The organism is Thermoflexibacter ruber (assembly GCF_900113045.1).
GTDB lineage: Bacteria > Bacteroidota > Bacteroidia > Cytophagales > Thermoflexibacteraceae > Thermoflexibacter > Thermoflexibacter ruber.
Genome location: NZ_FONY01000008.1, coordinates 1 through 115,343 on the forward strand (window position 1 = coordinate 1; position 115,343 = coordinate 115,343).

The 115,343-nt window shown below is 38.1% G+C and carries 81 protein-coding genes (1 of these 81 running past the window's edge); 35 read left to right on the forward strand and 46 right to left on the reverse strand.

Going from position 1 to position 115,343, the window contains the following annotated elements; genetic code table 11:
* Positions 1 to 268 (reverse strand): hypothetical protein (locus BM141_RS05885; protein ID WP_091549511.1); only part of this gene is annotated, 268 nt, incomplete at its 3' end.
* A gap of 375 nt (positions 269 to 643) precedes the next feature.
* Between BM141_RS05885 and BM141_RS05890 the strand changes: the two genes are divergently transcribed.
* The 3 genes from BM141_RS05890 (at position 644) to BM141_RS05900 (ending at position 5,113) form a co-directional block, all read left to right on the forward strand.
* Complete coding sequence (locus BM141_RS05890; RefSeq protein WP_091541692.1) at positions 644 to 3,397, forward strand: TonB-dependent receptor; 2,754 nt, start codon at positions 644 to 646, stop codon at positions 3,395 to 3,397.
* Positions 3,398 to 3,485: 88 nt separating this feature from the next.
* On the forward strand, positions 3,486 to 4,286 hold the full coding sequence (locus BM141_RS05895; RefSeq protein ID WP_091542009.1) for a dienelactone hydrolase family protein: 801 nt from the start codon (positions 3,486 to 3,488) through the stop codon (positions 4,284 to 4,286).
* Positions 4,287 to 4,417: 131 nt separating this feature from the next.
* Positions 4,418 to 5,113: a M15 family metallopeptidase gene (locus BM141_RS05900; RefSeq protein WP_221407636.1), complete on the forward strand. Its 696-nt coding sequence runs from the start codon at positions 4,418 to 4,420 to the stop codon at positions 5,111 to 5,113.
* Between the two features lie 8 nt (positions 5,114 to 5,121).
* On the opposite strand, the gene mscL is transcribed toward BM141_RS05900, so the two are convergent.
* The gene (gene mscL, locus BM141_RS05905; protein ID WP_091541697.1) at positions 5,122 to 5,520 is read right to left on the reverse strand and encodes a large-conductance mechanosensitive channel protein MscL; all 399 of its coding nucleotides are present in this window, start codon (positions 5,518 to 5,520) and stop codon (positions 5,122 to 5,124) included.
* 732 nt (positions 5,521 to 6,252) lie between these two features.
* Here mscL and BM141_RS05910 point away from each other — a divergent pair.
* Positions 6,253 to 6,957, forward strand: a complete 705-nt coding sequence (locus BM141_RS05910; RefSeq protein WP_091541700.1) for an MIP/aquaporin family protein — start codon at positions 6,253 to 6,255, stop codon at positions 6,955 to 6,957.
* Between the two features lie 12 nt (positions 6,958 to 6,969).
* Positions 6,970 to 7,545 (forward strand): LEA/WHy family protein, encoded by a 576-nt coding sequence (locus tag BM141_RS05915; protein WP_091541702.1) that lies wholly within the window; start codon positions 6,970 to 6,972, stop codon positions 7,543 to 7,545.
* Between the two features lie 282 nt (positions 7,546 to 7,827).
* Here the strand turns inward: BM141_RS05915 and BM141_RS05920 are convergent, their stop codons facing one another.
* The 3 genes from BM141_RS05920 to BM141_RS05930 are packed head-to-tail and all read right to left on the reverse strand — an operon-like array spanning position 7,828 to position 10,812.
* Positions 7,828 to 8,877: a WD40/YVTN/BNR-like repeat-containing protein gene (locus BM141_RS05920; RefSeq protein ID WP_091541705.1), complete on the reverse strand. Its 1,050-nt coding sequence runs from the start codon at positions 8,875 to 8,877 to the stop codon at positions 7,828 to 7,830.
* Positions 8,843 to 9,577, reverse strand: a complete 735-nt coding sequence (locus BM141_RS05925; RefSeq protein ID WP_091541708.1) for an SDR family NAD(P)-dependent oxidoreductase — start codon at positions 9,575 to 9,577, stop codon at positions 8,843 to 8,845. Before BM141_RS05925 ends, BM141_RS05920 begins: the two co-directional genes overlap by 35 nt.
* Positions 9,574 to 10,812 (reverse strand): polysaccharide pyruvyl transferase family protein, encoded by a 1,239-nt coding sequence (locus tag BM141_RS05930; RefSeq protein ID WP_091541711.1) that lies wholly within the window; start codon positions 10,810 to 10,812, stop codon positions 9,574 to 9,576. The genes BM141_RS05925 and BM141_RS05930 overlap by 4 nt, the downstream gene beginning before the upstream one ends.
* A gap of 167 nt (positions 10,813 to 10,979) precedes the next feature.
* Here BM141_RS05930 and BM141_RS05935 point away from each other — a divergent pair, with 167 nt between their 5' ends.
* The 3 genes from BM141_RS05935 (at position 10,980) to BM141_RS05945 (ending at position 12,567) form a co-directional block, all read left to right on the forward strand.
* The gene (locus BM141_RS05935) at positions 10,980 to 11,393 is read left to right on the forward strand and encodes an STAS/SEC14 domain-containing protein (RefSeq protein ID WP_221407637.1); all 414 of its coding nucleotides are present in this window, start codon (positions 10,980 to 10,982) and stop codon (positions 11,391 to 11,393) included.
* A gap of 42 nt (positions 11,394 to 11,435) precedes the next feature.
* On the forward strand, positions 11,436 to 12,071 hold the full coding sequence (locus BM141_RS05940) for a P-loop NTPase family protein (RefSeq protein WP_091541717.1): 636 nt from the start codon (positions 11,436 to 11,438) through the stop codon (positions 12,069 to 12,071).
* An 85-nt stretch (positions 12,072 to 12,156) separates the two neighbouring features.
* Positions 12,157 to 12,567 (forward strand): hypothetical protein, encoded by a 411-nt coding sequence (locus tag BM141_RS05945; protein WP_091541721.1) that lies wholly within the window; start codon positions 12,157 to 12,159, stop codon positions 12,565 to 12,567.
* 139 nt (positions 12,568 to 12,706) lie between these two features.
* Here BM141_RS05945 and BM141_RS05950 read toward each other — a convergent pair whose 3' ends face one another.
* Positions 12,707 to 13,162 carry a YbjN domain-containing protein gene (locus BM141_RS05950; protein WP_091541723.1) on the reverse strand — a complete coding sequence of 152 codons (456 nt, stop codon included), beginning with the start codon at positions 13,160 to 13,162 and terminating at the stop codon, positions 12,707 to 12,709.
* 115 nt (positions 13,163 to 13,277) lie between these two features.
* On the opposite strand from BM141_RS05950, the gene BM141_RS05955 reads away from it, so the two are divergent.
* The 3 genes from BM141_RS05955 (at position 13,278) to BM141_RS05965 (ending at position 16,987) form a co-directional block, all read left to right on the forward strand.
* Complete coding sequence (locus tag BM141_RS05955) at positions 13,278 to 14,294, forward strand: hypothetical protein (RefSeq protein ID WP_143090820.1); 1,017 nt, start codon at positions 13,278 to 13,280, stop codon at positions 14,292 to 14,294.
* 75 nt (positions 14,295 to 14,369) lie between these two features.
* Complete coding sequence (locus BM141_RS05960) at positions 14,370 to 15,725, forward strand: Gfo/Idh/MocA family protein (protein WP_091542011.1); 1,356 nt, start codon at positions 14,370 to 14,372, stop codon at positions 15,723 to 15,725.
* A gap of 437 nt (positions 15,726 to 16,162) precedes the next feature.
* On the forward strand, positions 16,163 to 16,987 hold the full coding sequence (locus BM141_RS05965) for a hypothetical protein (protein ID WP_091541730.1): 825 nt from the start codon (positions 16,163 to 16,165) through the stop codon (positions 16,985 to 16,987).
* A 58-nt stretch (positions 16,988 to 17,045) separates the two neighbouring features.
* On the opposite strand, the gene BM141_RS05970 is transcribed toward BM141_RS05965, so the two are convergent.
* The 4 genes from BM141_RS05970 to BM141_RS23535 form a co-directional block, all read right to left on the reverse strand.
* Positions 17,046 to 18,107 (reverse strand): alpha/beta hydrolase, encoded by a 1,062-nt coding sequence (locus BM141_RS05970; RefSeq protein WP_245763996.1) that lies wholly within the window; start codon positions 18,105 to 18,107, stop codon positions 17,046 to 17,048.
* 352 nt (positions 18,108 to 18,459) lie between these two features.
* Positions 18,460 to 19,938, reverse strand: a complete 1,479-nt coding sequence (locus BM141_RS05975) for a SusD/RagB family nutrient-binding outer membrane lipoprotein (RefSeq protein ID WP_091541733.1) — start codon at positions 19,936 to 19,938, stop codon at positions 18,460 to 18,462.
* A 34-nt stretch (positions 19,939 to 19,972) separates the two neighbouring features.
* Positions 19,973 to 20,989: a TonB-dependent receptor domain-containing protein gene (locus tag BM141_RS23530; protein WP_245764001.1), complete on the reverse strand. Its 1,017-nt coding sequence runs from the start codon at positions 20,987 to 20,989 to the stop codon at positions 19,973 to 19,975.
* Between the two features lie 23 nt (positions 20,990 to 21,012).
* Positions 21,013 to 22,014 (reverse strand): TonB-dependent receptor plug domain-containing protein, encoded by a 1,002-nt coding sequence (locus BM141_RS23535; RefSeq protein ID WP_245763997.1) that lies wholly within the window; start codon positions 22,012 to 22,014, stop codon positions 21,013 to 21,015.
* A 270-nt stretch (positions 22,015 to 22,284) separates the two neighbouring features.
* Here BM141_RS23535 and BM141_RS05985 point away from each other — a divergent pair, with 270 nt between their 5' ends.
* The 3 genes from BM141_RS05985 to BM141_RS05995 all read left to right on the forward strand — a co-directional run bounded on the left by BM141_RS05985 (position 22,285) and on the right by BM141_RS05995 (position 29,228).
* Entirely contained in the window at positions 22,285 to 24,345 is a 2,061-nt protein-coding gene (locus BM141_RS05985; protein WP_091541737.1) for a tetratricopeptide repeat protein, read from the forward strand.
* 161 nt (positions 24,346 to 24,506) lie between these two features.
* The gene (locus tag BM141_RS05990; protein ID WP_091541741.1) at positions 24,507 to 25,724 is read left to right on the forward strand and encodes an MDR family MFS transporter; all 1,218 of its coding nucleotides are present in this window, start codon (positions 24,507 to 24,509) and stop codon (positions 25,722 to 25,724) included.
* A gap of 111 nt (positions 25,725 to 25,835) precedes the next feature.
* Positions 25,836 to 29,228, forward strand: a complete 3,393-nt coding sequence (locus tag BM141_RS05995; RefSeq protein WP_245763998.1) for a VCBS repeat-containing protein — start codon at positions 25,836 to 25,838, stop codon at positions 29,226 to 29,228.
* A 339-nt stretch (positions 29,229 to 29,567) separates the two neighbouring features.
* Here BM141_RS05995 and BM141_RS06000 read toward each other — a convergent pair whose 3' ends face one another.
* Positions 29,568 to 30,311, reverse strand: coding sequence for a LytR/AlgR family response regulator transcription factor (locus BM141_RS06000; RefSeq protein ID WP_091541746.1), 744 nt, complete (start codon positions 30,309 to 30,311; stop codon positions 29,568 to 29,570).
* A 10-nt stretch (positions 30,312 to 30,321) separates the two neighbouring features.
* Positions 30,322 to 31,380 carry a sensor histidine kinase gene (locus BM141_RS06005; RefSeq protein WP_091541749.1) on the reverse strand — a complete coding sequence of 353 codons (1,059 nt, stop codon included), beginning with the start codon at positions 31,378 to 31,380 and terminating at the stop codon, positions 30,322 to 30,324.
* A gap of 222 nt (positions 31,381 to 31,602) precedes the next feature.
* Here BM141_RS06005 and BM141_RS06010 point away from each other — a divergent pair, with 222 nt between their 5' ends.
* The 3 genes from BM141_RS06010 to BM141_RS06020 all read left to right on the forward strand — a co-directional run bounded on the left by BM141_RS06010 (position 31,603) and on the right by BM141_RS06020 (position 34,661).
* Positions 31,603 to 32,586 (forward strand): hypothetical protein, encoded by a 984-nt coding sequence (locus tag BM141_RS06010; RefSeq protein WP_091541753.1) that lies wholly within the window; start codon positions 31,603 to 31,605, stop codon positions 32,584 to 32,586.
* A gap of 163 nt (positions 32,587 to 32,749) precedes the next feature.
* The gene (locus tag BM141_RS06015) at positions 32,750 to 33,691 is read left to right on the forward strand and encodes a glycosyltransferase family 2 protein (RefSeq protein ID WP_091541756.1); all 942 of its coding nucleotides are present in this window, start codon (positions 32,750 to 32,752) and stop codon (positions 33,689 to 33,691) included.
* A gap of 10 nt (positions 33,692 to 33,701) precedes the next feature.
* Positions 33,702 to 34,661 (forward strand): glycosyltransferase family 2 protein, encoded by a 960-nt coding sequence (locus BM141_RS06020; RefSeq protein ID WP_091541759.1) that lies wholly within the window; start codon positions 33,702 to 33,704, stop codon positions 34,659 to 34,661.
* A gap of 55 nt (positions 34,662 to 34,716) precedes the next feature.
* On the opposite strand, the gene BM141_RS06025 is transcribed toward BM141_RS06020, so the two are convergent.
* Positions 34,717 to 36,882: a prolyl oligopeptidase family serine peptidase gene (locus BM141_RS06025; protein ID WP_091541760.1), complete on the reverse strand. Its 2,166-nt coding sequence runs from the start codon at positions 36,880 to 36,882 to the stop codon at positions 34,717 to 34,719.
* A 224-nt stretch (positions 36,883 to 37,106) separates the two neighbouring features.
* On the opposite strand from BM141_RS06025, the gene BM141_RS06030 reads away from it, so the two are divergent.
* Together BM141_RS06030 and BM141_RS06035 are read left to right on the forward strand one after the other, a co-directional pair.
* A complete protein-coding gene (locus tag BM141_RS06030) occupies positions 37,107 to 39,959 on the forward strand; it encodes a CHAT domain-containing protein (protein WP_177217279.1) in 2,853 nt (950 codons plus the stop codon).
* Positions 39,960 to 40,075: 116 nt separating this feature from the next.
* Positions 40,076 to 40,621 carry a DUF4178 domain-containing protein gene (locus BM141_RS06035; protein WP_091541767.1) on the forward strand — a complete coding sequence of 182 codons (546 nt, stop codon included), beginning with the start codon at positions 40,076 to 40,078 and terminating at the stop codon, positions 40,619 to 40,621.
* A 45-nt stretch (positions 40,622 to 40,666) separates the two neighbouring features.
* Here the strand turns inward: BM141_RS06035 and BM141_RS06040 are convergent, their stop codons facing one another.
* Together BM141_RS06040 and BM141_RS06045 are read right to left on the reverse strand one after the other, a co-directional pair.
* Positions 40,667 to 41,101 carry a hypothetical protein gene (locus BM141_RS06040; protein WP_091541770.1) on the reverse strand — a complete coding sequence of 145 codons (435 nt, stop codon included), beginning with the start codon at positions 41,099 to 41,101 and terminating at the stop codon, positions 40,667 to 40,669.
* Positions 41,102 to 41,171: 70 nt separating this feature from the next.
* On the reverse strand, positions 41,172 to 43,913 hold the full coding sequence (locus tag BM141_RS06045) for a vWA domain-containing protein (RefSeq protein WP_143090821.1): 2,742 nt from the start codon (positions 43,911 to 43,913) through the stop codon (positions 41,172 to 41,174).
* Between the two features lie 147 nt (positions 43,914 to 44,060).
* Between BM141_RS06045 and BM141_RS06050 the strand changes: the two genes are divergently transcribed.
* The 3 genes from BM141_RS06050 (at position 44,061) to BM141_RS06060 (ending at position 49,811) form a co-directional block, all read left to right on the forward strand.
* Positions 44,061 to 45,662, forward strand: a complete 1,602-nt coding sequence (locus BM141_RS06050) for a M1 family metallopeptidase (protein ID WP_091541777.1) — start codon at positions 44,061 to 44,063, stop codon at positions 45,660 to 45,662.
* A 22-nt stretch (positions 45,663 to 45,684) separates the two neighbouring features.
* Positions 45,685 to 46,425 carry a hypothetical protein gene (locus BM141_RS06055; RefSeq protein WP_143090822.1) on the forward strand — a complete coding sequence of 247 codons (741 nt, stop codon included), beginning with the start codon at positions 45,685 to 45,687 and terminating at the stop codon, positions 46,423 to 46,425.
* Between the two features lie 95 nt (positions 46,426 to 46,520).
* Positions 46,521 to 49,811 (forward strand): DUF1553 domain-containing protein, encoded by a 3,291-nt coding sequence (locus BM141_RS06060; RefSeq protein WP_143090823.1) that lies wholly within the window; start codon positions 46,521 to 46,523, stop codon positions 49,809 to 49,811.
* Positions 49,812 to 49,830: 19 nt separating this feature from the next.
* On the opposite strand, the gene BM141_RS06065 is transcribed toward BM141_RS06060, so the two are convergent.
* A complete protein-coding gene (locus tag BM141_RS06065; RefSeq protein WP_091541787.1) occupies positions 49,831 to 51,882 on the reverse strand; it encodes a tetratricopeptide repeat-containing sensor histidine kinase in 2,052 nt (683 codons plus the stop codon).
* Positions 51,883 to 51,962: 80 nt separating this feature from the next.
* Positions 51,963 to 54,245, reverse strand: coding sequence for a 7TM diverse intracellular signaling domain-containing protein (locus tag BM141_RS06070; RefSeq protein WP_091541790.1), 2,283 nt, complete (start codon positions 54,243 to 54,245; stop codon positions 51,963 to 51,965).
* A gap of 217 nt (positions 54,246 to 54,462) precedes the next feature.
* Between BM141_RS06070 and BM141_RS22810 the strand changes: the two genes are divergently transcribed.
* On the forward strand, positions 54,463 to 54,603 hold the full coding sequence (locus tag BM141_RS22810; protein ID WP_177217280.1) for a hypothetical protein: 141 nt from the start codon (positions 54,463 to 54,465) through the stop codon (positions 54,601 to 54,603).
* A gap of 93 nt (positions 54,604 to 54,696) precedes the next feature.
* Here the strand turns inward: BM141_RS22810 and BM141_RS06075 are convergent, their stop codons facing one another.
* A complete protein-coding gene (locus tag BM141_RS06075) occupies positions 54,697 to 56,247 on the reverse strand; it encodes a hypothetical protein (protein WP_245763999.1) in 1,551 nt (516 codons plus the stop codon).
* Positions 56,248 to 56,426: 179 nt separating this feature from the next.
* Here BM141_RS06075 and BM141_RS06080 point away from each other — a divergent pair, with 179 nt between their 5' ends.
* On the forward strand, positions 56,427 to 57,266 hold the full coding sequence (locus BM141_RS06080) for a class I SAM-dependent methyltransferase (protein ID WP_143090824.1): 840 nt from the start codon (positions 56,427 to 56,429) through the stop codon (positions 57,264 to 57,266).
* Between the two features lie 17 nt (positions 57,267 to 57,283).
* On the opposite strand, the gene BM141_RS06085 is transcribed toward BM141_RS06080, so the two are convergent.
* The 7 genes from BM141_RS06085 to BM141_RS06120 form a co-directional block, all read right to left on the reverse strand.
* Complete coding sequence (locus BM141_RS06085) at positions 57,284 to 58,249, reverse strand: endonuclease/exonuclease/phosphatase family protein (RefSeq protein WP_091541797.1); 966 nt, start codon at positions 58,247 to 58,249, stop codon at positions 57,284 to 57,286.
* A 1,069-nt stretch (positions 58,250 to 59,318) separates the two neighbouring features.
* Positions 59,319 to 61,637: a 7TM diverse intracellular signaling domain-containing protein gene (locus BM141_RS06090; RefSeq protein ID WP_091541801.1), complete on the reverse strand. Its 2,319-nt coding sequence runs from the start codon at positions 61,635 to 61,637 to the stop codon at positions 59,319 to 59,321.
* A 56-nt stretch (positions 61,638 to 61,693) separates the two neighbouring features.
* Positions 61,694 to 63,445 (reverse strand): hypothetical protein, encoded by a 1,752-nt coding sequence (locus BM141_RS06095; protein ID WP_091541805.1) that lies wholly within the window; start codon positions 63,443 to 63,445, stop codon positions 61,694 to 61,696.
* A gap of 1 nt (position 63,446) precedes the next feature.
* Positions 63,447 to 63,920, reverse strand: coding sequence for a tellurite resistance TerB family protein (locus tag BM141_RS06100; protein ID WP_091541811.1), 474 nt, complete (start codon positions 63,918 to 63,920; stop codon positions 63,447 to 63,449).
* Between the two features lie 13 nt (positions 63,921 to 63,933).
* Positions 63,934 to 64,197 carry a hypothetical protein gene (locus tag BM141_RS06105; RefSeq protein ID WP_091541813.1) on the reverse strand — a complete coding sequence of 88 codons (264 nt, stop codon included), beginning with the start codon at positions 64,195 to 64,197 and terminating at the stop codon, positions 63,934 to 63,936.
* A 117-nt stretch (positions 64,198 to 64,314) separates the two neighbouring features.
* On the reverse strand, positions 64,315 to 64,860 hold the full coding sequence (locus tag BM141_RS06110; protein WP_091541816.1) for a YceI family protein: 546 nt from the start codon (positions 64,858 to 64,860) through the stop codon (positions 64,315 to 64,317).
* A 189-nt stretch (positions 64,861 to 65,049) separates the two neighbouring features.
* Positions 65,050 to 66,039 (reverse strand): hypothetical protein, encoded by a 990-nt coding sequence (locus tag BM141_RS06120; protein ID WP_143090825.1) that lies wholly within the window; start codon positions 66,037 to 66,039, stop codon positions 65,050 to 65,052.
* Positions 66,040 to 66,216: 177 nt separating this feature from the next.
* On the opposite strand from BM141_RS06120, the gene BM141_RS06125 reads away from it, so the two are divergent.
* Positions 66,217 to 66,507, forward strand: a complete 291-nt coding sequence (locus BM141_RS06125) for a YciI family protein (RefSeq protein ID WP_091541827.1) — start codon at positions 66,217 to 66,219, stop codon at positions 66,505 to 66,507.
* A 103-nt stretch (positions 66,508 to 66,610) separates the two neighbouring features.
* Here the strand turns inward: BM141_RS06125 and BM141_RS06130 are convergent, their stop codons facing one another.
* The 3 genes from BM141_RS06130 to BM141_RS06140 form a co-directional block, all read right to left on the reverse strand.
* Positions 66,611 to 66,985 carry a hypothetical protein gene (locus tag BM141_RS06130; RefSeq protein WP_091541830.1) on the reverse strand — a complete coding sequence of 125 codons (375 nt, stop codon included), beginning with the start codon at positions 66,983 to 66,985 and terminating at the stop codon, positions 66,611 to 66,613.
* A 289-nt stretch (positions 66,986 to 67,274) separates the two neighbouring features.
* Positions 67,275 to 67,616: a hypothetical protein gene (locus tag BM141_RS06135; protein ID WP_091541833.1), complete on the reverse strand. Its 342-nt coding sequence runs from the start codon at positions 67,614 to 67,616 to the stop codon at positions 67,275 to 67,277.
* 46 nt (positions 67,617 to 67,662) lie between these two features.
* Complete coding sequence (locus tag BM141_RS06140; RefSeq protein WP_091541837.1) at positions 67,663 to 79,152, reverse strand: BspA family leucine-rich repeat surface protein; 11,490 nt, start codon at positions 79,150 to 79,152, stop codon at positions 67,663 to 67,665.
* Between the two features lie 289 nt (positions 79,153 to 79,441).
* On the opposite strand from BM141_RS06140, the gene BM141_RS06145 reads away from it, so the two are divergent.
* From BM141_RS06145 to BM141_RS06165, 5 genes are all read left to right on the forward strand, one after another.
* Positions 79,442 to 80,413: an OmpA family protein gene (locus BM141_RS06145; protein WP_091541842.1), complete on the forward strand. Its 972-nt coding sequence runs from the start codon at positions 79,442 to 79,444 to the stop codon at positions 80,411 to 80,413.
* A gap of 58 nt (positions 80,414 to 80,471) precedes the next feature.
* On the forward strand, positions 80,472 to 81,749 hold the full coding sequence (locus tag BM141_RS06150) for a serine hydrolase domain-containing protein (RefSeq protein ID WP_091541846.1): 1,278 nt from the start codon (positions 80,472 to 80,474) through the stop codon (positions 81,747 to 81,749).
* Positions 81,750 to 81,859: 110 nt separating this feature from the next.
* Entirely contained in the window at positions 81,860 to 82,534 is a 675-nt protein-coding gene (locus BM141_RS06155; protein ID WP_091541850.1) for an acylneuraminate cytidylyltransferase family protein, read from the forward strand.
* 5 nt (positions 82,535 to 82,539) lie between these two features.
* The gene (locus BM141_RS06160; RefSeq protein ID WP_091541853.1) at positions 82,540 to 83,109 is read left to right on the forward strand and encodes a MarC family protein; all 570 of its coding nucleotides are present in this window, start codon (positions 82,540 to 82,542) and stop codon (positions 83,107 to 83,109) included.
* Positions 83,110 to 83,126: 17 nt separating this feature from the next.
* Positions 83,127 to 83,606 (forward strand): DUF2062 domain-containing protein, encoded by a 480-nt coding sequence (locus tag BM141_RS06165; RefSeq protein ID WP_143090826.1) that lies wholly within the window; start codon positions 83,127 to 83,129, stop codon positions 83,604 to 83,606.
* Between the two features lie 29 nt (positions 83,607 to 83,635).
* Here the strand turns inward: BM141_RS06165 and BM141_RS06170 are convergent, their stop codons facing one another.
* Genes BM141_RS06170 through BM141_RS06185 form a run of 4 tightly spaced genes read right to left on the reverse strand, consistent with a single transcriptional unit; the run spans position 83,636 to position 87,674 of the window.
* Positions 83,636 to 84,787 (reverse strand): hypothetical protein, encoded by a 1,152-nt coding sequence (locus BM141_RS06170; RefSeq protein WP_091541858.1) that lies wholly within the window; start codon positions 84,785 to 84,787, stop codon positions 83,636 to 83,638.
* A 33-nt stretch (positions 84,788 to 84,820) separates the two neighbouring features.
* Positions 84,821 to 85,795, reverse strand: coding sequence for a zinc-dependent alcohol dehydrogenase family protein (locus BM141_RS06175; protein ID WP_091541861.1), 975 nt, complete (start codon positions 85,793 to 85,795; stop codon positions 84,821 to 84,823).
* 52 nt (positions 85,796 to 85,847) lie between these two features.
* Positions 85,848 to 87,134 (reverse strand): metal-dependent hydrolase family protein, encoded by a 1,287-nt coding sequence (locus BM141_RS06180; RefSeq protein ID WP_091541865.1) that lies wholly within the window; start codon positions 87,132 to 87,134, stop codon positions 85,848 to 85,850.
* A gap of 27 nt (positions 87,135 to 87,161) precedes the next feature.
* Complete coding sequence (locus tag BM141_RS06185) at positions 87,162 to 87,674, reverse strand: C2 domain-containing protein (protein ID WP_177217282.1); 513 nt, start codon at positions 87,672 to 87,674, stop codon at positions 87,162 to 87,164.
* A 467-nt stretch (positions 87,675 to 88,141) separates the two neighbouring features.
* Between BM141_RS06185 and BM141_RS06190 the strand changes: the two genes are divergently transcribed.
* Both BM141_RS06190 and BM141_RS06195 read left to right on the forward strand, forming a co-directional pair.
* Positions 88,142 to 90,874 (forward strand): T9SS type A sorting domain-containing protein, encoded by a 2,733-nt coding sequence (locus tag BM141_RS06190; protein WP_177217283.1) that lies wholly within the window; start codon positions 88,142 to 88,144, stop codon positions 90,872 to 90,874.
* Between the two features lie 157 nt (positions 90,875 to 91,031).
* Positions 91,032 to 91,697, forward strand: coding sequence for an SH3 domain-containing protein (locus BM141_RS06195; protein WP_091541875.1), 666 nt, complete (start codon positions 91,032 to 91,034; stop codon positions 91,695 to 91,697).
* Positions 91,698 to 91,816: 119 nt separating this feature from the next.
* Here the strand turns inward: BM141_RS06195 and BM141_RS06200 are convergent, their stop codons facing one another.
* Together BM141_RS06200 and BM141_RS06205 are read right to left on the reverse strand one after the other, a co-directional pair.
* On the reverse strand, positions 91,817 to 92,356 hold the full coding sequence (locus BM141_RS06200) for a hypothetical protein (protein WP_091541879.1): 540 nt from the start codon (positions 92,354 to 92,356) through the stop codon (positions 91,817 to 91,819).
* A 12-nt stretch (positions 92,357 to 92,368) separates the two neighbouring features.
* A complete protein-coding gene (locus tag BM141_RS06205; RefSeq protein WP_091541882.1) occupies positions 92,369 to 93,025 on the reverse strand; it encodes an SGNH/GDSL hydrolase family protein in 657 nt (218 codons plus the stop codon).
* A 107-nt stretch (positions 93,026 to 93,132) separates the two neighbouring features.
* Here BM141_RS06205 and gloA2 point away from each other — a divergent pair, with 107 nt between their 5' ends.
* On the forward strand, positions 93,133 to 93,516 hold the full coding sequence (gloA2, locus tag BM141_RS06210; protein WP_091541886.1) for an SMU1112c/YaeR family gloxylase I-like metalloprotein: 384 nt from the start codon (positions 93,133 to 93,135) through the stop codon (positions 93,514 to 93,516).
* Between the two features lie 3 nt (positions 93,517 to 93,519).
* Here gloA2 and BM141_RS06215 read toward each other — a convergent pair whose 3' ends face one another.
* The 5 genes from BM141_RS06215 to BM141_RS06235 form a co-directional block, all read right to left on the reverse strand.
* Positions 93,520 to 93,960 (reverse strand): hypothetical protein, encoded by a 441-nt coding sequence (locus tag BM141_RS06215; RefSeq protein WP_091541888.1) that lies wholly within the window; start codon positions 93,958 to 93,960, stop codon positions 93,520 to 93,522.
* An 87-nt stretch (positions 93,961 to 94,047) separates the two neighbouring features.
* Complete coding sequence (locus BM141_RS06220; protein ID WP_091542021.1) at positions 94,048 to 96,753, reverse strand: cation-transporting P-type ATPase; 2,706 nt, start codon at positions 96,751 to 96,753, stop codon at positions 94,048 to 94,050.
* 219 nt (positions 96,754 to 96,972) lie between these two features.
* Positions 96,973 to 97,578, reverse strand: a complete 606-nt coding sequence (locus BM141_RS06225) for a DUF2911 domain-containing protein (protein WP_245764000.1) — start codon at positions 97,576 to 97,578, stop codon at positions 96,973 to 96,975.
* Positions 97,579 to 97,663: 85 nt separating this feature from the next.
* Entirely contained in the window at positions 97,664 to 98,740 is a 1,077-nt protein-coding gene (locus BM141_RS06230) for a Gfo/Idh/MocA family protein (protein WP_091541892.1), read from the reverse strand.
* A 327-nt stretch (positions 98,741 to 99,067) separates the two neighbouring features.
* The gene (locus BM141_RS06235; protein ID WP_091541895.1) at positions 99,068 to 99,502 is read right to left on the reverse strand and encodes a (4Fe-4S)-binding protein; all 435 of its coding nucleotides are present in this window, start codon (positions 99,500 to 99,502) and stop codon (positions 99,068 to 99,070) included.
* A 252-nt stretch (positions 99,503 to 99,754) separates the two neighbouring features.
* Between BM141_RS06235 and BM141_RS06240 the strand changes: the two genes are divergently transcribed.
* Both BM141_RS06240 and BM141_RS06245 read left to right on the forward strand, forming a co-directional pair.
* Positions 99,755 to 102,130, forward strand: a complete 2,376-nt coding sequence (locus tag BM141_RS06240; RefSeq protein WP_091541899.1) for a TonB-dependent receptor — start codon at positions 99,755 to 99,757, stop codon at positions 102,128 to 102,130.
* Positions 102,131 to 102,237: 107 nt separating this feature from the next.
* Positions 102,238 to 103,146, forward strand: coding sequence for a DUF4249 family protein (locus BM141_RS06245; RefSeq protein WP_091541903.1), 909 nt, complete (start codon positions 102,238 to 102,240; stop codon positions 103,144 to 103,146).
* A gap of 50 nt (positions 103,147 to 103,196) precedes the next feature.
* Here the strand turns inward: BM141_RS06245 and BM141_RS22815 are convergent, their stop codons facing one another.
* From BM141_RS22815 to BM141_RS06280, 7 genes are all read right to left on the reverse strand, one after another.
* Positions 103,197 to 105,449 carry an OmpA family protein gene (locus tag BM141_RS22815; RefSeq protein ID WP_177217284.1) on the reverse strand — a complete coding sequence of 751 codons (2,253 nt, stop codon included), beginning with the start codon at positions 105,447 to 105,449 and terminating at the stop codon, positions 103,197 to 103,199.
* A 199-nt stretch (positions 105,450 to 105,648) separates the two neighbouring features.
* Positions 105,649 to 107,640 (reverse strand): OmpA family protein, encoded by a 1,992-nt coding sequence (locus BM141_RS06255; RefSeq protein WP_091541910.1) that lies wholly within the window; start codon positions 107,638 to 107,640, stop codon positions 105,649 to 105,651.
* Between the two features lie 61 nt (positions 107,641 to 107,701).
* Positions 107,702 to 107,980 carry an SHOCT domain-containing protein gene (locus BM141_RS06260; RefSeq protein WP_091541913.1) on the reverse strand — a complete coding sequence of 93 codons (279 nt, stop codon included), beginning with the start codon at positions 107,978 to 107,980 and terminating at the stop codon, positions 107,702 to 107,704.
* A gap of 8 nt (positions 107,981 to 107,988) precedes the next feature.
* Positions 107,989 to 108,378: a hypothetical protein gene (locus tag BM141_RS06265; protein WP_143090828.1), complete on the reverse strand. Its 390-nt coding sequence runs from the start codon at positions 108,376 to 108,378 to the stop codon at positions 107,989 to 107,991.
* Between the two features lie 126 nt (positions 108,379 to 108,504).
* Positions 108,505 to 109,143, reverse strand: a complete 639-nt coding sequence (locus BM141_RS06270) for a Uma2 family endonuclease (RefSeq protein WP_091541921.1) — start codon at positions 109,141 to 109,143, stop codon at positions 108,505 to 108,507.
* A 171-nt stretch (positions 109,144 to 109,314) separates the two neighbouring features.
* Positions 109,315 to 110,247 carry a PorP/SprF family type IX secretion system membrane protein gene (locus tag BM141_RS06275; RefSeq protein WP_091541925.1) on the reverse strand — a complete coding sequence of 311 codons (933 nt, stop codon included), beginning with the start codon at positions 110,245 to 110,247 and terminating at the stop codon, positions 109,315 to 109,317.
* Between the two features lie 376 nt (positions 110,248 to 110,623).
* Positions 110,624 to 115,343 carry the 3' end of a PKD domain-containing protein gene (locus tag BM141_RS06280; RefSeq protein WP_091541928.1) on the reverse strand. The gene runs 12,287 nt beyond the window's last position, so the window shows 4,720 of its 17,007 coding nt (coding positions 12,288-17,007); its start codon lies beyond the right edge, outside the window; the stop codon is at positions 110,624 to 110,626.

The window sequence follows — 115,343 nt, forward strand, 5'->3', positions numbered from 1 at the left end:
GTTCCAAAAGTTTAGGAAATAATGCTAAGTAGTTCTTCTTGACTATTTTATACCAAGCCTTCTCAGAATCGCAAACCATTTGACCGACAAGATTTAGACAAATCACTTCACTATCCGAAAAAGTTGGTTTAGGTCCCGAACGTTCAACTAACTGACCGACTTCTTTGTAAATTTCATCTATAATGAAAAAAGTAAGGGTCAGAAAATCTGATAAATTTAACTCTTTTATATTATCTTTGAATACTGAATCAATTGCGATTTGGTGCATAGGTTATCTCTTTTTATGGTTGCACCTTAGAGATAACCTTTTTTACTGAAAATTCCAAACTAGCACAATCGGTATTATTTTCTCTGTTTATTCATTTCTTTTTAGCAATCTCATCTTCATACCCAAAACATTAGGATTTAATATTTTCTTGTCTTAATATATCTATTTTTTTACCGACTTGCCGATTAAATAAGCCTATTTGTCTATTCCGAAAAATTAATTCAAACTAATGCTGTTACTTTGTGTTTGTAATAACGAAGCAACAATTAAGCAACCGCGCCTTTTCACAATATCAGATGTCTAATTTTTACATATTCATTTAAAAACCATTTAAAATTCACTATCGCATTTTCATTATCAAAAAAAATCAATACTATGCGTATTTTTATCCATTACAGATTATTGTTGCTTGTATTTTTCACATTTCTTGGCTTAAACTTTTCTTTTGCTCAAACACTTACAGGAAAGGGCAAAATTTCTGGGGTTGTCATCGATTCTACCGACAGACAACCTGTATCATTCGCAACCGTTACGCTTACTTTAGTCAATTCTCAAAAACCTATTAGCGGTGCTGTAGCTGATGAAAAAGGACAGTTTACTATTAACAAAGTCCCTACAGGCGAGTACAATGTGGCTATTAGTTTCATTGGGTTTAAGACGATTACTAAAACAGTAACCATAGAGGACAAAAAAGACAATGTCAATTTAGGTACAATTTATTTATATCCTGCTGTTACCGAACTAAAAGAAGTAACAGTAGAGGGACAAAAAGAACTTATTGAAGAGAAAGTAGATAGGACAGTATATAATGCAGAGCAGGATGCTACTTCAAAAGGTGGTGATGCAACGGACGTTCTTCGCAGAGTGCCTATGCTCACCGTTGATTTGGACGGGAATGTGTCTTTAAGGGGTAATCAAAACATCAGAGTATTAATTAACAACAAACCCTCAAGTATCATGGCAACCAGTTTAGCCGATGCCCTTAGACAAATTCCCGCCGACCAAATCAAATCTGTAGAGGTAATAACCTCTCCATCTGCAAGATATGATGCTGAAGGCTCAGCGGGTATCGTCAATATCATTACTAAGAAAACTACTATGCAGGGCTTGACTTTGGGAATCAACAACAGTGTGGGCTATCGTGGTTCTATGCTTGGCTTAAATGGCTCGCTCCGCACAGGAAAAGTAGGTTTTACTTTGGGTGGTTTTGGCAGGTCTGAATACAATGTAATCGGTAATTTTGAAAATAGACAAAATACAGTTAATAGTATTGGTAATGAGCTGCTTACCATACAAAGTGCTGACACTCGTAGGCGAGGTTTGTGGGGACGCTATACGCTTGGCTTTGACTATGATATAGATAAGTACAATTCGCTAACAGCCTCTGTGCAGTTTGGGGTGAGAAACAATAGAAACTTCCAAGATGGCTTGCTGGCAAGAACTTTCCAAAACACCATTCTCCAAAATATCAATTTGAGAGATGTTGATATAAAAGATTTGTCCAATAACATTGATGCCAGCCTTTCTTATATTCGTACTTATGAAAAGCCTCAGAAAGAGTTCAGCGTTTTAGCTTTATTCAGCAGAAATAATAGGACTAATGACTTCATCAACAATATTTTAAACCCAGATTCAAGGGAAGTCATCAGTCGTTTGAAAAACTTGAACGACAGCTATAACCAAGAAGTTACCTTAGAAGTAAACTATCAGACACCTATCGGGAAAACACAAATTTTAGAGATGGGGGCAAAGCAAATTATGCGTCAAGTTACCAGCGATTTTCAATATCTTTTTGCTACAGGAGCAACAGGAGAGTTTATTAGAAATACGAATGCACAACTTTCTAATGTGCTTGATTATCTGCAAAATGTAACGGCTTCTTATCTTGCTTATACTTATGCTTCTAAGAGTGGGTACAGCCTTAAAACAGGTCTGCGCTATGAATATACACTCATAGATGCAAGTTTGAAAAACGAGCAAAAAGTAGAAATTCCTGACTATGGCGTATTAGTGCCAAGCATCAATCTTTCTAAGAAAATGAAGGGTGGCAATATTGTTAAACTTTCTTATAACCGCCGTATTCAAAGACCTTCTTTGCAGTTCTTAAACCCCAATATCCAAGCAGCTAATCCTTTGAATATTACCATAGGAAATCCTGCTCTCGACCCAGAGTTTACCAATAATTTTGAGTTAGGATATAGTACCTTTGTCAAAGGAGTTTCTTTGAACGTAGCTACTTTTGTTCGTAATACTAACAATGCCATTCAAAGTGTAAGAGATATTATTGGAGCGGATACTATTCGTACTACTTTTCAGAATATAGGAAAAGAAAATGCTTACGGTTTCAACTTAAATATTAATATTAATGTAGGTAAGTTTAGTATAGGTACAGGTGGAGATATTTACTATGCTACTTTAAATAATAACGTACCTAATCCTATTTATAGGGCAAGCAATCAAGGTTGGGTTTACGGAGCGCGTTTGTTTGGAAATTATAAGATCAATGATAATTGGGCGTTGCAAGCGTTCTCTTTCTATCGTGGGAGAGAGGTACAGTTGCAAGGTATCAGAGGGGGATTTGGTATGTATAGCGTAGCTATTAATAGAGATTTCAAAAATAAGAAAGGAAGCATAGGCTTAGGTATAGAAAACTTCTTTAACTTCAATGGGATTACTATTCGTAGCGAGTTAAACTCTCCTGTGCTTAACCAACAGAGCGTTAATGTCAATCAGAACCTAAGTTTTCGGGTGAACTTTAATTACCGTATTGGCAAGATGAGCTTTGATGCTCCTAAACGAAGAAGGTCTATTAACAACGATGACATGAAAAGTGAAGGAGGTGGCGATGGCGTCGGCGATGGCATGCAACAAGGTGGTGGAAACAATGGTGGAGGTCGTCCACAAGGCGTAAATGGTCAAGGGACAGGTCGTCCACAAGGAGGGCAAAACATGATGCAACAAGGCGGAGGTCGCCCACAAGGACAGGGAGGCAACCCTCAGTGGCAAGGGCAGGGTGGAAATACAGGAAAACCACAAGAAGTGCCAAATCAAGACCAGAAAAAGAAGAAAAATGAGAAAGAAACTCCAAAGAAAGAAAAGCAAGAGGAAAAACCTAAGAATGAGGAGTAAACAAAGCTGATAAAGTTTCAAGCTCTGGTGGAGTTTGAAACTTTATCATAAATAAGTTTAATAAACACAAAAATAATCCTTTATGAAAATGAAAAAGTTATTTTTTCTTTTCTCACTTGTTTCTATATTAGGTATGCAGGCATTTGCTCAAGATTTTGCCTTAGCCCAATTAGAGAAATCGCCTCGCCATCATGAGTGGGTAGAGGTAAAGTACGGAAATAGAACGGTTCATTGCTTTGTAGTATATCCTGAAAAGCCCAAGAATACGCCTGCCGTCATCGTCATTCACGAAAATCGCGGTTTGACAGATTGGGTAAGAAGTCTTGCTGACCAAGTAGCGGCAGAGGGATACATTGCTATAGCACCTGATTTACTTTCTGAGTTTAGCGAAAGTAAAAAACGTACCAGTGACTTTATCAATTCCGACTCAGCAAGGAATGCACTTTCTCAGCTAAAACCAGAACAAGTTATTAATGACATTAATGCAGCGCAAGCATATATAGCTAAGTTGCCTTCATGCAACGGAAAAACGGCTATCATGGGCTTCTGCTGGGGTGGTGGGCAGTGCTTCCGCAGTGCTACCAATAACCCTAATATCAGTGCTGCTTTGGTTTTTTATGGAGGTTCACCAGACAAAGCTGAGGACATAGCCCGCATCAAAGCACCCGTGTACGGGTTCTATGCAGAGAACGACCAACGCATCAATGCTATGATTCCCAAAACAGAAGAACTCATGAAGGCAGCAAACAAAAAATATGAATACGAAATTTACAAGGGAGCAGGACATGCCTTTATGCGACTGGGAGATGACCCTGCGGGAAGTGCGGAAAATAAGCAAGCAAGAATAGATGCTTGGCAGAGAATCAGAAAAATTTTAGAAAAGATGTAGTACAATTTTATGTAATGGCTATACATACACTTAAAAATAGACTTTTCTCATTTTCGTTTTTCGTTGCGTTTGTTAGTTTAACTTTTCACTTGGAAACGAGTGAAAAGTTTTTTTTTAATCATGAAACGCTTATGCAAAAAATCTGTGCTGCTTATCCAGACCATTTTGAAGGTTATGAAGGCAATTTTTTGATTTGGAAAGACGGTACAAAAATGCTTTTTGATGATGGAAAAGAAAAAGACAAGCAGGCTTTACTCGACTCGGCAGACTTAGAAGACCAATTCAAGATACCTTATCCCAAAGGAAAAGATTTTTCTATTCCTCAAAAAGGACAAGACCCCGGAAGAGTACGCTATGAGCCTTTCTTTAGAAAAATGTATGGGAACTCCCCCCAAGAAGTCCAGAGGAAACTTACTACTATCACTTGGCTTCCTAAAACACTGAATATCAAATTACAAGTAAGTACCGTAAATCAGATTCACCAAAAAATGAAAGCCATTTCTTCCGAATTAGAGGAACTTTTAGTAAAAACACCTCACCTTACAAAATACCTTCAAAAGCCCGCAGGCACGTTTAATTGGCGATTTATCAGCGGGACCAATCGTCTAAGTACGCATAGCTTCGGCATGACCATAGACCTCAATGTTACCTATTCTAACTATTGGCAGTGGGATAATAAAACTACCGATGAGAATGCCTTGCTTACTTACCGCAACCAAATTCCTATGGAGATAGTGAGTATTTTTGAAAAATACGGCTTTATTTGGGGCGGAAAGTGGTATCACTATGATACTATGCACTTCGAGTATAGACCCGAATTACTTTAAGTAAAAATCTATTTTTTCAGCAAATCTCTGATTTCTGCCAAGAGCTTTTCAGAAGGAGTAGGTTCTGGTGGAGGTGCAGGCACCGCTTCCTCTTTCTTTTTCAAAGCATTCATGGCTTTTACTACCAAAAACATTACAAAGGCTACTAAGAGAAAATTAATAACAGTTTGGATAAATTTCCCGTAACTAATCACAACAGCAGGTTTACTTTCCGTTGCTTCTCTAAGCGTAATTCCCAAGCTGGCAAAATCCATGTCCCCAATTAGTAAACCAAGTGGAGGAGTGAAAATATCGGCTACAAAAGAACCAGTAACAGAAGCGACAGCCCCTCCCATGACTACGCCTACGGCAAAATCTACGAGGTTGCCTTTGATAGCAAACTCTCTAAATTCACTGATAAATCCCATATTTTTCTAAGGTTTAATATGATTAATACAAAATTGAATAACTTTTCTAGGTAATAATTTTAAAAGGCTGATTTTACAGATTAGACGGATTTTCGCCAATGAGTCACTTGAAAATTGCGTTTTTTCGGTAAAATCAGCATTATTTACATTCTGTAAATACTCAATAATAATTTATACTCAATCAAAAGTGTTTTTGAAATTTTCTTTACTCCAAAGTCCCTGTTCTCTGACACTTCCTGTGTAAAACTTATGTAAGCATTGGACTTTCACCTGCTCTTGACTAACACCGTAGGTGTGCTATTTTTGTAGAAAATAATGAATATATCCACATAAAACCGCTTAGCGGTGGCATATCTCACGCCTACGGTCTTGCTGTAGGTGGCTTGGGCTTACTCTTTTCTAACAAAATGACAGCCCTATGGGCTTAAAGTTAGATGTAGTATTGTTCATTGGAAAAAGTGTCAGATAACCAAAGTTCCTTTCTCAGCAAGAGAAAGGGATTGAAAAATCATTTTATTTTAAGTATAGATGAATTAATAATCAAGGTTGAGAAAATAATCCATTGAAAATAAAACTGTAAAGGCACTAATATTACTTAAAATATTAAGCAAATATAGAAGGAAAGTCGTAAAATACAATTTTATAGGAAAAAATGTTAAAAACTTTTCCAATTACTTTGGCAAATCATTAATTTTAGCCAAGTTAATTATCACCATTTAAACCGTTTAAAATATGACTTCATTTTTAGGAGAATTAGTTGGCACGATGTTGCTCATCATACTTGGCGATGGAGTAGTGGGGGGCGTTGTCCTCAAAGAAACCAAATCACATAATTCAGGCTGGATAGTAATTACCTTAGGCTGGGGCTTGGCAGTAGCTATTGCCGCTTATACTGCGGGCAAGTTTAGTGGGGCGCATCTGAACCCTGCCGTAACCTTAGGACTTGCGGCTGTGGGGCAGTTTGCTTGGGAGAAAGTGCCTACTTATTGGCTGGCTCAATTCATCGGAGCATTTTTAGGGGCAGTAGTCGTCTATCTGCACTATCTTCCTCACTGGGCAAAAACAGAAGATAAAGATGCAAAATTAGGCGTATTCTGCTCTTCACCTGCTATTAGAAATCCTTTAACAAACTTTATCAGTGAAGTCATAGGAACTTTTGTCTTGGTTTTTGGTCTTTTAGCCATAGGGGCAAATGAGTTTGCTCAAGGGTTAAATGTATTGATTGTGGGCTTTTTAATTGTGAGCATTGGGCTTTCTTTGGGCGGTACAACAGGCTATGCTATCAATCCTGCCCGCGATTTAGCCCCACGATTGGCACATTTTTTACTGCCTATCCCTGATAAGCGAGATTCCGACTGGGGATACGCTTGGATTCCTGTAACTGCCCCTTTGATAGGTGGAGTTTTAGGAGCGATAGTTTATACTTCACTCTTTTAAAATATTACGCTAATGAAAAAATACTTTATTCTTGCTTGTGGCTTACTTGTGATTTTACCTGCCTGTCAGACCTTGCAAATGATGCAAAACTTTGCCAAATGCGAGTTTCGCCTGGCTCAGCTGTCCAATATCAATGCTTTGGGTATTGATATGACAGGCAAGCGTAGTTTTTCTGATTTCAGTTTATTAGATGCAGGGAAGGTGGTGCAAGCCTTAGCTGGCAATCAGTTTCTACTCAATTTTGTAGCAAATGTCGAGGTTAGAAATCCCAACGCCGAACCCGCAGGATTGAATCGCATGGATTGGATTTTGATGGTCGATAACAAAGAAGTGCTAAACGGTACACTAAACCAAGCGGTCAATGTTCCTGCCAATAACGGCACGACCATCATGCCTTTGAATCTTTCTATAGATTTGAAAAAGATTTTTGCTAATCAAAGCAGAGATGAAACTTTGAGTTTGGCTTTTGACTTAGCTCAACAAGGAAATAATACGACAAGGCTCATGCTAAGGGTAAGACCGTATATCAATATCGGTGGGGCAGAACTTGCTTATCCCGGATATTTGAATATTAAAAAAGATTTTTAAGATATTTTTCTGGTTATCTGATATTTTCTGCGTAAAACTATGTAAGTGGCGGATTTTAGTCTACCATTGACTAACACCGAAGATGTGCTATTTTTGTAGATAATAATGAATGTACCCACATAAAACCGCGTAGCGGTGGCATATTTCACGCCTATGGGCTGCTCTTTTCTACCAATATGACAGCCCTACGGGCTTAATTTACACTTAGTATTGCCCATTTGCTAACTCCACAAAAAGTGTCAGACAATCAGAGAAAATAGAACATCGGAATTACTCATCTTATCAAGGCACGAATAAGACCTTCCAAACTCTGCCATCACACTCTCCTATGCAATGAAAATTTTTCCCTCCATTCGTACTTTTGTAAAGTCCTCCCTCCAAACACCCTACAAAAATAATTTCAGGTTTCTCAGGGTAGATAGCAATGCTTTTAATGCTTTTCCCTTTCAATTCATTATCAAGTAGTTCCCATTTCTCCCCGCAATTTTCTGTTTTGTAAAGCCCAGATTGATGCCCCCCACAATATGCAATATTTGGATTTTGAGGGTGCAGAACTACCTCATAAATAGTTTTGCTATTCAAGCCATTATTCCTGCTTTGCCATGTTTTACCAGCATCTTGGGAGATGAATACCCCATTTTCTTCTGTAGCACAAAAAAGAAAATCTACTTTATTAGGAGAAGCGACTAAGGAGTGAATTTCCTGCCCTGCTAAAGCTAAGGTTTGCCAGCTTTCTCCTAAATCTTTGCTAACAACAATGCCATCGGCTGTTCCTGCCAATAAATGTTTGGGATTTTTAATAGAAAAAAGTAGGCTGGTCATAAAAGTCTGGCTGACAGGTTTTAGTCCTTTGTTTTTGCATTGCCAACTTTCTCCTGCATCTGTGCTTTTCCATACTCCCGCAGAGGTCAAGGTGTATAGTATTTGAGGGTAGTAAGGGTGTGCATAGATTCTAAGGGCATCGCTTACTTCCCAATTTGTCAGGATTTTCCAAGTTTTTCCGTCATCTTTGCTTTGCATTACACCGTTTAAGCAGGCTAAAAAAATAGTCTTCCCCTCTAACTTTTCTTGTATCATTATGTCCCAAACGATATTGTTTTTCCAGCCTAAGTGCTGCCAAGTAGTAGCATTAGGCATACCCACATACAAGCCTTTTGTGTCGTTATCTCGTCCAATCAAGTTCCCTGACTTGCGCGCATTCACGATAAAATACAATTTTGGCTCTTGCAAGAAAAAGAAGGTGAAAAAAGCCCAACTATAAATTAGAAACCATAGACTAAAAATCATAAATCGTAAACTATAAATCATGCAGAACAGAACTAATCCCGCCATCTAATTGTAGGTTTGCCCCGTTGATAAACTTAGCTTCTTCTGAGGCTAAAAATAAAGCTAACCGAGCCACTTCCTCTGGATAGCCAATGCGTTGGACGGGGTGTAATCTTTTTAAGGCACTCAAAGCGCTCTCATCGTTATTGAATCCTGCTCTGAGCATATCCGTTTCTATTGCCGCAGGGCTAATGCAATTTACCCTTACTCTACCTTGCAAATCTACTGCCATTGCCTTAGTTAGCCCAACTAAGGCACTTTTACTGGTAGCGTAGCTCACAAAGCGAGGTTTGGTAAGTTGCTGGTGAATACTTGCAATATTGACGATAGACCCTTTTGCCTTTTCTATCATAGGCAAAAAAAGTTGGCTAAGGAGCATAGGAGCGGTCAGATTGACATTCATGGTTTCGTACCAATCTGCCAATTTGATATTTTCTGTATGGTCTAATAACTGCACTGCCGCATTATTGATAAGTACTTCCAGATGAGAGGTTTGCAAGCTAACTTTCTCTAAAATTTCTTGCTTGTAGTTATTTTCTTTGCAGAATCTATCCAAGTCTATGTGCATAGCAAAGTTGCAATGAGGAGCGGTATCTTGTATCCTGATGTCTGTGCCTATAACAAACCAATTTTCTCCTTGAAAAACTTTGCATAATGCCTGCCCTATGCCTCCTAATGCACCTGTAATTAATGCCGTTTTTTTCATGATTGATGTGTCTGTAATATTTTGATGATGTTGTTTTTTTGCTTAAAAAGTGTTTCTAACTGAATTTGCTCGTATTGGCTCGCTAATATATCTAAATTATAAAATAAGCAAAGCATGTCGTTCACGGTTTCATTTCTCCAAAAATCTACACAATAGCTTTCCAAACCAATATTTTTAAAAAAGCCTCGTTTTTTGCCCTGCAAACCAATCCCAATGACGATACTACCTGCAGAAAATGCCAAAATAGTAGCATGCAAGCGAGACGCCACGACCACATCGTGTTTCTCATAAATTTCATTTAACATTCCCAAACTTTTAGGATTAAAAGTTTGTAAACCATATCTTTGTCCTATTTTTTTTACTAATTCGTAATCTCCATCATCTCCCGTAGTAAATAGACTTACAACAAACTTTTTTTCTACTCTTTGGTCGTAAAGCAAATGCTCTATCATTTCGCACAAATGCCTTTCATACATTTCTTGCTTTTCCTTGTACTCACCTATATATCGCATTAAATTGATTGCCACTCGCACCTCATTTTTATGATTGATTTTCAAGTTTTCTTGCTTTCTATAGTAAATATGGTTTAAGTCAAGCGCAAAATCCCCAAAGATAGGAAACTGCCTTCCAAAATTCTCAAACAACATCTGAGCAGTATTTTCATCTCTAACCGCTACCAATTTGGCACTCTCTAAAAATTTTTTGGTAATATACCCACTAAACCAATCATATTTGCTACTACTACTGCACCCTAAGCAATAGAAATCTTTTTTAGTCCATCTTTTCAATGTCAATAAAGAAAGCATAGAAATCGTAAAGTGAAAACTTACATTTTCTAATAAAGCACCTCCACCTACGACGATAAACTTGCAATCTCTCATTTGATTGGCTAACTTTTTCATAGATTTCAAATGCCTAAAAAATCTAATGCAGTTCTTGAAAAAAGTAAAAAAGAAAGCAGGCAGTATTTTTTTTAGAAAAGAAACTTTGTACTGCTTTGAGAGAGATACAGGAGGTGGACTTTCCTCTTTTAAAAAATATTTTTCAATATCATTTTCACTTTTGACATGACCTTGATAAGAAAAACTACCAAAATTAAACAATTTGACTTGGTAGCCTAAATCTAAAAAAAATTGGCTTGCATTTGCCCCAATTGCCTTATCACCCAAGTTTTGTGTATTCCATTCTCCAAAGATAGCTACTGTGTTGAAATGATTGAGATGATTATCAAGCATCTATTCAAACTTACTTAACAATAAAAACGAATCAAAGACGGGTAAATCATAAAGTTTGGAGGTAAAAACGAAGTAGTATTTTTACAAAGATAGGAAATTCATGCAGGATTTTGGGAAATATGCCAATAGATTTTTATCTTGCTGAGAAAATAGTACTTCTACCTTATATGGAACTTCTTTTTGAAAATGTAGCAAAAACAGCGTCTATTTTTTTCTATCCTGAAGCAGATATGGGCAGACTGAAATTAGCTGGAAAAATAGACACTGATGATTTTAAGACTGCTTATGATAAGTTATTGGAATATGCAGTAGAAAAAAAATTACATAAAGGCATCTTAGATTTGACAGATTTGCAATATAGTCCACCCTTAGCAAGGGCGTGGCTGGCGACTAATTTTGCAAAAAGAGCATTGAAATTCTTAGACAAAAGCCCTATCATCGGCATAGTCAAATCCCAAAATGCTTTTCAAAGGCTTGCCGCCTCTGCCGTCATCAGTTCTTTGGGTATGCTTGGAAGTAAAATCAAAATTGAGTTTTTTGAAACTTTGGCAGAAGCGGAAAATTGGCTAAAAAATCAATAAATCAATTACTTAGAATATATCGCTCACTAAATCTATTTTCCTATGTTTTCACTATTAAAAAAACTATTTAGTAGCCCTCCTATCATTCCAGAGAAAGTATGGGCTATGAAAGCCTATAAGTATCAAGGATTGTATCAGGACATTCTCCAAGCCCATAAAAATGGCGAAAAAGTATTGATTTTTACCCAATTTGAGAAAACATTGGAGGAAGTCTGCTTTGTCTTGGAGCAGAAAAAACTAAATTTTTATAGGTTTAGTAAAGGAGAGGAGGTAGCTATCCTCAACTTTAACCAACTTGCCATTTTTCAAGCCAATGCTTTGCAGAAAAATACCGTCAAAGACCTGCAAAAACTACTCCATCAAGCCCCTGTCCAACTTTTTATCATTGAGCATCACCCGCTCAGAACCAATGATGAGGAACTGATAGCTACGCTAAGGGAAATCGCCCCTCAGTCCCAACCTGTTTTTTACACTTCTCTGGAAGATGCCGTCTTAGCCCAATTTGCCACAGACAATTTGAAGCAACTCTTGCATAAACTTGGTATGAAGCCCGAGGAGAGTTTTCAGCACAAACTCATCAGCAATGCCATCATCAAAGCACAAGAAAAATTAGCTTCCGAAGCCAAAGGCAATCGCCTTACCTACTCCGCAGAAGAATGGTTCAACGTTAATTTATGATTTTTTACATTTCTTTTGTCTTTTCTTTGTTTTTTTTAGTAAAATTCTTACTTTTAAGCCAAACACCAAAACCTACAATAAGCCAATGGAACACAATGTCAAACGCAAAGAGTACTTTGTTAAATTAGCAGAAAGATTAGACGGAACTTACATAGAATATACAGATGAAATCTGCATCATCAGCCTACGCCTGCCAGACGGAAGGTCGCAAAGTGTCAGAGGTTTTTTCAAGCAAAGAGGGCAAGACCTTATGCTTATGCTCATGTCCAAAGTTTGTTTCTTAGATGAGTATCCTAATGTGGACTTTAGAGCCTTGATAGAGGAAAATAATCACTTGCACTTTTCCAAGTTCGTCATTCATCATGACTATTTGGAAGTCTTAGCAGACGTACATTTCTCTGACGTTACCATAGAGTTCTTAGAACACGTAGCTTTGGAGGTCGCCCAAACCGCAGACGATTGGGAATACAAAATCACAGGGCAAGATATTCACTAAACCTGTTTTGATTGAAGTAATTATTCAATGAGTTATAAGTTTTTTCCAACTTATAACTCATTTTTTGTAAGTACAGTAAGGAAATCCACATTCACACCCAACAGTCTTGTAAAACCCTCTGGGTATGAATGTAGATTATTTAAAAATCAGTAGGACGCTCTCCTGCGGGTGGGGCGGAAAACTTCTGCTTCAGTTGGTCATCTAAGGTATCTGCCCACCACTCTAAGTCAGCAATGCAGGTAGATAGCTCATCATAGTCCATGCCTACCACATCTCTTTCGTAAGTAGCATATACCCAATTCCCCAACACAGAAAGTTTTACCCCTAATTTGCTATCATTCAGTTCTAAGAGATAACGATAAAAATACGTTTCATTGTAGGTAGGTATTTCCATGAGAGGGGAAAAAATGCGAAGATAATAGCGTATCGCTCCACTGCTCAACGGTACGGATTGTACGAATACTTGGATACTTGCTGAGCCTATGCGCCAGTTCCATGTATTTTTCATGCCATCATAGCACTTGCTCTTGTCTAAACCTACGGAAGTAACGTAGCGTTCTATCATTGCATTGACACTTGCGACAATATCATTCATAATTTGCTTGTTTTAGAATTAAAAAAAATAAATTTGAATTCTATTTTACATTGTAGCCCTGATTTTCCAAATCAGGTAATCAAAATCCAAAGTTGAAAATTAACACTTTAAAAATATGAAAAAATTTTTCTTTTATTTCCTATTCATCTTAATATTTAGTTTGAATTGTTTTGCACAAAAAAAAGGCAATCTAAAATCCATTCAAACAAAGGTCGAGGTCACTAAAAGCATCATCAATACTTTCAGTTTTCGTAACCGCTACTATTTTTATCAGTTAGAGCAAGACAGCAAAGACCCTAACAAATGGCTTATGTACATAGGCATAGTTACAGACGAACACAATGCCAATCTTGCCGCTTCGGTCAAAATCTTTAGTACCGATGTATATATCCTAACAGGGGGCAGCAAGCTCGCTAATGTGCGTATCCAAGCCGCTAAGCCTTTTGACTATTCTTGGGCGGTTTCTCGCGCTAACTTCTTAGAAACAAGTTTCTACTGGACTGACGGCACAGTGAAATATGCTCTTTTTGGTTCGCAAATGCAAAATGAGTATCCCTCTCCTGTTGATGAGAAATTTATCGTTACTAAGTTCAACCCTGCCAAACTCACCTTTGCCGATGGTGTAAAAATAGCTGTCAATCAATTCATCATGCAGTTTGACAAACTCTTTCAGTATCCTGAAAATGAAGATAAGAAACCTCAATTAGAAACTTTTGAGGGAGCGATAACATTTAAAAACGAAAAATATGACTACGAACTTCGCCGCAGTTTCTTTAATGTAGGCGATGACAACTTAGCTATACGCAAGGGCAAAGATGGATTGATTTATAATACTTTGGTACGTATCAAAGATGAAAAAGCAAGCACTGGAAAAATCACGATTGACATTCATCACGTTACACAAAATGGCTTAGCTTGGAGCGTTTACGCTTCTGATTACCTCAGAGCAGTTTTTGACTACCAAACAGGTACGATTACTTACCAACAAGTAGGCTCTGCGCTGCCTTACCCCGATGAGAACGAAGAGGTAGTAAAGGAATTTAAACCTAATGAACTTCCTTTGGAAAAAGCCTTTGCAATCGCTATGCAAAACTTAGTAAAGAGGTACAACGAAGCCCTGCCGAGATACTGAGGAATGTGGAAAAATTTTCCACATTCCTACTTTTTTTTTATCTTTACTCTAAACCTAAATTTTAACTATATGAAAATGAAAAATAATGACCATAACGAAATCAATCGTAGAGAATTTCTACAAAAATCAAGCACAGTAGTCGCAGGGGCTGTACTGCTCAATCCTTTGGACTTGAACGCCAAACCCAAGGCTAAGATGAAGTTAGCAATGGTCGGTACAGGTGTAAGAGGGGCTGGTATGTGGGGGCGCGATGTGCTGAAGTCTTACAGCGACATAGTAGAGTTTGTGGGCTTGTGCGACATCAATCAAGGCAGAGTAAATACAGTAAAGATGGGCTTAGGACTGTCCTGCCCCACTTTTACCGACTTTGAAAAGATGATGAAAGAAACCAAACCTGAATGGCTCATCATTACTACGGTGGACGCTACTCACCATGAGTTCATCATCAAAGGTATGGAAATGGGGGCAAATATCATCACAGAAAAGCCCATGACTACTGATGAGCAAAAATGTCAAGCCATTTTAGAAGCAGAAAAACGTACGGGAAAAAAGGTAGTTGTTACCTTTAACTACCGCTATTCTCCGCATCGCCAAAAGATTTACGAGCTACTACGCAATGATGCCATTGGAAAAATTACTTCGGCTGACTTCCATTGGTACTTAGACGTGAGGCATGGAGCGGACTATTTCAGGCGTTGGCATAGATTGAAAGAAAAGGGAGGAACGCTATTTGTTCATAAAGCCACGCATCATTTTGACTTGCTCAATTGGTGGTTAGAATCCGAGCCAGAGGAAGTTTTTGGCTATGGCGCACTTGATTTTTATGGGAAAAATGGAGCAGTGCGAAGTACGAACTGCCGACCTTGCCCGCACAAAGGAGAGTGCCAATTTTATTGGGACATGACTAAAAGCCGTGAGTTAATGGCTTTGTATGCAGAAAACGAAAAATATGATGGCTATCTCAGAGATGGTTGTGTATTTAAAGAAGATATAAACATTTACGACAAAATGGCGGCACAAATCAAGTATGCCAATGGCGTGCAAGTAAGCTATTCTTTGACGACCTATTCTCCTTACGAAGGCTATAGGATTGCTTTTAATGGCACAAAAGGACGCTTAGAAGCATGGATACAGGAAAGCCAAGCGGTGGACATGAAAGACTACGATGAAATCCACCTATGGACGAGTTTTGGTGGCTTGCAAACTTTCAAAATCCCCCAATCCGCAGGGCATGGCGGAGGCGATGAGAGGCTCAAAGACAAAATTTTCCGCTACCCCAATGCCGCAGACCCCTACAGGCAATCCGCAGGAACAAGAGATGGTGCTATGTCTATCTTAGTAGGTATCGCAGCGCGAAAAAGTGCAGAAACAGGAAAACCTGTAAAAATCGCAGACTTGACAGAGTTAAAGCCTTTGGCAAAAAGACCATAGGGTTTAGGAATAGGTCTGTGCTTATGGATTATATGTTCTTTAACAGTCTATTTTTTTCTTGAATTAGAAATTATACAAAAAGGAGAAGCTCCTTATTTAAAAAATGGCAAATATCGAGCCCCTTATCTAAAAAGTGAAGATTCCTACATGAATATCTCACAAAAAAAACCTATTTTATTTATAGAAACATACATGATGATAAATTTTCTTTCTAAATTGGCTCAATATTAAAAGCCTATTATCTTTTTTTTTCAGATACAAATGATAGTTTTTATCGACAGTTTTGCAATGTGGAAAAATTTTCCACATTGCTTTTTTTTTTTTACATTTTTTTAAACCTTTTAAAACTTACATCATCTAAGTATCAGACTAAAAAAATTAGCCCAGAAGTTATTAATTAAGAAATGAGTACATTAAAACAAATTCACTGAAATTTTATGAAGAAGAACATTTTTAGAATTAGCTTAGTGCTTGCCTTGTTAGGGTTTTTAACTACTTCTTGTAACAAATTGAAAGACAAGTTGAGCTTTGATAGCACTGTAGTAGAAACCGACAATGAATTAGAAAGAGCAAATGATGACATAGACCTAATCGTAGAAGATGCCTCTGACTTTGCGGCAAGTAATGGCAGAGTAGAGGAAAAGGATAAATTCGCACCTTGTGCAGTAATTACACATAACAGGGCAACGAGAACCGTTACCATAGACTTTGGTACAGGTTGCAAAGGCAGAGATGGCAGAGTGCGCAAAGGGAAAATTATTGCAGTACATACAGACGTATTCCGCAAGCCGAATAGCAAATGTACGGTTACTTTTGACGGATACTCGGTAGAAGACATCAAGGTAACAGGCACCATAGTTACCACCTACAATGGCTTAGACTTAGTGAAAAAGAACGTACAGAAAACCTCTCTGGTCAATGTCAATCTTACTTTCCCTGACGGGAAAACAGCTTCAAGGAACGTAACAGTTACACAAAATTTCACCCTTTCTGCAAATCTCTTGGATTCAGAATACCAAGTAACCGTCAATGGAACAGGAGTAGCCCGCAATGGAGTGGCTTTTAATACCACTACTCTCAGTCCCATAGTGAAAAAAGTAGCTTGCTTTGCTGAGAAAGTCCCTTACCCAGTCAGTGGCATTCAGCAAATCACTCCTCAAAACGACAAAGAACCTATCAAAATAGATTTTGGGAATGGAACTTGTGATAAAACCATTACCATTACTCGTGGGGAAGCCGTAAGGACTATTACCTTGAAGTAGTAACTCATCTAATTTAGCATACTAAAAAGCGAAGATTTTTTCAATCTTCGCTTTTTGTCTAATAAAAAATCTTATTCAGAAATGCTAACATCTTATCTAAGGCAGGGGGAGCATCTTTAGCAAAGCTAATTCCTAAAAATTCATTAGAGCCTGAATCTAAAAAAGCATGTGGTCGTCCTTCATGCACCCAATATTCTATATTTGTATGCCCTGCCTCTTTTAATTTACTGATGAAGGTTTCAATAGAAGCAGGTGTAGTCAGTTGGTCTTTTGAACCTACCGTAAATAACATAGGAGGGAGTTTCCTTTCGCTTGCCTTTGGAATCAAATATACGGGAGAAATTTGCTTGTAATGGTCAGGGTGAGTATTGGCATTGACACCTTCGCCAAACATTCCCCTTGCTTTTGCCTTTGCTAAGTTCCAAAAAATATTACTTTCTTTCTCAAAACCTCCTAAGGCGCTTGCATAAAGGTCAAAAGCTCCATAACTAATCATTGCTGCTTGTACCGCTAAACCATTCTTTTTCGCTATCTTTTCTGCGGTTTTCCCCTTAGGCAAGTAGGAAGGGTTAAAGCCTAAGTTAGTCCCTGCAAAGCCTTTAGAGGACAGATTATGCCCTTGCAATACCACCATAATTGCCAAATGTCCTCCTGCACTATCTCCCGTTACTGCTATTTTTGCGGGATTGCCCTTGTACTTACTAATATTTTCTTTTATCCAAAGTACTGCACCAAATACATCTTCTATGATTTCATTGATTTTTACCGTATTGTCTTGGTCGGGTAAAAGGCGATAATTGACATTACAAACTACATATTCGCCTTTGGAAGCTAAATAAGCCGCTGCCTCATTCATAATACTTTTGTTATTAATGAGCCAACCACCACCATGGAAAATAACGATGACAGGATAGCTTGCTTTGCCTGAATTGGGCGTATAAATGTCCATCGTCAAGTCAAAACCTTTGGGAGATGCCCAAAGCACATCTGACACTTTAGTAAAGTTCCCTTCGATAAAAACAGCCTGTGGATTATTAAAAATAGACTGCTCGGCAGTTTTAGCCTCTTGCAAAATAAAAATGAGCATGAAAAGAAAAATGAATAATCCTTTGAATTTCATAATTTTTAATTTTTTAGTTAGTTGTTAAGAAATAAATGTGCTATAAAAATAAAGTAAAGAATGATAAATATAATATTGATAAAACTTTTCCTTTTCAAACAGACCGTTTAAAGCTAAAATCAGTTTATGATATACCACTGCATAGTTTAGCGTGGGTTATCGCCTCAATGAAATGGGAAAAAGAGCAGAAAGTGTGAAAACCGAATATGGGGAAAAGGATTTTTAGAGGGGGAAAATTGCTGATTAATATTTTTTGCCATCAATTCTGGCTAATGTACGAAATAGAGAACTCGATTATCAGTAATAAACCCCTAAATACATTTGAAAATACTTAGGGGTTTTTAGAAAAAATTTACTCCTCACTCGTCGCAAACCAAATAGGCTTTACGTGATAGTCCACGTCCATGCCTCCAACTTTGGCAAACTCTGGTCTGTTCCAATCCTCCTCAGAGAAAGTCGTAGGTAACAGACGTTGCACAGTACGATTGTTGTTCTCTGGAGCTAAGGGATTAGGTAAAACAAATCCTGCAAAGACATCACCACTGTAATTGTAGCGGCGCAGGTCAGTCCAAGTTTCGTGGTAGTTCCACCCCCACATGGCAATATATTTTTGTGTCATAATGTCTTTCAAAGTCAAGGCAGCGGCACTTTGAGGTACTGCTGCACTTGCTAAATAGGTCGTGATGTTGGTTGCACTTACCCCAACTTCTTCCATGTGAGCACGTATGCCCGCTCGGAAAGCATTAAACGCCATGTCGCGATTTCCTTGGCGGAAAGCAGCTTCTGCTTTGATGAACTGCATTTCGGAGTAGGTAATCAATGGAAAAGGAGCGCGGTCTGTAAAGATGTACTTTCCGTAAATGGTTGGCATAGTAGTAGTAGTGAAGCCTGTAGGAGTAATGCCTCTCACAGGCTCTACCCCTACAAAAGCCTGTGTAGTAGTAGTAGGGTTGAGCAGGAGCGGCGCGCGAGGGTCAGTAGCCCCAAGAATAGTCCCATTGACCAAATCAGCAAAATACTTACTTTGGCGGAAAGCCCCAAAGTTGGCTCTGGTAGGTCCCATGAAGCTGGACTGGTCGCTGTTTGCTCCAGAGAAACGCACTAAGGCATTGTCTGCATTGCTTGCCAACGCCTTATCTACAAACTCTATGACTTGGGCAGGATTGTAGCTTCTTTTGTTAGAGATATGATTCGCAATTCTTGCCTTCACTGCAAAAGCAAACTTAATCCACTTTGCATTATCTCCATTGTAAATCGTTTCTACTGTTCTTATCTGAGGGTCAACCAAGCCTGTGTTAGCAGTCAACTCTTGGATAGCCTCATCGCAGAGCTTATTAATGCCTGCATAGATGTCTTTTTGAGGGTCATACACAAAAGCGGTAAGTGTATTGTCCCATGCTTGATAAAAAGGCATTTCGCCAAACTGGTCAGTGGCTAACTGCCAACTCCAAGCACGAATGGCTTTGGCAATACCTACGTACTGGGCAAAATTTCTTGCTTTGGCTTGAATTTCTATTTGGTTCAAGTTAGAGCCAATAGACCAATAGTGATTACGCCATACTTGGCTGGCAGTCAATCCTGTTTGAGCAGCAGTACGGCGGCTACCGTGCCTGTCGTAGAAATCATTGGCTGTGGTCAAGTGCCAATTCTGTGTATAACGACCAATGAAACGTCCGTCAAACATAGGTCCTTCTGCCATCGCATAGATTACTTGTGGCATAAAAGGGGCAGGAGGTCCTTGCTGAGGCACAAAAGGATCATTGATGTAATCGATTTTGCATGAAGAAGCCATGAAAACCAATAAGATGAATAAAAAAGAAATCTTTTTCATATATTTTAAATATATTTAATGTTTTGGAAAAATATTAGAAACCAGCCCTTACCCCCAAAGCAAAAGCAACAGTTTGTGGCAAAGAGAAATAGTCAAAACCCATAGCTCCACTACCTCTTGCAGAGGCGTTCAATCCGTTTACATCAGGGTCTGGACCTGAATAGTTAGTAAACAAAAGTAAGTTATTACCAGTCAAGTTCACTGCTAAGTTTTTGATAATCTTTGTTTTTTCTATCAAACTTTTAGGCAAAGTATAAGAAATAGTCAAGTCGCGCAAGCGAGCCGCATTGATATTTTTTTCTATGAACTGAGATTCTACTAAGCCTCTTAAACCGCTGGTGTACCATGCTTGGTCTAAGGTAATAGGCACAGTATTTCTTTCTCCTGTCTGCGTTACCCCCTCAAAAACTATCTGCGTACCTCTATCTAAAGTACGCTTGCTCAATCCTAAGGCTACTAAATCTCTTTCTGTGGCATTGTAAACGTCGCCTCCGATGCGGAAGTCAAATAAGAAAGAAACGGCTAAAGGTCCCATTTGGAATCTATTAGTCAGACCGAAAGTAAATTTAGGCTGACGGTTGCCTATGAAAGGGAAAGCCGTATTCACTAAAGGGAAACCATTTGCTCCGACTATGACCTCTCCGTTAGCATTTCTTTGATAATCATACCCTGTAATAGACATCATTGATTCGCCCAATACGTAGCCTGCTCTGGCGTTACCCGCTAACCAAGTATCTGATAAATAAAACTCTGGCAAATCCGCAGGCATTTGTGTTACTTTATTGCGATTGAGCGTAAAGTTTCCTATAACGTCCCAAGTCAATTTATCATTCTTTACAGGCGAGCCGGTCAAAAGTATTTCTACCCCTCTATTTCGCACTACACCTGAGTTGATGAGCTGAAGAATATAGCCCGTAGCATAGCTAAGGCGAGGCTGTACGATTTGATTGCGGCTCTCCATAGAATAATAGGTAAAGTCTATGCCTAATCTGTTATTGAGGAACTTCAAATCAAAACCTCCTTCGTATGATACAGTAGTTTCAGGCTTAATTTTAGGATTAGGACCGAAGAAACCTACATTGTAACCACCACCTGATTTTGCATGAAGCCTGTTCTAAAAAAATTTCTCACATTATTAAAGGTAGGCTCCCCAGCAGGACGCTCTGCCCCCCAAGTACTTAACGTATTGCGGTTGGTGGTAGGAACATTATTCACCCAGCTACCATTGGCAAATTTTGTTTGGATTTCAGGGAAACGGGTTGCATTTTCTATGGTAAAATTATTGCTATAGTCTATCCTTACGCTTCCCTTTCTTCCTTTCTTAGTAGTGATGATGATAGCCCCATTTGCTGCATCTATCCCGTACAATGCAGAAGCAGCAGGACCTTTTAATACAGTAATGTTCTCTATATCATTTGGGTCAATATCTGCAATACGATTAGTATAGTCAGAAATACGATTAGGCGTATCCGTTAATAAAAAGCCCTCACTCTTGGTCGTATTGTCCACAGGAACACCATCAATGACGAAAAGCGGTTGGTTATTCGCTCCTAAAGAAGAGCCTCCACGCAGTACTATTTGCGATGAAGCCCCTGCCATACCGCTTGTAGTACCTATACTCACACCTGCTATCCTACCTTGCAAAGCTGTAACAAAGTTAGGGCGGTTGGTTTCTGCAATTTCCTGCCCTTTCACCTCTTGGACAGCATATCCTAACTCTTTCTTTTCCTTTTGGATACCAAAAGAAGTAACCACTACCTCGTTTAATTGGCGTGTATCTACCAAAAGCGTTACATTTACTTCTGTACGATTACCAATAAGTACCTCCGCCTTCCGAAAACCAATAAAAGAGAAAACTAAGGTGGTAGCATCTGCGGGAACACTCAGGCGGTAGCTTCCATCTGCATCAGAAACTGTCCCCGCAGAAGTCCCTTTGACTGTAATATTCACTCCCGGAAGCCCGCTTCCGTCTTCACTGGAAGTAACTTTCCCACTAATAGTTCGTTGTTGGGCATAAGTATTGCCCAACATTCCCGCAAGCAAGAAAGTTAATAAAAACGTAAAAATGTTCTTCATAAAAATTAATTTTTTTAGGATAAAAAACAAAAATAAGAATATTAAAACGTAGGTAAGTTAATAAATGAAAAATAAAAATAAAAACATTTAACAAACTTAATATTGGAGCTAATCCTTCTTTGAGTTTTATGAACTATACGACTACTTCTACAACTATCTCAAGAAAATTATTTGATTCTCACAAATTATTGTATTTTTGCAGGAGTTATTCCTACTTTACAATCCCCTTTTGTTGTGTCAAAACGATGATTAGCTTGGTTAAAAACCGAAATGAAACTTTTTTTCTACCTCGTATTACTTTTATCCTTTAATGCTTTTGCTCAGCAAGCAAAGGTAGAAGCCTCTTTGACTTCACTAAAACAAGACACCTTCAAAGTAAGCCAACTACTTTCCCTCAGCAAGGACTACGCTAACAAGAATTTAATCAAAATGAATAATTATGCAGATACAGCCCTGCGAATATCACAAGACATCAACTATGAACGCGGCGTAGCTATGTCCCTAAATTACATTGGACAAGCCAAAATTAAACTTGCTGAGTACAATGAGGCTTTAACTCTCACTTTCAATGCCTTAGAGATAGCAGAGCGACTAAAATATGAGGAATGTATCGGACTGAGCTATATCCTGATAGGGCATGTCTATATGCACCAAAACAATCTGGGTAAAGCAGAGGAATACTACGAAAAAGCCTTAGAAATAGCCCAAAAAATAGGTAAAGCCTCCGTAGCCTCAGCCGCACAGAACGGCTTAGGGAATGTGTTTTTTGCAAAAAAAGATAATAAACAAGCCTTAGAAAGGTATTCTCTTGCCTTGCAAATAGCGACCAAAGAAGAAAATAAAAAACAAATCGCTGAAATGGAAACTAATCTGGGGCGGGTATATTTGGCACAGGGCATGAACAGTTTGGCTATAGAGTATTTTCAAAAAGCACTCAAAATTGCCAAAGAAATCGCTAATTTAGAAGCTATTGCTGATAACTCCTTACTTTTAGGTGATTATTATTTTAAGAAAAACCTACCTAATGAGGCTTTAAAGTATGCCCAAGCAGGACTTACTGCCTCAGAAACTCTACAATCAAGATTTTTTAAGCAAAAAGCATGGGCATTAATGTCTGAAATCTATGGCATACAGAAGGATTACAAAAGAGCTTATGAATATAGTCAATTAAGTAAAACTTTACAAGACAGCATTTTAGGCAAAGAAAGCGAACAGGATTACACTGCTATCTCCTCACTATACGAAACACAGATAAGAGATAAAGAAATGACTATTAAAAACTTGCAATTAGAACAACAGCAAAGAAATATTCAAAATCAAAAAAGAATTATCTACCTTACTGTCGCTTCTTCCGCCATCTTTATTACACTTACCATTTTAGCATTTATTTTGTACAGAAGGCAGAAAAAGGCAAATTTCCTCATCAAAGAACAAAACAAACAAATTAAGGAACAGAACGAGGAGATTAATGCTAAAAATGAGGAAATCAATAAGCAAAAATCAGCTATAGAGAGTAAAAATAAAGCCTTAGAGGGAGCTTATAAAGAAATAGAGAAGAAAACAGAAAACATTTTGGCAAGTATCAGCTATGCCAAACGCATACAAACGGCTTTGTTACCAGACCAAGAAGACATTACACTGACCTTTCCTGAAAACTTCATCTACTACAAGCCCAAAGATGTCATCAGTGGTGATTTTTATTATTTCATGGAAGTAGAAAATTTACGTATTCTGGCAGTAGCGGACTGTACAGGACACGGCGTACCGGGTGCTTTTATGTCGGTGCTTGGAGTGCAATCTCTGAACAAAATTATCCAATCAGGAGTCACCTCGCCAGACTTGATTCTTTCTGAGTTGCACAATGAAATTCGCCAAGTGCTTAAACAACAGGTCAATGAAGTTCGCGACGGCATGGACATCGTTCTTTGCGTAATAGACACTCAAAGAAAGACGCTTACCTACGCAGGGGCTATCAATCCTCTTTACTATGTCCAAGCTAATGACAATGGTCTGCTTGAGTTTGTTGAGATTAAAGCTACGAAAAAACCCATTGGAGGTTTTCAAAGAGATGAAGAAGATAGATTTTTTGAAAAAACAGTCATAGATATTTCCAAACCCACTACTTTTTATCTTGCCACTGACGGCTACCGCGACCAATTCGGAGGCGAACACAATAAAAAATTCATGGCTCGCCGCTTCAAAGAACTGCTTTACTACATTCACGATAAACCTATGCTCGCCCAACAAAAAATCTTAGATGAAGTCATTACCAAATGGTTAGGAAATAATGAGCAAATAGACGATATGTTAGTCATAGGCATACGCGTTTAGCATTTTTATGTTTTTGTGATTTGCATATATTATCTAAAAAATTACTTCCGCCTATTTACTTTCATCACAAGCTCATCAACGACCACAAGTCTTGCGTTATTTTTATCTTGTGATAATAACTACATTTTTTGCTAATTTTGTTGCCTAAAAACTTAAACGATATGTTTCAAAAAATCCTCTCTCTCTATAAGAACGCTTACGGCGGTCTGCCGCGCTCCTCTTGGCTCTTAGCTACTATCATGCTCATCAATCGCAGTGGTTCTATGGTCATTCCCTTCATAGGGGTTTATCTCACCCAAAAACTTAAATTTTCCTTATCAGAGGCTGGCTCTATCATTACCGTTTTTGGTACAGGCTCAGTGATAGGTGCGTATTTTGGAGGCTGGCTTTCTGATAAAATTGGTAATTACAAAGTGCAATTTTGGAGTTTAGTAGTAGGAGGAGCAGGCTTTTTTGTACTAATGCTCATGCAGAGTTTTTGGCAAATCGCTTGTTGTATTTTTTTCCTTAGTATCATTACTGAATCTCTGAGACCCGCTAACACGGCTTCTGTGGCAGATTATAGTACCCCTGAAAACCTGACTCGCTCTTATGCTCTGAACAGATTAGCTACTAATTTAGGGTATGCCATAGGACCTACCTTAGGCGGACTATTGGCGGTGTATGATTTTCGTTATCTTTTTTTAGCAGACGGCGTTACTTGCATTTCCGCTGGCTTGCTTTTTAGCTATTGGTTCAAACCTTCTCGCAAAAAACATAAAAAGCAAGAAATCTTACAAGAAAGCACCCAAGCAAAATCTCCTTACAAAGATTATGTTTTTCTATCTGCGGTTCTACTCACTACCATTTGCGTTATTACCTTTTTCCAACTTTTTACCGTCATACCTTTGTATTTCAAACAAGTCTGCCTTTACTCTGAGCAGAAAATAGGCATTTTGCTGGCTTTAAACGGGCTTATAGTCGCTTTGTTTGAAATGCTTACTGTTTATATTATTGGAGAGCGTATTCCACAACTTCGAATGATAACTTTTGGGGTAATGATGATGATATTGGCTTTTATTCTAATTATTATCTCTAAAAATTTGTTTATCATTGTTTTAGCTATTGCTTTTTTCACCTTTGGAGAGATTTTTATTCTGCCTTACATGAACGTTTTTACTATCAATCGTTCTACAACCTCCACAAGAGGGAAGTTTGTAGGAATGTACGCCTCTATCTTTTCCATTTCTTGGGTAGTCGCTCCTTCCTTAGGAACAAATATTGCCGAGCAGTACAACTTTCATACGCTTTGGTACACTATGATAGCCTTAAATATTATTGTTTTTATAGGATTTAAAATTTTAGAACAACAGGTAAAAGTAAACAAGAAAGTAGCGTAGGATAAATACTTTTCCCAAAAACATTTGTCCTTATCAATGGTTTTCCATTTTTATCAAAACATCTCTATCTTTGCCCTTTGAAAATCAAAAAAACCATAAAAACACATACCCATGATGAATTGTAGATATACTTTCACGATATTTTATTTTATTATTCTCATTTCTTTATTTGCCTGTAATCAATCAAATACAGATGAAAGAACTTCTGACAATTCCCTTTTTAAACTTCTTGACCCCGCTCAGACAGGTGTGGACTTCGCCAATCTCGTCAAAGAAGATACTACTTTTAATATCTTGAATTACCTATACTTTTACAATGGAGGGGGTGTAAGCATTGGCGACATCAATAACGATAGCTTGCCAGATATTTACCTCACTGCCAATCGTTTACCAAATAAACTTTACCTAAACAAGGGAAACTTAAAATTCGAGGACATTACAGAAAAAGCAGGAGTAGCGGGTAGCATAGGCTGGACTACGGGAACGACTATGGCTGACGTAAATGGAGACGGATGGCTCGACATCTATGTATGTAATGTAAGCAATCTTTTGGGACTGAGCGGACATAACCAACTCTTTATCAACAATCAGAACGGTACCTTTTCAGAAAAAGCCAAAGAATACGGTTTAGATTTCTCTGGTTTTTCTACCCAAGCCGCTTTTTTTGACTATGACAATGATGGTGATTTGGATTGCTACTTGCTCAATCATTCTACTCACTATGAGGGAACTTACCGCCGTGCTGCAGAAATTCGTCCTGAAAAAAACGAAAGGGCTGGCGACAGGTTGATGAAAAATGAAAACGGAAAATTCATTGATGTAAGCGAAAATGCGGGAATTTACAGCAGTGCAGTAGGTTATGGCTTGGGCATAGCGATTGGGGACATCAACCAAGACGGATGGCAAGACATCTACATCGCCAATGACTTCCACGAAAATGACTACCTCTATCTCAACAACGGCAACGGAACTTTTACAGAAAGCATTAGGCAAGTAGTAGGACATACGAGCAAGTTTTCTATGGGGGTGGACATGGCTGACTTCAACAACGATGGACGCTTAGATGTTTTTTCTGCGGACATGATGCCTGAAAATGAGCAAATTCGCAAAGCCTCAGAAGAAAGTGCAGATGCCTATAGCATTTATCAGTTCAAATATTCCTTTGGCTATTACCACCAATTTGCGAAAAATGCTTTACAAGTAAATACGTCTATTAGCCAAGAGAAAAAGCTAACTAACTTTAAACTCCTCGAGATTGCTCAATTGGCAGGCGTAGCAACTACCGATTGGAGTTGGTCGGTGCTTTTTGCAGACTTGGACAACGACGGATGGAAAGACTTGTTTGTAGCTAATGGAATCCCTCGCCGTCCTAATGACATGGACTATCTCAAATTTATTTCTGACCCCAACATCAGGTATCCGCTTTTGCAAGGCATAGATGAGGCAAAACTCAAATACACCGAACAGATGCCTATTATTAAAATCCCTAACTTTGCTTTTAAAAACAATAAAAATCTCACTTTTAACAATTTATCAAAGGAATGGGGACTGGACAAGGCAGGATTTTCCAATGGTACAGCCTATGCAGACTTGGACAATGACGGAGATTTGGACTTGGTAGTCAATAACTTTAATGAAATTGCCTCTATTTATGAAAATCAGAATATTGATAAAAACAACTATTTGAAAATCAAATTAGTAGGAGAAAATCAAAATACGTCTGGCATTGGAGCAAAAATAATTTTAAAACTCAAAGACCAACTCATTTATCAAGAACAATCGCCTACACGAGGCTTCCAATCTTCTGTCGACCACGTTTTAACTATTGGCTTAGGGAAAAATGAAATAATTGATTCTCTGATAGTTGCTTGGAACAACGGCAACTCCCAACTTCTGACCAACGTAAAAGCCAATCAGTTTTTGACCTTAAAACAAAGCGAAGCAAGCGAAAAAAATTTATGTAATCAGTGTAATTCGTGGCTCAGCTCGCAGCAACTATTTGCAGACATAACTAATCAAGTCAATATCCCTTTCACTCACGAAGACAATGCCATCACAGACTTTGAAAGAGAGTTCTTGATTCCTTATGCTCTATCTACGCAAGGCAGTAAGATAGCCAAAGGCGATGTAAATGGTGATGGCTTAGAAGACCTTTTTGTGCCTAATGGCAAGTGGAAAACAAGTGCTTTACTCATTCAACAGAAGAATAGTTCTTTTGCTCTTAGTCAAAAAAACCTTTTTGAGCAGGATAGCATTTGCGAAGATGTAAGTGCCGCTTTTTTTGACGCAGATGGCGACAAAGACTTAGATTTGATAGTAGTAAGTGCTGGAAATGAGTTTTTTGGTAAAGACAAACAAATCCAACCACGACTGTATTTGAATGACGGCAAGGGCAATTTCACAAAAACAGAAAATCAACTCCCTGAAATTTTTATTAATGCCTCTTGTGTAAAACCTGCTGATTTTGACGGAGATGGGGACGTGGATTTGTTCATTGGGGCAAGGGTAGAAGGACGCAAGTTTGGCATAGACCCACCAAGTTTTATATTGAAAAATAATGGAAAAGGCTTTTTTGAAAACGCCTCCGCAGATGTCTTGGGCAATAACCTCTTGGGCATGGTTACAGATGCGGTCTGGGCGGACTTTGACAATGACCAACAACTTGACTTAGTGGTAGTTGGAGAGTGGATGCCCATTACTTTCCTCAAAAACCAAAACAATAAACTCATTAACCTAACAACTAATAACCAACATCTAACATCTAATAGTGGCTTTTGGAACAGCCTCCTTGCTGATGACTTTGATGGCGACGGCGACATAGATTTTGTTGCTGGGAATTGGGGACAGAATTCTTACTTGAAACCCACAGAAAATGAGCCTATCACCTTATATGTCAAAGACTTTGATGCTAACGGAAGCACAGACCCTATTATTTGTATGTATCGCACCGCATCTGATGGAAGTCGCCAACTTTTTCCTTTGGCTTCCAAAGACGAGATGACCTCACAACTTCCGCATTTGCGTAAAAAGTTTTTGAAGTACAAAGATTACTCTACAGCTACTATTCATGACATTTTTACTCCCGAAGAACTCAAAGGAGCAGTAATGAAAAATGCTCATAATTTCTCGACTTCTTACATTGAAAACAAGGGGAAAGATGGTTTTGCTATCAAAAGTCTGCCCATAGAGGCACAGTTTTCTACTGTTTTTGCCTTGCAAGTGGGAGATTTTGACAAGGACGGAAAAAAAGATTTGCTCTTAGGGGGTAACTTCTATGGGGTAACTCCCTTGCTCAGTCGCTACGATGCAAGCGTAGGACTCCTGCTCAAAGGCGATGGCAAAGGAAACTTTGCTCCTATCTCCCCAGCTCAAAGTGGTTTTGTAGTAAATGGAGAATGTCGTGATATTCAGTTGATTACCTTAGCCAATGGGAAAAAAGTAGCCTTAGTGATGCGAAATAATGACAAGTTGCAAGTATTGGAGGTACTGAACAGACCTTTGTAGTTTGATTTCAAAATGGATTATTTTGAATAGTCTTACAAAAATTTGCCGAGTTGAGCATCTTCATCATATTGGACAACAGTACTCTCTATAGAAACAGTTCCTAAGTCGAAACAGAAGTTTTTTTTCATACGCAAAAAAATTAATATGAATAATTTGTTTTTCTGACGAAGGTTATCTATAATTGTGATAGATTTTAAGGTTTTTAAAATTCTTTAAAGATTTTCAGATTTTAACATTCATTTTTGTAATTTTATTACAAAAAAGATAAGTACCAAAAGTTACAAAGCGGCTCTGCGTATTTGCGTAGAGCCGTTTCATTTTAAATCTATTCCCTTTCCTTTAATCCAACTTAATATTTTTCTGCTCTATAAATTCTTTGAAGGTTTTGCGGTAGGTGTCGCTGACCGGGAGAAAAACCTTGCCTATTTGTACTTTTTCCTTTTCTATGGCATCTATTGCCTCTAAGGAAACAATGTAGGAGTTATGGATTCTAATAAATTGATTAGCAGGTAGTTGCTCCTCTAAATTTTTCATTCTTTGCAGGCTTACTACCTTTTGTTGAGGAGTATGGATAATTACATAGTCTTTTAGTCCTTCTATGTATAGAATGTCTTGCAGGCGAATTTTGACGAGTTTAGTGCCGTCTTTTACAAAGACAAAATGAGGCGTTACTTCTGTTTCTGTTGCTCTTTCTTGCTTTTCTTCTCCATTTTCTGTCTTCAGCGGGTGTAGGCGTTGGGCTACCTTCTCCACAGCTTTTAGGAAGCGTTCTAAGGTAATAGGCTTGAGCAGGTAATCTACTATATCGAGTTCGTAGCCTTCTAAGGCATATTCAGAGTAAGCAGTGGTAAAAATAACTAAAGGCTTTTTAGAGATTATTTTGAGTAGGTTTACCCCTGTAATTTCGGGCATTTGAATATCTAAAAACAATAAATCCACTGAGTTTTCTCTTAAAAACTCTATGGAAGCCAGAGGATTAGAAAAAGATTGGACTAAGTGCAAATAAGGTACTTTTTGGATATACTGCTCCAAAAGGTTGCGTGCCAAAGGCTCGTCCTCGACTATGATGCAGGAAATATTCATTCTCAATCGTTTATAGCAAATCTAATTCAAGTTCTACAGCATATACATTTTCATCATTTCTTACTCTTAACTGGTAGTGATTGGGGTAGCTGAGTTCCAATCTTCTTTGCACATTTTGCAAACCAATCCCCGATTTCTCGAGAATATTTGCTGAGGGTAACTTACTGTTTTCCACTCTATAAATACATTTGGAAGGCATACCTTTTCGGTCATGGATTTCTATTTTGATTTTTACCCAAGCCTCAGAAAAATTGTTCCCGACCCCATGCTTGAAGGCATTTTCTAAAAAAGTAATCAATATCAGAGGGACTATCTGTACGCTGTGCATATTGCCAACCACCTCAAACTGCACGGGAATTTGGTCATTCAAACGCAATTTTTCTAAACTAATGTAGTTCTGCATATACTCTATTTCTTTGCTTAGCAGTACCTTAGCATGATTGGACTCGTAAATCATGTAACGCATCATTTGAGAAAGTTTGGCAATGACTTCTGTGGTGTTAGGCGATTGAGTAAAAGCCAAATAATACAAGTTATTGAGGGTGTTGAATAGAAAATGAGGGTTGATTTGGGCTTTGAGGAAGCGAAGTTCTGAGGTCAATTTTTCATTTTCTATTTCTTTTTTCTTTGCTTCCAGTTCAGACCATTGCGCTAAAAACTTCAACATAGCTACAAATACAACGATAAAAAAGCTATTGAATCCATACTGTAAGGCAAAACGCAAAGAATAAAAGTGATGCGCCTCTTGCGAATAAGAATAGCCGTCTGCATGAAATCGCTTGACATGCACATAAAGAATCACCAATATAACAAAGACACTAAAAAACTCTAACAAATACTTACTCACTCTTTTATGCTCTAAAAAGCGAGGCAGCAAGAAAAAGTAGTTCAAGTAGGCAGTGATGAAAACAAAAGTAATGTGTAAAACAGCCACTTGAAAAGCTCTCCACAAATCTACTTCCTCTCCCTTGCGTGGTGAACTGACTTGGTAAAAGAAAAACGAAAAATACATACACCAAAAAGAAACGTGTATGAGCAAGGTTTTATTTCTCTGGAAAAAAGACTGCATGTCAAATTAGTTTTTACTCTCTTGAGCGTTCCAATATTTTGAATTTTAGTATGTAAATTTACATACTTTCTTACTCATTCATCGCATTTAAAAAAGGCTTTTAGACAGATAGGCATTTTTAATCGACTAATTTGATTTTTTTTCTTACCTTGTGCTGCTATCTGTAACTTTCTCTGCTAAAATGCTGTATAAACACAATAGATTTGAGAACTTCCATTTTTTATGAAAACAGTCATTTTTTTAGCTTTAAGAATATCCTTGATAAGTATTTTGTTTTTTATCATTGATAATCAAATACTTGCTCAAGGCTGTAGCGATGCAGGCTTTTGTACTATGGGAGCTATGAAGCCCAATCAAGCTTTTAGTAAAAAAATGGATATTCGCCTGCAATCCATAGAGATTAGCCAAGGCTACGGTTTTGCCAAGTTTGGTACGCACATCTGGGCAACTACCATAGATGCCAATTTTAGTTTCAATACCAGAACCATGTTCCAAGCAAAAATTCCTTACATGGTTACCTCAGGCAGGTTAGGCGATACCAGAGGCATGAGCGATATTTCTCTGAGCCTTACTCGTAATGTTTTTAATAATGAGCGGTATCAGATAGGCGTTACTATCGGAACCAAAATCCCTACCAATCGCAGTGATTTGACCAATAGAGAAACAGGAGTACCTCTACCTATGTACTACCAAACGAGTTTAGGCACGTATGATTTGATTTTTGGAGCATCGCTCATCAGCCGAGATTGGCTTTTTGCCGTAGGTTATCAACAAGCCTTAAACGCAAACAATAATCAATTTATCAGGAACTTACAGGTAACAGCTGACGGAAATGCTGCTATCATTCCTGAGGCTAAGTTGCTCTATCCACCAGCCCCCCGAATCTTGAGAGGCAAAGATGTAATGATGCGTATAGAACGCAATTTTCGTTTTGCAAGGTTTAACTTTTTTGTGGGCATCTTACCTATTTATCGGCTGACCAAGGATACTATCGTGCTTCCTTCCACAGGAAAAAGGGTAGAGGTGCAGGGTAGCGATGGGCTTGCTTTCACCGTGCTAACAGGTTTTGGCTATCAGTTTTCTATCCAGTCAGGCATCAAGTTTTTGTATGGGAAAAAAGAATTGGACGGCATATCAAGAGTTACTAACCCTGATGGGCTTTCGCGAGAGTGGGTTGCTTCTATAGGATATTTTTACAGGTTTTAGTAAGAATTGGTCATTAAAGCTCTGTTTTTTTGATTTCTTCTGATTTATTATCTTAATTTTGCTTTCATCTTTATTTTTATAAAAGGTAGATAAAAAACGTTTGTAATTTTGTGTTATCTAAATTGTCTAACTTTTCTACTACAGTTTCTAACTTGCCAAAATCATGTCTGATTTAGTGTCTATTGTCATGTCCGCTTATAATGCTGAAAAATACTTAGCAGAAGCCATAGAAAGCGTACTGGCACAAACTTACCCTCATTTTGAATTTGTTATCATTAATGATGGCTCTAAAGACCGTACACTTGAAATCATTAAGCAATACCAAGCCAAAGATGAGCGAATTATCATAGATGACCACGAAAATATGGGTATGGCAAATTCGTGTAATCGTATTTTACCTACTCTCAAAGGCAAATTTGTAGCTCGCATTGATGCTGACGATGTAATGATGCCAGAGCGAATCGAGAAACAAGTAAAGTTTTTGCAAGAAAACCCAGAAGTAGATATGACAAGTTGTTACTGCCACCTTATCAATGCCAAGGGCAAAAAAGTGGGAGTACAACACCTTATGGGTTTTAAAAGCATAGAAGAGTCCAAGCAAGCAGTAGAAAAAGGCATCATTGCTATCTGCGCTCATACGGGCTTCATGTGTCGCAAAGAAGCATTGGAAGGAGTAGGCGGCTATCGGAATCGCTGGCCCTCTGACGACACAGACCTATTTAATAGAATGATAGAAAAAGGGTATGTGTTAGTAGGCATACCCGAGTATCTGATGAAATATAGGGTGCATAGCCAGTCTATCATGGCAAGTACTGATATGAAACGAGCTTTAGCAAGTGAATGGGTTAGTTCCTCTATTTATAGAAGACGTAAGGGACTTCCAGAACAAAGTTTTGAGGAGTTCATGCAAACCGTACAACAAGAAGGCTTTTTTAAAAATCTGTATCGCAAACGCAAGCATTATGGGTATGCTTTTTACAGAAATGCAGGTATTAATTATTCCCTAAAAGATTATCCTAAGTTTTTTATACAAAGCCTATTAGCTGTCTTACTTATACCAGGTTTTGTTTTTAAAAAAGTCCTTTTCCAATTAAAAAATAAATAAGATTAACCCAATGCAAAAGCTGGTAACAGTAGTTATTACGGTCTATAATGGTGAAAAATATCTTGCCGAAGCCATAGAAAGTGTGTTAAACCAAACATACCGCTCTATTGAACTTATTTTAGTCAATGATGGCTCTAAAGACCGTAGCTTGGAAATCATACAAGATTACGCATCCAAAGATGATAGAATTGTAATTATAGACCACCCTAACAGAGGTATTTCTGCCTCTAACAATGCCGCTATTGCCATCGCCAAAGGATTCTATTATGCAAAAATTGATGCAGATGACACAATGCACCCTCAACGTATTGAAAAACAAGTAGCTTACCTTGAAAATAACCCAGAGGTTACTATGGTAAGTTGTCAGGCTTATTACATCAACGGCAAGGGAAAAATCATAGGAGAACAGATTACTCCCGGCTATACTAAGATAGAAGACAGCCATATTGCAAGACAAACAGGCGAGTTAGTGATTGCCTTACACTCTGGGTTTATGACTTATATGGAAAAAATGCGAGAAGTAGGAGGGTACAGAGAAGACTTAAAATGTATGGTGGATTTGGATTTGTACACTCGGCTTACACAGAAAGGGGGCGTAATGATTATCATGCCTGATAAATTTATCAATTATCGTATGCACCTTTCTTCTGTAATGGCTGTAACCTCCAAAGATAATCTGATGCAAGTAACTCGCTCATGGCTAAGGGATTCTTATAGAAAACAGGCGCAAGGTATTATTCCTCTTAGCTTTGAGGAGTACAAAGAAGCCCAGAAAAAAGATAGCCTTTGGACAAGACTCATGCGACAATGTGCCAATCTCAGCTATCACTTCCGCCGAAATGCGATTATTTATTATGGGGACAGGGCTTATTTGCCGTTCATCTATTCGCTTACTATGGCTACTCTGCTACAACCCACACATATTTTTAAGCGATTAGTAGTTTGGGGGAGAAGAAAAATAAAGCACTGATAAAAAACAACCCAAGAGAGTTTAATAGACTTCATTGGGTTGCTTTGTAATTAGTTTACATCGTATTCTTTACTTTTTTATCCTTGTACGGTTCTATACCCATGTTATAGAACATGAAAGACCACTTATCTGTCTGCTCCTCAATGATTTTACTTGTAGGCTTGCCCGCTCCGTGTCCTGCTTTTTCCTCTATTCTGATGAGTACGGGGTTCTTCCCTTTGTGCTTTTCTTGCAAAGTTGCTGCAAACTTGAAAGAGTGTGCTGGCACTACTCTATCGTCATGGTCGGCAGTTGTTACCATAGTAGCAGGATACTCGACTCCCTCTTTCAAGTTGTGTAAGGGCGAGTAAGAAAGCAAATTTTTAAAATGCTGCACGCTATCTGCCGAGCCATATTCTACCACCCAACCCCAACCAACAGTAAACTTATGATAACGCAACATATCCATGACCCCCACCGCAGGGAAAGCCACCTTATACAAATCAGGTCGTTGCGTCATCGCTGCACCTACTAACAATCCTCCATTTGAACCTCCTGCTATGGCTAAGCGGTCTTTGGAGGTATAGCCTTCTTTGATAAGATATTCAGAGGCTGCGATAAAATCGTCAAATACATTTTGCTTGTTGAGCAGCATACCTGCTTTATGCCATTTTTCGCCGTACTCACCGCCCCCACGTAAGTTTGCCAAAGCATATACTCCTCCATTTTCCAATAAAATAATGTTAGATATACTAAACGAAGGAGTTAGACTAATGTTAAAACCACCATAGCCATAAAGCAAAGTAGGATTTTTTCCGTCTAATTGGATACCTTTTTTATGTACTATGAACATGGGAATTTTTGTACCATCTTTGCTGGGATAGAAAACCTGCTTAGTTTCATATTCCTCTGGAACAAATTTGACTTCTGACTTTCGGAAAATTTCAGATTGTCCAGTGGCTATATCGTACTTGTAAATCGTTGGTGGATAGGTAAATGAGGTAAAAGTGTAGAATAAAAACGTATCTTCTTTTTCTCCCCCAAAGCCACTTGCATCTCCTAAGGCAGGCAGAGCTACTTCCCTGTCCAATTTTCCAGAAGCCATATCGTATTGATATACTTTGGTATTGACATCTTTTAAATAACTAGCAAAAAGTTTCCCTCCACCTGTGCTAACCCCTTCTAACTTTTCTTCTTTTTCAGGAATAAAATCCGTCATAGCCGACGGGTTTTTAGGGTCGACTAAGGAAACTTTGTAGTTAGGAGCATCTTGGTTGTGATAAACCAGAAGTTTGTCGCCAATATTGTCTATGACGCTGTAATTATAAGCGAAGCCTTTAAAAAGTAACTTAAACTCTTTATCTCCCGTTTGGAGGTTCTTGTAGTGCAGTTCCCCCCCGTCTGTGCCTTCGGAGATATACAAAATTAAAAAGCGTTCATCTTCCGTAATTTGTGTGCCAAAGTAGCGAAGTGGGTGAGCCTTGTCCTCATAAACCAACTGGTCTTTTTCCTGTGGTGTGCCTAATTGGTGATAGTATATTTTCTGATACTCACTTTTTGCAGAAAATTCTTTGCCTTTGGCTGGAGTAGGATAGCGGCTGTAAAAAAAGCCATTTTTGTACCAAGAGGCTCCCGAGAATTTAACCCATTTGAGCGTATCAGGAAGAATTTTTTTAGTAGCTATTTCCATAAGAGCCATTTCTGACCAGTCAGAGCCAGATTTAGAAATACGAATGTTTACATATTTTCTATCATTGGAAAAACCTGATATGCTGGCTGTTACCGTTCCGTCTGAGGACAGCGTATTGGGGTCTAAAAAAACCTCAGGTGTACCGTCAAGTCCTTTTTGAAAATAAGTAACATATTGATTTTGAAGCCCATCATTTTTTGAAAAAAAGTAATACTCTCCTATTCTGTAAGGCTGACCGTACTTAGGATAGTTCCAGATTTCCGTCAATCGCTCCTTGATAGTATTTCTATAAGGAATTTGCTCTAAGAAGCCAAAAGTAACCTTATTTTGCGCTTGTACCCATGCCTTGACGTTAGCGGCTGTATCATCTTCTAACCAGCGATACGGGTCTTCAATCTTTGTACCATGATAATCATCAACTTGGCTAACTTTTTCTGTCTTAGGATACGTAAGCATGGGCATTTCCATTAGCGAGCTATTCTCTTTGTTACCAGAACAGCTTATCAATAACAATACGAAAACACAAAGTAAAATGTGCGAGATTTTTTTCATTTGAATTTCAAAAGTTTAAGTAAAATAAAAAGAAAGTAAAACGATTGATATGACTTTAAAGTACTTCCGCAAGGTAGCGAAAACTCAAATAAGGGCAAGCCTTCCCAAATTAAACACAATTTGCTCAAAAACAAAAATAATTGTATATTTATCAGATAAAAGTAGCATAGACACATTGGAAGTTGAAATAAAGCTACAACTGCAAACCTCAAATGCCACAAATTATGAAAACATTTTTTTTTATACTTCTTTATTTTTTGCTGATAAACAATATTTTACTTGCTCAAAAAGCAGATGAGAAAACAGCAAAGATTTGGCTCTCTGCGGCAGATTCTCTCTTTGCAAAAGGAGAATACGAAAAATCTAATCAAATGTTGGAAAAAGCAAAACAGGTGTATTTGCAACTCGACAATGCCAATATGCTGATGAATATGCAAAACAAAATAGGGCGTAATCTGATTCGTCAAGGCAAGTTTGATGAAGCTCTTGCCTTGCTTACTTCCGCAGAACAAACGTATCAAAGCAAAGTAAATGCCTCAGAACAAAATAATTACATCTACAAAGGAGAGTTTTATAACCTCACGGGAGAAATCTATCTGAACAAGGGACGAAACGATTTGGCTTTGGAGTTTTTTCAAAAAGCAATGCAACATTATGATGCTTTGAAAACAGCTGCCAATACTCCAGAAAAAGCAGAATGTTATGAAAATTTAGGCTTATTTTATTGGAATGCAGGAAACAATGAATTGGCTTTGGAATACCAAAATCGCTCCTTAGATTTGAGAAAGAAAATCTTTGGAGAAAATCACCCCGAAGTCGCTGATTCTTATAACAATATCGGTTTGATTTATGGTACCGAAGACCCTGCCCAAGCCCAAAAGTTTTATAGAAATGCACTCAATATTTATAAGGAAATTTACGGAGAAAATCACCCCAAAATCGCCAATACTTACAATAACTTGGCTATTATCTCCCAAGTTCAAGAAAAATACGATGTCGCTCTGTTCCAATTGGAAAGTGCTTTAGAAATCACCAAAGAGGTCTATGGAGAAAATCACCCTAATAATGCTTTTATTTACAGCACGATAGGTCAGATTTTCTCTATACAAAACAAGGATACTGCTGCCCTTGCCAAGCAAGAAATCGCCCTAAAAATTTATAAACAAACCTACGGAGAAAAGCACCCTGAAATTGCCAACACTTATAATTTGCTTGGAACTCTTTATTTCAAGCAAGGTAAGTTCAAAGAGGCTTTGCAAACCTACCAATCAGCCCTCATTGCCAATGTAGCAGAGTTTCAAAACACCAATATTTACGAAAATCCAAGTGCAGATAAAGCCTACAAGGTGATTTCTTTGCTCAATACTTTACGGCTAAAAGCAGAGGTCTTTGAAAATTGGCACTATGCTAAAACATTGAAATTAAAAGACTTAGAAACTGCCCTAATGACTTTGGAACTTTGCGATAAGATTATCGACAAGATGCGACAAACCGCACTAAACAAAAATGACAAAGTTGCTTTGGGAAAAATTGCGGCAGAGGTTTACGAAGATGCTATCAGAGTGAGTTTGGGAATGAGTTTGATAGTCCTGAAGAAGGATTTGTATAGACAAAAAGCATTTAATTTCGCAGAAAAAAGTAAATCATACATTCTTTTGCAGTCTATCTCCGAAACCAATGCTAAAAACTTTGCAAAAATCCCTAAAAACCTGATAGACAAAGAAAAGCAACTCAAAGAAGACATTGCCTACGCAGAGCAAAAATTAGCCAGCAAACCCAGTGCTTCCGAAGAGGTCATGTTTAGAAATCAACTTTTTGAACTTAACCGACAGTATGACAATTTTTCCAAAGACTTAGAAAAAAACTTTCCTGAATATTACAACTTGAAGTATAGCGTCAAAATCGCAGATGTAAAAAGTTTGCAACAAATCATTGATAATGAAACAGTTTTACTAAGTTATTTCATAGGAGATAAAAGCGGAAGGTTATATATTTTTGCGATTTCCCAAAATAGCTTTGAAGTCTTTGACTTACCCAAACTGAGCGATTGGGATACTAAAATTCGCCTAATGCGTAACACTATTTACTACAAAGTGCCTGATAAATTTATTCCTACAGCTCATGCACTCTATAAGCAACTCTTTCCCAAGTCGTTTGCAGGTAAAAAGCAAATCGTAGTTATCCCTGACGGCAGACTTGGCACTATTCCCTTTGAGGCATTGCTTACCAGCAAGGTAGAAATCAAAGACCCTAAGAATATAGAAGTAAGTAATTTACCGTATCTAATTAAAAAACAAGCTATTAGCTATGCTTACTCTGCTACTTTGTTTCAGCAAAGAATGCAAATAGAAAGCAAAAACTCTGGCAGTGAAAATAATTATAAAAAAATCTTTGTATGCGCTCCTATCAATTTTTATGGTCGCAGCGGGCTAAACGACCTCCCTGCTACGGAAAAGGAAGTCGAGGGCATCAAGGGTTTGTTTGGTGAGGGTTTGTGCAGTATTTTTACTAAGGATAAGGCAAATGAAGGCTTGATAAAGTCGGGGATTTTGAAAGAATTTAGTTACATACATTTTGCGACGCATGGCATCGTCAATGAGAGTAACCCCGAACTTTCTCAAATTTTTCTTGCCAAACCAAGTGAGACTCCCTTAGTGCTTACACAGGAAAGTACAGGAGAAAGGGGAAAAAGCCTCTTAGAAGTAGGTGCAATGGAAGACGGCAACCTGCACTCAGGAGAGATTTATGGCTTAGAACTCAATGCAGATTTGGTCATTCTCTCCGCCTGTCAGACGGGTTTGGGCAAGGTTGCCAAAGGCGAAGGAATTATTGGATTATCAAGGGCTTTGCTGTACGCAGGGGCTAAAAACCTACTTGTTTCTCTTTGGTCGGTAGCAGATGAGTCGACTGCAAGGCTTGCCTTAGATTTTTACAGTTTTTTGCTCAAAGGAGAAAACAAAACAGAAGCCTTACGCCTTGCCAAACTGAAAATGATAGAAGAAGGAGTCAATGCCAACCCTAATAAAAAAGAATTAGAAGTATATTATTGGTCGCCTTTTGTACTGATAGGGAGATAAAATTTTTCTAAATAAATCCCTTGAAATTTCGCTTGTAATTGAGAAAAAACACTTATTTTTACACTTCAAGTCTTCATTTTAGACTTTAATCAAAAAGAACTTAACTCAACAACGATATGGGATTCTTAGACATTTTCAAGAAAAAAAACCAAGAAGAACAGATACATTACGACCCTACTAACATCAAAATTATTGATATACGCAAAGGTTGGTTATTTGATTATGAGGGAAAAACATGGGAAGTAGTAGAGGAATTCGAGTATGACTGGGGCGATAATATTTTTACCTACGAATATAAAATCCAATCAGGTGCCGATACAGCTTATATGTTTATCGAGGAAAGCGAAAAAGTCTATTGCACCTTTACAAATAAAATCAAATTTGCCAAATTAGGGGAGGAGGTAGAACAACACCTGCTTGATTATCAGAAACCTCCCTCTCAAATTACTTATGAAGGCATTACTTTTTACAGAGAAAGAGAAAGCCCCGGTTATTTCAGAAGTTTGGAAGACGAAGATTCTATTGAAGTAATCTTATGGGAATATTTTGACGATAGCGAAACCAAAATCTTGCTCATTCACCAATGGGACGAGGGGGATTTCGAGGCTTCGGTAGGAATTGTAGAGGAAGAAAACGTAATTACCAATATTTTACCAAGATAATGACCTCAGCCTGTAAGATTAGTAAAACCTTACAGGCGGGGAATATTACGCCTTGTTTTTCCACTCTTCCAAGAGCAACTTTGCCATCTCCTTACCCTGTTCTATAGTTGCTACTTTGGGCGTAATAAGTCCTGTTTCTTTATTCACACTTTCATACATAAATTCTACAGAAATCTGCCCTATCAGCTCTCCTGCGTCCAGTACTATCTCTGCCTTTAATCCATTGGCTACTACCGTAGGAAACCAATAGTCCAAAAGCCATTGATTAGTTTCTTCAGGGACAACTTCTAAGTCTTTGTAATCTGTGAGCATAATTTTGATATTTTTTTCTTTGACATAATTCAAAGGAAAATGTAAGGCTTCCATCGCATCTTTGTCGCTCAGCTGCCAGAAGCCTCGCCAATGTCCAAATAATACATGAGGAATCTCATCACTCATATCGTATAACTCAGCATATTGATTTTCAAATACTTTTATCATAGGAGTTTTGTTTTAATTGTACTAATTTAATTACAAGAATCTAACAAATATTATTTTTAATCAAACTTTTCTACTTCTTCTTCTTTGCTTCATTAATCATAAATGCTTCTGCATTTTGCGAAGTGATACTAACCAAATTACCTTTGCCCTTGTCAGAAATTTGTTTAAGGCTCGGCGTTGGTTTTTCTCCAAACTTAAAAATAGTCAAGGAGATACCTGCGTTGGCATTTTGCCCAATTAAGTCCATGACCACGGGTCGCAATCCAAACTCTCCATCGGAGGCTAAGATGATTTTGTTATTGCCTGCGTACTTGAATTTCTGATTTGCTACCTTATAGGCTAAGGTCAAACCTGCGTTGGCATCTGTTTTCCCTCTTGGTTCTAAACTTTCTATGGCTTTAATAATTTTTGCTTTTTCCTTGCCTGAGGTGGAAGGTAAAATAACCTGTGCCGTTCCCGAGTAAACTACAATCGCTATTTCATCTTCCTCTCTAAACAAGCTGACTAATTTTTTAGCAGAAGTTTGCAAAAGTGGAAGCCTGTCGGGGGCATTCATAGAACTCGATACGTCCAAAAGTAAAACCAAGTTATTAGGTGCGTAACCTTCCAAAGTGTAAAAGTCTTTGGTAACGGGAGGCGGTTTTTCCAAGTAAATCGTATCGCGAATATAGACCGTATCCCTAATCACTGTTTCTTTGACGATAACAGTTTCTTTTTTTATCACTTCCACTTTCACTGTATCTATTTTTTCTTTCTTAGCTATTACTTTGGTAGACTCAGCCTCCACGCCTTTAGTTTCTACTTTTTCAGTTTTTGTTTGAGGCTTATCTTCTGTTTTGGTGATAGTTGGCTGCGTATTTTGTACTTGCGTTTGCGTTCTTGTTTCTCTTTTGTAAGGTTCTTTGAGTAAAAACAAATCCATTTCCAAAGGCTCTTTGAGTAAGGGAATTTTAGCCAAATCTACAAAACGATTTTTTTCATAAACAATACTGTTGTACTTATAAGTAAAATCCTCGTATTTGCTATTATTCAGCCTTTTAGGATATTCCATAAACTGCTGAGAGTAAGTCCCTACATCCTCATAAGGATTGTAAGGGCAAAGTCCATGATTACGTCCTATTCGCTCTATGCCTTTCATATTGGTAAACTCATTGGCTATCAGGCTTCTCATGCTTGTATTAAGCTTATCTGTATTGAAAATGGGGTTGCTTTCTTCTCCTTTAAAATACTTTTTAGCAATCAGGAGCAGGTCTTTATCATCTTGCACTACTTCCGAAATCACCAAATAAGACTTTGTCCATGAGTTTTGAGCATCAGCAAATTTGTACGAATCAAAGATTTTTTTCAAATCTAAAAAAAGCCTTTCTTTGTACTTATCAAAAGTTTCGTACAGTATTTTGTACCTATCTCTTATCTCTTCCAAGCGTTTGAAGCCCTGTGCTTGAAAGGTTTTTTTGCTGGCGAAAAGATAAACCTCTTGGTTGAGTTCACTCATTTCTTTCAAGATACTGAACAATACTTCTGCCTGCGAACTAATTGATTTCTTGGTATTTTCAGGAAGATTCCTATTTGCCAATAAAGTTTCTTGGAATAGTGTTTGGGGAAGTTGGAGGTCTTTATTGTAGTAGTAAAAAGTCTTTTTGTCATCAAAATTGGTTAGTGTTACGTCTTGATTAGCTAAACTCCTTAGCAAATTATTGCATAGCCTTATTCCTTCATTGATAAAATCTATATACTTGTTGAGCGAGTTATTGAGAGCAGGCGAGATTGCACTATTCTGTGTTTTTACTTCAAAAGCTTGGTAAGGAATATCTTGGAAAAACTTGGCTTTGCTGTCGACTATTACGGATTGGTTTTTTATCTCAAAAGTAGGGGCGATATTCGTAACTTTCAAAGGAAAAAGATTGCCTGCTTCCGTAAAATCAACAAATAAATTGAAAAAGGAAGCTATACAACCGTCATAATAGTTGATGTAACTCCAATAGGCATCGTTAGCGTGTTTGTCTGATTGCTGTGCTTCAAAATTATATTGGTCAATTGTGTATTTTTTGTTTTTTTGGAAATCTAAGGCACAGCTCACAAAAGATGAATAATAGGAGGAGGCAGGATAGCTAATTTTAGGAGTGTTCTTTTGGATTTCTTCAAGAAGTATATCTATTTCATTGATGTTCTTTTGGATTTCTTCTTTTGCCCAGCCTGTGTGAATATCCTCGTTGAAATTGCAAGTCAGGCTATTGATAAGTTTTTTGTCTTTTTCCAAGATAGTCCGCATATTTTTTTCACATTGGACATAAGCAGGATTAGGCGAGAGTGTCTTAGATTTCTGATATATTTCTTGGATTTTACTTTCGTATTCTTCTTTTACTTTTCTAAAATCTAACACAAGCGGTTGAATATCACTGATTAGCTTGAATCCTCCTTCTAAGTTGTCTTTTTCATAGTCTTTCAGGCGAACATAAACTTCTATTGCCTTGCATTTTTCATCTACAGTTTCTAAGGCTTTGCGAAATTTCTCAGATTGTGTTTTTAACTGAGTGCCGATACTTCCACTTTTGTCTTGTGCCTGCTCATAATAGTAGGCATCAAGTTGGCTTGGGCATTTGTAAGAGAGCCATGTTCTTCTTTTGTCTTTTTTTGCACTATTCAAAGACTGGTAAAAATCTTGAAAGCTTTTAACCATGCTTTGTACTTCTTTGGTGCTTTGATTAATAAAAGCCATCTGATTGTTGAGTGCTTTTTGTGTGCTTGGAGTTACTTGGGCAAACACATTCATGGAAAGAAAAATAAAACATAAAAAGCTAAATTTTTGCATACTATTAAAGTTTTCGGTTCTCCTGCTATATAAAATCTGTAAAGATTTAAAATTAATGATTTTTTTTGCAGTTAGCAAATTCCTAAATTTACAAATAATCGTCAAATCGATTATCTATTTGTTACAACGCAAATCAAATATAAACAGATGAGATATTACATCATATTATTTTTAGGGCTAATAAGTTTTCACATTTTTGCCCAAGACCGTTATCACTTTCAGCCCATAGACGTAAAGCATTATGTCTTTCAGCTTCAGCTTAACGACCAAAATAATCAAATCAAAGGGCAAACTTTGATAAGTATTTTGTTTAAAGAGGGTAACTTACAACAACTTACAATTGACTTAGTAAGCCAACAAAATGGAAAAGGCATGAGAGTAAGCATAGTCAAAGAACAAGGTCGCCTGCTCTCATTCTCCCAAGAAAGAGAAAAACTTATCATACAATTAGACAAGGCAAGCCAAAAAGACGAAGTGAGAACTTTTGAAATTGTTTATGTAGGTGAGCCTGCTGACGGCTTGATTATCAGCAAGAACAAATATGGAGAGCGTACTTTCTTTGGCGATAATTGGGCAAATAGGGCGCATCACTGGCTACCAACCATAGACCACCCCTCTGACAAAGCCACTTGTGAGTTCAAAGTTACCGCTCCCATACACTACGAGGTAATAGCCAATGGAAGGAAAGTAGAAGAAAGCTATTTATCTGATAGTTTGAAGTTTACGCATTGGAAAACCGAAGTCCCTATCCCTACCAAAGTCATGGTCATAGGAGTAGCGCGTTTTGCTATAAACTTTTTAGATACTTACAAGGGGATTTCTATAGAGTCATGGGTATATCCACAAAACAAGGAAGCTGGTTTTGAAGATTATAGCTTAGCAAAAGAAGTGTTGCAGTTCTTTGAAAGTCGGATAGGTGCATACCCTTATGAAAAATTAGCCAACGTGCAGTCTAAAACTAAATATGGGGGAATGGAAAATGCAAGCAATATTTTCTACTATGAAAACTCCATTATAGGCACGAAATCAGAGCAAATAGAACGGCTAATAGCTCATGAGGTTGCTCATCAATGGTTTGGCAATGCTATTTCTGAAAAACGTTGGCAGCACGTGTGGATAAGCGAAGGTTTTGCTACCTACTTCACAGAACTCTACATGGAGCATAAAAAAGGAAAAAAAACCATGCAAGAAAGCATGAAAAGGCTTCAAAATCAAGTCGTTTTATTCTATGAAAGTCACCCAGACCTGCCTATTGTTTTTGAGAGAATCAACGATTTGAATGAAATACTTAATACCAATTCCTACCAAAAAGGGGCTTGCGTGCTTCATACCTTGAGATACGAAATGGGTGACTCTTTATTTTGGCAAAGTATTAGCACCTACTATGAGCAGTTTCAACATCAAAACGTTGTTACGGAGGACTTCCAACGGATAGTAGAGCAGGTTTCAGGGAAAAATTGGGATTGGTTTTTCAAACAATGGCTTTACAAAGCAGGACACCCAAAAATTAAAACTATGTGGGAGTTTGACAAAAAGAGTAAACAAGTAAAGATAAAAATTGCTCAAAAACAAGCAGATATATTTACTCTCTCCCCAGAACTTTGTGTATATAAATATAACGGTGAACTTATCTACAAAGAAAAAGTTTTTTTGAAAGAAAGAGAAACGACTTTGACCATACCGACTAATGAGGAGATTCTAAAAGTAGTCATTGACCCTGAAAATTGGATTTTGATGGAAAAAGAATAAAAAATTGGAAATCAGTAAAAATATGCAAGACTTTCACTTAGAACTCAAAGAAAAATTTAAAACCTTCGTACTGAGGCAAGAGCAAATGATAGTAGAGCGAATTAGATTTCAGTTCACAGGCTGGGAGCAGATTCCGTATTTAGTCAAAGAAAGATATGATTATCAAGACTTTAAAGAGGTAATTCTAAAAAAAGAAACCTTGAACTATCAGCCTAAAAATTCTAAGCATAAGTTTGTTTACTCTTTAACTATTTTGGCAAGGGAAAAAATTACTAAAAAGACCAACAAGTTTGTTTTCAAAAACATGAAAATAGACAATAAACTTCACAACAATACGAACGAGTTTATTACTGAGCAAGAATACTTTGAACCTTTCATCAAGGAACTTTTGGAGCGAATCAAGTCCTATCGGCAAGTCAAAGTTTTTGTCTATGAAACAGTCAAAGTGAAAATACTAAATAAAGTAAACCAAATTTTCCCCACTTTGTACATAGGCAGTGCCGTCATTGGAGGTGTCTTTCTGCTCAAATTGCTGACTACCGCTATGAAAATTAGCCTCAAACTCTCTGTGTTTTACTTTTTAGATAGCATTATCATGCATGTAGGAGGTGTATTTGCCTTGCTGGGTATGGGTGGAGCATATTTTATCAATCAACATATTAAAAAAAATGCACAAATCAGCCTTGATAGCGAGCAACCTTTACTTTTCTTTTTGGAGGCAGAAAAAAGCGAAGATGAACAAAAGTATAACCCTATAAAATGAAAATCATCTTTGCATTTACTTTTTCAAAAATTTTTCTTAAATTCAAGCAATCGTTTGAAAAATAAATAATTATCTGCTTAGTAAATATGAAACCGATGAAGTCTATTCTGCTCGTATTCATGCGTAGCACGTATATCATGCCTGCCTTTGCCCTTGCTTTTCTTTTCCTTTTTACCCATTGTCAGCAAAAAAGCCAAATTCCTGAGATAGTCGACGGCATAGCTCTCCCTGAAAAAGTAGATTTCAATTTTCATATCAAACCCATTCTCTCTGACCGCTGTTTTGCTTGTCACGGTCCTGATAACAATGCAAGAAAAGCAGGTTTGCGGTTAGATACAGAAGAAGGAGCATTTGGCGAACTGCCAGAAAGTAAGGGCAGATATGCCATCGTCAAAGGCAATTTGGGCAAAAGTAGGCTTTTTTATCATATCAACGCCACGAATCCAGAGGAGATGATGCCACCTCCTGAATCTAACTTGAAACTCAATGAATACGAAAAAGCCTTGATTGGCAAGTGGATAGAGCAAGGGGCAGAGTGGAAAAAACACTGGTCTTTTATTCCTCCTCAAAAACCCGAAGTCCCAAAGGTCAGTAATACTTCTTTTATTAAAAATGAAATTGACAATTTTATTCTGCAAAAATTAGAAAAAGAGGGACTTAAACCTTCGCCTTTGGTGAGCAAAGAAAAATTGATTCGCCGAGCAAGCTTTGACCTGATAGGTCTGCCCCCTACTGTAGAAGAAATAGATGATTTTCTGCAAGATAACTCTCCTAATGCTTATGAAAAAGTATTGGACAGATTGCTTGCTTCGCCGCACTTTGGAGAACGCATGGCGGCGGATTGGTTAGATGTGGCTCGATATGCTGATACACATGGCTATCAAGATGATATGCCGAGAGATATGTGGCCTTGGCGGGACTGGGTCATTCAGGCGTTTAATAAAAACTTATCTTATAAAGATTTTGTAACGTGGCAGTTGGCAGGAGATTTATTGCCTAATGCTACTGACGAGCATATTTTAGCCACAGGTTTTCTCCGAAATCATGCCCAAAGCCAAGAGGGTGGAATCATAGACGAGGAGTATAGGGTGGAGTACGTAGCCGATAAGGTCAATACCTTAGGTAGGGCATTTTTAGGGCTAACCGTGGAGTGTTCGCGTTGCCACGACCATAAGTACGACCCCATTGAGCAAAAAGAGTTTTATCAACTTTATGCTTTCTTCAATTCCACACCAGAAACAGGCTGGATTCCTTACAAAGGTACGCCCGGTCCCACCTTAGAAATCATGAGCAACAATGTCAAAGAGCAATTAAAGGCAGCACAGCAAGCAATTCGTGAGCAAGCACAGAAATTGGCAGAGCGAAAAAAACAAGCTGAGAGTGATTTTAAGACTTGGGAAAAAAACTTCATAGCTAACCCTAATCTATTTCTTGCCAAAGACTTACAAAAAGACTTGCTTATTTATTTGCCCTTTGAAGATACACTCCAAGACAAGTTTTTTGATGAGAGAGAAAAGAAATTTAAGTCCATTACCATCACTCCCAACAAAGCAGATAAAACCATTAAAGGCACGGTGTATGGCAAAAAAACGCTTCAATTAGTCGAGGGAAAAATAGGCAAAGCCTTCCAATTTGACGGAGATAATTTGGTGGCTTTGGGCAAACTGTCAGGGGACTTTGAACGCAGTGATGAATTTTCGCTCATGGCTTATGTCAAACTCACTCAAAAGAAAAAAGATGTGCCTATTATTGCCAAAATAGAGGAGTTTAACGACGGGCAGAGAGGCTACGAACTCGCTGTAACCGAGGACACGCTATATGTAAGAATCAATCACTTATATCCTTATAACTGCTTGGTCGTCAAAGCAAAATCTCCAATACTTATGAATGAGTGGGTGCATGTAGGCATGAGTTATGACGGCTCAAGCAGGGCAGAGGGTATAGAACTTTTTATCAATGGAAAAAAAATAGATAAAAATATAGAAATCAATCACTTGTATCGTACAATCAAAACCTATAATCGAGATGAGAATGCAAGAAATTGGGATTTGCAAGTGGGGAAACGCAATTTTGAGGGTCTGAACAATAAAATCATTGCGATTGATGAGGTAAAAATTTATGGAAGGAAACTCTCCGACTTGGAGTATGAGTTTCTGACTCATGCAAATCCAAAAGCTAATGTTGGAAACTTAAACTCCTTTGACTATTACTTAAACAATTATGATAAAATCTATATTGGTCAAAAAGAAACACTTAAAAAAGCAAGGCAGGTTGAGGAACAGATACGCCATCCTCTCATAGAGGTAATGGTGATGAAGGACTTGGAAAAGCCCAGAACTACTTTTATACTTAATCGCGGACAGTATGACGCACCACAAAAAGATAAGCAAGTATCTCCAGCCACTCCTGAAAATGTTTTACCTTTAAGTAATTATCCTAAAAATCGCTTAGGCTTAGCACAGTGGCTTTTTGATGATAAAAACCCCTTAACGGCAAGGGTTTACGCTAACCGCTTGTGGTTAATGATGTTTGGACGCGGTTTAGTCAATACGGTAGAAGACTTTGGCAATCAAGGGGCTTTGCCTTCTCACCCCGAACTTTTGGATTGGCTGGCTATCAAACTGAAAGAAACCAACTGGGACATCAAAAAGATGCTTAAACTTATGGCAATGTCTGCTACTTATCAGCAATCTTCGCAAATAGACCCTAAAATCCAAGAGAAAGACTCTGAAAATATCTTGCTTGCCCACGCACCTAATCAAAGGCTGACGGGGGAAATGATGCGCGATAATGTTTTGGCAATGAGTGGCTTATTAGTCAGAAAAATAGGGGGCAAATCTGTGAAGCCCTACCAACCTGAGGGCATTTTTGAGATTACTACCTCAGGTAGGGGAGTAGTAGCTTACGAACAGGGACATGGAGAGGACTTGTATCGCCGCAGTCTTTATACTTTTTGGAAACGCACTGTGCCGCCTCCCGCTATGATTACTTTTGACGGTTCGGAACGCAACATTTGTGTAGTCAAAAGGCAAAGCACCAATACACCTTTGCAGTCTTTGGTCTTGCTAAATGACCCTCAAATCATAGAAGCGGCACGAGTTTTTGCAGAAAAAATCATACAAAAAGAAAAAGATACCCATAAACGCCTCATCTATGCTTTCCGTAGTGCTACCTCGCGTATGCCCACTGACAAGGAAATAGAAGTGCTAAAAAGCCTCTATGACAAGGAGTTAGCTAATTTCAAACGCTATCCTCAAAACGCTAAGGCACTCATTAGTGTAGGTGAGTATAGGGTAAATACGAACCTCAACTCAGCAGAATTGGCGGCGATGAGCATAGTGGCAAGTACGATTTTTAATATGAGCGAGGCAGTGGTCAAGGGATAAGTTGGATTAAAAACGTGGCTTACCCTATGGAAGTATCAGTTTGATTATTAGGAAAATAAATTTTGAAAGTAGTTCCTACATCTAACTGACTTTCTACCTCTATACTTCCTCCAAGCGATTCTACTTGCGTTTTTACTAAAAAAAGCCCCATGCCTTTGCCATCTACGTGGTCGTGTAGGCGTTGGTACAAGCCAAAAATTTTGTAGGTATCGGTTTTTGATAAATCCATGCCTAAGCCGTTGTCTTGTACAGATAGACAGATAAAATTGCCTACAAGTGCTGTTTTAAGTATAATAAGCGGTTTCCTTTTCTCTGACCTATATTTGATTGCATTAGAAAGTAAGTTATAAATAATGCTCTGCACATAAGATTTGATAGAATAAATGTAATCAAAGATTTGGAAATTGGCTATAATCTCAGCATTTGTTTTTTGAATTTCATCTTTGAGTACCTCTTGGGTAAGATGCAAAACTTCATACAGATTGATTTTTTCTTTGGTTTTGTCCAGACTATTTCTTATCGCAATGATTTGCGTCAAATCCTTGATGACGGTATCTAACTCTGAAGTAGTTTGTTTCAAATGAGCAATGATTTGCTTATTAAATTCATCTTCGTACTTATTTTCGTTAAAGATATTGATTAAGCCCAAAATTCTTGCCACAGGAGAGCGAAGGTTGTGAGATACAATATAAGAAAACTGAGCTAAGTCTTGGTTTTGTTTGGATAAATTATCTACTGTAATTTTAAGTTGGTTAGTGCGGTCTTGTACGAGTTGCTCAAGCTGGTTGTTAAGAGTTTCTATTTCTTCTTTTTGTTGGCTGATTTCCTCATTGAGGGATTGTAAGCTCATATTTTGCTTTTCTATTTGCTGTTTTTGTTTGAACATCTCTTCTTTTTGCTTCAAGAGTAGGCTATTTGCTTTCTTTTGCCTTTGATTACTATAAAAAAGAATCACCGTAATCAATGTAATAAAAACAATGAATATTCCTCCCAAGTAAAGAAGTAGAGTCCTATTTTCTACTTCTACTTGCTTTTTTTCTAATTCTATTTTCTGCTTTTCTATTTCAGCATCTACTTGGAAAAAATTAACCATTCTATTCTTTTCTACATTGTAAAGACTATCTTTTAGGCTTGTAGCGTATTCTAAATAGCATAATGTGCTGTCTATCCTTCCTAATTTTTTATGGCTCTGATATAATCCCCAATAGGTATTTTTCAAATCAGGAGTGGCATCTGCCTGCTTTGCCAAAGGCAGTGCCTTGTAAAAATACTCCAAAGAACCTTTGGTATTATTTTCTTTCAAATAGATTTCTCCTATAAGATTCAATATTCTTGACTGCTGAATCAAGTTTTTATTTTTCTGGCTAATGCTAAGTCCTTCTTCTAAATACTCCAATGCTTCCTTATATTTAGCTTGCTTAAAATACACATTAGCAATTTGAAAAGAATATAAAGAAATCTGATTAGAGGCTTTTATTTCCTTAGCGATGGTTAATCCTTCTTGATAATAAGAAAGGGCTGTCTCAAATTGATTTTGGTCACTGTATAATGTTCCTAATCTGTGTAGGGCATGAAGCAAATATAGTTTTTCAGGAACTTTTCTAAGTATTTCTATGCCTTTTGTGCCTAATTCTAAAGCTTTTTGGTAGTTTCCTTGCTCTCTATTGATGTCTGCAATGCGGGCTAAATTTGCTCCTTTCATTGTAGGATAGTTGATTTTTTCGCTGATTTCCAAAGATTGTAAGAAGGCATGAATAGATTTTTCGCTGCTCCCTTGCATAGATTCGTAAATACCTTCCCAATGCAAGGCAAGGGCTTCCCCTCTTAGATAATTCGTCTTTTTGCTCAATTTTTCGCTTTCTTTAATTAATTCTATTGCTTTGTTTAAGTTATTGGCATAGTATAAAATAGATAAATCAATATACATCTTAGCCTTTGTGGTATCAGCTAACTGCGGGTTAGCTAATAAGGTTTCTAAGCTATCTATAGCTCTTTGATTTTGTGCAAAGGTAGGACAGTAGCTACCGAAGTAGATAAAAAAGAAAAATAGATAGGAAAAAAAGTATTTCATTAGGCTATGTGTGAAAGAATGTAATAATCACGTTTATGTCAAAAATTAGACCGAAGGACTTACTTACCCTCCACGAGTATTTATAGTTTAATCCCTACGATAGAAATATCATCTCTCTGTTCCTCTTGTCCGCAGTGTTGTTTTAAGGTATCAATGAGTATGTTTTGTTGTGCTTGTAAAGGTAAATGATGTATTTGATTCAATAGTTTTTTAAAATTGATGCTACCGTATTTCATTCTCTCTGCGTTGTTTTGGTCTATGTAGCCATCGCTTGCCAAGTAGAGCATTGTTCCCTCTGGTAGGGTAATAGTTTGGTTAGTAAATTTTCTTTCTTTTCTCAAACTCCCGCCGATGGAATATTTCTCACTTACTAATTGTACTATTTCTTGGTCTTTGCCATAAAAAGTAAGCCCTTTTGCCCCTGCAAAAGTAATCTTATATTCTTTTTTTCTCTCATCTTTCTCAAAATAGCAAACGCTCATATCCATACCATCAGTATTTTTGCTTTCAGATTGTTTGAGTAAGTTTTTAATGCCTGTATGTAAGTTTTTCAAAATAAAAGCAGGATTGTTAATTTTTTTGATTTCTACGATTTCATGCAACAAGGTATGTACTATCATGGTCATAAACGCACCAGGTACGCCATGCCCCGTGCAGTCTATCATCGCTAAAACCGCTTTGTGTGTCAAAAATTCAGGATTAATACTTTCTAACAAACTTTGGTTTTCTTTTTTCCATTTTTTATCCCACCCCAGTTCAACAAACCAATAAAAGTCTCCAGAAACTACGTCCTTGGGCAAGTAGATGACAAAGTTTTCTTGGAAAAAGTCTGTTAATTTCTCTCTGCCTGGCAGAATCAAGTCTTGAATATGTTTAGCATAGCGCAAACTTGTATTGAGACGATAAGAGGTATGATGTAATTCTTCGTTCTGTTGCTCTATTAGTTCTTTTTGTTTGATAAGTTCTTGATTAGCTATCATCAGTTCTCGCTCTTGGGCATGAAGTTCCTCGTTCTGCTCTAAAATCTCCCGATTAGCTATTTGTAGTTCTAAGGTTCTTTCCTTTACTTTTTCTTCTAAGATAACATTCTGTTCTTGGACTAAGTACACATTTTTCTCTGCCAGTTCTAAGTTTTTCTGCATCAAATTCAGATTTTCCTCTTTAGCTTTAAGGCGGTCTTCTTTGTAGAGATTGATTTTATCAGCTAGGGCAAAAGAGAGCAGCAACATTTCCAGTGCCGTGCCTATCTGATAAGCATTGTTGGTAAATATGTTAGTCGGGAGAAATTGATTAGTTTTAAGTACGTCTATCACCCCTCCTAAAATCACCCCTATCCATGCCAATAAGAAAAAGCGAGCAGGGAGAAAGCCCTTTTTGTAGATATAATAAGGAACGTAAACGCCTAAAACAGCTATGCAGAGAAAAATAATTTGACTACTGATGAAGGTGAACTGGCGAAAACCAATTAAGTTTAAAAGGATTAAAGCCGCTAAGAAGGAAATCAAAGAGATTCCTATGTAATAGGAAAATTTAAAGTAACGCTTAATTCGCAAAAATTGCATAGCAAAAGCAATATTGGCAATAACGACAAGGCAGATAAGGTTATTGTAATTGATGAAAGAGTTTAGCGAGGGATATTCAGGGAACAGGTATTGATACAGAAAACCTTTCATATAAAAGTTGGACAAGCCTGTAAAAAAACAACTAAAAACATAAAGCAAATACCCTATGTCTTTGACTATGGTGTAAATGAACAGGTTATAAAGAATGACTAATATTACGAATCCAAAGAAAATGCCTTGTAAGAATTTATTTTCTGCACTCTGCTCGCCTAAAACCTCTCTTGAGCCTATGGAAGCAAAGACTTCAATTGGCAATCGACTATTTACTCTGAGATAAATATCATAAATTGAATGCTGGGAAGAGGGAAGGTCAAAAATATAATAGTTAGTTTTTACATCTCTCTCACGAAAAGGAATCAGCAAACCTGCCTGTTTGCGGAGGATTACCTGCTCATTTTCAACCACAAAAACTTGAATAGTATCTAATAAAATATTCTTAATCTGCAAAGCAAGAGGTTCGTTAGTGCTGTTTATCAGGCTTAGTTTAATCCAAAAACAGGAGGAGGAGAAGTTAAAAGCAATAACAGTTTTTTCATTTTTTCTAAATTGTTTTTGTATTTCCTTAGCTAAAATCTTTTGAATGTCTAAACGATTGGCTTTGTCCTCATAAACACTAACGTTCTTAGCTATATCAAAGACCATTTTGCTATCCTTCAAGATAAGCAAGTCCTGTGCCGTGATTGGGCAACTAACGAGCATTAGCAGTAGTATGCGTATAATATGAAAAAATCTTACTCCCATGAAATATTGTTTCTGAAAGCAAGTTAATGAAAACACTTGACAAAATGAGTAGTTTTACCAAGTGTTTTCTTAGGAGTTTCGCGAGTTATACTCCATCAAAAGTGTTTTTGAAATTTTCATTACTCCAAAGTCCCTGTTCTCTGACACTTCCTGTGTAAAACTTATGTAAGCATTGGACTTTCAGACTAATACCGTAGGTGTGCTATTTTTGTAGAAAATGAATGAATATACCCACATAAAACCGCGTAGCGGTGGCATATTTCACGCCTACGGCGTTGCTGTATGCGGGCTTACTCTTTTCTACAAAGATGACAGCTCTACGGGCTTAAAGTTAGATGTAGTATTGTTCATTGGCTGACTCCACCAAAAGTGTCAGAGAACCAAAGTTCCTTTCTCAGCAAAAGAAAGGGATTGAAAAATCATTTTATTTTGAGTATAAAAAAATGTATTTTTAAAAGGTTTCTAATAGCTTTTTGCTCTCTTTGTGAATAATAGGTGCAGTTTCTGCTCCGACAGAGTTAATTTCGCCATAGAGTTGATAGGTAGAACCGTAAATATACGGTGGCTTCGTATCCCACTCACTTTTGGGAATGATGTATCCAATCTCGTCATTTGCTAAGCCTAAGATGAACTTATATTTGCCCTTCATCAATTCTACTAAGGGAGGAACTTCTTGGGGTGATAAAGCAAAATCTTGTCCTTCTGGACTTTCTATGCCACCATACACAATTTCGGGGTAAATCTCGCCGGGTGTGGTCAGAAACATTGCGTTTCCGATAGTGAAAACAGCTACTTCCGTTCTCATCTTTCCCCAAGAGGAGTAGCCTCTATCTAAGACTCCTAAGGCAACTGCCAGTCTATACAAATCGTTGCTTAGAGGAATCTCAAAGGTGCGGGCTTTGAGGCGAATGTTTGTTTTATCTATCGTTTCAGAAGTACTTGTATCTTTTAGTGCATTTAAGGTGATAATAGCCAAAGTATTGCCTTGTGCTTTGGCTTTTTCAAAAGAGGGTTCTTGAAAAATTTTATCAGAAAAAGGGTCTTTGACTGCCAGCTCTGGTGGTGTAGTCATCAAGCCTCCTATGGCTCCATTGATGAATACACACGTTCCACCTATTCCTTTCATTACTAAACTATCTCCATTATACACTCCCTTTTCCACTGCTTCTCTCCAATAGTGTACAAAATCAGAGGTAATGAGCAAGTTCTTGTTCCAAGTGGTTTCTGGGTGATTGCCCCAGACTAAAAGTGTTCCGAGTGTAGTATCTGCCTTGCTGTCAATAGCTTGCATAATTTTTACTGCATTGTCAAAAACCTCTGGCTTGCGAGTGTCAGCTACCATTACTCCTGCATTTTTTTCGTCAATAGCAAATCGAAGTTTAGCAGGTCTGAGGTTTTTTGCTGCCTGTTCTATGGCTTTGGCTGTTTGAGCATAAACGTACTTTTTAAAGTCTGCATTGATAGCGTGCTTGTACTCCTCCCCCCAAAGACCTATGAAGTCAGGGGCTTCGTGAGTGTGCGAGGCACACATAACAGAGTAGGTGATGTTGGCTTCTTTGGAAAGCATGTTTCTTACAGTAATTACGTCATCATGTCCAAAACCAATCAAGTCTATACCTACAAGTGCCAAACGAGTTTTACCATCGTCTATGACCATTGCCCTTGCCCAAATATCATCATTTACCCCATTGGCGGGACGCATGTTTTGAAAGCCAGCTAACCAATAGGCGTCAAACTTTCCATTTTTATTGTTGTCTTGAAAAGTGTCGCCAGCTTTGGGGTCGTAGTAGGCATCTCTGTTGGCATCAGTCCAAGTATCTTCTATCTTGGGTGTAATAGGGAAAGCAGCAAACCCCACTTTAATTTCGCTTGGTTCAGATGCCCCAATGTCTAAGTCAAGAGCATAATTAGGAAATCTGTCTATGCCATTTTTAAAAGCCCACGCCAATAAAATGGCTATTAGGAAAATAAAGACAAACAAGATGCGAAGTATCCATTTCATATTTACTAAGTAATAGGTTTAAAAAATTAGGTATGTGTTTTCTTTTAACAAATATATGTTTTTTCTTTTAAGTGAAAATTAAATGAAGAAGCTTTGTTTAAAACGAATTTGAGTCAAAATTTGCATAAAACCCAAGATTTTGATTAAGATTGTGATTGCAAAATAGTAAGAATAAAGTGATGAAACAAAAAAGAGATACGTTCAGAGATTTTATTAGTCAATTTTTAATAAAACACCAAGAATGGTTTAGGAACAAAGTAGTGCTGGATTGTCCTGCTGGCGAAGGCATTACGGCAGCTTGCTTGCAAGGTTTGGGGGCGAAAGTGATTGCTTATGACCTTTTTCCAGAATATTTTAAAGTAGAAGGTATTACCTGCCAGATGGTAGATGTAATGAAGGGTATTCCATTGGCAGATGAGTCGGTAGATGTGATAGTTTGCCAAGAGGGGATAGAGCATTTTAGCGACCAACTCAAAGTAATGAAAGAGTTTAGCCGAGTTTTAAAAAAAGGAGGTAGGTTGCTTATTACTACGCCTAACTATTCTAATCTGCGTGCTAAACTGAGTTACCTGCTCTCTGAGAGTGAGAGATTCAACGACTTGATGCCTCCAAATGAGTTAGACTCTATCTGGTTGAATAACCAAAGTGTAAACAAAGAAATCTACTACGGTCATATATTTTTGATAGGCGTGCAAAAACTTCATGTATTAGGGCGAATAGCAGGCTTTAAAATTCAACAAGTAGTTTTTGAAAAAGCCAAACCTACCTCTTTATTGCTGTTCCCTTTTCTTTACCCTTTTATTTTTCTATCCAATTGCTTTACTTATGTTAAAAATATGTTAGGCAATAAGCAGTTTGACCTAAAAGTAAAAAAAGAGGTCTATGGCAAAGCATTTCGCTTAAGTATTAATCCTAAAATACTGGTAGATGGCTCATTGTTTATCGTATTTGAAAAAGAAGCAACCATTGAGGAAATGCGATTAAAACTTGAGCGTCAAAAGTTCCCTATCAAACCTTAGAGGGTTTGATAAAAATACTACCTTATGGCAAACTTTGCTACAATAGGCAAGTGGTCGCTAATTTGTTGCAATGTTTTTATGTCTAAACCTTCTGCTACTTTGACTCCGTTAGGGATTAGGTATTTTTGCATATTTTTATTGGCAATGATATGGTCTATTCGCCATCTTGGCTTTTCTGAAGGGTGAGAGAACAGATTTGTACCTGCTAAGGGGTCTATGAAGGTAACCTTTTTATCACCTTTGAGTAAAAACTGAAACTCGCCGCTCTCAGGCGTAGCATTGAAATCACCTGCGATTACTAAATTGGTATTTTTGTCTTCTGCCAAGAATCGTTTACTTTGTGCGTGTAAAAGTTGGATTTGTCCTACACGCATGGCAGAGTCGCGTACTGCTCTTCCTGCTTTGAGGTGAACACCTGTAAGTATGAAAGAAAACTGTTCATTGACGCGTATTTCTGATGAGATAATGCGGGTGTTAATGTTGCTTTGGGTTTCTATCCTGCCCAGCGAGTCTTTTATACCCAATACAGGAGTATAGATGCTGCCATAGGAATACACTACTCCCATAGGCAGTTTGCTCATAATCACTACGTTCATGTACCAGTCTGGACTTTCTGTGCCACCGAAAAAGCGATAACCCAAGTCGTTTAGTTTTTCTTTGGCTATCCTCATTGCCAAAGCCCTACTTTCAAACTCTTCTAATACCACTACATCTGCATTGATTTTTTTAAGTATCTCCGCCAATAAGCCAATGCGTTTTTCTACTTCTCTTGGTTTATCTTCTCTATTATTGTTGATGTAAGGGTTGTCATGCTCATCTACAAAATGTTCCACGTTCCAAGCGAGTATAGAAAACGTATCTTTTTGCGGGAAAGTATAGCCTGCGGGTAGGCTATTTGCTTGAAAAAGAATGGTTTTTGTGCAGGAGGAAATAAGTAAAAGAGAACATATCACTAATATTGCAGTAGAGATGTATAGTTTCATTTTTGATACAGGATTAATTGGACTGCGAAATTAGGTGTTTTTTGATGAAAGTTAAGTAAACAAGCTATGAAGTTTTATTGAACGATGTTATTTTCTGCTTGTAGAGTTGTTTTTACAAAAGTAATTGCTACATTTGCTTTACTATCCGAAGCGTAACAGGCTCTGCTGAGGAGCAACCTGCGAGGAATAAGATAGTTGCCGACGCATAGCATTTGTTTTCCTTTAAAAAATGTTATTTTTAAAGGCTCTTTTTTGTTTTCTTTACCCTACCTGCCATCATTACCTTTGGTGTTTTTTTCTCTTTTTATTTTAATTACTAAATTGTAATTTCCTAAGAAGTGCTTATTATGCAGAGGCATTTATGCCAAGAAAACCTCTATTATATTTAATTATTAGATTACTACATTATGGGTGTAAAAAATAATAATGGATTTAAGCTAAATCTGCTTCTAATTGCGTAAAAAAGCTATTTTTAATAGATAGATGTGTAAAAAACAATAACGGTTTATGAATATAGTGTGAGAGAATATAACAGTAAACAAAAAATGTGTAAAATTTTATAATGCAAAATGTGAGAAAATATAACGCATTGATTAGCAAGCGTGTAAAAAAGTATAATTTATATCTTCCTTCATGTAAATATTTATAATGGTTTGATTTTGAATTGTGTAAAATATTATAACGGAAAATACTTGTTTTGTGTAAAGGAATATAACGGTATTTTTTGCAAAAAAATAGGACTATTACAAGATAGTGAGATGAGGCTTTAGCTATGCTCACAATGTGTAAGAAAACATAACAGATATTGGAATGTGAAAATAAGGCTTGATACGTAAAGATATAATACCATAAGGCTTCCATACCACAGTATTTAATCACAACTTTTTAGAAAGCACAGAAATTTGCATAGGGAATCAATGACTGTATGAAATGTTTGTGTAAAAAAATATAATGGTTAAAGTGATTCTGCAAATAATTAAGGGAAAAAACTATGCTATTGGTGGTATTTTGGAGTTTCAAAGCAAGGTAATATGTGTAAAAAAATATAATGGTTAAAGTAAGACTTTATCTATGCAGTGGTTTTGAATGATGTTTCATTAGGGAAATATACATAAAAAGTAGTCCCTACGTCTAACTGACTCTCTATTTCTACTTTTCCTCCCAGCGATTCTATTTGTGTTTTCACTAAAAAAAGCCCCATCCCTTTGCCTTCTACATGGTCGTGCATTCTTTGATACAAGCCAAATATTTTATAAACATCTACATTAGAAAGGTCTATGCCTAATCCGTTGTCTTTGATAGCAAGGCAAACGAAATTGTCAGAGAGGCAGGATTTGATGCAGATAATAGGCTCTCTCTTCTGAGATTTGTATTTAATAGCGTTGGAGATTAAGTTATGAATGATGCTCTGCACATAGGACTTGATAGAAAATAATTCCTTGATTTCTAATTGTTTTGTATCAATCATTGCTTTTGACTGCTCAATTTCACTTTTTAAGGCAAAAACTTCATGCTCTATGATTTCAGGTAGATAAATTTTCTCTTTGGTTTTGTTTAGGTCATTGCAGATACTAATGATTTGTGTCAAATCTCTGATGACTGTGTCTAAGTCTGCTGTTGTTTTTCTTAATAAGCTAATAATTTGCTTATTTTCCTCATCATCGTATCTCCCTTCGTTAAATATGTTTAACAGACCTAATATTCTTGCCACTGGTGCGCGCAGGTTGTGGGAAATAATGAAAGAAAACTGTGATAAGTCTTGGTTTTGCTTAGTCAAATCATCTAAGGTTTGTTGGAGTTCTTTGGTTCTCTGCGTAATGAGTTCTTCTAAGTTATTTTTCAAGACTTCTATCTCTTGTTTTTGTTTAAAAAGCCTTTCGTTTTGTGCAATCATTTTTACCTGTTTCTGTGCGAGTTCTGCATTTTGCTCTCTAATTAGTGTTTCCTTTTTTATGAGTTCGCTATTTGCTTTCTCCAATTCGTAGTTAATTCTTTCCAATTCTTTTTTTTGCTGACCGAGTTCCTCGTTTTGTGCTTCTATTTCTTGGTTTTTTTCTTCTAAGTTTTCATTAATGATTTTTAATTCTTCTTGCTGTTGGTAAAGTTCCTCATTTTGCGTTTCTATGGCTTTTTTGCTTTCTTCTAATTGTTTGGTTCTCCTTCTTACTTCTTTTTCTAAGAGTTCTTTTTGGGTTCTAATGAGTTCGATGTTTTGATTTTTTAAAACGTTGATTTTGTCGGCAAGGGCTAAGGAGGCAAATATGGTTTCTAATGCTGTACCCAGAGGGCTGAGATACTTAGAAAAACTGTAAAAAGGTAGTACGCCAGTGTATGCCAAAGCCCCCCAGAAAATAAAAAAGGCAAATGTCCCCCAACTTATCAAGTAAAAAAGCGCAGGTTTGTATCCCTTTCTGTAAACTACTATGCCTACAGCAATAAACACTGCCAGATTGCTCATCAAAAAGATAATGCCACTGCTAAAAAGAAATTGCCCATAGCCTATATAAGTCAGAAAGGTGCGTAGGATAGAAATACCTAATAAAAAAAGCAATGCTCTAAACCAAAATATGCTGTATTGCCTTACTTTGAGAAAGTGCATAGTAAAGATGATAGCAAAAAGAATAAAAAGAGAACTAATGAAAAAAGAATATTGGGCGATGAGTTCTCTGTAATTTGGGAATAATAGGGTGAGAAAACCTCTGGTATTAAAAATATTTATACCTACTAAAAAGGTATAGATGACATAGTAGAGAAAAGAGGCATCTTTCACGGAAAAATAGACAAACAGGTTGTAGATAACAGCTAAAACGATGACCCCGAAGTAGGCTAATTCTATGACATATCTTTGAGAGATACTATTGATAATATTTTGTTTATTAATAATTCTTGCTTCTACTTGCATGTACCGTCTTGAAACGAATTTTAAGTAGAAAACTTGCTCTTGGTGAAATAGTAGCTTAGGAATCGCCAAAATACAATGCGTTGAGGCGATGTCTTCTGTTTCAACGGGTAGGCGTTTGCCTGTGATTTTGACTTGATACGCTCCTGACTGATTAGGGAAATAAAAAAATACGCTGTCCAAGTAGGGATTGTCTATTTGGAGGTAGTAATCCTGCTCGGTTTGCAAGTTTATGACTATTTTTATCCAAGTAGGATACTCGGCTGTACCAAGGTTGAGGATTGGAGAGGAGAAAGATTGAAAGTTTTGCTGGAAATTAGCACTACTAACTTGCTCTATCTGAAGCATTTTGCTTTTGTCCTCAAAATAATACATGCTTTTCCCATTCAAGTCAATAACTTTCTCTTGCCCACTGATAAGTATGGGCAGCTGAGCCTTAGTGATGAAGGGAAAAAAGAGTATTAGTATGAAAGATAAAGGTAATCTCATTTTGGAATATGATGAGTACTAAATGGTGGCTTGCGTATTAACACGAATTTGCTAATTTAATCCTGAAATTTAAGGAAAAATTTTCCCTTTTCCCAATCCAATATCATTTTTGAGGTTTTATATTTGATAGTTAGTCTTTTACTACCCACCTTGGATTGTAGGAAAGGATTTTCAAACAGTGGATAAGATGAAGGATTTACTTTTTTACTATTGAGAAGTCCTATGCCCGCATAGGAAAATTGCATTTCTATATTCGTAGGCGTCCTTATTTGTAGGGTATGTTGCTTCTCGTTGTATTGGATTGTAAAATTTTGCGTAACTTTTGTTTTGAACTCCTCAAAAGAGGTGAAGTTTTGCGGATTTTCTGCGTAGAGAACAAAGCCATTTTTTTCTGCGGAACTTCTCAGCCTCTCGCCATACACTTCTTTTGAAAATTGATAAGGCTGCAAAGGGTAAAAGGCAATAAAGACAGACTCGTGAGAGCAGAAAATCCAATGATTTTCACTTATTTCTTTTTTTAAATCTTTGGAAAAGAAGATATTATAATGCTTATACTGAATATTTTTTGCAGAAAAATCATACAATCCAATCAAAATATTTTTGTGCTGAAGTAGCTTTTCGTAAGGGGAAGCACCTACCCATTTTTCCTCTTTGTCATAGGAGGTCTTAGAACTGACTACTTCTGCTACTACATTTTTTCGCAAAGAAGCAAAGAGCGAAGCCATATCGTAGTCCGAGAAATAGGGGTGTAAGCCAAAAAAGGTAGTAATTTCTCCTGTTTGGCTTTCTCGCCAACTTAGTTGCCAAGAGTGTTGTAGGATTTCTTCTGTCTTGCCTGCTTGGATACTCCCCAAACTAAAATTCTTGTCCATGTAGGTATATTTGGCAACCATGGGACTTTTTTCAGTGGCATATCTGATGCGATTTCGGGAGCGTTTACGTTCTTTATTTTCATACGGCACTGAGCGGTCAGTAGCGATAGAGTAGAGTATATTTGGCAGGCGAAAGCGAGAGTAAACAAGCAAAAGTAGCTGAGGGATAGGGGTTTGCAAAGGCTTATCCCCCAATAAGAAGTTGGCTAAGGAAGACATCAAGGTTTTCCTCTTAGTAAAAATATCATACTCATAAATCCTGCTGTTTGCTCCGCAGTAAATCCCATCTAAGTATTCTACAAAAAAATCAGCCAAGAGCCAATACAACATAATTTCTGCCCTTTTTTTCATTAGGCTGTCCTCTGCAAACTCATATAGCATGGTAAGTGGAGCGATAAAAAACATAGCATACAGAGGAGAATCAAACTCGCCTTGCCCAAGTGTAACTGTAGTTTCCATCCATTGATAGAGCCACTCTTTGCTTTCTTGCCGATTTTCTGAGGAGTTTTTGCCATTGAACCAAAGCAAATTTTTTTCCTTCTCACTGAGCAAGTAAAGTGAAGCATAGTACATGCACCAATGATTTTCGGTATCGCCTCTCAAAGGAGTATAATGTTGGAAAGCATGTTTTATTTTTAACTTATAATCCTCTGGCAACTCGGCGTATCCATGTAAGTACAAAGTCGTCATAGGGTATAACCAAAAAACATCGCCTTGCGGTTTAATAGTCAGAGAATCAATGATTTGGTAGGCAGTAAAGAGGTCGGTATGATTTTTAATTTTGGCTAAGGCACGAAAAGCATCTTTGGCAAAGGGCAGACCAGCATAATGACGACTTACTGCTTGACAACGAGCCAAGTACGAGGTGGTTAAGCTATCTTGGGAGAAAGCAGAAAAAGAAAGAAAAATAAACCATAGACTAATTTTACTTCTCATCTCAATAAGCTGTATTCAGCAGAGAAGCATCTATTTCTAACTGATTAGCAAGGGATTGTATGAGGTCATATTCTGCTTCGGAAATGCCATTTGAGGAGTCTGCAAACATAATCATGACCTCTAAGATATTTTCTTTGAGTAGGGGAACTTCGCGTAAGTATTCTCGCAGATTTTGTAAAAAAATGGCTTGCCACTGGCTCTCATGCTCATACAGATACATCAAACTCTTGTAAAACTGTTTTTCTAATGCAATGCGCTGATGGTGTTCGCTCACTCCATGACTATTTGCCATAAACTTGGCAATATGCTTGACATAAATGCCTTCTTCATGGTCTATTTCTCCATCAACGGCAACGACCAAAAGTGCAGGGTAAAAAGTAAGTAAAGTAATAAATTGCTCATAAGAAAGTTCACACTTACTTTCCCTCGTGTACGCCTCGTGGATTGCTTGCATAGTAGTATTTTCAGTGGTCATAATTTCATCTCAATTAAACTTTGGACTTTGTAGATTTTTTGCGTATTTCTTGCATTTTCTTTGCAATAAGGTCAAGTTTCTCTAAGTTGAGTTTTCTTTTTTGATTTTTTTCTGTAATAATTTTTGTTTCGGGTACATTGTTTACCTCATCTGCATCAGTTACTTCGCGCTTTACAGTTCTTTTTCTGTTTGGCTTAGTATTATTTTTCTTCTTAGCAACGACAGCTTTTGTCTTTTTTGCTTGCTTTTGCTTTATGCTTGTGTCTTTTTCGCTCATAATTTTACATCAAGTAGATGTATTCTAATATACGAAATTTGTTGCCAAAAATTTTTTTTAAAGCCCTAAATCTTTGCAAAATGTGTAGAAACTACTACTAATTTTGAGTAAAACTACTTAATGCGAGTAAATAGCCGCTGTTACCTTTTTAAACTGAGCATTAATATTGAGTCGTATCTCATCGCCGACCATGATGCCTCCTGTTTCTGTTACAGCGTCCCACGTTAAGCCAAATTCTTTACGACTGATTTTTCCTGTAATCTCAAAGCCAGCTCTCTTATGTCCCTGCATATCCGTAATGATACCCCCAAAAATTACATCTAAGGAGATGCTTTTAGTGTGGTTCCGAATATTTAAGTTTCCCACCAACTTGTAATGCTTATCATCTATTTTTTGGAAAGAAGTACCTCGGAAATACAGTCTTGGATAGTTGTGAGCGAAAAAGAAATCCTCTGACTTTAAGTGTTTGTCGCGCTCTTCGTTATGGGTGTTGATGCTATTGATTTCTGCAAAAAAGGAAATTTTTGCATTCTCAAAATCGTCATTCTCTGTTTCAACCCTTGCATCAAATTTGGTAAAGTAGCCTGTAACTGTGGAAATTACTAAATACCTCACACTGAATTGGATAGTGGAGTGTGCCACATCAATAGTCCAGATTGCCATATATGTTTACTTTTGGGATAAATCCAAATCTTGCCAAAAAATTTGACTTTCACAAACTATTTGAGAAAATACTTACAGTGATAGTTGATAGTGGCAAGTTCTCCTATCCAATTTGTCCTATTTTTAAAATAAAAAATGCTTCCCCAAAAGGGAAGCATTTTGGTTTGCTGAATTGGAAAGAAGAATCAATCAATCTCTGACTACTACTAAGTCAAGTATCTTCACTGCTTTGGCTGTGGGGAGCGGGGCAAAAGTAGGGCAAACTTGCACGTCTTTGTACCTGTCATCATAAGGCACTTGTAAGAAGGTAATGGTTACTTTCTGATTAGCAGAGAGTTTGACCTCATTGGCTTTTACCTTATCACCCACTATCCAAGGTTGCAAGTGTTCTCCTTCTTGCGTTTTGAACTGAATACCGTCCCATACTCCTGTGGCAGCACAACCAAAATCTACTACTTCTACAGTTTTGGTATAGATTTTTTCATCAATAGGCTCGCCTACTAAGGTAATACAATCTACTCTTACCGCTTTTTTAAGTTTTTCCGTATAAGGTCCCAGTGCCAAGCACACAAATATATCCTTATATTTGTCATCTCTGGGTACCTCGGTAAGTGCTACTTTAACTTTTTGATTGGGTAAAAGTTTCATCTTTGCGATACTCTCGTCTTTGGCAGACCAAGGCTGTACAACTTCTCCATTTTCTAACTCTAAGACCAAATCTCCCCATAAGCCAAATCCACACAAATTGTGTCTTACCGTTGCATTAATAGTGCAGTTTTCTTTGCCAGCGGCTACTATACATTTGATATTCACCACTTTGGATATGCGAGTTTCGTATTCGCCCATTGCTTTACAGCGAATAATATTATCGTAGCGGCTATCTCTTTGTCTTTCCTCAAAAGATACATATACTTTGCTGTCTTTTTCAGGCTTAAAAGTGGCTACTTCCTCATTTGCCGCCGACCAAGGCTGTACGATGGTGCCATCTTCTAATTCAAGCACATAACTTCCCCACAATCCTACACCACAGAGGTTGTATCGTACTGTCGCTTTGACTACTGTACCACATTGTTCAGAGAGTAATTTTTGAAAGTCATCTTCTGGAGTTAGGCTTGACTTTTCACAACTGTAAAAGAAAATTGAATTGATGAAAAATAAGAACAAAAGTTTAGTTTTCATAAAATTAAAAAAGTGTAAAAGGTTAAGATTATTTATAAAAAAATTGACAACACCACTACGTAAACTTTTTACTGATTGGTTGCAAGTATTTGAAATTTTGTTTAATTTTAACATAAGCAATATTGATTAGTTTATATTTGCATTTGTTTTGTCTAACCATTTACTTTAGTAAATTTCATGCAACAGTATCTCATTCATGCTTACGACTACACCGACGCCCAAGCCTTAGAAAGGCGAATGGCTGTGCGTCCTGCCCATTTCGAGACGGTGAAAAAACTCAAAGAATCGGGAAATTTTATTCTTGGAGGTGCTATCCTCGATAGCGAGGGAAAAATGATAGGCTCTAATGCTGTTTTCCAATTTGATAGCCGCGAAGAGTTAGACGCTTATTTGGCGGTAGAACCCTATGTAGTGGGGAAAGTATGGGAGAAAATCACTATCCACCCTTTCAAAGTTGCTAACGTGTAGCCAAACAAAAAACCCAAATTCAAAGAACTTGGGCTTTTTCAATTTACTGATTTTCAAACTATTGGAATGAAACGACTCTTATCTATCTATTGTCAAACATTTTTTAGTCTAAGATGAGGTAATAAGCTGTATTGCCTTTGACCATGAGTTTTTCAGCGTTTGCTGGCAAGGTAAATTCACCTTGCTCATTTTTAGCAACATTGACCTCTTGAATAGTATTGCCATTGGCTCTTACTACGACGATTTGCTCTACCTTGTTTTGCAATACGTTTAGGGGATTGCCATACTTTTTTGCAAAGTACTCTTCCATTTCTGCAATGAACTTGGATTCGGCTTGTGAAAGGGCAGACTTTGTATCTTGGGTAGTGCAACAAGTGTTTTCTGCTTTTTTGTCTTTGGGATTTTCTTCTGCTGAGGCAGTGAATACAGTAAAAGCAAAAAGAAATAAAGAAGCGATAATTATTTTTGAAGTTTTCATTTCTTGTCAAGTTTTAAGTTTTTATATTTTTTAATTTGATAACGCACATACATTTACCAAAGGTATGCCAAAAAATATATCTTATTGCTTAACAATATCTTACAAAATATTAAGTTGTAGCATAAGTAGAGAAAGTGTACGGAAGTAAAAATATAGGTGTACGTTTGCGAACAGGAGAATACAAAACTTTTAATAGAGTTCTTGCGAAAGCACCTATTTTCCCTTTCAGAAGGAGAGGGACAGGAGTGAGGCGATAAAAAAACATTTTCGCAAGAAGTCTAACGAGTTTCTAAATTTCTCGCTTAGGCAAGTTTTGCACTTCCTTCATAATCTTATTGACTTCGGCTTCGTTTAAAATTAAAATATCTCCATAAATTTCATTGACGGGTGTATCGGAAACAATGTTAAAATCATCTTCTCCTGTTTGCATAATAATGACTAACTCAAACATCTCTTCGGAGTCCTGATAAGAATCTTCAAGCACAGAATTAGAACTATCAGTCATTGAAAATATGTTTTTTAAATAATCTCTTGGAATGACGGATACACCATATCCATTGTCAAAGACTGCTTGCAACCTAAAACCACCAAATGGGGTCAAATCCTCAAAAGTTTTTAATCTTTTTTCCATGATTTTTTTGATTTTAATTATATGATATAGATTTCAACTTGCTTTTTTATTCTTTCACTAACTTCTTAATGACTTTTCCGTTCTGATAGGTAACTTCTATAAAGTACATTCCCCAAGCCTGATTTTCCAAATTAATTTCATATCGATTGCCTTGTAAAGGTCTGATTTTTTGATTGAAAAATTGACCTAAGGCATTGAACAGCTGAATCTTTATGGCTTTTTCTTTACCTACTTCTAAATAGAAAATTGCTTCGGAAGGATTGGGATATACCTTGATTTCTCCTTCGTAAATACTTTCTTCTGAGGAAGTTACACTACTCACTACTTCTATAGCTGAGGTACTGCGACAGCCATCTACATCAGTAACTCTGACGGTATAGTTACCTCTTTCTATAGGTAGATAGCGTGCTTGGGAGGCATTAGGGATAAGATTGCCATTTAAAAACCATTCATAGTTGCTGATGACTCGGTTGGCAACCCCAGCAACTAAAACTCCTTGATTTTGAGTAATATTTACTGTGAAAGCAGGTAGCTTAGTGATAGTGGCTTCTGCATCGGAGAACAAACTACAGCCATCATTGGTAAAGATTTGTACTTTGTACTTTCCTGCATCAGAAACTGCAATGCTATTACTGTTGGCATTGGCTATCAAAACTCCGTCTAAGAACCACTGATAGCGGCTAATTTCAGAGCGTACTTCTGTAGTCAAGCGTGTATTGACTGGTTCATTATTACAGAAAACGCTTGAGCCTTCTATGGTAATTTTGGGCTTGATAGTTTGCCTTGCACTGCCACAATCTACTGAAAGAAGCATCTCATAGCTTTGTAAAACCAAATCAGGTACTAAGTTATTGGTAACTCTGAGCGTATATATGCCTACATCTTGAACGGAAACAGACGGAATAGTCAGTGAGGAATTATTTGATACACTTACACTTACTCCATTTTTAAACCATTGGTAACGATTTGCTGTGCCTGTTACGGGAAGGTTAAAAGTAAATGGAGAGCCTACCTCTACTGTAATTTCTTGTGAGCGACCTATGCGGGCTTGGGGGGAATAGGTAATGTCCATTTTACTTTGACCACTCCACCAAACCCTAAGCGGTTCTAAGCTACCAAACTCTAAGAAATTATCATAAGTAGTAAATAAATTGAGCTTTTTCAAGTTCAATAAATCGCTTGGAATGGTCTTAAAAAAGTTGGCGTGCATGAGCAGACCTTCTAATTCCGTTAAGTTGGTAATTCCCGAAGGGACTTGTTCTAATTCATTTTCAGAAATATCTAAGTATTTTAGCTTGCCTAATCTCCCCAAAGTCGAGGGCAAGGTTTTGAATTTATTGCCTTTCAAACTCAATACTTCTAAATTTTGTAACTCGCCAATATTATCGGGCAGTTTATCAAACTCATTGAATTGTAAAAACAAATTCCTCAAATTGGTAAGTCTGCTAAAATCTATATCAATGGAATTGAGGTCGTTATAGCCCAGCCAAAGCGTAACCAACTTGGTCAAATTTCCTATGCTCGGTGGTATGCTACCAGAGAGTTCATTTTTACTCAAATCCAAATATTCTAAATCTGTCAAGTTGCCTAAATTAGGGGGTATTTGTCCTTTAATTCTATTGCCAGATAAGTTTAAGTATCTGAGATTGGTACTAACTAATACACCTTCATTGGTCAAGGCATTGGACAACTCGCCTACGAGGTTGTTGTTCGGTAAGTTGATAGCAAAAACTCGCCCGTCCTCGTCTAACTCGACTCCTTTCCATGTATTGACAGGGTTGTTCAGATTCCAAGATTCTTCCCAATCTGTACCACCTAATTCAGTGAAAAATTTAATCAATGCGGAATAGTCCTGTGGAGAAGGAGTAACAGAGATTATCTTTTGAGTTGTCCCTGCTGAGGCGGGATTGATACCTCGCTTGGCTACTTTTGCAGAAAATTGGATATTATCAAAACTGATAGGAGCAATACCTATTTCGTTTCCTGCTTTGGCATCTTTGGAAATATTGACGGTCAAAAGCAAGAAAGAGGTTTTGTTTTTAGGCAGTTGAGGGGCAGGTTGAGTTCTTGAGAAATCAAAAGTAATATTTCCATTAGCATTGATAGCTGTACTCGTTGCCAAAGTTACATCGCTATTATCCAAGCTCTCATCGGTAGAATATTTCAAAGTAAATGCTACATTTTTCAAATCGGTGATTTGATAAGAGCCATTAGTAGTAAACTTAATTTCTTTTAAGGACACATCTCCGCCTGCTACTTCAAAAGCGATTCTATGCAAAAGATGGTCGTTCTTATCTGGGGGAACGGTGCGCGATACCACAGGCAAACTGCTGATATTGGTAACGGCAATGACTTGGAAAGGAAGTGCGTTGGATTCACCGCCTCCTGTGGGAGGTGTAAAAGCGGCAATATTGAAAACTCCTGCCTCTGATAACAAATCTCTGGGGACTTGGGCAGATAAGCTATTCTTATTGATAAAAGTAGTACTGAGGTCTTTCCCTTGCCATCTGATAATAGTTTTTGAGGTAAAATTACTACCTATTGCTTGTAAAGTAAACGCATTATCTCCTACTTCCTTTTCATTTATGTCCAAAGAAATGAGTACAGGAAGTAAGGCAGAAGTAGTGAACTGAGCCGAGAGGGGATTGTCCTTTTTGTAGGTAATGCTCGCTCCACTGCCGTTATAAGCATAGACCTCTACTATGTAGGTAGTAAAAGGTTCAAGATTACTTAGGTCAAAGCTATTTCCTGTTCCTGAGAATACGACAATTTGTCCATTGAAAAATAGCGAACCTACGGTAAGTGGCTGCCCATCCGCAGGGGCTAATCGGTCAATATCAGGTTTCCTTATGACAGCGACAGAACCTGCGGGAACAGGGGTAGCTATGGTAAACATTGCCTTTGCGGAAGTAGGTGTAATATCAGAAATTACCAAGTTGGTTGGTTGATTTTGCGGGGGAACTGCCAAAGTAGTAATGCTATTGGGATTATTTGCGGCAGGGGAAATATTGTAAGCGGTCAGCGTACCTGTACCATTGTAGTCAAAAACATGGAAGAAGTATTTAGTTTCAGGAATAAGACCATAAGCCGTTGCGATGCTTCCATTGCCGATATAGACGACTCTGCCACTGCCAATAGTCTGTCCTACAGTATAAGCTACCCCGTCAGTTGGTGGAGTAAATACATTACTTGTGCTTGCTACTACTATTCTGTTTGCTCCATTGCCATTTGTCCATTGTAAGCCAACTGTATTTGCTGTTACACTGAGGAAGCGAATATCAAAGGACTGAACGGTAGGCGGAGTAACAGGCGAAGGAGTAAAAATGGTAAAATTCTGAGCCGTTCCTGTAAATGCTACTCCTGCCGTAGTGGTGTAATTGGGCAAGACAACGTTAGTAGCTAAAGCTGTCCAACCTCCGCTGTGAATCTGCGAAGTAGCATCAGCAGTACCCCCTACATTAGAAAACAATAAATTAGTCGTTCCTGCGGGTCTATTGATAATCCACATACCTGCGGCGGGGTTTGTACCTACAATCGGAGGAGCGATAGCGGGAGCGAACCTTACTGTATTGCTTCCTGCGCCGCTAATAGTCATGCTCACTAACCTCACTCCTGTTGCATCGCCTACTGGGAAGTCCATGCCTGTTACTGCACCTTGTCGTATCAAGCTACCCAGTCCGTTGGTTTCTATCCAACTTGTCGCATAAGGAGTACCGAGAAGTTGTAGGGCTACGGTAGGGTTATTTAGTGTTAAATTATTGGGACCTAGTTGCAGACGACCATTGGTTAGGGATAAAGTTCCTGTTATTGTAATAGGGTTATTGACTGTTAGGATATTGGCGGGGACTTGGTTGATAGCCAAGTTATTAAAAGTAGTCGCTCCTGTAATGCTTTGAGCTATATTTCCGTCAAAAGTAACCGTCCCTGTACCGCCAACAAAAGAAGAACCTACTTGGGTAAGCCAATTACCTCTAATATTGATATTAAAATTATTGGCATCAAAAACAGTAACAGGAGCATTGGAGATAGACAAATTGCCATTGATGATAATATTCCCCCCGACAATGGTTTTCGTATTGGTGTAAACCTCTAAGTGATGATAAGTAATTCCTCCTAAAATATCTTGAATAGCATTCCTTGAATAGCTTACTGTATTATTTACTGCATTGGCATTAAAAATACCTCCATTCATGGGCAAATTGACACCTCTCAAAGTTAAAAAGGCATTTGCTCCATTGATAAAGGTACTTGCAGGTGAAGCCGCAACAGGATTTGCATAAAAGAAATCAACATTGGCATTATTAGTTACAGTAACTCCAGCCGCCACATTATTAAAAGCAGCAGAAAAAATAATTGTACCTGCACCTGTTAAACTACAATTGGCGTTAAAATTAGTCGTACCTACAAAACCACCATTAAAATTCATATTGGTGTTGGCAGTAATGGTAGCACCTATGCCATTTAAGGAAATAGTATTATTGCTTTGCAAATCAAAAGTGCCACTATTGGTAATATTCGCTCCAAAGTTAAAAGTAGAGTTGATATTTGTAGCTTCAAAAGTACCACCTGTATTGACCGTTACGTTCCCTGTAAAGGTATTAATTCCACCATTTTGCGTATCTCTCAGATTTCCGTCTATGGTGCTTGTGCCATTCACCGTAAAATCTTGGTTTGCCAATTCTAAAGCACCTGTGGCTTCAATGGTCAAGTTTGCACAGGCAGAAGTAGAAGCAAGAGTAATGTTCGTTCCTGTGCATATTACTACATTGTCTATGGCAGTAGGTACACCTGCGCCTCCTGCTCCCCCGCAAACTGTCGACCAAGAAGCGGCATTATTCCAATTTCCCGTTCCTACGCTGTAGTAAGTAGCGGCGGCAGGAGTAAAAATGGTAAAGTTTTGGTCTGCTCCTGTGAAGGCTATGCCTGCGGCGATATAAGGAGGTCTGCCTCCTGTGGTGGTCAGGGCAGTCCAGCCTGCATTGTCATAATGGATTTCGGAAGTGGCATCTGCTGTACCGCCCACATTGGAGAAGGTAAGGTCGGTAGCCACATTGGTATTGATAGACCACATGCCTGCGGCAGGATTTGTCCCAGTAATTACTGGGGCTATGGTAGGGTTAAATCTAACAGTATTGTTTCCTGCATCAGTATTTGACAAGGTAAGCAGACGCACAGCTGTATTATCTCCCACAGGAAAATCTACATTAGTATCTGCTCCTTGTCTTATCAAACTTCCTGTTCCGTTGGTTTCTATCCAACTTGTGGTGTAAGGTGCGCCAGTGAGTTGGCTACTTACAGCAGGATTAATGAGCGTTAAATCATTTCCTCCTAATTGTAGGCGACCATTTCCTAAGATGAGTGTACCACTTACGGTGGTATTTCCAGAAAGCGTTTTAACGCCTCCACCAGCAATCTCTAAGTTTTGGTAGTTAGGTGAGGCAAAAACTTGCTGGTTTGTGCCGTTGTAAGTAACTTGGCTTGTCCCTGAGAGTGTGGCATTATTGAATGCATTTAAGGCATTATTCGCACCAGCTAAAGATAAAAGTTGAGTAGCCCCGATACCTGCGTTATGGGTTATAGTAGCACCCACAGTGGAGGCTAATAAGTCGCCTCCAACATAGATGGTTGCATTCCCTGTACCGAAGTCAATCGTAGAGCCGTTGGGGTTTGCTAATGTTAAGTTATTATTTACGGTAATATCTGTGCCGGTTGCTAAGTTTAAAGCAGAAGGAGAAGCAAAGTTATCAAAAATAATTTGGTTAGCAATGATAGTTCCCGAGGTAGTACTTCGAGTATTTCTGAAAAATAGAAGGTCATAAGTTGTATTACGCGGGGGTGCTATTCCTGCCTGATATACCACAGTATTAGCATTGGTAATAGCATCAAAGTTAGCAACGCTTGGAGTAATATCACTCAGCCAATAGACCACATTTGCATTAACAAATGTTCCTGCTCCTGTTATATTGCTTGTAGCACTATTGGCTTGGAAAAAGGCAGAGTTGTTTGTAAATGTAATTCCTGTATTTACAGTAATTACTCCATTGAAGTTAAAGCCAAAACCTGCATTTACTTCTGTATTTCCGTTAATATTTACATCTGTAAGGTTGATTTGGTCGCCTAGTGTGCCTTGTATCAAATGAGGCAAAATACCTGCGTTAGGGAAATTAATAGTAGCTGTAGAACTTAATGTTGCCGAGCCACCAGTTGCATTTAAGTTTCCTAAAATATCAACGGGACCTCCTCCAAGCGTTCGTCCTCCCGTTCCTGTGATTTCTAAGGTAGGATAGTTTCTATTAGGAAGGGCATAAAGTGCTGTTCCATCAAAAACTACGGTATTGGTAGCCGTAGTAAAGAAAGTTCCTGTTGTACCAGCGATTGTACCTGCCGCAGTACCTCCACCGATTCTTAAAATCCCTGCGCCGCCGTTATTATTGATGTCTGTAAATGTATGGGTTAAATCTTGCAAGTCCAATGTTCCCCCTAAGGCAATGCTATTGGTATTGGTGCTTACGTCAGCGGTAATGGTGTGTGCCGCATCTATGAGCACATCTGCCCCAGCTACAGGTGTACAATCACAACTTGCACCGCCTACGGCTATGGTCGACCAGGTGCCATCGCCAGCAGTAACATCGCTCCAGTTGCCAGTTTTTCTACTGAAATACCCTGCACAACTCAGCACATCTCCAGTAATCACCCAGTTATTAGGGGTATTAGTCAGAGTAGTTCTTGCTGCTGCGCCTGCACAGTATTGCAAACCTGCTGCTCCTAAGTTTACTCCTACTTGTACGGTCTGAGCCGCCCAGCCTATCAAAGTAGCATCATAATTGGCTTGGGAAAGACCACTGTTATTGAGCATATTGGTCATATTAGTAACATTGCCAATGTCCCAAGTGGCTAAGGATTGATTAAAGGCTGTAGCTACATTAAACATATTGCTCATGTTAGTAACTGCCGCAGTATTCCATCCTCCAATATTCTGATTAAAAGTAGGGGCATTATTAAACATATAACTCATATCTGTAACCGCCGCAGTATTCCACCCACTAATATCTTGATTGAATACAGTCGCTCCAGCGAATAGATAACTCATATTGGTAACTGTTGTAGTATTCCAGCCTCCAATATTTTGATTGAAAGCGACTGCATCTTGAAACATTGCAAACATGGAAGTTACGTTATTGGTTGTCCACCCACTTATATTCTGATTGAAAGCACTCGCCAATAAAAACATTCCACTCATATTAGTAATGTTGCTTACGTCCCACCCGCTAATGTCTTGGTTAAAAACGCTCGCCCCAGCAAATAAATAACTCATGTCCGTAATTGAGGTAGTATTCCAAGTATTCATGCTTGCATTACCATTGAAACTACTGCAATTGGTAAACATATAACTCATATTTGTTACACCTGCTAAATTCGGTACATCAGTAGCATTATAAGTCAGGTTACTACACCCATGAAAAGCGTTTGCCATTGAAGCCCAAGCAATATCTCCCCACTGTTCTATCGTTCTTAGCTTAGGTGCATTTGTAACATCATTATTTATATAGAAATGAGGGAAAGTCCCAGAAATTTCTACCCTGTACGTACTTCCATTTTCTAAGCCTGTAATGGTGTAGTTTCCTGTTTGCCCTGTGATAGAGCCATCGCCTACGCCCGCATTGGTGAGGTTTGTCCAAGTAACATTGTAGTTATAGCCACCACCTGTGGTAGGAATGGTAATTGTTCCATCTGTAGTAATCCAAGTGGTGATGAAAGGGCAACTTAAGGCATCTCCTACAACTATCCAATTTTTTGGTGCAGTGGTCAAAGTTGTTCTTGCAGTTACTGCAGCGGGTGAGCAGTAAGTTCTTCCGATTGCTCCCAAAGTGATATTTGGTTGTAAAGTTTGACCAGCCCAACCTATGAGTGTTGCTTCGTAGTTGGCTTGCGACATTCCGCAACCATCAAGCATAAATTGTGCATTAACAACACTGCCCATGTTCCAAGTTGCCAAAGAGCGGTCAAAAGAGGAAGCAACCAAAAACATATTATACATATTGGTTACATTGCCTGTATTCCATCCACTGATATTTGCGTTAAAAGCACTGCAACCTGTAAACATATATTGCATATCTGTTACAAGCCCTGTATTCCACCCACTAATATCGCTATTAAAAGCAGCACAATTATAAAACATTTGGGTCATGCCCAATACGTTAGCTGTATTCCATGTACTAATATTGCCATTAAACGTAGGACAATCACTGAACATAAAACTCATATCCTGCACATTGGCTGTATTCCACAAGTTTAAGTCTTGATTGAAGGGAGTAGCACGGAACATTTGAATCATGGTTACAACGGCACTTGTATTCCAATTATTCAAGGGTTGATTGAAAGAGGACTGCATAAACATCGTACCCATATTTGTAACCGTAGAGGTATTCCAAGTATTCATACTGGCATTACCTGTAAAGGCAGTACACTGGAAAAACATACCACTCATATCTGTTACTCCTGCCAAGTTCGGTGCATCAGTAGCGGTGATTTGCAAATTACTACACCCGGCAAAAGCATTTTGCATACTTGTCCAAGCTATATCTCCCCATTGCTCTATTGTTCTAAGTTTAGTTCTTTCCGTAGCATTATTATTCATAAAGAATCGTGGGAAAGTACCCGAAATTTCTATTCGGTATGTACTGCCATTTTCTAAACCTGTGATGGTATAGTTTCCTGTTTGCCCTGTGATAGAGCCATCGCCTACTCCTGCATTAGTAAGGTTTGTCCAAGAAATACTATAATTATAGCCACCACCTGTGGTAGGAATAGTAATTTCTCCATCAGTGGTAATCCAAGTGGTCTTAAAGGCAACGGTGGGGTCATATATAAGAGCCGTTCCACCTGTTCCGCTAAAATTCACAGCTGCCAAGTCTGCTCTGCCATCATTGTTAAAATCACCCTGTGAAATACCAAAAGCACCAGTAAAAGGAATAATTCTCGGGGTGGTAAAGGCGCCAGCTCCATTGCCCAAGGTAATCTGAACATTATTGCCACTTCCACCATGTGCTGTCGCAAAATCACTGCTTCCATCGCCATTGAAATCTCCGATAACCATAGAGCGAGGCACGGTAGTTGTAGGAACAGTAGCGGTAAGTACAAAAGCACCAGCTCCATTGCCTGTATATAGATAAGCACTATTGGTTGTAATAGTTCCAATGACCAAATCCACATTACTATCAGCATTAAAGTGTCCGCTTGCCATTGACTCTACTGCTCCGCCACCTACAGTAGAAATTGCAGGACCCGTAAATGCCCCAGCCCCGTTGTTAGTCCAGATATATAAGTTATTGCTTGAGTTCCCCTCGCCTACAGCAATATCTATGTCGCCGTCATTGTCAAAATCTCCTATAGCAAGCGCAGTAGGGTCGGCACTTGTTAAGTCCACTGTACCAGTAAAGTTAGTACCTGTTCCATCTCCAAAGCGAACACTTACACCTCCATCAATGGGGGTCCCATTCGTATTTCCTACTGCGAAGTCTAAATGCCCATCATTGTTAAAATCAGCTAAGGCTACAGCCACTGGATTTTGATAATTGATAAAAATAGGGAAATTATTGACCGTAGGGAAATCGCCACTGCCATCTCCTAATAGAATACTTACATCGTTAGTCCCATAATTTGCAGTTGCCAGGTCCGCAATGCCATCTCCATTGAAATCACCAGTAGCAATATCGAAAGGGAAAGCACCTATGAGAGGGAGCGGAATTGTAGCCGTATTTGCAAAGTTTCCTGCACCATCTCCTAATCTAATACTTACATTATCACTTCCTTGATTTACAATTGCTATATCAGGATTTCCATCATTGTTAAAATCTCCCACTGTAGTAGCTCTTGGTCCTGTTCCCGTAGTAAAGTTGCTTGGGCTATAATTGGTAACTAAGGGTGATAAATTAGGAGTATTTGTAACCGTAAATCGCTTTGTAGTAACAGCAGTCAGCGAACTTCCCTGAAATCCATTGGCATTATTCCTCACCACAATTGGTGTAACTGAAGTTGCGCCATTGGGTACGGTTACAGTAATCTGTGTCCCTGCTGGATTAGCCGTTCCTGTTACTTTGACAGCTCCAAAAAATACATCATTAGGTCCCGAAGGGTTAAAGTTTGTCCCTATAATGGTTACTGCAGTGCTGCCTGCTGCCCCAGAGGTAGGAGAAAAAGAGGTGATGGTGGGGATAGGTAGAGAATAAACAGAAAACTCGTCTATATTACCTGTCGTAACTGCCGATGCAGAGGTGTAGTTAGGAGCGGAATAATTAGTAGTTACTGTTGTCCATGTCCCTGCATAGTTGGGATTGATATGAATTTTAGAAGCCGCAGTAAGCGTGCCGCCTTGTGGGTCAAGAATCCCAACCGCTGAAGTCCCCGCAAAAGTTCTGACCGTCCATGAGCCTACTCCTCCGCTTGGGACAGAAATAGTGGGTGGACCAAAACCAACTAACGCTCCACTTGCGGTAATATTGGCGATGAAAAAGGGTTGATAGTTGGTGGCATCTCCCACAGGAAAAGTTACATTGGTAGCAGGACTCCCTGCATTATATAAGAAAAAACCTCCTAATCCTGTATTCTGAGTCTCGACCCAACCATTGGTACGCGTGATGTTAGGAGGAGTACCTGCATAGCTGAGGTTAGTGGTATTGAGCCTAATTCTACCATTGGTCAGAGTAAGCGCATTACTTACGATGATATTAGAACTTGGAGTTCCGCTTACATCTACAATGTCTGAGGATTTGTTTACAACTAAGTTGTGGAATCGTGTGTTAAAAGCACCAACAGTAAGCGTTTGTGTTCCTATACCATTAAAAGTGGTAGTAACCCCATTGGTATAAAAGTCTAAAAAAGCTGTGCCTACGTTGTCTGTATAGTTCCCTGCTATATTCAAGTTCCTTGCAAAAACCAACGCAGATGAATTTGTATTGTTGATAGTAAAGTTTCCTGCTACGTTCATTGCCGCTCCTGCTCCTGTATTTTGGGTAACAGTTTGCCCTGTACAGTTCCAAGTGAAGTTCCCAAAAGTCTGTGCAAAACTCGCTCCCCCAAGAGGCGTAGTGGTAATCCCAAATATATTACAGTTGGAATTTGCCCCCCAAGTAGCCGTAGGGATAACGCCTCCGTTCATATTGTGGTTATAATTACCGTTGATAGTGGCGGTAGTAATATTGAGTGTACCTCCATTCAACGTAAGTGTCCCTCCTGCATCTACTATAAAAGTTGCGGCGTTTGTATTACCATTAGTTAAATTGAGTATGCCACCATTTTGTATGGTAATAGTATTAGTCGTGTTGATGTCCCCTGCGGTAGCTACAGTAACAGTATGCCCAGCGGCAATCGTTACAGTAGCTCCCGCCGGAGGTATCACGCCACCTACCCAAGTGCCTGTACTGTTCCATAGTCCAGAGGTGATGGAGGTTTGTGCAAATACACTTTGAGAAAAAACAAGGACTGAAAATAAAGCAGTAAGAGTGGAAAATTTAAAAGTCAAAGAAAACTTTTTCATAATATATTATATTCAAGTAAAATTTTATTCAAATAGATTGATTTTAAAGGGGATAGCTTACACTACATCGGGCTAAGATAGGGGCTTTTCATTTACTAAGAATAGTTGGGTTGTAAAAAGAAAAGTAAAACAGAACTCTGCACAGAGTTATATATCCAAAAATTTCACTAAAATAATACATTTGAAAGTTTTTGCAAAAATAATCAACAAATTATTTTTTGATTTTATATGGCAAAGACTTTGGCAAAATTTATGAGTGATGGTAAGTAGCTTTTTATATTGAAAAATAATGCGTCATAGTTTTTTATCTATTGTTTTTCTGCTCTTGATGTGTAAACCCGTGCTTTCTCAGAAGATTGATTTTAGTGGGGCATGGATAGGTATTTTGCACCAAAACGCAGGAGGGATAAATGATATTTATGAGTTTTCCATCATTCTTAATCAAGACAAAAATGGAAACCTTACGGGTACATCGCTTATCCGCATAGAAGATACCAAAGAGTACGCAGTCATTAGCCTGAAAGGAAAAGCTACCTCACAAGGTGTTGTAATACAAGAGATTAAAGTAATTGAGCAATCGATAAGGAGTAACGCATATTGGTGCATCAAAGACTATACCCTAAAATATAACTCTGTCAGAGAATCCCTCTCAGGTCCTTGGACTGCTAAGCAAACCTGCTCCCCTGGCACGATGGAACTTATCCGTCCTAAAAAAGTTACCTCACTTCCTACACCCAAGCGTACATCTAAACCTGATATTGCAAAAGCAAAAGAAGAAATGGCTAAAGAGGAAAGTATTACAGAGGAGTCCTTATTGACTGAGGAAAAAAAAACACCTATTAGTACTACTGCCTACGTCCCCTTTGGCTATCTAAGCATGGAAGGATTAAAAGCAGAAATCAAGGAAAATAAATCAGTTACAGGAAAAAAAATTATCTTAGAAAATGTTTATTTCCTGCAAAGCTCTACCAATATGATTGAAAATTCAAGTAAAACCTTACTTGAAATCGTTAGCTTTTTAAATGAAAACCCCTCTATAAAAATCAAAATTAGTGGACATACGGATAATGTGGGCAAAGAACACAGCAACAAGCACCTTTCCAAACTCAGGGCAATGGTAGTGATGAACTTTTTGATAGACAAAGGTATAGAAGCAAGCCGCTTAAGTGCAGAAGGTTATGGCAGTATGTTCCCCATTCTTCCCAACAATTCAGAAGAAAATAAAAAACGCAATAGGCGGGTCGAGTTCGAGATAAAATAGTTGCTTTGCAAAGATTATGTTTTATATTCGTCTTTGCATTTTTTAAAACAGTAAGTCAATGAGAAAGCAACTTCTATTTTTAGCTACATGGATTTTTTCTTTACTCCTGTTAGGAGAATCCCATGCCCAATCAAGCACTAAGCCTCAGCAGCTTATCCTTGCTAAATCACCTGAGAGCGTGGGAGTTTCCTCAGCCCAGCTCCAAAAAGCAGAAGCGATGCTATTACAGAAAATAGCCAACAAGAAAATAGCTGGAGCGGTAGCCCTCATAGCTCGTAAGGGGCAGATTGTTTATCACAAAGCCTTAGGCATGAATGACATAGAAAATAACAAACCAATGAAAACGGATAATATTTTTCGCATTATGTCCATGAGCAAGGCGGTTACAAGCGTAGCTATAATGATGCTTTACGAAGAAGGGAAATTCATGCTTGACGACCCCATTTCTAAGTTTATTCCTGAGTTTAAAAATCCTAAAATACTGGTGGAGGTGAACAAAAAAGATAGTTCCTACGCTGCCAAATCTGCCAGTAAAGAAATTACTATCAGGCACTTACTTACTCATACCGCAGGGATTCCCTACGAAAATGAAGTCTATGCCAAAAACAAGATTCCCCGCTTTTACTCTACTGAAAATATCAAATTGTCAGAGGTTATCCCTAAATTAGCCAAACTACCCATCTTGCACGAACCAGGTGAGCAGTTCACTTATGGATTAAATACGGATATTTTAGGTTACTTGGTAGAGGTAATCTCAGGGAAGACCTTGGCCCAATTTTTCCAAGAACGCATTTTTGAACCTTTGGGTATGACTGACACCTATTTCTTTCTTCCTGAGAGCAAATACGACCGCTTAGTAGCTGTTTATGAAGAGGTTGGTGAAAAAGAAGGCATCACCCGCAAACCAACTTCTCACTGGACAGAATACCCTATTTCAGGGGCAAAAACCTATTTCTCTGGTGGAGCGGGGCTTTCTTCTACAGCTATGGATTATGCCAAACTCTGCCAAATGTTGCTTAATGGAGGCACTTTTAATAACAAAAGAATCTTAGGGCGGAAAACAGTAGAACTGATGACAACCAATCAAATAGGCAATTTGGAAGTCTGGGATAGAGGCAATAAGTTTGGGCTTGGGTTTGAGATAGTCAGTGAAAAAGGTCATGCCAAAATCCCAAGTTCTGTGGGGGCTTTTGAATGGGGCGGAATGTACTACACGCACTACTGGATAGACCCCAAAGAAGACTTAGTCGGCGTAGTACTTTTCCAAGTTTTCCCTACCAAAGGCTGGGGCATAGAAAATCAGTTCAAAGCCATGATTTATCAAGCATTGGATTGAGGAATTTTTCCTTTGTCATTTTTCCTTTTAACTTTGCACCAAATTTTAGCTCTGTCAGCTTTTTAAAACCTGACAGAGCTGTTTAGTAGAATGTAACTCATTAAAAATCAATGAAAACAATCACAGCCATCGTGCCAATGCGGCACAGTAGCGAAAGAGTAAAAGGAAAAAATTATCGCTCTTTCAACGGCAAACCCTTGTTTCACTATATCACAGAAACTCTGCTTAACTGCCCATCCATCACGCAAGTAGTCATAGATACGGACAGCCCGACTATTATGGACTATGCAAAGGCAAATTTGTCCAAAGTCATTGTATTGGAAAGACCTGTGCATCTCAGAGACGGCAATATTCCGATGAACGATGTACTGCTCAACATTGTAGGGCAAATAGAATCTGATTTTTACTTGCAAACACATAGTACCAATCCCTTACTTAGTGCAGAAACTGTTCAAGAGGCAATAGATTTTTTCTTAAAAAATTATCCTATTTATGATTCCTTGTTCAGTGTAACTCGTTTGCAAACAAGACTTTGGGACGGATTAGCAAGGGCAGTAAACCACAATCCAAATATCCTGCTCCGTACCCAAGATTTACCTCCTATTTATGAGGAAAACTCTTGCTTATATATTTTTACCAAGCAAATTTTGAAGGAAAGACATAACCGCATAGGCAATCGCCCATATCTTTTTGAGATAGATAGGAGAGAAGCTATCGACATAGATGAGGAAATAGATTTTTTGATTGCAGAGTTGGCACACAAAATTTTGAAGCAAAACAACTAAGTCAAATGTTTGATTTTCAACAAATTATTTCTGTATCGCTTATACTTTTTTCTGTCATAGACATTGTTGGCTCTATTCCTGTCATTATTTCTTTGAAAAAAAGAGCAGGAAAAATCGAGGCAGAAACCGCTACTATAGCTGCCGCAGTGCTGATGATTTCCTTTTTATTTTTTGGGAAAGCTATTCTCAATTTGTTGGGTTTAGATGTAGCTTCTTTTGCTATTGCTGGTTCCTTTATCATTTTCATCATAGGAGCGGAAATGATTTTAGGGATTCACATATTCAAAAATGAAGACGTAACCCCAAGCTCTACTTCCATAGTGCCTATCGCTTTCCCTTTGATAGCAGGAGCGGGAACCATGACCACGATTATCTCATTAAGAGCGGAATACACCGTAGCAAACATCATTGTAGGCATTATTTTGAACTTGCTTTTGGTCTATTGGGTACTGAGAAACTCCGATTGGATAGAGCGAAAATTAGGTAAGTCAGGAACAGATGTACTCAGGCGGGTATTTGGTGTCATATTATTAGCGATAGCTGTCAAACTTTTTAAAAGCAATTGGGGTTTATAAAAGAAAAACTAATACTCATGCAACACTGGCTAAGAGAGAAGTTGATTTATCCGCTTCTTTCTTTTCTCAAACAAGGCACAACCCCCACTACTTTGGCTTGGTCGGTAGCATTGGGCTTTGTAATGGGTATTTTCCCTATCATTGGTCTTACTACCTTACTTTGCTTTATTCCTGCTTTTTTATTCCGCTTGAATATAGCCGCAATCCAGTTGGTCAATTACGTCGTCTATCCCTTGCAGTTGCTTTTGCTAATACCCTACTTCCGACTTGCCTCATGGCTTTTTAGTACAGAAAATCCCTTTTCTTCTATTTCGCAAGTCCAAGCACTTTTCCAAGAAGGTTTTTGGCAGGCTTTTTCTACTTTGGGCTGGCTGCTCATAGAAGCCGTATTTGTTTGGGCTATTTTTGCAATTCCTTTAAGTTTTTTATTGTACGTTTTCTTTTACAATATTTTTAAAAAATATATAAAAGATAAGAGTGGCAAGAGTACTTTTTAAATTGCAGAAGAAAACTACTCACCTGCAATTTAAGATGTAAAATTGGTAGTAATCAGGTCTTTATGATTAATAGCAATCAAATTTACCTCAAATTTCTTTACGATTAGATTCATGATTGGGTCATTATCAATTTTTTGCAAAATACGATTCGTTTGAGCTTGGTCATAGCCCATGACCATTTGGTCGGTGAGTTTTAAATGCTTTACGCTGTAAAAAAAGCCAGCAATTACATAGGGTCCGAAAGGTGTCAAGGGTATATCAAATCCACTACCTGTCATATTAAACAAGGTGTTAGGCAAATACTCGTCTGTATAAGTTAGACCTTTGAGTTTTTGATAGTACTTAGCCGCCAAAGACCTACGCGATGTTTTAGGGTCTGGCATACATATCAAGCCTGCTAAGGGTGCTTGCTTAGCTGATTGTGAAGCCAGCGAGCTACTTTCTACTTCCTTTACTTTCTTGCGGATAAGCATCTGCACCGAATCCCAATAAGGCACTTCTGGCTCGCCCCCATCTACGCGAATAAGTGAGTGAGAAGCATAGTCTTGGATACCTGCGGTGATTTGAATAGCTAAGTTTTTGAAATCGCTGTCTGTTTTGATTATTCTTTCCAAATGAGTTCGCTGGGTGCGAGGATGGGTACGTAAGTAGTCTATGCCGCGAATCCAATCCCCTGCTAAGTAACCATCATAGCCATACACTCCTGCTAATAGTTGGCGTATTTCTTTTTCTGAGGAAATTTTAACTATCTCTCCTTTGATATTTACCTCGGGTTGTGCTGTAATGATAAACTCCTCTATCTCAATACCTACGCTGGAGGCTCTTAGCATACCACAGTTGAGAGGAGAGTCGGGAACTACTTTGAGGTCGTGTATGTGGCTAACGTAGGCTTTATCTCCTTTGCCCTCCAAATGTCCATGCGTCTGAATATGAACATAGTAGCTAATATGTTTAAAATCTGAATCCCTTTGAGTTTCGTCTATGATTCGTTTAATATCGCTAATTACATCAGGCGTAATGAAAGAGCCTGCCGTTCTAATAACACGCATTTCTACTTGGATTCCTTTTGCCTCGAAGACTTTGATTGTTTCATTAAAACTGTCTATCTGTACTTGGCTGAGGTCGCGTGCATCAGCACAGCCAACAAGGATATGTACTTGCTTTTCTTTGCTGTCTTTCATTATAATTGAGGTTTTAGGTGAAATGAAATAGTCTTATTCATTTATTAGCAATATTTTTCCTGTTCTTCCTTCTGTTTGTGCATGAGTGATTGCTTCTTTGAAGTCTGCAAGAGCATATTTTTTGTCTATTTTTACTTTGAGTTCCCCTTTGTCCAACATTCCTATTACTTCACCTGCCGCTTGTTGCCTCACTTCTTTACTTATCTCTTGTAGCCAAGAACTTAGCCAAAAACCGCGTAAATGGAGATTTTTGAAAATCATTAAGCCGTTGTTTACAGGTGTTTCTTTTTGGCTCAACATGCCGTAAGTAAGCAGTGTTCCCTTGTAAGCGAGGCACTGCAAAGCTAAACCTGCTATATCACCCCCTACCGCATCAAAGCAATAGGCAACTCCTTTTTTATCAGTAAGTTCGCGAACTTTTTTTATCAAGTTTACTTCTTCTGTATTAATGACCTCAGCAGCCCCTAATGCTTTTAATTGCTCTATTTGCTCATTTCTGCGGACAGTGCAAATGGTTCTAATACCTTTTTTGGTAGCTATTTGAATCACTAATTGGGAAAAAGTAGAGCCTCCTGCGGTGAGTAGCAACCACTCTCCTGCTCTCAAGCCAGACTCATGCACCATAGCCCAAGCGGTAAATGGATTTACAAATACCTGACTGCCAACGTCAAAAGGCATAGTAGATGGCAGAGGAATCAAAGACTTGACGGAAACAATAGCATACTCACTCCACGCCCCCACAGTGGTAAAACTGACTTTTGTGCCTATTGGCAAATCTACTCCTTCACCAGCGGACTCAATGATGCCCGCTCCCTCAAACCCCACTCCCGAGGGTAGCTGTGGGCGAATACCGTACACTCCTTCTACAAAAGCAATATCAGAAGGATTAATAGGGCTTGCTTTTACTTTGACAAGGACTTCTCCTGCTTGTGGCATAGGAATAGCTGAATCGGTCAAAGAAAGTACATTCTCAGGTTTGCCTGTGGCGTTGAAAATAAGTTTTTTCATGTGTTATTTTTGGTAATCAGTGTTTTAAAAAATTTAATCTTAGCTATATTTGCTATTGTTTAACGATTTCTCCCCCTTTCATCACCAGTTTCACTTTTCTAATATCTTTGATGTTTTGTAAAGGATTTCCCTCGACTGCAATCAAATCTGCCAATAGCCCAGCTTTTACTCTACCTATTTGATTGGCGTAGTGAAAAATATCAGCATTGACAGAAGTAGCTGATTTCAAAGCATCTACAGGTTTCATACCATACTCCACCATCATTTCTAATTCTCTGGCATTATCTCCATGCGTAAACACACCTACATCTCCACCAAAACATATTTTTACTCCCGCTTCCAAAGCCTGTTTAAAAGATAGCTTTTTTTGCACTATGCGTTGCGGGTCTGGCTCTATTCCTTTTCGCCAACCTCTGTATTGCAAAATAGCATCACCTGCGGCAAGGGTAGGGCAGAGAGCTACTCCTTTCTCTGCCATGAGTTGGAAAACTTCTGGCGTTCCTCCGTCCCCATGCTCTATGGTTTCCACCCCTGCTAATACACATCTTCGTATTGCCTCTGCGGTACTTGCATGGGCTACTGTAGGTCTGCCACTACTTTTGGCAGTTTCTACGATGAGTTTTAATTCTTCTATGGAAAAGGTAGGACGAGCCTCGCCAAATAAGCCCCAGCGATAATCGGCATAGACTTTTATCAAATCTGCTCCTTTCCCTATTTGGGTTCTTACGACTTTTATCAAATTATCTACTCCGTCGGCTTCTTCTGCTCCTTGAGGGACTTCTACCTGAGGAGCAAATCCTTTGGGAGCATAGCTTCCCGTAGCGACTATGGCACGAGTAGCTACTATCATTCTGGGACATAAAATCAGTCCTTGATTAATAGCTGTTTTAATTCCCACATCGTCATAGCCTGCTCCTTCTGTGCCTAAATCTCTGACGGTAGTAAAACCCGCCAATAAAGTGGCTTTGGCGTGATTGACAGCACGAATTACCCGCAAGGCAGAGGATTCTTTGAGTACTTGCTCGTCCCAAGAGGTTTCGTTGTAAGGGTGCAAAAGTAAATGTGAGTGTCCTTCTATCAATCCGGGGAGCAATGTTTGGTTAGGTAAATCAATGATTATCGCATTTTTGGGAATACTTATCTCAGAGGCTTTCTTCACCGCCTCTATTTTCTCTCCTTTTACCATTACCCAGTGGTCTTCTAAAAGATTTTCTCCATCAAAAATCCTTGTAGGTTTTAAGACATAAATATTTTCTTTCTCAATAGTTTGTGATTTTGCTTTTGCTACAAACAAAAGTATGCTGATAAATATAAAGATACCTATTTCTCTTTTTCTCATAAAGAATCATTACAGTCATTAGTGATTCTATTGCATCATGTTGGAGATAGCGATTCTACACTTTTGCACTCTATCAAATTTAAACTCTTTGCCTTCTTGTGAGGCTTTGATAAGTTGCTCAAGATTAAGTTCTAAAACCCCCACGAAATCATCAGGATTGCTCAAAACGCCTGTTCTAACCATAGAAAAATCATCATCATAAAAGGTAAACACTATCTTACTTCCTTTGGGAACGTCTATAAAATCAGACTTCTCCAGCCATTGAGTGATGTATTTATTTTTACTTATCGAGGATTTATACCGCTGCTCTCTATCGATGGAAACAGTGTAGTACAGGTCAGGTGCCATATCTTCGTCAGAAAGCCCAACGTCCCAACGCTCGTTGTCTTTGTTTTTGTCCATGACTTCTATATAGGTAACATTTACCTTCAATCTGGTAACACCGGGAGGCGGTTTGCTAACATTTTTTGTCAATTCGCAAGCAGAAAGGCTTGATAACAAGGCAAAAAGCAATATTATGAAAGAGTTTTTATAGTTCATATTGATATTTATTAGCATTAATTTTTACAAAAGTAAGTGAATTGGCAAGATTTTTTCAAATAAGACCGATATTATTATTCCCCCGTTTTGCGTTTCTTTTCATAATCAAACAATTGTAAATTATAAGTGAAGTTTACTGTATTACTAATTTAAAATACCTCAAAGCAGGTATTTTTATTACACAAAAATTTTATTTTGAAAATTGTATTATTCAAAGAAAAAATAATAAAAAATCTTGTTTATTTGATATTTAGGCAATGTTTTTGCAATAAAATTAGGACAAATCTTACTTTTTTTATAAATTTGTGAAGAATCCTTTTACATGAGGAAGATGCGATTTTACACATACAATACACATTTATCCTTATTGTAATATTTTTGGCTTCAAGCCGTATAAAGCTATGTTAAATTTAAAGAATAAAATATGTTTTGGCACTAATCTTTTCAAATTAAAGTCGCTGTTGACAGTGGCTTTTTCACTATTTTATTTACTATGCTATGCAGAAGGCACTAAGCAGCTGCGTCCTAACTACAATGACAATGGACATATCGTAGTAATGCGTACTTCTGCACCAGAAAACAACTTTGCTTCTTATTTTTCTTTAGACCCTTCTCCAGACAATAATACTCTTAGGTTTCGTATTGCTAATACTAACGAACGAATTTATCTTGGTTTTGGTAGATACAAAATAGAAAACTCACCCATGGGAAATAACTCTGGGGATATTGCTACTCATAATGAGAATTTTACCGCCTCTACCGAGTTTGAATTGAGGTTTAGAATAAGAAGACCTGATGGAACAGTATTAGTCCCTGAAACTACCGTACCTACAACTGGAGTAGGATATATAGGCGGTGCCACCATAGGGGCTTATAATAGAGCAGTAGCAGGTCCCGCCCAATTAGTGGGGCTGACGGGATATAATGCGTTTGCCTATACGCCTGATGTAGTTGGGGATTACTACATAGAGTTTGTGCTTTTCAATGTTAATACCTTGACTTATGCAAGTCGGAAGACCTCTCTACAACTTTTTGATTTGTCTATAGCTGCCTCAGTGGGTAGGTACAATATGATAGTTTCTTCTGTTACTGGTGCGGTAACAAGCGTCAACGACACAGGAAGTGGGGCTACTACTGCAATAAATGGAAGACTTTGGTCAAGGGCTTGGCGATTAAGTACAGGAAGTAATTACATCAATGACTCTGGTTTGCAAACAGGGAATAATGGGACTACTATGGGTATGCCCGACCCTGCTGTTACTAATAATTTATTTGCTGCGAAGATGTACGTTTATGCAGAAGATAACAACCCCATTACCTCAGATGCCGTAGTAACAGAGTTAGACTTCAATGGTATGGACCCTTTTGGCTTTTCTGTAATATGTACTAGAGATGGGGTAAATACCAATCCAGATTTTATTTTAAGTAAGCGTTCTCAATATGGACTTCCTACAGACTTACCTACTACTCCGCCTCCATATAGGATTTTTCTTCAGAATCCAGACCCATCAGAATTCCCTAATGGGCAAGTGGGTTGTTTACAAGGTATTTCTGTAAAACAGTGTGCCTTAGATGGAAATAATAATGCTACTGCTTACTGTATCAATATTACAGCCCAAGCCACAGGAGCAGTAGATGTATTGATTGACTTGTGGAACAATACTACTAATATGCCTGGGTCTGACGGTGTATATACAAGCACTATAGACAACCCATCAAGTAGAGATGTATTGCTATCTCAACAAATATTGATAAATGGCACTACTTGTGTTTCTTGGGATGGTTTAGACGCACTTGGAAATGAAGTGGCAGATGGAGAAAATATAGCTATATTAGTGGCATTTAGGGCTGGCCTGACTAACTTACCTATCAATGACGTAGAAAATCATAATAAGGGATTTAGGGTAAGTTTAGTTAGACCTAATGTCAATGCCTGTGGTAATCCTATTTCATTGCCTAAAATGTATTGGGACGATACCAATGTACAAGCTAATTTTGGAGGAGCTGCCCCCAATAATTCAGGTTATACCTTTGTAGAATCCGCTCCTCCCTTTGTACTCGGACCTGGTACATTCCCTCCCGGTACAGCAGGAGTTACTAATCTTATAGGATGTGACCCTAACCTGCTTGCCGCAGGTGAAGGTTGTCATAGATGGGTAAGAAGAGGAAAAAATAGCCATCCTATGGGCTATAATCTCGAAACTATGAATACATGGTGGTATGTAGCTGATGAGAAGCTAAATACCGTACACATCAACGATAAATCTTTGTTTGACATTATTTCTTCTCTGGGAGGAAGTGGGGGTGCATGTATTGTAAATGACTTTGGAGAAATCACGATTGAAGCACTTTACAGTACGGCAAAGTTTGCAGACCCAAGTGAGTTTGTAGTAACTATGACCCCTGATAATCCTTCTCAATATAGTTTCATACAATTATCAAGGGACAACAACGCCAATACGCCCGCTCCTCCTATGGGAAAAGGTAGAATTAGGCTTGTCTATCGCTTAGATGTAGGCAATGATGGACTAAATACAGGAGCAACTGTACCTACTGTTGGTTTTAGAGTAAGAATTGTTACTAACCAGTGTGGGACACCTCAGGAAGGAGAAGACGATTTCAGTTGTAGTATTATTATACTTCCTATTGAATTGTCTTCTTTTACAGGACGCTTAGTAGAGGGGCAGTTGGCAAGGTTAGAATGGACTACTGCCAGAGAACAGGATAACAAAGGTTTTTTCATAGAAAGAAGCATAGACGGTCGCAATTTTACAGAGATAGATTTTATACAAAGCAAAGGTAATACTGTAAACGGGCATAGATATAGTTATTTAGACAGACTTCCTTACAGAGGTACTTTTTATTATAGACTTCGTCAGGTGGACTTGGACGGAAAGGAAACTTACTCTAAAATTATTCCTATAAAGATAGAAGATTTAGAGTTAGATTTTATGGAAGTATTTTACCATTCTGACGATAAAGTCTTGCAAGTAAAAGTACGACAAAAAACAGCAGATGATTTGCAAATCACTGTATATAACATGCTTGGAGTGGAAGTACACTGCCTAAAAGTTCCTATGCAAAACAATGATTTAGTGCAAACTTTTTCTATTCCCATAAATATTGCTCATACAGGGGCTTACATAGTAGAGGTGAAAGATAGTAAAAACATAGCTAAAAAGAAGGTAGTAATGTATTGACAGAAAGTAACATATTTTCAATTTTTTTTGAAATAAAGTGGTAATTTTTTTCATATAATAGATATTTCCACGCAATATTTAGAATGGTAAACCGTTATAGTTATGATGTTAAAATATTTCATTTTTAAACTGACAGTTAAGTATAAAATTTACCACAATGAGAAAATCAATCCAAAGTCTTCTAATCATAGTTGCTTTATATGTACTTTTCTTGTTAGGGCTGCGTCCCAAGAAAGAGGCTACCTACTTGATAGTAAACTTTGATAAAGTCAATGCTTATGTTACATCAAATCACGAGTCAAAAATTATCACAGAATTAGAAAGGGGGGAGCAGTTAGAAGTAATTGGGAGAACAGCTTTTTTTGAAACGATTGACAGAGAAACGGATTACTGGTATCAGGTAAAGCTAAAAAATGGTCATACTGCCTGGGTCTTTGGAGCGTTTACCAATCTTAATTTGAATGATAATGTGCAAGTTTTAGAGGCAAAATATGAAAAAGCATACATAGATGATTTTTTCCACTTGAATTTTCAAAGTACAGATGTTAAGAAAGACAGCGGCTGGAAACGAAATTCCTTTGGATTAAAAGGAAATGGAGAATGGGACTTTGGCTACTCTGAGGGCATCAATCGCATAGATGATTATGATTTAGCTTTAGAAATGGAAAAAGAAGATGGAGACCTGACTAATCCAAAGTTTAAAGGAAAAACCTTTTTGATTCAATGGAAAGTAAAGCTTATAAATACGTGGGCAGGCGAGGGAAGACTTAGTGCAGTGCGAATAGAAGTTCCTTATATAGAAAATATTAGCATCAAAAATTAGTTGATATTAAATAGTATTACTAGAAGATGCCTTATATAGTGGTGAAGCCAAAAATAAAAGTTCACACTATCATTACTTTCAAGCAGAGGTGAGAAATAGCAGTGATTTACAAAAGTAAATCAAGTATGCTCATAAACCACTCTCACCTCGCAGCCCAAGCGTTGCTCGAAGTCCTCGATAAATTGGTAGGTAAAATCCGTCCAGTTCCAAAACTTAAAACCTAAGTTGGAGAACCCCCAAATTGGCTCGCAGTGGAAAGCATGAATAGGGTGCTTAGCTTGGCAATGAGGGCATTGGATAATAAAATTGTTGGTGGATTCCCACAAATGCACTTGATTTTCAAAATATTCTCTCATTTCTTTTTTACAAGATGGGCATAATACTGTTTCCAACTCTCTCTCCCCTGAGGTGAAAATATGACTTTGTGTAATAACTTCTAATCCACATACTTGCAAGCCAAAGGGTAATTCCTCAGGAAACTCTACCAACTTTTCTGCTCCTTCGTCTATGGCGTAGCCCTCCTTGTCTAAGGTGCATATACTTTTCTCTTTTTTTATTGCTTTGATTTCTGAGAGCCAGTTCACTATCTCTTGGGCTTTTGCTGCATGATTAGGATAGTTTTCTACCAAAGGTACAATAGAAATGCTGTAATTATTCATCTTAGCGTTGTTTTATTTTTTCAAGTATTTTTTGATTTCTTTTTTCCATATATCATAGCCTTTTTGGTTGAGGTGCAGGCTATCTGCTTTGAAATGCTCCATGATAGGAACGCCACGATTTTTTAACATAGGAGTAAAAATGTCTATAAAACCAAGAAAAGAGCGGTTCTGTTGGCAATATGTTTTGATAAGTTGGTTAGCTTTTTTCTGTTGCTCAAGCAAGTTTATACGCTTAGGACTGGGTTTGATAGCAACAAAATACAACTTGGTTTGAGGTAATTGTGCTTTTACCTTTTGGGCAAAAACCTTAAAATCTACAAAGACTTGTTCTGGGGATTTGCCTGCGGCGAGGTCGTTGTCCCCTTCGTAAAGCAAAATAGTTTTTGGCTGATAGGGAACCACCATTCTATCAAAAAAATAAATAGCATCACTAAGCTGAGAACCTCCAAAGCCGCGATTGAGAACAGGATAACCTGCCAAATCTTCTTTCCAATTGTCCCAAAGACGAAAACTGGAACTTCCGTAAAGCAAAATCTGTCCTGTGGCTGGTTTGCTAATACTGTCTTGTTTTTCAAAAGCCCGAATCTCTCCCTCAAAAGAGTTCTGAGCGAGTGCGGTAAGAAATAAAAGATTGAAAAACAAGAAAATCAGTGGATTAAATGTTTTCATAGTATTTAAGCAATACAAATAAAAATAAAAGTAGATTTGCAATTATACAAATTATTACTTTCTGAATATTTAATACTGAACACATTTTATTTTTAACTTTTACGCCGATGCTTAACCGCATTCATCACGTTGCTATTATTTGCTCAAATTATGTGAAGTCTAAGCACTTTTATACAGAAATCTTAGGGCTGACTATTATCAACGAAACATATCGTGCTGATAGGCAATCCTATAAGTTAGATTTAGCTTTGGGAGAAAACTATCAGATAGAATTATTCTCATTTCCTAATCCTCCTTTGCGGGTTTCGCAACCTGAGGCGAGAGGACTTAGGCATTTGGCTTTTGAAGTAGAAAATTTAGAAAATGTAATTGAAATACTTAATAACAAAGATATTGTAACAGAGCCTATTAGGATTGATGAGCTGACTGGGAAAAGGTTTACTTTTTTTGCTGACCCTGACGGTTTGCCTTTGGAACTATACGAAAAATAATCCTTACCAAAACTCAGTAGGGTATAGATTTTTCATCACCAACAGTTCATTAAGTTGCTGTTTTACATCAGCAAATTTTTCCCTAATAAATTCCAAATCAAAGACTTCCAAAATAAATAAATTCGCATTTCCTATGCACAATTCTTGCGTTTGGTGGCTATAAGTCGCCTTGAAACCGTCTTTGATTTCTACTAAGTGGTATTGATTGTCTTGGTCTTTCCATGCCCAATGAAAGCCTATTTTTTCTTTGAAAAATAAGAAGTCATACCTAATTTCTATATTCCCCTCGCACCAACTTTCACTGTATCCTGTGGGATTTTCTGAGAAAGTATGCAATTGAAAAATCAGGTCATCACCTTGATTTTTCTCAATTAAAAGTTCCCAAATTTCTTTGGCAGGGTGAGCTTCGTGATTATTTTGATAAAATCCTATCGGTAGAGGCATAAGATTACTTATTCTTTTTGCGTTGCTATTCTAACAAAGTTACATAAAAATTAAAAAATAACAGCTTTGTAAGCCGATGGATAAATTTTATTTGACTTTACGGTCTATCTCCAACATTTTCTCTATCTCAACAATAATGAAGATAAGAAAACTTGCCCCGATGATGTGTCCCCAATGCACAAGAGAAATAGGGGCAGAGTGAAAAATTTGATTCATTATCGGAAGATAAGTAAACGCTAATTGTAGAAATATCATTAAAATTACTCCTAATAACAAGAAACGGTTAGAAAAGAAGCCTACTTTAAAAACGGAGTCTTTCAAAGAACGACAGTTAAACAGATAAAACATCTCTCCAAAAACAAAGATATTCACTGCTAAGGTTCTGGCAGTATCCTCGTTTACACCGTCTTGTAAGGCATGGTGATACAACCAAAAAGAACTCACACAAAGAAATATACCCACAACAACAATCTTGACAATCAGCTGTTTAGATAGAATTGGCTCATTTGGTTTTCGAGGTTTTCTTTGCATAATCTTCTTTTCTTTGGGTTCAAAAGCAAGCATCAGACCTAAAAGGATAGCTGTAGTCATATTAATCCAGAGAATTTGGATAGGAAGGATAGGCAGGGCTACGCCAAGGATGATGGCTGCCATAATGACAAAACCCTCTCCCAGATTGGTAGGGAGTGTCCAAGTGATAAATTTTATCAAATTGTCATAAACACCTCTGCCTTCCTCTACTGCCGTCTTGATAGTAGCAAAATTATCATCAGTAAGTATCATATCTGCTGTTTCTTTGGCTACATCTGTACCTGTTATGCCCATAGCAATTCCTATATTGGCTTGGCGAAGGGAAGGCGCATCGTTTACTCCATCCCCTGTCATGGAAATTACAGCGTCATTAGCTTGCAGGGCTTTGACTATGCGTAACTTATCACTTGGAGCGACTCTGGCAAATACATTGATATATTTGACTTTATTCTCTAACTCTTTATCTGAGAGTTGAGAAATTTCTTTACCTGTCAGTACTGCCTCTTTGTCTGCCGATGGTGTTACAATACCTATTTTCTGGGCTATGGCTAAGGCAGTAAGGGCATGGTCGCCTGTAATCATTTTTACAGTAATGCCTGCTTTTTGGCAGGTAGCTACGGCTTCGTAGGTTTCTGGTCTTGGCGGGTCTATCATACCTTGCATTCCTAAGAAAATCAAGTCCTTCGCAACGTCTTCATGGTTAATACTTTCTTGATTTTGATGAACTTTCTTCATTGCAAAAGCTAAAACACGCAAGCCGTTATTTGCCATTGCATTGGCTTTTTGATGATATAGTTGGGTATCAAAATTTTTTATATCCCCTTTATTATCAAGTCTTTGTTGGCATCTTGCTAAGATACTCTCTACTGAGCCTTTCAGATAAATTATTTTTGAGCCATCGGCTTGCTGATGTAGGGTAGCCATATACTGATATTCTGACTCAAATGGAATCGTATCTATGCGTGGATAGAGAGATTGCATTTGAGTTTTAGAAAGCTCTGCTTTTTCTGCTAAGGTAAGCATCGCTCCTTCGGTAGGGTCGCCTTCTATTTTCCACACCCCATCTTCAGTTACTAATTTAGCCTCATTGCATAATAATCCACAAAGCAAACACTCGTGTAAAGCTAAGTTTTCTTTAAGATGTATCATTTTTTTATTTGAAGTAATTTCTCCTTTGGGTTCATAGCCCACACCTGTTACTTCAAAAAACTGCTCGTCAGCAAATATTTTCTCAACAGTCATTTGATTTTCAGTGAGTGTTCCTGTTTTGTCAGAGCATATCACAGAAGTACTGCCTAAGGTTTCGACAGCGGGAAGTTTGCGGATAATAGCATTTTTCTTTGCCAATTTAGCTACTCCTATTGCCAGCGTGATGGTAAGTGCGGCAGGTAGTCCCTCCGGGATAGCCCCTACAGCTAAGGCAACAACCGCCATGAACATATCTATAAAGGCATAACCTCTTAAAATACCCACTGCAAAAGTAACTAAGGACAAACCTAAAATCACGTATAACAAGGTAGTGCTGAACTTAGTGATTTTCTTGGTCAAAGGGGTAGCCAAAATATCGGCTGAGGCAATAAGTTGGTTGATTTTTCCTACCTCTGTTTGATTGCCGATGGCTACCACCGTTCCTGTAGCAGCTCCGTAAGTAACTAATGTAGAGGAATATGCCATATTTGTTCTTTCTGCTAAAACAGTTTGGGCAGGCAGAGGGGCAGTTTGCTTTTGGACTGGTATGGATTCCCCAGTAAATGCGGACTCATCTACCTGTAGCTCTCTGACCTGAATTAGTCGCAAGTCCGCAGGAACTCTATCCCCTGCACGTAACACTACTATATCTCCTAAGGTAAGTTCTTCAGCAGGGAGCAGTTGAGGCTCGCCATTTCTTATGACGTTAGCCGTGCTTACCATAGATTTTGCCAAAGAGGCGATAGCTTGTAAGGCTTTGGATTCCTGTACATATCCTATAATCGCATTGACGAGAACTACGCCAAAAATCACAATAGAATCACTCCACTCTTTGAGAAAAGCAGTAATTACAACTGCGCCTAAGAGCATATATACCAAGGGCTGATTGAACTGTTGTAAAAATAAAATAAAAGGGTGGACTGCTTTTTTCTGAATAACTACATTTTTCCCAAACTCTTGTATTCTTTTTTGGGCTTCTTCATGGGTCAGTCCGTATTGTAAAGAAGTATTAAGTAATTCTAATACTTTTTCTTGGGGAATAGTGAACCAAGTAGTGTTAGTGTGAAGTATCATAGGGGGAAAAGGTTTTTTGGTGGCGTAAATAGCAAGTGATGTATTAAAAAAACATAGAAATTTCACTTTTTTTGGCAATAAAAAAATGAAATTTCTACTATAGACTTCTTGCAAAAGTGTTCTTTTATCGCCCCACCCCTGCCCACTCTCCCTTTGAGAGGGGAAATAGGTACTTTCGCAAGAACTCTAATTTATAGCAAACAGTATTTTTATCTAAAATTATGCTTTAGTTACTTTAAAAGTTACTTTCGTATTTTCCCATTTCAAGGTTATCATTCCTCCTTCTTCTACTGCGATAGTGAATCTTTCTGTCAAATCGGTTTCTTTTGAAGGCTTTACGTTTACTCTCAGTGCGTCTTCTTCTTGTTTATACTCAAAAGCTCCCCAAAGTTTTGGGTTTTTGTTAAAGATGATTGTCCATTCTTTTTCATTTGGAATGGTAAATAAGGAATAAGTACCAGCTACGAGTTTTTGTCCTTCTATCAACACGTCTTTATCAAAAGTAATCGTAGTAGCTTCATTAGCACCAGTACGCCAAATTTCTCCGTATGGTACAACATCTCCAAAAATAGTTCTCCCTTTGGTAGCAGGTTGGCTATAGTCGATAACGATACTTACATCATCTACCTTACCTTCTGCTTTTGCAGGTGGGCTTGGACGCTTGGATTTATCTTCCTCTTCTTTGGGAGTTTCATTAGCCATAGAGGTACTTTCTGTGGTATTAGTATTTTCCGCCTGCTCGCTTGAGCCACAAGCAAAACTTAACAAAGAAACTGTTAGCACCGCAAAAAGTTGAATTGCAAAATATCTTATCTTTTTCATCATTTTTTAATTTTAAGTGTATGATTAACAAATATATTCAAATCTTTGGCAGATTTACAAATTTGCTAAGGGCAAATTGTGTAGATTTTTACAGTTTTACTTGCTTACCTGTCCTTGCGGCTTCGTAGATAGCCTCTACTACTCTTATATCCCGCAGCCCCTCCTCGCCCGGTACTAAAAGAGGCTTTCCTTGCATGATGGCTTCTGCATCTTCGTCCATTTGCTTAGCTTGCTGACTTTCAATGGCAAAATTAATGACTCCCTGTGAGCTACTGCCTTTATTGCCATTATAGGCAGAAAAAGGCTCTAATTTTATCCAACCTTTTTCACAATTTACTTGCAAGTAGTTCATATTTATCCCAAAACTTGTTTGGCAGGAAGCCACTGCCCCACTTGGGAATTGGAGTTGGAAAAGTGTAGTTTCATCTACTTCTTTGTAAATCTCTGGTCTGGTAGTAAAGTGCTGTGCCGTAACAGCAATAGGTTCTTCTCCCGTAACTAAGCGTGCTCCTTGCAAGGCATATACTCCCATGTCGTACATCACTCCACCTCCCATAGCTTTTTGTTGTTTCCAGTGGTTCGTCCTTCCGTCAAAATATCCTGCCGCACAGCTAATCATTTGTACTTTTCCAAGTATTTTTTCTCTCCCCAATTTCATATAGGCTTGTGTATTAGGGTCATGCTGACAGCGATAACCAATCGCTAACTTTACTTTATTGTCTTGGCAGGCTTTAATCATCGCTTCGCAATCAGCTACAGTAGGCGCCATAGGCTTCTCACAAAAGACGTGCTTCCCTGCTTTTGCCGCCCTAATGACAAACTCTCGGTGCATAGAAGGAGGCAATACTACATAAACTACGTCTATGTCAGGATTGTTAGCGATTTTATCAAAGTTTTCATAGTTATAAATATTTTTTTCTGGAAGGTTGTACTTCTTTTTCCATTGCTCAGCCTTGGCAGGCGTGCCTGTAACGATGCCCGCTAAATAACATTTTTTAGTGTATTGGAAGGCAGGAGCTAATACATCAGTGCTGTAATACCCCAGACCCACTAAGGCAATGCCCAATTTTTCCTTAGCAGGTTGGCAGGAAAGTATCGCAGGGGTAAAAACTGTGGCAGTAGTCCCCGCAATAGCAAGGTTTTGGATAAAATCTCTGCGTTTCATGGTTTATTTTCAAATTTAGGCGTTCTGAATAGGAAATATTTTTCTACTCAAAGCTAAGAAAATTGAGGTGAAAACAAGAAAATAGGAAGGATAAACTTTGATATAAGTCTTTACAAAAAAAGGCTGCCTATACCCAAAGGATAATAGGAAGCCTGCGTATCACTTTTAAACTTTCAATGCAAATAACGTAAAAAAACTTCATTTGTTGTATCAAATTGCATTATTTCATTAAAAATAAATTAATTTAACAAGGTAAGATTAAACAAAACTTCTTACAAGCTGATTTACTTGTCTTTATAAATTTTGAACTTTATGCAGTCTTGGAAATTAAAAGTCTTGAAAATTTATTTTTTTGTGAGTACCATCACAATAAGGCTTGTTTGAGGAAGCCCCACAACGACAAAAAAATGCTTTTTCTTTTTTTACTTCTATGCCATTATTTTCTTTTATGAGTACATTGCCTTCTACTTTTAAAGGACCATTGGGAATGACCTCTATCTTGGTTTCTCTCAATGTATTTACATCATCTAAGGAGGCTTTTTCACTTTCTTTTGCCTCATTTTGATAAAAGGATAAGGCTTTAGAGGGACATTTATTGACTTGCGGTATTATCTTTTCGGTATCCGCTCCTGCCATATTAATCCATGGACGTTTTGTTGGGTTGAAAACACTGTGCAGTCCTTTAAAACACTTGGTAGAGTGTATGCAAATGTCTGGTTTCCATACTATAGTAATTTCTCCATTGGTGTACTCTTTTTCCATGATTGCAGATTGTTGATGTATTACAAAGCTACATTTTAATTTGGAATAAACAAATAGTAAATAAAAACCCTGTTAAGATAACTTAAACATAATATTCCTTTTGAGATTTTCAAGCAACCTTTTCAAGTAAAAATTGTTATTAATGTAGTTATTAAAGGCAAAATTTGTTTTAGCATTATCATCAATCCTATTTTTTGACTTAAACTTACAACTGCTAAATGCACAAAAATCAAACTTGAACTTTAAAAAGCAATGAAAAACTATTTTAGGTTAATTTATTTTTTTATCTTTATTAATCAATTCTCAATCAATCACTTACAAGCACAGCAAACAGAGAAAAGTACCGCAAGCGGCTATGTAAAAGATAGCAAAAATGGTGAAAAACTCATTGGGGTCAATGTGTATATCAAAGGTACGACTACGGGGACTACTACCAACGAGTACGGATTCTATTCACTGACCCTGCCCAAAGGCAAGTACGAGTTAGTAGCTTCCTATATTGGCTATTCTCCTTTGATTAAAGAAATAGACCTGAGTGCAGGAAATGTAAAAATGGATTTTGAAATTGTTGAGCAAGATATTCAACTCCAAGAGGTGGTGGTAAAAGCAGAGGCAGATGACCAGAACATAAAAGGAATAGAAATGAGTGTCAATAAGTTAGACATCAAAACTATCCAGAAAATACCTGCTTTCTTGGGAGAAGTCGATGTAATCCGTAGTATCCAACTACTTCCCGGAGTAGCTACGGTAGGCGAGGGAGCAACTGGCTTTAATGTAAGAGGGGGGGCGATAGACCAGAACTTAGTACTACTCGATGAAGCCCCCGTTTATAACTCTGCTCACTTATTTGGTTTTTTCTCCGTTTTCAATCCCGATGCGGTCAAAGATGTAAAACTCATCAAAGGTGGGATTCCTGCCCAATACGGTGGCAGACTTTCCTCTCTCTTAGATGTGCGTATGAAAGAAGGCAATAGCAAAAGATTTGAAATGAACGGAGGCATCGGGGCTATTTTTAGTCGCCTTTCCATAGAAGCTCCCATAGTCAAAGACAAAGCCTCTTTCATCGTAGCGGCTCGTAGGTCTTACATAGATGTTTTGGCAAAACCTTTCCTAAGTTCTGATTTGAGAGGTAGCCAATTTTACTTTTATGACCTAACAGCTAAAGTAAACTATACGATTAATCCCAAAAATACAGTATTTGTTTCAGGCTATTTTGGGCGAGATGTGTTTGGCTCGGGCTTCAAGTTCAACTGGGGAAATGCGACCAGCACAGTGCGTTGGAATCACCTATTTAGCGATAGGTTATTTATGAACCTAACGGCATTCTATAGCAACTATGACTATGAAATAGGCTTCAAAGACGATGTGAACCGCTCTCGCTTTGATTGGAACTCCAATATTATCAATTATAGCGTCAAACCTGATTTTACCTATTTTCTCAATACAAAAAATACTATTAAGTTCGGGGCGCAAAGCATTCTGTATGACTTCCGACCCGGCAATGCGGTGATTACCAGCAATGATATCAAGAGCGACATTAGTTTAGACCCTAAGTATGCCTTAGAATCTGGGTTTTACATAGACAATGAGCAAAAAATAGGTGAAAAATTGACCTTGCAATACGGTTTTCGCTATTCTACTTTCCAATACATGGGCAAGGGCGAAGCCTACGAGTTTGGACAGGAAAAACCCAATACGCGCCGTCCTGTAATCAGTGTAAAAAGCTACGACCAATGGGAAACTATCCAAAACTATGGCAATTTTGAGCCAAGATTTTCTATGAATCTCGAACTCAATGCTACTACTTCTCTCAAAGCAAGTTACAATAGAATGGTACAGTATTTACACTTAGTATCCAATACTGCTGCTGCTACTCCCGTAGACGTTTGGACTCCAAGCACCAACAATATTAAGCCACAACTTGCCGACCAGTTTGCCGTAGGGCTTTTTAAAAATTTCCAAGACAACACTTATGAAACTTCTGTAGAGGTATATTACAAAGATATGCAAAATCAGTTAGATTTCATAGATAACTCTGACTTACTCTTAAACCGATTTTTGGAGGGGGACTTATTACAAGGTATTGGCAGGGCTTATGGGGCAGAACTTTATGTAAAAAAGAATAAAGGAAAACTGACAGGCTGGATAAGCTATACTCTATCAAGAACCGAAAGACAGGTAGAAGGACTAAATAACGGCAATTGGTTTCCAAACCGCTATGACCGTCCTCACAACTTAAATACTTCGGTAAGCTACGAGTTCAATGAGTACTGGAGTGCCTCTGCAAACTTTGTTCTTCAGTCAGGAACGCCTGTAACCTTCCCTACAAGCAGGGTGCAAGTGCAGGACTATGTAATTCCATACAATGTAGAAGCGACAAGGAACAATTTTAGAGTGCCTACTTACCACCGTTTGGACTTTTCAGTAACCAAAATTAATAGAAAGAAAAAACCGAATCAACGTTGGGAAAGTAACTGGGTATTTTCAGTATATAATGCTTACAATCGCCGTAACCCTTTTACTATTTACTTCCGTAGAAATCAAGATGTTCCTTTGAATACAGAGGCGGTGCGTTTGGCTATCATTGGTTCTATCGTTCCTGCGGTTTCGTATAATTTTAAATTTTAAAATTATGAAACAAGGTAATATGGATTAGGCTAATAAATACCGATGAAATTGAATCCCAAGAAGTAAAACTATTCAACTGTCTAACTATTTAAATCATAGAAATAACAATGAAAATCAATAAATTAACTCTATATATTCTTTTTATTCTGCCTTTCTTTTCCTCTTGCGAAGATGTAATAAAAGTAAATTTGAATGAGAGCAAGGAAATTTTGACCATAGACGCTTTTATCAACCAACAGGCAGAGAAGCAAGTAATTAGGCTTTCTCTGACTTCTCCTTACTTTCAAAATGAGGCTACTCCACCTGTTAGAGGCGCAACTGTTGCGGTAACTAATCAAACCGGTGGAGGAGTCTTTCAATTTGTGGACAAAGGCAATGGAAACTACGAATACCAAGCTAATAATCCCATAGGTAAGGTAGGTGATGACTACTTGCTCACTGTAACTTATCAAGAGAATATCTATACTTCTCGCTGTACTTCTAATCGTACTACGGTTATAGATTCTATTGTTTATGAGTACGATGAGAAAGAAAATAATCCGAACAGCAAAGCGGGCTACTATGCAAGTTTTTACGGAGTAGATGCCAAAGGAAAGCAAGATTTTTATTGGATTAGAAGCTACAAAAACAATGTTTTTGTTAGCAATCCTTTCAATATCAACTATGCTGCAGATGCTACTCGTAATAGTACGCCCGGTCTGCTTGGTTCAGACGGCTTGCTTTTCATTCCCCCTATTCGTAACCGCATTACAGATGATAACGACCCATTCCAAAAAGGGGATAGCCTAAGAGTAGAAATTTGGTCGATTAACTCTGATACTTACGAGTTTTTGCGTCAAGTAGAGGCGCAGATGCTCAATGGAGGTTTGTTTGCTCGTATCCCTGAAAATGTAAGAACAAATATCTCGGCTCAAAACCCAGCAAACAAGGTCTTAGGGTGGTTTTGTGTATCTGAAATCAATCGTAGGGGGGTGATTATCAAAGAACTAAAAAAAGGAGAAAAAGGTAAAGGCTAAAAAATACTATGATTGCAAGTAAGTCAGTTACTAAAAACTGACTTACTTTTTTACTGTTCTATAATTTCAATTCTGTCGTTTTCATTTCTCCCGTTTTCTGTATTTGTATTAGCAATAGGAGCAAGCGAGCCTAAGCCTTTAGGCTTTATACGGTCTTTATCAAACTTATAGATTTTCATGAGTTCATCTACTATCACCTGTGCCCTACGCTCTGAAAGAGCGATGTCTTTGCCTAAGTCCTTGCCTTTTGCTACATGGCTAATGATGTAATATTTCTTGTCAGGATTATTTCTTAGATACATTGCCAAGAGGTAAATAGAAAAAGAAGCATCTTCTCTCAGTTCAGTAGAAACCTCATTCTTGAAGTTAATCTGCTTCATTATTGCCCTGCCATTGGTAGATAACATCATGGAAATTTGACCATTGACCAATTCTTCTATACTTCCCGCTGAGGTAGGAGCGCTGACGAAGGCATTGTTGGTTGATAGTTGTTGGTTGCTGGTTGTTGGTTGTTGGATAGTTGAATAGTTAAATTGTTGATTGTTTGCTGTTGGATTGGAAATTCCAGATTGAAGATTATTCATTCCAGATTGATTTTCATTCACCACAAAATTTCTTTTTATTTTCTCATTATCAGGAATTAAGGTCAAAGAAGGATTAATCAGAGAACTTTGGGTTTCCAATACTTTCCCACTTTCATCTACGACCAATTCATTTTTTTGCGTTGGGGCTACAAAATAAGGCTTGTTGCTTGCCACAGGTACGCTATAATCTCTTTTCAAATCTTTTTCTACAATCACCACTTCGTAATTTCTCCCAAACGAGCCTACTTGAATCCATCTATTTATGTTATCTTTGGTAAACTCTACAGTGGCTAAGGGTCCGTCATTCGTCAAAACCCTGCCACCATATTTTTTAACCATTGCAATATAGTGATTTACAACGCTTTCATCACTTGGAGGATTTACTCCCTCCCCAGCGAAGGCGTAGTTAATTTGATACTTATAGCCTGACAATTTGTAGCCCAAATAAAAATCTTCCTCTTTGTACTCTGCGATGATATAGCCATTCATGCGTGGCAAAAGTGCGTAGTCCCTGCTCCCCTGCTTATCTTGGTTGCTATAAAAATTTTGAGCAGTTTCTTTGATTGCTTGTTGGTTACTGATAGTTGGTTGTTGATAATTGTTAGTTGTTAGTTGTTGGTTGTTAGTTGGTTGGATATTGGTAATCTGAATATTAGGTTGAAAGACCTTGGTTTGTTGTTGATTGTTTATAGTTGGTTGTTGAATAGTTGAATAGTTAGATTGTTGCGGTTCGCCGTTACGATTGTTAATTGTTAATTGATTATTGCTAATTGTTGCAGATTCATTCACTACAAAGTTCCTGCCTGTATTGTCTAAGGCTTTGGTTGCTTGCAACTGTGTCATTTTCACCTCTTTGTCATCAATAATTTTTTTATCTTCTGCCACTACAATTTGAGATTTTTGTGTAGCATTGACATCGTAGGGCTTGTTTTTTACCACAGGCGCATTGTAGTCTTTTTTCAAGTCTTTCTCCACCACAATTAGCTCATACTCATTGCCAAACGAACCTATTTGAATCCATCTATTTACATTGTCTTTGACAAATTCCATCGTCGCCAAAGCACCGTCATTGGTCAGGATTTTACCGTTATATTTTTTTACATGGTTAATGTAGTGATTTACAAGACTTTCGTCAGCAGGTGGATTTTTTGTGCTATCTGCATACACATAGTTGATTTGGTACTTGTAACCTGCAAGTTTGAAGCCCATATAAAAGTCCTCTTCCTTGTAATCCCAAATTACATAGCCTTGATAACGGGGTAATAAACTGTAATCTTTGCTTCCCAAAATATCTTTGGCATCAGCAAAAAAGATTCCTCCTTCCTCTTGCTTGCTTTGCTCTTTTTCTATCAAAATAAGTTCATAAGAGCTTGGTTTTAAAATCTTTAGCTGTAACCACACATCAGTTTTTTCTTTTGGAAACTCCAAAGTAACTGTGCCTTTCTGTTGGGTTAAAATTTTCCCATTTCGCAGATTGACCTGCGAAATGTAGTGATTCAACACTTTTTCAGCTTCAGGTGGTACGTCGGTACCCGTAAAATTGTACTTGATATGATATTTTTCCCCACGCTTCGTTCCCTGCACCATGAAAGGTGTTTGTTGCTGATAGACAGCCGTAAAGCCCGAAAAGGCGGTTAAGTCGTTATAAATGGGTTTGTTCTGTGCCGAAAGTGAGGCAAAACAGCAAAAAAACAAAATAGGAAGTAAAAAATTTTTCATATATGCAATATTTCTTTCTGTCCCTAATGGGGCTTTGTAATTCTTGTTTATCTCTTTTACGACAAAACGGTCATGCCTAACGGCATCAAATACAAAAAATTTCAATAAAGCCCCTTAGGGGCAGCCGCTTTGTAGCACATCAATTATATCAACACGCCAAAGTCCCGTTAGGGACGCAACTAAATCATGCAAACAATACCTAATACGACAAAATCACAATCTCCGTCCTTCTGTTTAACTGATGTTCTTCTTCATTACAATCCTTAAAATCAGGACAATCTACCGCTAACTTATTCTCTCCAAAGGAATTAACTACTAATCTCTCGGGGTCTATGCCTCTGGAAACCAAGTAGTGATACGAAGCTCTTGACCTACGCTGTGCCAATCGAATGTTGTAATAGTTAGTTGCTCTGGTATCTGTATGCGAAGACAACTCGATTTTTAGCGTAGGGTATTGATTCATAATCTCAATCACCCTGTCCAATTCTTTTGCCGCATCGGGTCTGATGTAATATTTATCAAAGTCAAAGTACACATTGGTAACTTCTATGACCTTCACGTTCGGATTGCCTTTGTACCTAAATCTTGGCTTGTCCTTATTGGGTTGTGGGGTATTGTCGGCAAAAACCTCAATGGGGCGAATAGGAATATAAATCGTATCGTTAATGTCTTCGCCACCTACTAAACATCTCAGTAGTTTTTCTTCTGAAAGTTTAGAATTACCCTCCTCGAAGCCTTCTTTGAACGCCTTTAAATCGTAATTTGTTCTGAGTTTTGTCTTAAAAGTGTAAATAGAATCGTTTAAACTCTCCGCTGGGAAATTAACTGCAGTTTCTACCTCTATGCCCTCTACTTTGGCATTTTTGATGATTTCATTCGTTTTTTCATTGACTACCACCACGATAAATTTGCAAGTTTTGCGCTTAAAAGTATAAATGTCATCATCTCCTACGCCTCCTTCACGGTTGGAAGTAAAATATCCTTCTTCTCTCTCTTCGTCAAAAATATAACCAAAATCGTCTTGGCTACTATTAAGCGGAGCACCCAAGTTTTGTGGTGCAGTAAATTTCCCATTTTTATTGCGAGAAACAAACATATCCAAGCCACCTAAACCAGCATGACCGTCAGAGGAAAAGTACAAATCTTCGTTTTCATCTATAAAAGGAAACATCTCATTGCCTTTGGTATTGATTTCTGCACCTAAGTTTACAGGTCTGCTCCACTTCCCTCTGCTGTAAACACTTTTGTAAATGTCTGTGCCTCCGTATCCTCCCGGCATATCTGAGGCAAAATACAAGGTTCTTCCGTCGGTAGAGAGCGTTGGATGTCCTACCGAATATTCATTGTTATTATAAGGAAATTCTTTAATATTGCCCCAATCCCCATTTTCGCTACTCGTATTGGCAAAGTACAATTTCAGTTTATTGGTTTTGTCCTTGCTTGTTTTGTATTTTCCATTCAAATAGTTATTGCGGGTAAAAATAATGGAATCTTGGGAAGGGAAAAAAGTAACAGGTCCTTCGTGGTAGCGAGAGTTCAAACGTTGGTTGAGCTTTTCTACCCCTTCGCCTCCGCTCGTATAGTACAAGTCCAAAAATTCCGTTTTGTTCCATTGAAAAGTGTGCTTTACCTGTCTTATGCTTCCATCTTTGCGATTAGAGCAGAAAACAATGCCTTCCCTGAAAAACATAGGGCTAAAATCTGCCTGTTCAGAGTTAAATTCTGCCAATTGGATTTTGTAGCGAGCCGAATCCTTGTAAAAATTTGCCATCACTGAGTCGTTGTAACTCATGGCAAATTTGCTTCCTCTTGGGTCAGCCTTTGCTGCTTGTGCGTAGGCATTATACCACTTTTGCGATTCTTTGTACTTGCCATTTTTTGCCAAAGATTGAGCATAGTACAACTTATTGATTGGATGCGACTTAGGTGTTTCTACCACCTTCGCATACCATTTTTCAGCGTTCTTGCTATCATTGATTTTGCGGTAGCAATGTGCCAACTTTTCGGTGGCTTCTGCATTTTCTGGGTTTGCTGCCACAATCGCCTCATACATCTGAATCGCATCAGCGTAGTGGTACTGCTCGTACTTTTTGTTTGCCAAAGTCATGCGAAGCACTTGGGCATGAGCAAGCGAGCCAATGAATAAAAAAATGAGTATGGTGAGTATGCACTCCGCATATATTTTTTTCATAAACAGTTAGTTATGAGTTTTGAATTATAAGTTATAAGTTAGAGAAACTAATTAAAGATTATTAACTGCTTATTAGTTTCTGTTTCATTTGTACAAATTCTTCTTCTGTAATCAGCCCTTTTTCCTTTAAATCGGCTAATTTTTTAATTTTATCTGCAAAGCTATTTTCGCTTACATTTTCATTTTTTATAGTTTCTTGTCTAACAATCTGAAACTTATCTTTATAAATATCTTTGAAAAAAGCCTCAACCTCTTTTCTATCTTTATATTTACAAGAGAATAAAATTATCCCTTGTTTACCTTCATTCTCATAATTTATGCTAAGTATCATATCTGGCATATTTGCTTTTATTTCTTTTTACCAAATCCAGTCATACCCCCAATTATTGCATCAACGGGACCCATAATTAATCCTCCAACAATTGCCCTACCAATAATCGATTTATCTTTCAACTCATATAATTGTTCAGTATCTTCTACATTAATACTTAAAATATCCTTTTCTTTTATCCCTACAGAATAATGTTTAAAACCTTTCATCATCTCTATTTGTAAGCCCAAAGGTCTATATCTTAGATTTATCAAAGCAACAACCTCTGTAAAAAGTTTGCCATCTAAGAGAGTATCAAAAGATTCTATTCCAGAGATATATGAAACTTTATTTACTAATCTTTTTGGCGTCCAAAAGTTTTCTTTACCAAGATTATCATTTAAATCTTCTGTGCTTAAAATTTTCATATTTGCCATATTTTGATGATAAAAGATTTAATTATGTGATGTAAGTTTGCCCTATAGGACTTATTAACTCATATTGACTATATTTTCTACAAAACTGTCGTCCCTAATGGGACTGAATAAGCAAATTTATAAAACACCCTCATAAATTTCTTTTACACTTACTTTTAGCTTAATGCTTTCTAAATCAATCTTTTCCTCTTTGTTTTTGATAATTTTGTACGTCCAAGAGTCCTCTTTATTGCGTTTGTAATGCCACACCTGCACCTTGTCTTGGGATACAAGTAAGTAATCGGTTAAATTTTCTATGCTTAGGTATTCCTCTACTTTATCATCTTTGTCTATTTTTTGGGTAGAAGGAGAAAGTACCTCTATTAGCACAATGGGGTTAGTTAAAAACCTATTTTCCAAATACTTACTTTGCTCTTTGTCCGTAATTACCAAATCAGGAATGCGATAATGTTCTTCTATGCCAGTCCAAATATGCGTATCTTGGTTGAAAATTTCAAAAGACGTTTTTTTCAATAGTGGAAAAATAATTCCGTGCAGATTTGAAACTAATCTTCTGTGTGCTAAGGTTGGCATTTCTCCTAAAAATTTGGTATCTAATTCAATATCAGTATTTAATAGTTTTGCAAGTAACTCGTCTTCAATCGGGTGTTCATTGGCATTTTTCCAATAAACTTGCCCTTCTACATATTCAAAGAACATTCCCGCCCTCTCACAAAGGTCTAAGTAATCTTTGACAGCTATACTTGTTGTCACCATAATTTTTTATTTAATTATGAATTTTAAATTATTAATTATAAATGAGTTGTGCTGAATAATTCGCATAAATACGAATATACATTTACCCAAATTTACAAATTAAAATTCTGTATTTCATTTCAGATTCCACATTTTGCCTTTCCATTCCAGATTCTGTATTTCATTCCAAATTTAAAAGTATCGTGGCGTAATAATCCTTGTCTTGCTGAAACCAAACTCGTAGCGCAACATAATCTCGTGGCTACCAGACGTATATTTGCCCAAAGGCGTAAGTGTATAATCATACGCATAACCGATGCCTAACTGCGGCGTTACTTGGAACTCAAAAAGCGCATCTATGGAATCCCTTGTTCTGTAAGACAAACCTACGGCAAACATATCAAAAAGCCACAAGTTGGCGTTGAAATCAAACTCTATGGGTGCGCCTTGGACAAATTTTACCAAAATAGAAGGCTTTAATTTCAAACTTTTATTGATGTCAAAAACGTAGCCTGTTGTCAAAAATAAGTGCCTATATTGGCTTGCTTTGTCGCCTACTTGGAAAACTGTCCCTTCTCCATTGAGTCTATTAAGCAAAATATTCGGAACGGAAGCCCCTGCGTAAAACTTATTGGTGTAGTAGTAAATTCCCGTTCCAAAATTGGGCAACCAACGATTGATGACCAGAGAAAAGGCAGGGTCAAAAACGCTTGGTGAGAAAGAATGGGCAATGGAAGCAAAATCTGCACGATACTGTAAAACAGAGGCTTGCAAACCCAAAGAAAGTCTTGCCTTGTTTTTGAAAGTAATGCGATAGGCATAGTTCAAACCAACATTATTTGTATTGGTAATCCCTAATCTGTCGTTACAGAAAATGATACCCAACCCTACTTTTTCGTTGCGTACAGGTGCGTGCATGGAAAAAGTTACCGTTTTGGGTGCACCATCAATGCCTACCCATTGGTTACGGTAAAGGGCCGTGGCACTCAATACTTCCCTGCTTCCTGCATAAGCGGGGTTTAGCACTAAGCCATTGAACATATACTGGGTAAACATCGCATCTTGCTGTGCAAAGAGGGTGTTTGCCAATATGATAGGAAATAAGAGTACAAAAAGTTTTTTCATAATATTTTTATATGTTTCGTGTGTTAGTTTTTACATGATAACACGTAAAAAAATAGACTATTCAATGCAGTATATATGTTGTTCTGAAAATTATCATTTCTGAAAAGAAAAATTTTATAGTTACCGATATTGAACTCCTAACGGAGTTATAATTATCAATGTCAATATTCTGCTATCAATATTGAATCCCTAACGGGATTGAAATACATGAACATATCTCTGTCTTAATATGAGTTGTAAATCATTTGATTTATAATAATTTACAACTTGTAATTTATTTCTACAAAGCTGTCATCAATACAGGACTAAAATTCAAAATCTAATTTCTATTTTGGTTTTTCGGTGAGGCGTGTGTATCACACGCATCACCAAATAATTACCTTTGAATTGTCATAAACCCTACTCTTGGTTTCTGACCGTTGCGCAAATCAACAATGTAGTAGTAAGTACCATCTGGAACACCCTCACCTATCAAAATACCCACAGTGGCTATTGCATTCCAAGTATTTTTATAATGCTCGTCTTCATAAATTAGGTTGCCCCAACGATTAAAGATTTGCAGTTTAATATCATAGCGTTCTGCACCTTTGATAACGAATACATCATTTATTCCGTCCCCATTTGGAGAGAAACCTTCTGGAATAAAGATTTCTTCGCAAGCCAATACGTCCACATAAATCTTGGCAGTACCGCATTTGCTCAATGGTGAAGTGCTGTTACAAGCCTCATAGACTAAGCTATCTCTACCCACAAAACCTTTGGGAGGCAAGTAGTTAAATCTTCCATCTGCTGAGATACTATAAACTCCACCGCTTTGAGTAAGCCCATTCAACACGACTTTTGCCTTCATTTGCGTTTTGTTCGGGTCTTCATCATTGGTCAAAATATTTCCTGTCAATTCCGTACAGTTGTCTGTGCCAAACTCGTCAGGTCTTACAATTGGAGGTTTAGAAGTACAAGCCAAGACATTGATGACAATTCTACCTTTTGCACACTGATTGAGGCTGTTACAAACTTCGTATTCTAAGCTATCCAACCCTACTGCGTTCAAAGCTGGGCGGTAAATCATCGTTCCGTCTGCACTAATAGAAACTACACCTCTCAATAGTGTTACTGTATTAGGCAGTGGCGTAATTCTCACCAAACCAACGTTTTGCAAGATGATTTTTTCCGTCAAAATTGTATTAGCACAATTGTCAGTCGTGAACACAAAGCGAGTTGGAACAGGCGTTACAGGGCTTTCTGGCGACAAGACAAAGGTAGTTGGCGTATCTTCGCTTGGGTTGCCATCTCCGTTAGGGTCAGGGTTTGTGCCTTCAGTAGAGGTATCAGTTACAGGCGTATTGCCTGCTAAACCACTGCCTATGGCTGTATTTCTATAAACTGCACTGCTCGTAGTATTTGGTATCACATTGACAGTGAAGGAAATAGTTTGTGATTCACCTATACTCAAACGACCTCCTGACAAGAGATTACTGTTTCCCGCCCTGCCTGTGTAATTCGCATTGCTTATTAAATTCCCTGTTGTTATTGGCGCACCAATTACTCTGAATTGCGCGGGACTTGGGAAGGTCGAAGTCAAGTCGTCTGTTACTTGCAAATTGGTGATTTCCGTATTTCCGTAATTTCTTACCGTGATTTGGTACGTGAAATTATAGCTTCCATCTGCTTGTCTTACAGGAGTTATCAAGTTTTTCGCTACACCTAAGAACGGTCTGCCACTGTCTGTAATTGGCAAGTTGAAAATCGTTGGGCTTTCTTCCACGGGGTTCCCGTCATTGTTCGGGTCGGGGTTCAAACCATCAGTAGAAGTGTCCGTAGTTGGTCTGCCTGTGGGGTCTTGTGCGCTTCCCACTGCTGTATTTCTAAATGAAGCAGTCGTTGCGTTTGGTATCAAATTGACAGTGAAGGAAATAGATTGTCTTTCTCCTATACCTAATGTACCACTTGACAAAAGATTAATATTACTTCCTGTGCCTGTAAATCCTGTATTGCCTACTAAATTTCCTGTCGCACTTGGTGGAATTACTACGCTAAACTGTGCAGGACTTGGGAATGTATTTAATAGATTGTCAGTTACTTGCACGTTTGACAAAGCTACATTTCCGTAGTTTCTCACTGAAATCAAGTAAGTCAAATTAAAGCTACCATTTGCTTGGCGCACTGCGGAAAGTAGGGTTTTAGCCACCCCAATTCTTGGGCTATCCGCAGGGATACTCAACACCGTTGGAATGTTCTCATCTGGTGTACCATCACCATTAGGGTCAGGATTAAAACCATCAGTAGAAGCGTCTGTTACTCTATTCGTTCCATTTTGACCACTACCCACTGCTGTATTTCTGTAAGATGCAGTAGCGGCATTTGGCGTTAAATTCACTGTGAAAGAAACAGTTTGACTTTCTCTCACTGCCAAGTTCCCACCATTCAAGAGGTTCGCATTGCTTCCTGTTCCTGTAAAACCAGCATTGGCTATCAAGTTTCCTGTTGCCGCAGGCGTACCTACTACCCTGAATTGGGCTGGACTTGGGAAGGTCGCATTCAAGTCTTCTGTAACTTGTACGTTGGTCAATTCCACATTTCCGTAGTTTCTTACAGTAATTTGGTACGTTACATTGTAAGTTCCGTCCCCTTGTCTTACTACATTGGTAATGGTTTTAGCCACCCCAATCAAAGGTCTATTGTTCGTGTTGTCCACAGGTAAAGTCAAAGGCGTAGGACTCTCTTCTGTTGGATTTCCGTCCCCATTCGGGTCAGGGTTTGTTCCGTCAGTAGAATTGTCTGTTACAGTAACTGTTCCGCTTTGTCCTCTGGCAGTGGCAGTATTCCTATACGTGATATTGTTGGTCGTGTTTGGAATCAAATTGACCGTAAAGACCACATTTTGAGATTCTCCTGCGGCTAATCTGCCTCCACTGACTACCAAGTTGTTTGCGCCTGTGCCTGTGTAAGAAGCATTGCCTACTAAATTTCCTGTGGCGGAAGGTGCGCTCACGATGCTAAACTGAGCAGGACTTGGGAAAGTTACATTCAAGTCATCAACTATTTGAACGTTAGTCAATTCTATGTTTCCATAGTTTCTTACCGTTATTTGGTAAGTTACATTGTAGCTACCGTCTGCTTGGCGAACTATGGAGAATACATTTTTTGCAATGCCTATTCTTGGACGAGCCAAGTTTGGAGGCAAGGTAAATACGGTTGGCGTGCTTTCTCTTGGGTCGCCGTCATTGTCAGGGTCGACATTGACCCCGTCAGTAGAACGGTCAGTTACCACTACATTTCCTCTCTCTCCTCTTGCGACTGCGGTATTAGTATATGTTCCGCTTGTGGCATTAGGTATCACATTGACTATGAAGGAAATAGTTTGTGTTTCTCCTGCGCTTAGTCTTCCTAAACCTGTTAGTAAATTAGGATTCAAGGCTGTTCCTGTATAACCTGTATTTGCCAACAATACCCCTGTTGCACTTGGAGGCGATACAATTCTGTAAGTCGCAGGTGCAGGGAAAACGGTAGTCAAATCATCAGTTACTTGGATATTCGTCAATTCTGTATTGCCCATGTTACGAACTGTAAGCAAGTAAGTTACATTAATGCTGCCGTCATCTTGGATAGACAAGGGCAATACGGTTTTTGCTAAACCTATGGTTTGTTTTTCACAAACTTGTACTGTAATAACCGCTTTGTCTTGCAATTCTACTGCATTACAAGTAATACTACTTGTGTTTGGAATAGCAAAAACGGTGTAAGTGCTTGTTGTTGTTGGTGCAGGAGAAAGATTAAAGGTGATACTGCTTCCTGTACCTGTTTGTGAAGCCACGACTGCACCGCTTTGATTTCTTAATTCATAGCGCACTCCATTTTGTGTACTGCTAACAGTAATTGGCACAGAAGGAGGTGCTTGGTTATCACAATATTCTGAATCACTGACGCTTGCGTTGGCATTGGTGGTACTCACGCCTACGACAGTAATGGTTACATCATTGTTATTTTGAGGGCAAACCGTACCAGCAACTGTCCAACGGAAAACATAAGTCCCTACGGTTAAGTTAGTTACTGCGGTATTGTTTGCACTTGGATTGACAAAATTAGCAGTGCTTGGACCCGAAACTTGCGACCACGTTCCTGTGCCTATGATTTGAGGCTGTGCGTTCATAGTCAAGCTATTTCCGAAACAAATGGTTTGGTTAGTTCCTGCATTTGGTACGCTTGCATTGACGATAGTTACCTCGCTAAACAAGTTAGGGCAAGGTGTGCCTGTAATTGTCCAACGGAACACGTAAGTTCCTGCTTGCAAGCCGCTTACTGTTGGGTTTGGAATATTGATGTTACTAATACTTGCAATGGCAGGTCCTGAGATTTGTGACCAAGTTCCTGTTCCTGCAATTGGATTACTTGCGTTCAAAATGGTAGAAACTGCGCCGCAAAGGTTTTGATTTGCGCCTGCACTTACGGTTGGCGAAACATTAATCGTTACTTGGTCGCTTGACACACCACAAGTTCCCCCTGAGAGTGTCCATTCAAATACGTAAGTACCTGTGGTTAAACCTGTAATAGTCGTATTTGGACTATTTTGATTAGTAATATTGACGGGATTACCACTGATTTGAGTCCAAGTTCCAATTCCTGAGATTGGCGTATTTCCTGCTAAAGTGGCAGTAGTGGTATTACAAATATTTTGGTCTGGTCCCGCATTGGCATTTTCAGCAATTCTCACAATGACATCATCGGTAGAAGGCGTACATGCCGAGCCTGTAATCGTCCAACGGAACACGTAAGTTCCTGTTTGCAAGTTGGTTACTGTAGCATTGGCTATATTCCCACTGAAATTAGCAGTGCTTGGACCTGAAATCTGTGTCCATGCTCCTGCACCTGTAGTGGGTGGAATCGCATTTAAGGTTACAGTTGTTACATTACAAGCATCTATGTCTGCTCCTGCATCGGCAGGGGAGGAAACTAAAATAGTCATTTGGTCGGAAGTAGTTGGGCAAGCCCCGCCTGTTACTTCCCATTGGAAAATGTAAGTTCCATTGGTTAAACCTGAAACGGTAGTAGTTGGTGAATTGATGTTGGCAAACATCTCTCCTGCGGGACCGCTTACT

Coding starts and splice junctions, on each gene's coding strand:
- BM141_RS05890 (WP_091541692.1), top strand. CDS start 644: ATGCGTATTTTTATCCATTACAGATTATTGTTGCTTGTATTTTTCACA.
- BM141_RS05895 (WP_091542009.1), top strand. CDS start 3,486: ATGAAAAAGTTATTTTTTCTTTTCTCACTTGTTTCTATATTAGGTATG.
- BM141_RS05900 (WP_221407636.1), top strand. CDS start 4,418: ATGCAAAAAATCTGTGCTGCTTATCCAGACCATTTTGAAGGTTATGAA.
- mscL (WP_091541697.1), bottom strand. CDS start 5,520: ATGGGATTTATCAGTGAATTTAGAGAGTTTGCTATCAAAGGCAACCTC.
- BM141_RS05910 (WP_091541700.1), top strand. CDS start 6,253: ATGACTTCATTTTTAGGAGAATTAGTTGGCACGATGTTGCTCATCATA.
- BM141_RS05915 (WP_091541702.1), top strand. CDS start 6,970: ATGAAAAAATACTTTATTCTTGCTTGTGGCTTACTTGTGATTTTACCT.
- BM141_RS05920 (WP_091541705.1), bottom strand. CDS start 8,877: ATGGCGGGATTAGTTCTGTTCTGCATGATTTATAGTTTACGATTTATG.
- BM141_RS05925 (WP_091541708.1), bottom strand. CDS start 9,577: ATGAAAAAAACGGCATTAATTACAGGTGCATTAGGAGGCATAGGGCAG.
- BM141_RS05930 (WP_091541711.1), bottom strand. CDS start 10,812: ATGCTTGATAATCATCTCAATCATTTCAACACAGTAGCTATCTTTGGA.
- BM141_RS05935 (WP_221407637.1), top strand. CDS start 10,980: ATGGAACTTCTTTTTGAAAATGTAGCAAAAACAGCGTCTATTTTTTTC.
- BM141_RS05940 (WP_091541717.1), top strand. CDS start 11,436: ATGTTTTCACTATTAAAAAAACTATTTAGTAGCCCTCCTATCATTCCA.
- BM141_RS05945 (WP_091541721.1), top strand. CDS start 12,157: ATGGAACACAATGTCAAACGCAAAGAGTACTTTGTTAAATTAGCAGAA.
- BM141_RS05950 (WP_091541723.1), bottom strand. CDS start 13,162: ATGAATGATATTGTCGCAAGTGTCAATGCAATGATAGAACGCTACGTT.
- BM141_RS05955 (WP_143090820.1), top strand. CDS start 13,278: ATGAAAAAATTTTTCTTTTATTTCCTATTCATCTTAATATTTAGTTTG.
- BM141_RS05960 (WP_091542011.1), top strand. CDS start 14,370: ATGAAAAATAATGACCATAACGAAATCAATCGTAGAGAATTTCTACAA.
- BM141_RS05965 (WP_091541730.1), top strand. CDS start 16,163: ATGAAGAAGAACATTTTTAGAATTAGCTTAGTGCTTGCCTTGTTAGGG.
- BM141_RS05970 (WP_245763996.1), bottom strand. CDS start 18,107: ATGAAATTCAAAGGATTATTCATTTTTCTTTTCATGCTCATTTTTATT.
- BM141_RS05975 (WP_091541733.1), bottom strand. CDS start 19,938: ATGAAAAAGATTTCTTTTTTATTCATCTTATTGGTTTTCATGGCTTCT.
- BM141_RS23535 (WP_245763997.1), bottom strand. CDS start 22,014: ATGAAGAACATTTTTACGTTTTTATTAACTTTCTTGCTTGCGGGAATG.
- BM141_RS05985 (WP_091541737.1), top strand. CDS start 22,285: ATGAAACTTTTTTTCTACCTCGTATTACTTTTATCCTTTAATGCTTTT.
- BM141_RS05990 (WP_091541741.1), top strand. CDS start 24,507: ATGTTTCAAAAAATCCTCTCTCTCTATAAGAACGCTTACGGCGGTCTG.
- BM141_RS05995 (WP_245763998.1), top strand. CDS start 25,836: ATGATGAATTGTAGATATACTTTCACGATATTTTATTTTATTATTCTC.
- BM141_RS06000 (WP_091541746.1), bottom strand. CDS start 30,311: ATGAATATTTCCTGCATCATAGTCGAGGACGAGCCTTTGGCACGCAAC.
- BM141_RS06005 (WP_091541749.1), bottom strand. CDS start 31,380: ATGCAGTCTTTTTTCCAGAGAAATAAAACCTTGCTCATACACGTTTCT.
- BM141_RS06010 (WP_091541753.1), top strand. CDS start 31,603: ATGAAAACAGTCATTTTTTTAGCTTTAAGAATATCCTTGATAAGTATT.
- BM141_RS06015 (WP_091541756.1), top strand. CDS start 32,750: ATGTCTGATTTAGTGTCTATTGTCATGTCCGCTTATAATGCTGAAAAA.
- BM141_RS06020 (WP_091541759.1), top strand. CDS start 33,702: ATGCAAAAGCTGGTAACAGTAGTTATTACGGTCTATAATGGTGAAAAA.
- BM141_RS06025 (WP_091541760.1), bottom strand. CDS start 36,882: ATGAAAAAAATCTCGCACATTTTACTTTGTGTTTTCGTATTGTTATTG.
- BM141_RS06030 (WP_177217279.1), top strand. CDS start 37,107: ATGAAAACATTTTTTTTTATACTTCTTTATTTTTTGCTGATAAACAAT.
- BM141_RS06035 (WP_091541767.1), top strand. CDS start 40,076: ATGGGATTCTTAGACATTTTCAAGAAAAAAAACCAAGAAGAACAGATA.
- BM141_RS06040 (WP_091541770.1), bottom strand. CDS start 41,101: ATGATAAAAGTATTTGAAAATCAATATGCTGAGTTATACGATATGAGT.
- BM141_RS06045 (WP_143090821.1), bottom strand. CDS start 43,913: ATGCAAAAATTTAGCTTTTTATGTTTTATTTTTCTTTCCATGAATGTG.
- BM141_RS06050 (WP_091541777.1), top strand. CDS start 44,061: ATGAGATATTACATCATATTATTTTTAGGGCTAATAAGTTTTCACATT.
- BM141_RS06055 (WP_143090822.1), top strand. CDS start 45,685: ATGCAAGACTTTCACTTAGAACTCAAAGAAAAATTTAAAACCTTCGTA.
- BM141_RS06060 (WP_143090823.1), top strand. CDS start 46,521: ATGAAGTCTATTCTGCTCGTATTCATGCGTAGCACGTATATCATGCCT.
- BM141_RS06065 (WP_091541787.1), bottom strand. CDS start 51,882: ATGAAATACTTTTTTTCCTATCTATTTTTCTTTTTTATCTACTTCGGT.
- BM141_RS06070 (WP_091541790.1), bottom strand. CDS start 54,245: ATGGGAGTAAGATTTTTTCATATTATACGCATACTACTGCTAATGCTC.
- BM141_RS22810 (WP_177217280.1), top strand. CDS start 54,463: ATGAATGAATATACCCACATAAAACCGCGTAGCGGTGGCATATTTCAC.
- BM141_RS06075 (WP_245763999.1), bottom strand. CDS start 56,247: ATGAAATGGATACTTCGCATCTTGTTTGTCTTTATTTTCCTAATAGCC.
- BM141_RS06080 (WP_143090824.1), top strand. CDS start 56,427: ATGAAACAAAAAAGAGATACGTTCAGAGATTTTATTAGTCAATTTTTA.
- BM141_RS06085 (WP_091541797.1), bottom strand. CDS start 58,249: ATGAAACTATACATCTCTACTGCAATATTAGTGATATGTTCTCTTTTA.
- BM141_RS06090 (WP_091541801.1), bottom strand. CDS start 61,637: ATGAGATTACCTTTATCTTTCATACTAATACTCTTTTTTCCCTTCATC.
- BM141_RS06095 (WP_091541805.1), bottom strand. CDS start 63,445: ATGAGAAGTAAAATTAGTCTATGGTTTATTTTTCTTTCTTTTTCTGCT.
- BM141_RS06100 (WP_091541811.1), bottom strand. CDS start 63,920: ATGACCACTGAAAATACTACTATGCAAGCAATCCACGAGGCGTACACG.
- BM141_RS06105 (WP_091541813.1), bottom strand. CDS start 64,197: ATGAGCGAAAAAGACACAAGCATAAAGCAAAAGCAAGCAAAAAAGACA.
- BM141_RS06110 (WP_091541816.1), bottom strand. CDS start 64,860: ATGGCAATCTGGACTATTGATGTGGCACACTCCACTATCCAATTCAGT.
- BM141_RS06120 (WP_143090825.1), bottom strand. CDS start 66,039: ATGAAAACTAAACTTTTGTTCTTATTTTTCATCAATTCAATTTTCTTT.
- BM141_RS06125 (WP_091541827.1), top strand. CDS start 66,217: ATGCAACAGTATCTCATTCATGCTTACGACTACACCGACGCCCAAGCC.
- BM141_RS06130 (WP_091541830.1), bottom strand. CDS start 66,985: ATGAAAACTTCAAAAATAATTATCGCTTCTTTATTTCTTTTTGCTTTT.
- BM141_RS06135 (WP_091541833.1), bottom strand. CDS start 67,616: ATGGAAAAAAGATTAAAAACTTTTGAGGATTTGACCCCATTTGGTGGT.
- BM141_RS06140 (WP_091541837.1), bottom strand. CDS start 79,152: ATGAAAAAGTTTTCTTTGACTTTTAAATTTTCCACTCTTACTGCTTTA.
- BM141_RS06145 (WP_091541842.1), top strand. CDS start 79,442: ATGCGTCATAGTTTTTTATCTATTGTTTTTCTGCTCTTGATGTGTAAA.
- BM141_RS06150 (WP_091541846.1), top strand. CDS start 80,472: ATGAGAAAGCAACTTCTATTTTTAGCTACATGGATTTTTTCTTTACTC.
- BM141_RS06155 (WP_091541850.1), top strand. CDS start 81,860: ATGAAAACAATCACAGCCATCGTGCCAATGCGGCACAGTAGCGAAAGA.
- BM141_RS06160 (WP_091541853.1), top strand. CDS start 82,540: ATGTTTGATTTTCAACAAATTATTTCTGTATCGCTTATACTTTTTTCT.
- BM141_RS06165 (WP_143090826.1), top strand. CDS start 83,127: ATGCAACACTGGCTAAGAGAGAAGTTGATTTATCCGCTTCTTTCTTTT.
- BM141_RS06170 (WP_091541858.1), bottom strand. CDS start 84,787: ATGAAAGACAGCAAAGAAAAGCAAGTACATATCCTTGTTGGCTGTGCT.
- BM141_RS06175 (WP_091541861.1), bottom strand. CDS start 85,795: ATGAAAAAACTTATTTTCAACGCCACAGGCAAACCTGAGAATGTACTT.
- BM141_RS06180 (WP_091541865.1), bottom strand. CDS start 87,134: ATGAGAAAAAGAGAAATAGGTATCTTTATATTTATCAGCATACTTTTG.
- BM141_RS06185 (WP_177217282.1), bottom strand. CDS start 87,674: ATGAACTATAAAAACTCTTTCATAATATTGCTTTTTGCCTTGTTATCA.
- BM141_RS06195 (WP_091541875.1), top strand. CDS start 91,032: ATGAGAAAATCAATCCAAAGTCTTCTAATCATAGTTGCTTTATATGTA.
- BM141_RS06200 (WP_091541879.1), bottom strand. CDS start 92,356: ATGAATAATTACAGCATTTCTATTGTACCTTTGGTAGAAAACTATCCT.
- BM141_RS06205 (WP_091541882.1), bottom strand. CDS start 93,025: ATGAAAACATTTAATCCACTGATTTTCTTGTTTTTCAATCTTTTATTT.
- gloA2 (WP_091541886.1), top strand. CDS start 93,133: ATGCTTAACCGCATTCATCACGTTGCTATTATTTGCTCAAATTATGTG.
- BM141_RS06215 (WP_091541888.1), bottom strand. CDS start 93,960: ATGCCTCTACCGATAGGATTTTATCAAAATAATCACGAAGCTCACCCT.
- BM141_RS06220 (WP_091542021.1), bottom strand. CDS start 96,753: ATGATACTTCACACTAACACTACTTGGTTCACTATTCCCCAAGAAAAA.
- BM141_RS06225 (WP_245764000.1), bottom strand. CDS start 97,578: ATGATGAAAAAGATAAGATATTTTGCAATTCAACTTTTTGCGGTGCTA.
- BM141_RS06230 (WP_091541892.1), bottom strand. CDS start 98,740: ATGAAACGCAGAGATTTTATCCAAAACCTTGCTATTGCGGGGACTACT.
- BM141_RS06235 (WP_091541895.1), bottom strand. CDS start 99,502: ATGGAAAAAGAGTACACCAATGGAGAAATTACTATAGTATGGAAACCA.
- BM141_RS06240 (WP_091541899.1), top strand. CDS start 99,755: ATGAAAAACTATTTTAGGTTAATTTATTTTTTTATCTTTATTAATCAA.
- BM141_RS06245 (WP_091541903.1), top strand. CDS start 102,238: ATGAAAATCAATAAATTAACTCTATATATTCTTTTTATTCTGCCTTTC.
- BM141_RS22815 (WP_177217284.1), bottom strand. CDS start 105,449: ATGAAAAATTTTTTACTTCCTATTTTGTTTTTTTGCTGTTTTGCCTCA.
- BM141_RS06255 (WP_091541910.1), bottom strand. CDS start 107,640: ATGAAAAAAATATATGCGGAGTGCATACTCACCATACTCATTTTTTTA.
- BM141_RS06260 (WP_091541913.1), bottom strand. CDS start 107,980: ATGCCAGATATGATACTTAGCATAAATTATGAGAATGAAGGTAAACAA.
- BM141_RS06265 (WP_143090828.1), bottom strand. CDS start 108,378: ATGAAAATTTTAAGCACAGAAGATTTAAATGATAATCTTGGTAAAGAA.
- BM141_RS06270 (WP_091541921.1), bottom strand. CDS start 109,143: ATGGTGACAACAAGTATAGCTGTCAAAGATTACTTAGACCTTTGTGAG.
- BM141_RS06275 (WP_091541925.1), bottom strand. CDS start 110,247: ATGAAAAAACTTTTTGTACTCTTATTTCCTATCATATTGGCAAACACC.